This is a genomic window from Burkholderia ubonensis subsp. mesacidophila, from assembly GCF_002097715.1.
Lineage (GTDB): Bacteria > Pseudomonadota > Gammaproteobacteria > Burkholderiales > Burkholderiaceae > Burkholderia > Burkholderia mesacidophila.
The window spans coordinates 113692-227528 of the sequence record NZ_CP020737.1 but is presented as its reverse complement, the minus strand read 5'-3'; the positions used below and the strand labels follow the sequence as shown (position 1 = coordinate 227528).

The following is a 113837-nucleotide window of genomic DNA, read 5'->3' as shown; positions in this document are numbered from 1 at the left end:
GCTACACGCAGACGAACGGCCTGATCGACCAGCGCACCAAGGCGATCAACGCGGACGTGGCGAACCTGACGAGTCAGCAGACCCGGCTGTCGACCTACGCGTCCCAGCTGACGAATCAGTACAATGCGCAGTTCACCGCGCTGAACACGCTGATGGCGACGATGGCGAACAACACGAAGTACCTGACCCAGCTGTTCGGCGGCCAGAACAGCGCCGGCGCGCTCGCCAACAACAAGTAAGCGCCCGCTGCACCGCACCGACGGAGCCTGACCATGACGACCGACACCCTGTCCCGCGCCCTCGACCTGACCCGCGCCATGCAGTCGGCGACCGACGCGCGCGACTGGGTTCGCGTCGCCACCCTCGCCGACGAGCGCTCGCCGCTGCTGATGGGCCTGTCCAGTGACCAGACGCCGGACGCGCTGGACCTGCTCAGGCAGATCATGGCGATCGACGCGTCGATCACGGAGCAGGCCCATGCGGACCGGAACCGTCTGAGCGTGGAATTTGCGCAGTCCCGCGACCGGATCAAGGCCGCGAGCCTGTACCAGACGACCGGCATGCTGTGACCGGCCGGGCGCCTCGTGCGCCGCGACTTTCGAACCACAAGACGCCGCCAGTCGAGCGGACCGTTGTCGCCGTACCGTCGAGCCGCTTCAATGCGGCTTTTTTTTTGGCTGATCGCGAGAAGTCGTCGACGCACGGGCGGCGCTGACGCCGCCTACTCCCGCCCCGCCTGCTCAACGGCCGCGTCGACCATCTGCGCAAACGCCGTTTCCAGATGACGCGCAAAGCGCGCCGCATCGCACAGCGGCGAGCGCAGCAGGCGCTCGCGCAGCCCCGCGCGCACCGCCGCGAGCCGCGGCAGGTCGCTCGCGAACGCGGCCGCCTTCGCGACATAGTCGTCGTCGTCCTGCGCAATCCATTCCGGCATGTCGAGCGTATGCATGATGCTCTCGCCGATGTGCGACAGGAACCGCTCGCCGCGCCGCGTGACCAGCGGCACGCCCATCCACAGTCCTTCCAGGCTCGTCGTGCCGCCCGGATACGGGAACGGGTCGAGCGCGATATCGATGTCGTTGAACGCGCTCAGGTGCGCGAGCCGCGCCGAGCCGCCGCGCATCGGCAGGCGCTCCGCGGCGATGCCGTGCGCGGCGAACCGTGCGGCCAGGCTCACGCGCAGCGCCTCTTCGTCGAGCTGCGGCGATTTGAGCAGCAGGCGCGACCCCGGCACCGCATGCAGCACGCGGGCCCACAGCGCGATCACCGCGTCGCCGAGCTTGTTCGCGTTGTTGAGGCTGCCGAACGTCACGATCCCGTTGCCGGCGGCCGGCAGCGGTGCGACGGCAAGCTGCTGCTGCGGCGGCGTGAAGCACAGATAGCTGTCCGGCAGCCGCCACGGCCGCTCGACGAAGTGCGTCTCCTCGCCGGCCGGCAGCACGTGACGGTCGCCGATGATGTAGTCGATCTCGGCGATGCCGGTCGTCGCGAAATAGCCGAGCCAGGTCGCCTGCACCGGCGCGGGCTTCCACGCGAACAGCGGCAGGCGGTTCAGCGACGTGTGGCCACTCAGGTCGATCAGGATGTCGATGCCGTCGCGCGCGATCAGGTCCGCCGCGGCCTCGTCGTCGAGCGCGGTGATGTCGCGCCAGATCGCGCAGTGCCGCTTCAGCGCGGCCGTCGTGGCGTCCTCGCGCGACTGTGTCGCGTACGCGGCGAGCACGACCTTCGACGGATCCAGCGCCGCCGCCACGCCCAGCAGGAACACCGTGACCGGATGCGAGCGCAGGTCGCCGGACACGAAGCCGACGCGCAGCGTCCGCCCGCCGGCCGCGCGCGGCGCGTGCCGCCGCGGCGACGCCCGTTCCGCCATCCGCGCGCCGAATTGCATCGCATGGTCGACCAGTTGCGCGGGCGGGCAGCGCTCGATGCTGGCCTGGTAGAACAGGCGGCCCGAGTGCGCGCCGGCATAGGACGGATCGAGCTCGAGCGCGCGATCGTAGCTCGCGAGCCCGGCCTCGAAGTGCCACAGCGTGCAGAGAATTTCCGCGGACACCGCGTGCATGTGCGCGGTCTGGCCCGGCAGCGCGAGCGCGATCCGGCAGCATTCGAGCGCCTCCGGCCGCTTGCCCTGCCGCACCAGCACCTGCGCCAGATTGTGATGAAGCTCGGCACGCTCGGGCGCCGAGGCGATCGCGCGCCGCAGGCTCGCCGCGGCGCCGTCGAGATCGCCCGCGCGGTCGAAGGCGGCGGCCAGGCCGAAAAGGGCGTCGGCGCTGCCGCCCTGCGACGCGCGCGTCAGGCTCTCGATCGCGGGCTCGAGCTCGTCGCGCTCGAACAGCAGGCTCCCGAGGCTGTGATGCGCCAGGTACAGGTCCGGCTGCAGTTCGACCGCGCGCCGGTAGCAGCGCACCGCGTCGTCGAGCCGGCCCTGCGCGCGAAACACGTTGCCGCGGTTGTAGTGCGCGTCCGCGTAGGCGGGCTCGAGCGCGATTGCCTTGTCGTAGGCGCGCGCGGCGGCGTCGAGCTCGTCCTTGTCGCGCAGCGCGTTGCCGAGGTTGTTGAACGCCTGCGCGTAATCGGGGCGCAACGCGAGCGCCTGCGCGCAGCTCAGCATCGCGGCGTCCGGATCGCCCGCGTCGCGCAGCGCATTGCCGAGGTTGCTGTGCGCCTCCGCGTAGTCGGGCTTCAGCGCGACCGCGCGCCGGTAGGCCGCGATTGCGTCGTCGAGCCGGCCGTGCGCGCGCAACATGTTGCCGAAATTGTTCAGGTAGACCGGGTCGGCGCGCAGCGCGATCGACCGCTCCATCAATGCGATGCCGGCGGGAAACTGGCCGATCTGGCAGGCAAGCAGGCCGAGGAAATGCGTCGCGTCGGGCTGGTCGGGCTCGCTGCGGCGAATCGCTTCGTACAACACGTGCGCGTCGGCCAGGCGGCCGGCCTGATGATGCGCGAGCGCCGCGTCCAGTTGCCGGGCGATTTCGCTCATCGCGCGTCCCCGGTGGATGCATCACCCGTCGCGTAGACGTTCCACATGCCGTGCAGCGCATTCTCGAGGTTGCGCGCAAAGCGCGTCGCATCGCACAGCGGCGACGCCAGCGTGCGCTCGCGCAGGGTCGCCCGCAACGTCGCCAGCCGGTCGCGGTCGCGCGCGAACGCGACCGCCTTCGCGAGGTACGCCGCTTCGTCGTCCGCGATCCAGTCGCCCATGCCCGCCGCGTGCAGCAGGCTTTCGCAGATGTGCGTGACGAACCGGCCGCCCTTCATCCCGATCACCGGCACGCCCATCCACAGCGCTTCGGCGGTGGTCGTGCCGCCCGGGTACGGGAACGGGCTGAGCGCGATGTCGATGCGGTTGTACGCGCCGAAGTATTCCGCGCGCGGCGAGCCGCCCTCGAGGATCAGCCGGTCCGCGCCGATGCCATGCCGGGCGAAGCGCTCGAGCGTCGCCTGGTTCAGGTCGCCGGTGCCGAACTCGAACGCCTTCAGCATCAGGCGCGCGTCCGGCAGCGCATGCAGGATGCGCGACCACAGCGCGACGACGTCGTCGCTGACCTTGGTCAGCTTGCCGAAGCAGCCGAACGTGACGCCGCCGTTGGTGGCCATCGGCAGCGGGCCGACCGCGACGTCATACGGCGGCGGCGTGAAGCACAGGTAGCTGTCCGGCAGCCGCCACGGCTTCTCGACGAAGTGGTGCGCCTCGTCGGCCGGCAACGTATGCGCATCGCCGATGAAATAGTCGATCGCGCCGCAGCCAGTCGTCGCGAAGAAACCGAGCCAGCTCGCCTGCACCGGCGCGGGCTTGTGCCCGAAGATCGGCACGCCGCTCCAGTTGGTGTGGCCGGCCATGTCGATCAGGATGTCGATGCCGTCGTCGTGGATCATCTGCGCGGCCTGCTCGCGGCTCATGCAGGTGAGCTTCGTCCAGCTCGCGAAGCCGGGCTTGAGGCGCGCCGTCACGTCGTCCTCGACGACGAAGGTCACGTACGCATGCGGCTCGATGCGCGACCGGTCAAGCCGCGCAAGCACGCTTTCCAGGAAGATGCCGACCGGGTGCTGGCGCAGGTCGCCCGACACGAAGCCGACGCGCAGCGGCCGCCCTTGCGCCTGCGCGACGCGCGCTGCGCGGTCGTGCTCGAACGGGACCGCGTCGCGCGCGAGATACGCACCGTAGCGGCGCGCTTCCGCGACCCACTCGTCGGGCGTGAACGCAGGCGAGCTCGACATGTTGAACATCAGCCGCGCGTACGCGCGATACGGGTCATGGTCGATTGCCGCGCGGAACGCGTCCACCGCGCCGGCAAAATCGCGTTTCGCCCACCGGATGTCGCCGAGCGTCAGCTGGATCTTCACGGGATCGACGCCGAGTTCCCGAGCGATCTCGGAATGCTTCATCGCGTCGTCGAGCTTGTCGAGCCGGAACAGCGCGGCGGCGAGGTTGTGATGCGCGTCGGCATCGTCGGGGTTCAGGTCGATCGCGTGCCGGTGGCTCAGCTCCGCGGCGGCCATCCGGTCGAGGTTGTGATACGCGAGGCCGAGGAAGTTGTACGCGTCGGCCAGCTCGGGATCGAGCTCGATCGCGCGCCGGCACAGCTGCACCGACTGCTCGTGTTCGCCCTGCTGGCCGCGCAGTTCGCCGAGCCGGGCCCACGCCGGCGCATGCGCCGGGTCGATCGCGACCGCCTGCTCGAACAGTTTGCCCGCGTTGTCGAAATCGTTCATGCCGCGCAGCAATTTGCCGAGCACGTAGTGCGCGTCCGCGTCGTGCGGATCGAGCCCCGCACGCGCATGCTCGACCGCGCCGTGCGGATCGCCGGCTGCGATCAGCGTCGCGCTCAGCCCCTGGTGCGCGACGCGGAGCCCGGGCTGCAACGCGAGCGCGCGGCGATAGGCGTCGGCCGCCGCATCGAGCTTGTCCTGCGCGCGCAGCACGTTGCCGAGATTGCTGTACGCCTCCGCGTACTGCGGGTGATGCGCGACCGCCTTGCCGTAGCTCGCGGCCGCCGCATCGTGCTCGCCCAGGTCCTGCAGCGCGTTGCCGAGGTTGTTGTACGCCTCCGCATAGCCGGGACGCAGCTCGATCGCGCGCGCGCAGCTCGTCATCGCGGCCGCCGGGTCGCGCGCATCGCGCAGCGCGTTGCCGAGGTTGTTGTGCGCTTCCGGATAGTCCGGCCGCAGCGCCACCGCGCGGCGATAGTGGGCGATCGCGTCGTCGAGCCGCCCGCATTCGCGCAGCATGTTGCCGAGGTTGTTGAAGTACGACGCGTCCGGCCGCTCGACGAGCGATTGCTGCATCAGCGCGAGCCCCGCGTCGTACTGCTTGAGCTGGCATGCGAGCAGCCCGAGGAAATGCAGCGCGTCCGGCTGGCCCGGCTGTGCGGTGAGGATCGCGTCGTACAGCGCCTTCGCTTCGGCGAGACGCCCCGCCTGATGGTGCGCGAGCGCCGCCTGCAGCGTGTCGTGGATATCGTTCATGCTTCGTTTGTCGTGTCCGTATAGCGTTGCCACATACCGAGGAACGCCGCTTCGAGATGCGCCGCGAACCGGCGCGCGTCGCACAGCGGCGACGCGAGCACCTGTGCGCGCAGCCCGGCGCGCAGCGCGGCGAGCCGCTCGCGGTCGCGCACCGCCGCGATCGCCTTCGCGACGTAAGCGTCCTCGTCGTCCGCGATCCAGTCGCCCATCCCCGCCGCGTGCAGCAGGCTTTCGCAGATGTGCGTGACGAAGCGAGCGCCCTTCATGCCGAGCACCGGCACGCCCATCCACAGCGCCTCGGCCGTGGTCGTGCCGCCCGGGTACGGGAACGGGCTCAGCGCGACGTCGATGCGCTGGTATGCGGTGAAATACTCGGCGCGCGGCGTCGCGCCCTCGAATTCGAGCCGGGCCGCGTCGATGCCGTGCCGCGCGAAGCGCGCGGCGGTCGCGTCGCGCACGCTCGCGCGGTCGAGCTCCTGCGCCTTGAGCAGCAGCCGCGCCGCCGGCAGTTCATGCAGCAGCCGCGACCACGCACGCACGACGTCGTCGCCGATCTTCACGAGCTTGCCGAAGCAGCCGAACGTCGGATAGCCACGCGCCGCCATCGGCAGCGGGCCGACCTCGACGTCGTACGGGGGCGGCGTGAAGCACAGCCAGCTGTCCGGCAGCCGCCACGGCTGCTCGACGAAGTGATGCGCCTCGGCGGCCGGCAGCGTGTAGGCATCGCCGATGAAGTAGTCGATCGCGTCGCAGCCGGTCGACGCGAAAAAGCCGAGCCAGCTCGCCTGCACCGGCGTGGGCTTCCAGCCGAACACGGCGATCCCGCTCGCTTGCGTATGGCCGGCGAGGTCGACGAGGACGTCGATGCCGTCGTCGTAAATCATCCGCGCGGCCGCCTCCGGCGCGAGCCCGGCGATCGAGCGCCAGCCGCATACGTGCGGCTTCAGTCGCGCGGTGATCGCGTCTTCCTCGTCCAGCGTCACGTACACGCGCAGGTCGATGCGCGTGCGGTCGACGTACCCGAGCACGCTTTCCAGGAAGATGCCGACCGGATGCTGGCGCAGGTCGCCCGACACGAAGCCCACGCGCAGCGGGCGCCCTTGCGCGCGCGCAGCCCGCTCGCGCGGATCGTGCGCGTAGCGCGTCGAGCGCGCGGCCAGGTGCCGGCCGTAGCGCCGCGCGTCGTCCAGGTAGTCGGCCGGGCTCACGCACGCGGACGCCGCCGCGCTGAACAGCAGCCGGCCCAGCACTTCCGCCGCGGCGTCGCCGGCGTCGTCGTGCACCAGCGCAAGCGCGTCGCGATAGGCCGGGACCGCCGCGTCGACGTTGCCCTGCGCGCGCAGGATGTCGCCGAGGTTGATGTGCATCGCTGCGCTCGGCGCGCCGGCGTCCAGCGCGCGCCGGCAATACACGAGCGCTTCGTCGAGCCGGTTCAGCTTGAGCAGCACGACCGACAGGTTGTGGTTCGCGCCGGCGTCCGCCGGGTTCAGGGCGACAGCCGTGCGATAGCTGGCCTGCGCGGCGTCGAGCCGCTCCAGCCCGTGATACGCGTTGCCCGCGTTGTTGTGCGCGTCGGCCAGGTCCGGCGCAAGCCGGATCGCGTCGAGCGCATGCGCGAGCGCTTCCGCGTAGCGCATCTGCCGGCGGCGCACGCCGCTGAGGTTCGCGTGCGCGGCCGCCATCGACGCGTCCAGTTCGATCGCCCGGGCATAGTGCGCGGCGGCGCCGTCAAGGTCGCCGATGTCGCGCAGCAGGCCGGCGAGATTGTTGTGGACGCTCGCATCGCCGCTTTGCGCCGCGATGCGCAACGTGGTCAACGCATCGTTCAGCGCGCCCTGCGACCACTGCACGAGGCCGAGGCCGTGACGCGCGGCGTGCAGCCCCGGCTGCAGCGCGAGCGCGCGGCGATAGGCGTCGGCCGCCGCGTCGAGCTTGTCCTGCGTGCGCAGCACGTTGCCGAGATTGCTGTACGCCTCCGCGTACTGCGGGTGATGCGCGACCGCCTTGCCGTAGCTCGCGGCCGCCGCATCTTGCTCGCCCAGATCCTGCAGCGCGTTGCCGAGGTTGTTGTACGCCTCCGCATAGCCGGGACGCAGCTCGATCGCGCGCGCGCAGCTCGTCATCGCGGCCGCCGGGTCGCGCGCATCGCGCAGCGCGTTGCCGAGGTTGTTGTGCGCTTCCGGATAGTCCGGCCGCAGCGCCACCGCGCGGCGATAGTGGGCGATCGCGTCGTCGAGCCGCCCGCATTCGCGCAGCATGTTGCCGAGGTTGTTGAAGTACGACGCGTCCGGCCGCTCGACGAGCGATTGCTGCATCAACGCGAGCCCCGCGTCGTACTGCTTGAGCTGGCATGCGAGCAGCCCGAGGAAATGCAGCGCGTCCGGCTGGCCCGGCTGTGCGGTGAGGATCGCGTCGTACAGCGTCTTCGCTTCGGCGAGACGCCCCGCCTGATGATGCGCGAGCGCCGCCTGCAACGCCTGTCCGATGCTGTCCATCTCGTCCGCCGTGCTCAATACGGATGCGGGTCGCGTCCGAAATCGATCAGCCTGCCGCCGTGCTCGATCATCACGGCCGGCGCCGCGATCCCTTCGCGGGCCATCTCGGCGACGATGTCGCGCGCGCGCCACTGGGTCGGGATGATGATCACGTCGGCCGGCGCGGCTTTCAGCGCATCGCGGAACACGATCTGCTGCCCGGTGCCCGGCACGTAGGTGCCGACCTTGTCGGGATCGGAATCGACGACGAGCGGGAAGCGGCCCGCATCGGCGTCGAAGTGATGGATGAACGCCGCCGCCTTGCCGGTGCCGCCCCAGATCGCGACCCGCCGGCCCGACGCCGCCAGCTCGGCGAGCTGCTGCGCGATGCCCGCGCGATGCTCGACCGTGCGGGCCGCGAAGCGCGCCGCCGCGCCCGCGCGCGCGCGCAGCGGCGCCGGCACGCCGAGCCGGACCAGCGCATAGACGACTTCGCCGTCGTAGCCGTGCGCGAGCGTGACGATCTCGCCGGCGCGCGCCATCAGCGCGCGGAACGATTCGGTCGTGAACTGCGACACGTGCTCGTAGAAGAAATCCGCGAGCCGCTCGGTCTCGAACACGCGGTCGATGCACGGCACCTCCGCGAACAGCCAGCACGGGTTCGGCTGGCTCGCCGCGCCCCACGCGAGCTGCTCGACGAGCTTCGCCGGCTCGGTCAGGTGTTCGAGCACGTGGCGGATCACGATCGCGTCGGGCCGGAATTCGGCCATGTCGGCGAGCGGCTCGAACAGCCGCGCATGGAACTCGATGCCGTTGCCGGTGCCGACGCTCGCGTTCGGATCGAAGCCGATGAAGCGCCCGCCATCGCTCGCCTGCGCGAGGCCGCGCACGAAGTGCGCTTCGCCGCAGCCGATCTCGACGACGGTGGGCGCAGCGGACAGGCTGCCGAGCAGCAGGTCGCGCGTGGCCGCCAGATGGCCCTTCCAGATGCCGCCGTTGTTGAACATCCGGTTCGGATTACTCTGGTACGGAATCGCGTCGTAATGGAAGCGGTGATTCCACACGTGCGAGCACCGCGGGCATTGCACGAACTCGAGCGGGTGGCGCGGCAGCGCACGCGCGCTTGCCGCGGAATCCGGCCACGCGAGCGTCGCCAGCGTGTGCGCGCCGGCGTCGAAGAACGGCGCGGCGACCGCGTGCGCACAGACGGGGCAGGCCGCGTCGATCAGGTCAGGACTCATGCTTTCACCAGGTTGCGGAAGTAGGCGATCGTTTCCTTCAGGCCGTCCTCGAGCTGGACGCCCGGCTGCCAGTCGAGCCGCTGGCGCGCGCGGCCGATGTCGGGCCGGCGCTGCAGCGGATCGTCGGTCGGCAGCGGGCGGTATTCGATGCGGCTTTTCGAGCCGGTCAGGCGCAGCACGCACTCGGCCAGCTCGCGGATCGTGATCTCGCTCGGGTTGCCGAGGTTCATCGGGCCGGTGTCGTCGTCCTGGTCCATCATCCGCAGCAGCCCCTCGACGAGATCGTCGACGTAGCAGAACGAGCGCGTCTGGCTGCCGTCGCCGTACAGCGTGATCGGCTCGCCGCGCAGCGCCTGCATGATGAAGTTCGACACGACGCGGCCGTCGTCGGCGCGCATGCGCGGGCCGTAGGTGTTGAAGATCCGCACCACGCGGATGTCGACGCCGTGCTGCCGGTGATAGTCGAAGAACAGCGTTTCCGCGCAGCGCTTGCCTTCGTCGTAGCACGCGCGCGGCCCGTTCGGGTTGACGTTGCCCCAGTAGCTCTCCTGCTGCGGATGCTGCTGTGCGTCGCCGTACACCTCGCTCGTCGACGCCTGCAGGATGCGTGCGCCGCAGCGCTTCGCGAGGCCGAGCATGTTGATCGCGCCGAGCACGGCCGTCTTCACAGTCGACACTGGGTCGCTCTGGTAGTGGACCGGGCTCGCGGGGCACGCCATGTTGAACACGCGGTCCGCCTCGACGTACAGCGGCAGCCACACGTCGTGACGGATCACCTCGAAATTCACGCGGCCGATCAGGTGCGCGACGTTCCGCTTGCTGCCGGTGTGGAAGTTGTCCACGCACATCACGTCGTGGCCGGCGCTCACGAGGCGCTCGCACAGGTGCGAGCCGAGAAAGCCCGCGCCGCCGGTGATCAGGATCGAGGCGCCGTTCACGCGGCGGCTTCCGGCGCGGCTTCGACGTGGCGCGCCCACATGCCGTGCAGCGCGTCCTCGAAGTGGCGCGCGAAGCGGGGCGCATCGCACAGCGGCGACGCGAGCAGCTGCGCGCGCAGCGTCGTGCGCAGCACCGCCAGCTCGGCGGGCTTGCCGATCTGCGCCACGGCCTTCGCGACGTACGCGTCGTCGTCGTCCGCGATCCATTCGGGCAGGCGCGCCGCGTGCAGCAGGCTCTCGGCGATGTGCGACAGGAAGCGCTCGCCGCGCCGGCACAGCACGGGCACGCCCATCCACAGCGCTTCGGCGGTCGTCGTGCCGCCCGGGTACGGGAACGGGCTCAGCATCAGGTCGACGCGCCGGTACGCGGCCAGGTACTCGGCGCGCGGCGAACGGCCTTCGAGGATCAGGCGCTGCGCGTCGATGCCGTGCGCCGCGAAGCGCTCGGCGAGCGCCTGCTGTTCGCGCGGATCGTCGAGATGCTCCGCCTTCACGAACAGCTTCGCGCCCGCGACCGCCTGCAGCACGCGCGACCAGACCGCGACGACGCGATCGGTGATCTTCGCGAGCTTGCCGAAATAGCCGAAGGTCGGATGGCCGTTCGCGAGCATCGGCAACGCGCCGACGTCGATCGCATCGGCCGGCGGCGTGAAGCACAGATAGCTGTCCGGCAGATGCCACGGCCGCTCGGTGAAATGCGCGGCCTCGGCGGGCGGCAGCACGTAGCGGTCGCCGATCACGTAGTCGATCGCGCGCACGCCGGTGCTCGCGAAGTAGCCGGGCCAGCTCGCCTGCAGCGGCGCCGCCTTCCACGCGAACAGCGGCAGGCGGTTGTAGATCGTGTGGCCCGCCGCGTCGAGCAGCACGTCGATGCGGTCCGCGCGAATCCTTGCGGCGGCCGCTTCGTCGCTCAGGCCGGCGATGCAGGTCCACGTCGAGAAATAGGGCTTGATGCGGGCGGTGACGTCGTCCTCGACGTCGCGCGTCGGGTACGCATGCATCTCGACCCGGTTCGCATCAAGATGCTTCAGCATGCTCTCGATGAAATAGCCGACCGGATGCGACTTCAGGTCGCCCGACACGATGCCGACCTTGAGCGGTCGCCCGACGCGGGCGGTCAGGTCGACGAGCCAGTCCGTCCACGGCTTCGCGCGCCGCGTGACGAGTTCGTCGTAGCGCGCGGCCTCGGCGAGATACGCGTCGTGGTCGAACGCCTCGCTGCAGTGGCTCGCGAACAGCAGGTTGCTGCGCGGCTCCGGCAGGTCGGGACGCAGCGCGACCGCGTGCTGGTACGCCTCGAGCGCGGCCGGAATCTCGTTCAGGTCGAACAGCGCGTTCGCAAGGTTGTTGTAGGCCTGGGCGTTGTCCGCCTTCAGCGAGATGGCCTTGCAGAACGCATCGACGGCCGCGCGGGCGTCGCCGGCGAGCCGCTGCGCGTTGCCGAGGTTGTTGTACGCGTCGACGTAGTCGGGCCGCAGCTCGGTCGCGAGGCGGAAGCACTCGGCGGCGGCGGAATGGCGGTTGTCCGCCTGCATCACGTTGCCGAGGTTGTAGTAGTAGATCGCGTCGGGCTTGATCTCGATCGCCGCCATGATCAGGCTGGACGCCTCCTGATAGCGACCGTACTGATGGCCGATCAGGCCGAGGAGGTGAAGCGCGTCCGCATGCCGGGGATCGATGTCGAGGATCTGCCGGTACAAGGTCTCGGCCTCTTCGAGCCGGTCGGCCTGATGGTGCGCCAGCGCGTGTTCGATCGTGGCGGTGGCGGGGGAAATGGGCATCATGAGATCTGTCGTCCTGCTAGCCAATACGGGGTTCGAAACGCGGCCGGCGCCGCGTTCGATAAGGTCCTGAACCCTCTCCAGTCGACGGGCGCAGGTGAGTCGGTCACGTCGGCGGCGCGTCATCCGGTCGCAGTACCGCAAGGCCGGGGTGCGGCGCCACGCACGGACAGTCTCCGACGTGTCCGAATTCTCTCCGCGCGCATCGCGTTCCAATCCGGCGATCAGGCGCCGGAATTGGTCGTAATTCCCGCGACTGCAAGCCCGCCGAAAACCGCGCCGAACGCCCGCGCATCCATCGAAATGCGGGGTGAAATGGGCCGCTAATCCGACATTCGATCCTGGCGGCGGTCGATAGACTTGATCGTAGAAAGATGTCCGACTTGCGCCGTGCGGACAGCCGCGCACCCGATGTCGCCGCGGCGCTCACGCGTTCGTCCGGTCTCACCCTTTGTGCCTGGAGCCTTGTGTATGCACGAATCAGCGATCATCACCAACGCAGACGGCGATCAGCTCGCGGCGCGCCGCGAACTGTTCGACCTGATGCAGACCTATCCTGCGACGCGCGAGGAACTGGAACGCTCGCTCGGCCTGTTCGTGCGCGGCTCGCTCCTCGCGCGCATCCTGGCGACGTTCGAGGTGTACCAGCGGATCGTGCCGCTGCCGGGCGCGATCCTCGATATGGGCACGTGGCGCGGCCAGACCGCCGTGCTGTGCGAGAACTTCCGCGCGATTCTCGAGCCGCTGAACTTCCAGCGCCGCATTCACGCGTTCGATACGTTCACGGGCTACACGGGCTTTGCCGAGAACGACGCGCGCGACCGCAAGCTGTTCTCCGACGGCACCTACTCGCTGTCCGGCGAGTACGCCGACCTGCTGCGCAAGCTGCTGAACCTGCACGAGCGCAACAACGCGATGGGGCACGTGCATGACAAGCACCGCGTGTGGGAAGGCGACTGCCGCGACACGCTGGCGGCGTTCGACGAAGCGCATCCCGGCGAGATGGTCGCGCTCGCGTGGTTCGACTTGAACGTGATCGAGCCGACCCGGCACGCGTTCGACGCGGTGATGGAGCGGCTGGTGCCCGGCGGCGTCGTCGCGTTCTGGCAGCTCACCCGCGGCGGCCAGTTGCCGGCGGAAGGCATCCATTACCTGCGCGACCTGCTCGGCAATCGTCCGCACCAGATCCACAAGGCGGCGGCGTATCCGTCGCTCTGCTACCTGTCGTTCCCCGAAGGCGGAGGCGCACGCAAATGAAAATCGCAATTCTCGGCAACGGCATCCTCGGCCTGATGGCGGCCCGCGCATGGCAGCAGGCCGACCCGGGCGTCGAGCTCGTCATCGTCGGCCACGCGCATCGGCCCGGCTCGGCGACGCGCGCGGCGGCGGCGATGCTCAACTCCTTCACCGAGCTGGAAGGCGACTCGCTCGGCACGCCGATCGACCGCTTCAAGTTCGAGCTGAGCCGCGCCGCGACGGCGGCCTGGCCCGCCGTGTTCGCCGAGATCTGCACGCCGGAGCGCGCGGTCGCGCACGGCTTCGGCACCTTCGTGCTGAACAACGCGGCGACCGACGCGCTCGACGACGAGAACTTCGCGGCCGTGCAGCGGTTCTGCCGTGAATTCGAGGAGCCCTGCGAGGCGGTCGATCCGTCAGGCATCCCGAACTATCATCCGGACCCGCGCTATCGCGCGCTGAAGGCGGTCTTCCTGAAGCGCGAAGGCTGGGTCAATCCGAAGCAGTTTCTCGACGCGCTGACGGCATCCGTCGCGCAAGCCGGCAACGCGCGCTTCATCGACGCCGAAGTCGAGCGGCTCGACACCGCCGCCGGACGCGTCGTCGCGGCGCGGCTGTCCGACGGCAGCGTGCTCGCGGCGGACCGCTTCATCCTCAGCAACGGCGCCAACCTGACGCGCGTGCTGCAGGCGAGCCTGCCCGACCTGCCGGTGCAGCGGATGTTCTACGGCATCGGCATGTCCGTCGAGCTGCAAAGCTCGGAGAACGTGCACACGCACTGCGTGCGCACGACCAACCGCGGCCTCGCGTGCGGCGTGTATTCGGCGCCGCACGGGCCGGACCGCACGCTGGTCGGCGCCAGCAACTACATCAGCCCGGTGCCGCACGAGCATGGCCACGCCGGCAGCGCGTACACGCTGCTCAAGTCCGCGATGGACCAGATCAACACCCGCTTCTCGCGCGCGAACCTGGTCAACGTCAACGTCGGCTGGCGGCCGACGACGTCCGACCTGTATCCGCTGTTCGGCGAAACCAGCGTGCGGGACCTGTGGATTCTCGGCGGGACCAAGCGCGACGGCTTCCACCTGTCGCCGGTGCTGTGCCGCGACCTCGTCGCGGCGATGCGCGGCGAGCCGATCGACCCGCGCTACGCGGAACTCGCGCCCGAGCGTCCGCTGATCCGCAACATGACGCGCGAGGCCGCGATCGCGAAGACGGTGCGCCATCAGATCAATGCGGCCTACCAGCACGATTTCGAGCCGGCGCGAAACCGCATGGTCGAACAGCTCCAGAACGCGATGCGCGCGGACCTGGAGGCGCTGCACGACAAGCTGGGCGCAACGGCGTGGGGCATTCCGCCCGAGCTCGTCGACATGTACCGGTACGGCCACATTCCGGCATGAGCGTCACGCACATGAACCGCGACGCGAAGCGGGTGGCGATCGTCCAGTCCAACTACATTCCGTGGAAGGGCTATTTCGACCTGATCGCCGCCTGCGACGAGTTCATCCTCTACGACGACGCGCAGTACACGCGCCGCGACTGGCGCAACCGCAACCAGATCAAGACGCCGCAGGGCGTGCAATGGCTGAGCGTGCCGGTGAAGGTGAAGGGCAAGTATCACCAGTCGATCCGCGAGACGGAGCTCGACGGCGCCGAATGGGCGCCGCTGCACTGGAAGCGCCTGCAGCAGAACTACGCGCGCGCGCCGCACTTCGGCCGCTATGCGGACGAACTCGAAGCGCTGTACCTCGGCCGCACGTACGGGATGCTGAGCGAGCTGAATCTCGCGATGCTGACGTGGATCCTCAGGCAGCTGGAGATCGACACGCGCGTGTCGTCGTCTTCGGACTACGAACTGCACGGCGACCGCACCGAGAAGCTGCTGAACCTGTGCGTGCAGGCAGGCGCGACCGAGTACCTGTCGGGCCCGGCCGCGCGCAGCTACCTGGACGAGAACCTGTTCGCCGACGCCGGGGTGGCGGTGCGCTGGTTCGACTACCCGGCCTATCCCGAGTATCCGCAGCAGTGGGGCGACTTCGTCCACGGCGTGACGGTGCTCGACGTGCTGTTCAACTGCGGTCCCGACGCGCGCCGTTACGCGCTGACCTCGAAAGCGTGAGGCGATCTCCATGAGCGAATCCCCGCATGCCGGCCTGCTGCAGGAAGTGGCCGCGTACTACAGCGCACGGCTGGCGGAACACGGCGCCACCGCGCGCGGCGTGGACTGGAACGGCGAAACCGGCCAGTTCCTGCGCTTCGAGCAGCTGACCAGGATCCTGCCCGCGGCCGGCGGCCACTCGCTGAACGACATCGGCTGCGGCTACGGCGCGCTGGTCGACTTCCTGAAGGCGCGCGCGTTGCCGGACGGCTTCACCTATGCGGGCAACGACATCTCGTCCGACATGGTCGACGCCGCGCGGCAGCGCTACCGCGACGACGCGAACGTCGCGTTTCACGTCGGCGCGACGCCGCAGGCCGAGTCGGACTACGGGATCGCGTCCGGCATCTTCAACGTCAGGCGCGGTCACGGCGACGACGCGTGGCTCGACTACATCCACGCGACGCTCGACACGCTGCACGCGACGAGCCGCCGCGGCTTCGCGTTCAACTGCCTGACGTCGTATTCCGATCCGCCGTTCATGCGCCCGGACCTCCTGTACTACGCCGATCCGTGCGCGCTGTTCGATCGCTGCAAGCGCCGCTATTCGCGCCACGTCGCGCTGCTGCACGACTACGGCCTGTACGAATTCACGATCCTCGTCCGCAAGGACGTCTGAGCGGCGCCGCGCACGCCGCGCGGCCGAGCGTCCCACCCCTTACCACGGAGCCTGACCATGTTCGGCCCACCCAATCTCGACAGCATTCCGTTCGGCCGTCCGTTCGTGGTCGGCAAGGAGCTCTACTACATCGCGAAAGCGGTCGAGCAGGGCGGCCTCGCCGGCGACCAGGCGTTCACGAAGCTCTGCCACCGCTGGCTGGAACAGCGCATCGGCTGCCAGCGCGCGCTGCTCACGCACTCGTGCACGGCCGCGCTCGAGATGGCCGCGATCCTCGCCGACGTGCAGCCCGGCGACGAAGTGATCATGCCGTCCTACACGTTCGTGTCGACCGCCAACGCGTTCGTGCTGCGCGGCGCGACGCCGGTGTTCGTCGACATCCGCCGCGACACGCTGAACCTCGACGAGACGCTCGTCGCCGCCGCGATCACCGAGCGCACGCGCGCGATCGTGCCGGTGCACTACGCGGGCGTCGCGTGCGACATGGACGTGATCGGGCAACTCGCGGCGGATCACGGCCTGTGGGTAATCGAGGACGCCGCGCAGGCGCTCCAGTCGACGTGGAACGGCAAGCCGCTCGGCAGCCTCGGCCACCTCGCGTGCCTCAGCTTCCACGAGACCAAGAACGTGATTTCAGGCGAGGGCGGTGCGCTGCTGGTCAACGACCCGCGCCTCGTCGAGCGCGCGGAGATCATCCGCGAGAAGGGCACCAACCGCAGCCAGTTCTTCCGCGGGCAGGTCGACAAGTACACGTGGGTCGACGTCGGCTCGTCGTTCCTGCCGGGCGAGCTGATCGCAGCGTTCCTGTACGCGCAGTTCGAACACGCGGACGTGATCACCGCGCAGCGGCGCGCGACCGTGCAGCGCTACCAGGACGCGCTGCAGCCGCTGCACGCCGACGGGCTGGTCGAGCTGCCCGCGATTTCGCTCGCCGAGCGCGGCAACGGCCACATGTTCTACTTCCTCGCGCGCGACCTCGCCGAGCGCACCGCGCTGCTGCAGCAGATCCGCGCGGTGGGCGTGAACGCCGTGTTCCATTACGTGCCGCTGCACAGTTCGCCGGCCGGCCAGCGCTACGGGCGCTGCGGGTCCGGGATGCCGGTGACGGACCTCGTCGCCGACCGGCTCGTCCGTCTGCCGCTGTACCACGACATGACCGAAGCCGAACAGGACCGCATCCTCGACGTGGTCTTCGATTTCTACCGCACCCGATAACGATGACGATTCCGACTTCCGGCCCGACGCGCCACGGGTCGCGCATCTTTGCGCGGCTCGACCATCCGTACTACGTGTACGCGCCGAATTTCCGGCAGACGTCCGGCGGGGTCCGCGCGATGCACTACCTGTGCCACGTGCTGAACCTGCTCGGGCACGAAGCGTATGTCACCACGCCGGTCGTGCATCCGGACCTGCGCACGCCGCAGGTGACCAACGACATCGCGCAGGCGCACGCCAACGCGAATCGCAGCCCGATCGCCGTCTACCCGGAAATCGTCTCCGACAATCCGTTCAACGCGCGCTGCGTCGCGCGCTACCTGCTTGCCGAACCCGGCCGCATCGAGGGCAATGCGATCGACCTGCAGCCGAGCGACCTCGTGTTCACGTTCGGGCCGACGCTGGTGCCCGCGGGATGGCAGGCGGACCTGCTGCGCATGCCGCTGGTCGACACGCGCATCTTCAACAGCGACGGCGTCGACGACGCGCGCCGCAGCGGCACGGCCGTCTTCATCAACCGGCATCTGGTACGCGGCGGCAGCCTGCATCCGGTCACCGCCGATTCGATCGAGATCTCGAACCGCGTGCCGGCACGCTCGGCGCACGAGCTCGCGGCGCTGTTCCGCCAGGTCGAGTGCGTCTACCTGTACGAGTGGTCGACCGCCGCGTTCGAGGCGCTGCTGTGCGGCTGTCCGGTCGTGTGCATCGTGAACGACGCGTCGATGCCGAAGGCCGAGCGCTGGGTGATGGAAGGCAAGGGCATCGCGTGGAGCCTCGACGAAGCGGAGATCGCCCGCGCGAAGGCCACCGTTCACGAAGCGCGCGACGTCTACCTGCAGGAAGAGGAGACGTTCTGGCGGCAATTGCAGACGTTCATCGACAAGACCCAGGCCCGCGCGGACGAACTGGACGCGCAGGCCGTCGCGGCCGGCGCCGCCGGCTGCCAGGCGGCCTCGGCACGCAAGCGCATCGCGGTCGTGATGGCCGAACCGTCCGCGCACGCGCGCGCCAGCTTGCGCTTCGTGCAGCCGTTCGCGCTGCTGGATCGTGAATGGGAACTGAGCTTTCCGGTCACGCACGCCGGCATCGATGGGGACTCGCTGCAGCGCGCCGACCTGATCGTGCTGCAGGGCGACACGCCGGGCCTGCTGTCCGCGGCTACGCTGGAACAGCTGTTCGCGCTCGGCAAGCCGGTCATCCACGAGATCGACGCGCCGCTCGATACGCTGCTCGCCGGCACGCCCGGGGCCGCCGACAACGCGCGCCGCAACGCGAACCTCCGCTACGCCGCGCAGCACGCGCATGCGCTCGTCGTGCCGTCGGAGGCGCTGGCGCGGCAGTACCGGGAGGTCAACGCGTCGGTCCACGTGCTGCCGGCCGATATCGATGTCGAGCGGCTGTACCGCGCGGCGCCCGGCGCTCGCGACCACGTGAACCTCGCGGTGTCCGGCGCCGGGCTCGACGGCGCCCGTCTCGAACAGGTCCGGCTGGCGCTGGCCGAGCTGCGCCGCCGGTATCCGGGCAAGCTCCGCGTGTCGTTCGTCGGGCCGGCGCTGCCGGCCGGCTGGGACGGCGATCCGGATGTCACGCTGATCGCCTCGAACGCGCCCTATGACGCCTATGCGGACCAGTTGAAGCACGCCGGCCTCGACCTCGCGCTGGTCGCGTCGCCGCTCGCGCTGCGCGACGACGATCCGCCGCGCGCATGGCTCGAATACTCGGCGGCCGGCGCGGCCACGGTGCTCGTCGCCGCGCACGCGGAAGGCAGCGCGATCGTCCACGGCCGTACCGGCTGGCTCGCCGCCGACGCCGCCGACGCGTGGGTCGGCGCGATTGCGCACCTGATCGAGCATCCGCAGGCGCGCGCGCAACTCGCCGCGGCCGCGCAGGACGCGATCCGCGCGCGGCACGACGTCAGCCGCAACGCCGCGCGCCACGGCGCGCTGTATGCGCGGCTGCTGGAGCAGAACCGCGCGCCGGCGCCCGTCGTCGCGCGCGCGGACGCCGCGCCGCGCCGCAAGCGGCTCGTCGTGTACTCGGTCGAGCCGCCCGAAAGCGCGTCGGCGCGCGTTCGCCTCGTGCAGCCGTTCGACCGGCTGCGCGACGAATGGGAGCTCGTCTGGGGCATTCGCGACGGCCGGATCGACAGCAGCGTGCTGGCCGGCGCCGACGCCGTCCTGCTGCACCGGATGACGCCCGGCGTGATGACGGACGAAGGCGTGCGGGCCATCTTCGGCCTCAACAAGCCGGTGATCTACGAGACCGACGACCTGCTGACCGACCTGCCGGCCGCGCATCCGCTCGCCGCGCAGGGCGCGATGGCCCGCGCGGGGATCGAGTTCACGCTGCGCAACGCGGATGCCGTGATCGTGTCGACGCCGTTCGCCGCGAGCCGCTACCGGCTGTCGAACCCGCGCATCCACGTGCTGCCCGACAGCGTGGACTTCGTCCGGTTCTACCGCCCCGTGGCGACGCGCAGCGACGATTGCGTGACGATCGGCATCGCCGGCGCGTCGCTGCGCGCCGACAACTTCGCGCTCGTCGACGCGGCGCTGCAGGCGATCTGTGCGCGCCATCCCGGCAAGGTCAAGGTGTGCTTCGCCGGCCCGGACGCACCCGCCGGCTGGGCCGCGCATCCGGCGGCCACGTTCGAGCCCGCGCTGCATGACTACGACGCGTATGCGCAACGCCTGCCGCAACAGCGCTGGGACATCGCGCTGATGCCGCTCGCCGACGACGACTACCACGCCGGCAAGAGCACGATCCGCTGGCAGGAATATGCGGCGGCCGGCATCGCCACGATCGTCAGCGACCGGCCCGCCTATCGCTTCGCGCTGAACGACGGCTGCGACGGCCTGCTGGTCGCGGATGCGCGCGAGGCCTGGATCGACGCGCTCGACCGGCTGATCGCGAACCCGGCGCTGCGCCGCGGGCTCGCGCGCACCGCGCAGGCGAAGGTCCGCAAGCACCACGCGCTGCAGCAGGCGCTGCCGCACTATCGCCACGTGTATCAGCAGTGCATCGACAAGGGCGTCAGCGGCGGCCAGCCCGGCCGCCCGGATGCGCCGATTCCCGGCGTGCTGATCCTCGACGCCGACGGCGATCTCGACAAGGTCAGGCAGAGCCTGCACGAAGTCGCCAAGCGGCCGGAACAGGATCTGCTGGCGGTCGTGGTGACCACGTCGCAAGCGCCGTTGCCCGAGTGGACCGACAAGGTGCGCTATTTGGGCACGCCCGCGCACGAGTACGCGGCCACCGTCGAGCAGCTCTGCGCGCTGCCGGCGTTCGACTGGACGCTGATCGTCGAGGCGGGTGACGGGGACGTGGCGCACGCGGATGCGGATGCGATGACGGCGTAGGGCCCGCTCACGGCAATCCGTCAGGACGCCGCCGGCGCTACGCCCTGGCAGCGGCCCCGCATTCGCCGTCGAGTCCGAGCCGCGCACGCGCGCTCGCGAGCGCGCACTCGATCCGCTCAATCGTCGAGCGCGTCGCGGCGCTGTCCGGGCTCGCCCGCTGCATAAGCCGCAGCCACGTCAGGCGTCGCGCAAGCATCGGCATCGCCAGCGCTTGCACGACCAGTCGCTGATCCCGGTCGGCCGCGTCGAAGCGCAGGCACGCGTCGGCGAGCGTCTCCACGGTGAGATCGGCATTGGTCAGGCACGAGAAGAGGTTCATCGGGCAGGCAACCGTCCCCGTCACGGCGAACGGCGTTCGAAAGAGGCGCGCCGGATCGCGCGCGGCTTCGGGCGGCTTGCGCGCGCGGCGGCACGAAATCCGCGCCCCGCGCGCCGGCCGGCTTCGCGCGGCCGCATCCGGCCGCGTGCTGCAGCGCGGGCGGCGTCAGAACGTCTCCCACACCGCGCCGTCTGCCGTCGAGACCGCCGTCGCCAGCTTCAGCGGCCTGGGTGCGGCGTGCGCGATCGCGGCAGCCGCCGGCGCGCGCGCCGGGGCACGCGCATCCGAGACGCTGAATACGGCCATCGCGTCCTTCAGGCTGCCCGCCTGATCCTCGAGCGAGCGCGCCGCGGCGGCCGCCTGCTCGACGAGCGCCGCATTCTGCTGCGTGACGTCGTCCATCTGCACGACCGCCTGATTGACCTGCTCGATGCCGCGGCTCTGCTCCTGCGACGCGGCGGCGATTTCGGCGACGATGTCGGACACCTGCTTGATCGCCAGCTTCACCTGCGCCATCGTCGCGCCGACGTCGGTCGCCTGTTTCGCGCCGTCGCGGATCATCGCGACCGACGACGCGATCAGCTCCTTGATCTCCTTCGCGGCCGCGGCCGAGCGCTGCGCGAGATTGCGCACCTCGGTCGCGACGACCGCGAAGCCCCGCCCCTGCTCGCCGGCGCGCGCCGCCTCGACGGCGGCATTGAGCGCGAGGATGTTGGTCTGGAACGCGATCGACTCGATCACGCCCGTGATGTCGGAAATCTGGCTCGAACTGGCGCTGATCTCCTCAATCGTGCCGACCATGCCGAGCACCGCGTCATTGCCGGCGTCGGCGATTCCCGACGCGCGCGTCGCCAGCGCGTTCGCCTGCTGCGCGTTGTCCGCATTGTGCTTCACCGTTTCCGCGAGCTCGGTCATGCTCGCCGCGGTCTGCTCGAGCGACGCGGCCTGCGCTTCAGTGCGTGCCGACAGGTCCGCGTTGCCGCTAGCGATCTGGTGCGCGGCGATCGTCACCGATTCCGCATTGCGCTTGATGCCCCGCACCGTGTCGCCGAGCTGCCGATCCATCACGGCCAGCGCGTCAAGCAGACGGCCGAATTCGTCGTGCGAATCGACGACGATCCCGTTCTCGAGCCGGCCGGCCGCAATCTCGCCGGCGACCCGCACCGCGCGATCGAGCGGCCGCGTGATCTGCCGCAGCAGGTAGGCCGATACGCCGATGGCAACCAGTACGCCGACGCCGACGAGCGCGATCGCGGTATAGAAGATCCGCGTGAACGTCGCGGCGCTGTCCTCCGCGAACGCCTTCGCCTGGACGATGTTCAGCGCGATGTTGTCGTCGATCGCGCGCCGCAGCGCGTCGGCAGTCGGCGCCAGCCGGTCGAGGGCCGCGCCGGGCGCGTCGCTGCCGCTTTCCAGCATCGCGAGCGCGTCGTCCGTCCCGGCCCGGAAGCCGGGCAGCAAGTCCCGCATCCGCTCGGCGATCCGGCGCTCGCCGTCGCTCGTGACCGCGTCCGGGAAATAGCGGGCCCATGTTGCGTCGAGCCGCGCCTGCTCGGCGCGCACCGTCGCGACGCCCGCCCTGGTCCGCGCCGGGTCGCGATCGAGCTGCAGCTGGCGCAATTTCAGCAGGATGCCGAACTCGGCGGCGCGGATTTCTGACAGTTCGCTGATCGGTACCGTATTGCCGGAATACGCATTGGCGACATTCGAATTGAGGCGGGCAAGGCCGTTGATTCCGAATACGCCGATCGCCGCCATCAGGACGACGCAGGCAACGAATGCGAGAACGACCTTGAATTTGATGCTGTGCGTGAAGTACTTCATTTCAAGCCTCATCGTAAAAGTACGAATCAATGCAAATTTGAATTTCCTCTTATGCATTCGTCGTTTACGGAGGTATTTCGAATTTCTTTAATCCATTTATTTACGTATCGCGTGAAATTATTTTTTATTATCTCAATATAATTTGTCGAGGCACTTTTTCAGCACGGATGAGTCATCTAACTAATTAATTTCGATGCGTAATTCAATCGATTTCATCTTGGTATCGCATGGCGTCATCGGCCACCGCTTTTATCTCAAATTAAAAAAAACCGAGCGCGGCCGGCCGCGCTCGAAACGCGTTCAGTTGCTCGAGCAGCCGCCGCAACTGCTCGAGCTGCACGAGCTCGACGATCCGCAGGAGCTCGAACCGCTGCTGTCCCCGGCATCAGAGTCGGACGAACCGCTCGACCCGCCGGTTTTCGCGGCGACAACGGGCGGCGGCGCCATCAGCGCACCCAAGTGCTCCGCCCAAATGGTGCCCGCGAGCGCACCGGCGCCGAACAGCGCGGCCGTCCACAGCAGCCCGTCCGGGGTTGCGCGGTCGCCCTGGCGTTCGTTCCGTTGCGCGTCGAGCGCCGCCTGGCCGCCGCTCGTCACGCCGCCGCGCCCGAAGCCGGGCAGGCGCCCGGCCAGGAAGTGGTATGCCGCCGTGAACGCCGCCATGAAGATCATCAGCAGCAACACCGGCCGGCCGCGGCTCAGGCCGATCGCGAGTTTCGCCGCCCCCGCGCCGAGCACGAGCAGCAGGATTGCGCGCGCGGCCATCCGCGTCGTGCGCATTTCGCCCGGCGCCCAGAGCCAGCCTTTCCGGTGCAACGCATCGGCGTAGCCGGCTTCGCGCCACGCGAGACGCTCGCGAAACGCGTGGTAGCTCGTCTCGCCGCCGAGCTGCTTCCTCAGCCATTCCCAGTCGGCGCCATACGCGCCCGCGTGTTGCGGATCGGCGATCCGCACCCGCGCGCCGTTGGCCTGGTGCACCAGCTCGATCGCGCCGGCATGCGCGAGCGACAGCGTCGCGACCTGCGCCACCCGTGAGCCGCCGCCCGCGAGATAGGCCGCTTCCTCCGCACTCAGGTCCGGCGACGATTCGCGGGCCCGCGTTCCCCACGCGCGGAACCGGTACTCGATCCACTGCAGGCCGGCGATCAGCAGCAGCGCGGCGATGCAGAGCGGCACGTAGAACGCGAGAAATTCCGGCCCCGAGAAGTCCAGCACGTTGAAGTCGCTCGCGGACGCGCAGGTCGCCGCGACGCTGATCGCCGCCGCCGGCCACGCGAACTTCGCGACGCGCCGCCAGCCTTGCGTGCGCTTGGCGCGCTCACACGACGGGCCGATGCGCTGCGCCGGGATGTCGGCGGGCCCGGCCGCGGGACGCGGCCAGATCACCGCGGGCGGCTCGCAGCCGAACAGCCGCCGGTAGCTGTCGAGCGTCTGCCGGTAGTGCTGTTCGTACTTCGCGGCCTCGCCGGGCGCGCCCGCGCCCGGCACGTGGTGCAGCGGCGCGCGCAGCACGTCGGCGCAGAACACGTCCCAGTATTCGCGCGTGTATTGCAGATGCAGGTGCCATGCGGCGTCGACCGCGTGCGACGGCGTGACCGGATGGCCGGCCGCCTGCGCGAGGAATGCGAAGCGCTTGTATTCGTCGATCACGGCCAGCGCATGCTCGTAAGGCCAGTGCTCCGCTTCGGCGAGACGGCGGCTGTACGGCAGCGGTGCATCGGGCGCGTCGGGCGCATAGGCCTGCAGGCGCGCGAGCAGCGCGCGCTGCGGTTCGGTCAGCGCATCCGCATCGGCTGCTGCTGTGGCGACGGACGTCGGGAATGGAACCATCGGAGGTCGGCGCGATGCGCGGACGGCCGTCGCGATCGACGCATGCTGTTGTCGTTGCGGGGGATTCTCGCATGACGGCGCGGCGCGCGGCACGCGCTGTGCGTCGGCAAGCCTGCCGTAGAATTTCAGGCCTTTCCCCCATCCCGCGCGAGGAGACGACATTGCGGACGAAACAGAAGATCCTGGTCAGCATGTGCGTGCTCGGCCAACCGGTCCGCTACAACGGGTCGGCCAAGACGGCCGCGCATCAGGCGCTGGACCAATGGCGCCGCGAAGGACGTCTCGTGCCGATCTGTCCTGAGCTGTCGGGAGGATTCGGCGTGCCGCGGCCGCCGGCCGAAATCGCCGACGGCGAATCCGGGCAGCGGGTGCTGGCGGGCGTCGCCCGCATCGTCGACGCGACCGGCGCGGACGTCACGGCGCCCTTCATCGCCGGTGCGCAGGCCGCGCTGGCGCTGGCGCGCGCGCATGACTGCGGTTTCGCGCTGCTGGCCGACGGCAGCCCGTCATGCGGCAGCAGCTTCATCTACGACGGCAGCTTCGCGGGCAACCGACATGCGGGCGCGGGCGTCACCGCCGCGCTGCTGCGGCAGCACGGCATCGAGGTGTTCGCGGATACGGAGATCGACGCGCTGCGCGCGCGGCTGGCGCAGCAGGGGTGAGCGGCGCAGCAACCCCTGCCTTCGGAGTTTTACCTACGCCTCCCCCACCCTTGCCCATCAAGGCCCCGCGCCCCGCGCCCACCGCAAAACCAAGGCTGCACAAGGTCACTCAAGGCCCCGCCAGTTCATCCAAGCTGCAATCCAGCTGCATAGCCCCGCACCGCGCCCTTTCCTGAAGCGTAAGACGCCCCGCCCGCCCCGGCACGCGCCGCGCTGCGTGCCCGGGCGGACGACGCACGCCGTTCGTTGAGCCGCGCCGCACGAAGTTCGAACATGTGAGCCATCTTCACTGACTCACGGTTCGACATCCGGCCATGCCAAGCAACTCGACATCGACATTCTTCCGCGTCGGATCGCAACCCGCGGCCCGCGACGGTCGCGGCATCCGGGCTCGAGGGAGCCGGCCATGATCGTGCGCGCGCTGCAAGGCGACACGGTCGACGCGCTGTGCTGGCGGCACTACGGCCGCACCGACGGCACCGTCGAAACCGTGCTCGAGGCCAACACCGGTCTCGCCGATCTCGGCGTCGTGCTGCCGGCCGGCACGCCCGTCTACCTGCCGCCGCTCGACACGGTGTCGAGCACGAAGCCCTTGCTGCAACTGTTTGACTGACCCTGGAACGCCGCCATGGCCGAACCGAACACCACCACCGCCGCGGTGCTGTCGACCGCGATCGGACTCGCCGGCCTCGCGCCCGGCATCGACGGCAACGCGCTGATCGGCGCGTTCACCGGCGCGGCGCTCGTCGTCGTCACGTCGAAGGAGATCGGCGTCGCGCGGCGCGCGGCCTACCTGCTGATCTCGCTCGTGATGGGCTATCTCGCCGCGCCGGAAATCGTCAGCGCCACGCCGATCCATTCGACCGGCGTCGCCGCGTTCTTCGCGGCCGCGCTCGTGATCGCCGTCACGCTGCAGCTCATCGAGCGGGTCAAGACCCTGGACCTGCTGTCGCTCTTCCGCAAAGGTGGATGACATGCACATCCCGCTCGCGCTGATCGCCCTCGCCGCGCATCTCGCCGCGCTCGTGCGCGTGCTCGCCTACCGGCGCAACGGCGCGCGCCACCGCCGTCATGTGTCGTGGGTCGCGTGGGCCCTCGTCGTGGTGACGGGCGGCGCGTCGATCGAGCTGCTGCTGCATGCCGCATCCGTCGGCTTCTTCGAAGCGGCCACAGCGGTCTTGCTGGCGATGTTCGTGTACGGCGCGCGCGGCAACGTCGCGCGCCTTCTGCGGAGAGAATGAACCATGAAAACCCGCCGCCTCGGCGACCACGGCGACGACGTCGGCCTGCTGCAACGCCGCCTGATCCGCGCAGGTTATGCGGTGCAGGTGACGCACGTCTATGACGCGGCCACCGAAGCCGCCGTCATCGCGCTGCAACGGAAAACCGGCCTCGTCGACGACGGCATCGCCGGCCCCAAGACCTATGCCGCGCTCGCCACCGGCCAGCGCGATCCGAAACACCTGGCGCTGGCCGACCTCGAGCGCGCCGCGCGCACGCTCGACGTGCCGCTCGCCTGCGTGCGCGCGGTCAACGAAGTCGAATCGCGCGGCGCCGGCTTCCTGCCCGACGGCCGGCCGGTCATCCTGTTCGAGCGGCACATCTTCTGGAAGCGGCTGCAGGCGCGCGGCATCGATCCCGCGCCGTTCGCGGCCAGGCAGCCGGACATCGTGTCACAAACGCGCGGCGGCTATCGCGGCGGCACCGCGGAATACACGCGCCTCGCCGCGGCCGAAGTGATCGACGCCCGCGCGGCGTGGGAGTCCGCGAGCTGGGGCGCGTTCCAGGTGATGGGCTATCACTGGCAACGCCTCGGCTATGACGGCATCGACGACTTCGTCGCGCGCATGGAAAGCAGCGAAGCGGAACACCTCGACGCGTTCGTGCGGTTCGTCGCCGCCGACGCCAGGCTGCTCGCCGCGTTGCGCGCCCGCGACTGGGCCGCGTTCGCGCGCGGCTACAACGGGCCCGATTACGCGGCGAACCTCTACGACGTCAAGCTCGCTCGCGCCTACGACCGGTATGCGTCGCAGCCCATTGCGCCGGCCGGATCCGCCGACGCCGCGGCGGCGGCATGAGCGAGCTCGCCGCCAAATTCGCCGCCGGGGTTGTCGTGCTTGCCGCGTGCGCGGCCGCCGCGCTGTACGTGCGCGAACTGCACGCCGACCTGGCGGCCGCCCGGCAGCAACTCGCCGACGCGCGGCAGGGCCTGTCCGATCGTGACGGCGCGATCCGGCGTCTGCAGCAGGACGCCGCCGACCGCGCCAACCAGCAAGCGCGGCTCGACCGCACGCAGAACGCGATCGCGTCGAAGCTCGACGCCGTTCGACTTGAAAACCGGAGATTGATCGATGAAAACGCCGCGCTTCGCGCCTGGGCCGACACTCGTTTGCCTGACGATGTTGTCCGCCTGCAAGCCAATCCCGCTCTCGCCGGCGCCGACGATTACGTCGGACGCCTGCCAGACGGTGAGCCCGTGCACGCTGCCGGCGCTCGCGCCGCGCACCAACGGTGAGCTCGATGCGGCGCTCACGACCGCCAAGGCGGCATGGGCGACGTGCGCAGCCAAGGTCGACATGATCGCGACGTGCCAGGCCAGATCGCAGCCGGCCGTCGACAACGTGGAGCATCCGCATGAATAAGCCAGACAGCCTGCGGCGCGCGCTCGTCGCCGCGGTTCCCGCGCTCGGGGCCGACCCGGGCAAGCTGACCGTGCTCGTCGAGCACGGTTCGCTCGCCGCGACCGGCACCCTGACGCCGTCGTTCGAATACCGGTACATGGCCCACGTGCTCGCCACGAATTTCACCGGCGACGCGGACCCCGTGTTCGTCGCGCTGGTCGAATGGGTGCGCGCGAACCAGCCGGACCTCGTGACAAACCCCGCCGTGCGCGCCGACGGCATCACCTTCGAGACGAGCGTCCGCGATGCGGCGACGGTCGACCTGTCGATCAAGCTCGCGCTGACGGAAAGCGTCGTCGTCACGACCGGGCCGGACGGCAAGCAGGTGATCACGCACGTCGACGACACGCAGGTCGATCCGGCGAATACGCTGACGTGGGTCGCGCTGCCGCAGCGAGGTGCCGCATGACGGCCGCCGCGCTCATCGACCTATCGAGCCTGCCCGCCCCCGACGCGCTCGAGGCGCTCGATTTCGAAACGCTGTACGCACGCCGGAAAGCCGCGCTGGTCGCGCTCTGGCCCGCTGACGAACGGCCCGAGATCGCGGCGACGGTCGCGCTCGAATCCGAGCCGCTCGCACGCTTGCTGCAGGAAAACTGCTATCGCGAGCTCGTGCTGCGCCAGCGCGTCAACGACGCCGTGCGGGCCGTGATGCTCGCGTTCGCGAAAGGCAGCGACCTCGACCAGCGCGCGGCGCTGTTCGGGATCGAACGGCTCGTCGTCACGCCCGCCGACCTTCCCAACGACATCCCGGCCGTCTACGAGGACGACGAAGCGTTGCGCCGTCGTGTCCAGCTCGCGCCGCAGGGCTTCAGCGTGGCCGGCCCGGCTGCCGCGTACGAATCGAAGGCGCTCGCCGTCGACGGCCGCGTGCTCGATGCGAAGGCCACGCGCCCGCAGCCGGGCGACGTGCTCGTCACGCTGCTGTCGCGCGACGGCGACGGCACGGCCGACGCCGCGCTCTGCCGCGCGGTCGAGTCCGCGCTGTCGGCCGAGGATCAACGGCCGCTGAACGACACCGTCCTCGCGCGCCCGGCCGAGATCGTCCGCTACCGGATCCGCGCGAAGGGCTATACGCGCTCGCCGGTCGGCGCCGACGTGCTGATCGCGCAGGCGACGAAGAACGCCCGCGCGTATGCCGACAAGGTGCGCCGCCTCGGCGTCGGCGTCGCGGAATCGGCGATCAAGGGTGTCTGCCAGGCCGCCGGCCTGTCGAAGACCGAGCTGATCGAGCCGGCCGGCGACCTCGCGATCGGCCCGACGCAGGCGTCTTACTGCGTCGACGTCGTCATCGAATACGGCGGCATCTATGAGTGACCTGCTGCCGCCGAACGCGACGCCGCTCGAGCGGCGCGCCGCGCGCGCGCTGGCCGCTGCCGAGGGCCTGCCGGTTCCGATTCGCGATTACTGGAGCCCGGATCGCTGCGCGTCGGCGCTGTTGCCGTATCTCGCTGCCGAAGTGTCGATCGACGGTTGGGAGCTCGCCGAGTCCGACGATGCGCGCCGCGCGCTCGTCCGGAGCGCGATCCGGCTGCACCAGAAGCGCGGCACGCCGTGGGCGGTGCGTGAAGTGATCCGCCGCCTCGGCTTCGGCGAGGTGACGATCGTCGAGGGCCGGCGCGTGCGCCGGCGCGACGGGTCGGCCACCTACAACGGCGACCACGTGCACGGCCACGAATCGGCGTGGGCGGAATACATCGTCAAGCTGTCGCGGCCGATCACGCGCGACCAGGCGGACAACCTGAAGGCGGTGCTCGAGCGCTACGCGCCGCGACGCTCGATGCTGGTGTCGCTCGACTACCGCGAAGCACCGATTCGCTACAACGGCTTCGCGCATCGCGACGGCCAGTACAACAGAGGGAGTATCAAGTCATGACTGACCTGGTTGAAAGCTCGACCTGGACACCCGGCATCCGCCAGTTCGAAACGTCCGATCCGGTTGAAGGCGGGCCGGACGGGATCGATAACGTGCCGCTGCGGCAACTCGCGAATCGCACGCGTTTCCTGAAGGACAGGCAGGAAGCGCACGAGGGCGCCGTCGATCCGTATCCGCAATACGCGACGAAGGCGGATCTCGCGCAGAAGGTCGCGGCGCTCGTCGATCAGTCGCCGGAGGCGCTCAATACGCTCAGGGAGCTGGCGAACGCGCTCGGCAACGATCCGGGTTTTGCGACGACGATGACGAATGCGCTTGCGCAGAAGGCGCCGATCGAGTCGCCGGTGTTCAAGGGGACGCCGAAGGCGCCGACGCCGGCGCAGTTCGACAGCAGCGACAAGATGGCGCCGACGGCGTTTGTGCAGCAGTCGCTCGGCAACATGCGCGGCAGCTACGTCACGAGGACCAGCGGGACATTGGGGGCGGCACAGGCGGGCATGCAGGTGTACGTCCTGGCACCCGGCACGACCCAGACGATCAACTTCGCGGAGCTGAAAGACGGCGTGCGGATGACCGTCTATGCCAACTACACCACCGCAGGACAGACGACGCTGGCGATCAACGGCTCGGCGAAGTTTGTCGCCGTGACAAGGATGATGGACCCGACCGTCACGCTGAATCCCGGTGACGCGATTTCGTTCGTCGTCGACTCGGACAACATCAACATCGAAGTGACGACGTGGCGGCATCCATGCGCGGAAAGCGCGACGCGGCAATGAAAGCAACCGACTGGCTCGTATCGCGCCACCAGGACGAAAAGCTGATCGGCAACGGCACGACGCTTTCGGCCGCGCAATTCTCGACGCTCATCAAATACCGTCAGGCGCTGCGCGATCTCAGCGACGCGGACGGCTGGCCTTACGTCGCTCTTCCGCCGGCACCGGACTTCGTGACCGGGACTGCCTGATCACCCTTCCCCACCGGCCAACCCGGCGTCGACTGCACGCCGCCGGATCCGCATCACCTGGTCGATCGTCGTCGGCCTCATCTGCACGGCCGACGACGACGCCCCCGCACTCCCGTCCCGCACACCGGCTCTTCTGACCAACGCCGGCGCCGCAAAACTTCGCTCGCGAGCTTGACGCACCTCGCCATCACCTGCCACTTCAGGTCGATGCGCCAAGGCTGAAACTCCACGTTCCGCGAACGCCTCTCCCATGCATTGACCCTGGCCTGTCGCGCGAATCCTCCAGAACATCGGATCCGCGCGCTCCAGTGTCTTGCTCCACACAACGATTCCACGAAACGTCAGCCCGGCCGCGAACACGGCATCGGCCGACGCACGCGATCCAGTTCCCTGAACGCTGAGAAGAAGCGCGCAACCCTCCTCGCGCCCATCACCTCGCCCATCGATTCGCGCTCCTCGACACCCATCCCCCCACCCGCCTCACGCCCCTTCCGTCCTCACCCCCACGACACACGCGATCGCTCGCCCCGCAAGCCCCCGCCCGGCACCATGACCACATGGACGCTAACGAAATTCAACGGCAGGCACGCAACGCGGTGCGCAAAGGCACGATCCTCGCGGTCGACCATGCGGCCGCGTTGTGCCGCGTCTCGGTCGGTACGCCCGACGAAGACGGCGGCGGACTGCAAACCAACTGGATTCCGTGGATCGCCTGCACCGCGGGCACCACGCGCGAGTGGCTGCCGCCGACCCCGGGCGAGCAGGTCGTGCTGCTCTGCCCGATGGGCGATCCGGCCCAGGGCGTCGCGCTGCGCGGCCTCTATTCCGACGCCGCCCCGGCACCGGCGTCGAGCCCCGACACCCACACGCGCGTCTATCCCGACGGCGCGAGCGTCGCGTACGACCACGCCGCGCATGCGCTCAAGGCCGAGCTGCCCGCCGGCGCGACCGTGCTCGTCGTAGCTCCAGGCTCGATCACCGTGCAGACGAAGGCCGCGACCGTGCAGGCCGAGACCATCACGCTCGACGCGCCGCAGACCACCTGCACCGGCGCGATGACGGTCAAGGGGCCGCTCGCGTTCGAGTCCGGCATGACCGGCAAGGGCGGCGCAGGCGGCGCCACGATGCAGATCGACGGCGCGGCCAGCTTCACCCGCGAAGTGACCTCGCAAGGCATCAGCCTCCCGCATCACACGCATCGCGAACAGGGCGATGGACAACTGGTGAGCCAACCGCAATGAAGGGCATGAACGCGAACACCGGCCGCTCGATTTCGGGCCTCGGCCACTTCTACCAGTCGATCGGCAAGATCGTCACGACGCCGCTCGCGTCGTGCGTGAAGCGCCGCACGTTCGGCTCCGAGCTGCCCGACCTGATCGACGCGCCCGGCAACGGCGCCATGCGCACGCGCCTGTATGCGGCCGTCGCGACGGCGCTGATGCGCTGGGAGCCGCGCCTCACGCTGACCCGCGTCGTGCTCGCCGCGGACGACTCGAACGCGGCGGCCGGCGCGATCTATCTCGACATCGAAGGCTGGACGAGCGAGAACGGCACGACCGTGACGACGCGCGTGCCGGTCGCGCACGGGAGCCCGGCATGAGCGTGACGCCGATCGATCTCTCGCAGCTGCCGTCGCCTGACGTCGTCGAAACGATCGACTACGAAACGCTGCTGGCCGAACGCAAGGCGCGCCTCGTGTCGCTGTATCCGTCGACCGAGCAGGCAGAGATCGCCGCCACCCTCGCGCTCGAATCGGAGCCGATGGTGAAGCTGCTGCAGGAAAACGCGTACCGCGAGCTCGTGCTGCGGCAGCGCGTGAACGACGCCGCGCGCGCGGTCATGCTCGCGTACGCACGCGGCGACGACCTCGACCATCTCGCGGCCCTGTTCGGCATCCGCCGCCTGACGATCACGCCCGCCGACCCGGAACACAACCTGGCGGCGGTCATGGAAAGCGACGTCGACCTGCGTGCCCGCACGCAGCTCGCGCCGCAGCGCTTCTCCGTCGCCGGCCCCGAGGGCGCGTACGTCTCGCATGCGCGCAACGCGGACGGCCGCGTGCTCGACGCATCGGCAGTCAGCCCCGCTCCGTGCGAAGTGCTCGTCACCGTGCTCGCGCGCGACGGCGACGGCACGGCGGACCAGAAACTGGTCGACGCCGTGAAGACCGCGCTGCAGGCCGACGACGTGCGGCCGCTCACCGACAAGGTGACGGTGCGCGCCGCGGAAATCCTGCGCTATGCGATCCGCGCGCGGCTGGTGTTCTTCGCCGGTCCGGATCGCGCCGTGGCGCTCGCCCAAGCCAACAAGGCGATGAAGAAATACGCCGACGACATGCACCGGCTCGGCATGGAAGTCACGCTGGACGGCATCTATGCAGCCGCTCGCGCCGCAGGCGTGCAGAAGGTGGTCCTCGAAAGCCCGCTCGCCGGCATTCCGGCGACGAAGCAGCAGGCGCCGTACTGCACCGGGATCGAGCTGATCGACGGCGGGGTGTACAGCAATGAATGACGTCCTGCCGCCGAATGCGACCCGGCTCGAGCGCAACCTCGCCGCCGTGAACGCGCGCGTCGACGACATTCCGACTCCGCTCGCGACGCTGATGTACCCGGACGCCATCCGCTTCGACCTGCTGCCGTGGCTCGCGTGGCACCTCGGCGTCGACGCGTGGAAGGACTACTGGCCCGAGCACGTGAAGCGCGCCCGCGTCAGGCAGGCGATTCCGATCGCGCGCCGCAAGGGCACCGCCGCGGCCGTGCGCGAAGTCGTCGCGACCTTCGGCGGCAACCTCGTGCTGCGCGAATGGTTCGAGCAGGACCCGCCGGGCCGGCCCGGCACGTTCGACGTCGTGCTGACGGTCAGCGGCCAGGAAGGCGAGCCGCCCACCGCCGAATACGTCGCCGACATCGTCGCGGAAATCGACCGGACCAAGCCGGTACGGGCGCACTACACGTTCACGCAGGGCTTCGCGATGCGGGGCCGGCAACGGGTCGGCGCCGCCGCTCGCGTGGCGGTCTATCGCCGCATGAACCTCACCGACAACTGATCGCACATGGCAACCCAGATCCTCATCACCGACGCCGGCCGCGCAGCGCTCGTCGCGCCCGGCAACGGCGGCACCAGCGCCCACCAGGTCACGGCAATCGGTCTTGCGAATGCGCCCTTCGTCGCCGACAAGGGGCTCACGAAGCTGCCGAACGAGCTGAAGCGCATCACGACGTTCGGCGGCGCCAACATCGCGCCGGACACGATTCACGCGACGCTGAAGGACGACACGGCGGACCAGTACTCGCTGTACGGGTTCGGCCTCTACCTCGAGAACGGGGTGCTGCTGGCCGCCTACGGCCAGGCGACGCCGATCATGGAGAAATCGCCGGCCGCGCTGCTGCTGCTGTCGACCGACCTGCAGTTCGCGACGATCGATGCGACGCAGCTCGTGTTCGGTGATGCGTCGTTCCTCAACCCGCCGGCGACCACCGAGCGGCAGGGCGTAGTCGAGCTGGCGACGCAGGCGGAAGTCGATGCGGGTGCCGACGATACGAGAGCGGTGACGCCAAAGACGGCGGCGACACGCTATGCCTCACTGGCCGGCTCAACTTTCACCGGCGACGTGTGGGTCGACCGGGGTAACGCGAATGGTTACTACGTGCTGAACGGCATGAGCGAGACGTATCGCGCGATCGTCTGGAAAACCGATCGCGTCACCCGATGGGAGATGGGAACCGACAACGGCGCTGAAACAGGCTCCAACACCGGATCGCACTGGTATCTGTCGCGTATTGGCGACGATGGAAAGTGGATCGACAACGTTCTGTGGATTTCGCGGACGACCGGCGTCATCAACTTTTCGAAGCGGCCGACCGTCGACGGCAAGACGGTGTGGGATGCCGGGAATTTCAGTCCTGACAACTACGTGCCGATCGCCGGCGGCACCATGAATGGCGATCTGGCATTCGAGCCCGGCAAGCGCCTGGTACTCGCGGAAGGAGGCCTCGCAAATCCGTCGCTCACGTTCGCGAACGATGGCAAACCGGATACAGGGCTGTACCACAGCGGCGATGGTTTTTTTGGCGTGACATGCAACGGCGTGTCCGTGGCGCGCTTCACCCCGACGCTCACAGCGTTCGATCAGCCGGTGACAGGCCCGACGCCGGCCCAAGGCGACCGTTCCACGCGTTTCGCCACGACCGAATGGGTGCTGGCCGCCCTCTCGACGACGGCCGTCGGCCAGATCGTATTCGAGCCCCGCGCGACGGTACGTGCCGGATTCCTGAAAGCCAACGGCGCGCTCGTCAATCGTGCGGACTACCCCGCTCTGTGGGCCTATGCGCAGGCCAGCGGCGCGCTCGTGTCGGACGATGAATGGCAAAAGGGTCGCGTGGGCTGCTTCTCGTCCGGAGTCGGTGAAACGACGTTCCGCCTCCCGGAGATGCGCGGCGAGTTCATCCGTGGTTGGGACGACGCCCGCGGTATCGACGCAAATCGCATGATCGGCTCGTGGCAGGACAGCGCGAACCGATCGCACAGCCACGGCGCGAGCGCAAGCGAGGGCGGCGATCACATCCACTCCGCATGGACGGACGTCCAGGGCTGGCACGGTCACCACGGATGGACCGCTGGAGCGGGCGCGCACAACCACGTCAACGGGGTATTCAGTCGCCTGTTGCGTCCACCCTATCCCGGTTCGTTGACGGGTTCCGATCAGGAAGGCAGTGGGATCGAGCAAGCGGTCGGCCCCAACGATTCCGCAGACCTCGCCTGGGTGAACGACCACGGCCACGAATTCAACACCGAAGGCTCAGGCAACCACGGGCACAACATCGGTATTGGCTGGAACGGTCACCACGGCCACGCCATTACCGTCAACGGTGACGGCGAAAGCGAAGCGCGACCGCGCAACGTCGCGATGCTCGTCATGATCCGCGCCTACTAACTTGGACACCGAACCATGCTGATTCACCACTACAGCCAGTCGACCGGCGAATACCTGAGCAGCAGCCAGCCCGATGCCGACCCGCGCAACGACCAACGCTGGCTCATCCCCGCATGGGCAACGCTTGACGCGCCGCCACCGCGCACGCCGACCACCTGGCCGTTCTATCGCGACGGCGCGTGGATCCTCCTGCCGGACTACCGCGGGCGCATCTGCTATCGCACCGATACCGGCGAGCCGATCGAAATCGCGATTGCCGGCAAGACGCCCGACGAGCTCGGCCTGACGACCGAAGCACGGCCGTCGCCACGCCACACGTGGATCGACGGCGCGTGGACCGTCCCGCCCGAACAGCTCGAGCGCGAGAAGCGCGCCGCGGCGATGGCCGAGTTCGAACGACGGCTCGAAACCGCGCGCAAGGCGAACGCCGGCAAGGCCGACGCCTACGCCTCGGGCCTGCTCGACGACGAGGGCATCTATTACTTCAAGGCCTGGTCCGCATACCAGATGGCCCTCGTTTCGGCGATCCAGGCGGAGACGTTCCCCGATGCGGTGGCGTGGCCCGCCACGCCCGCGCCGTACGTACCGCCGCCGCCGGCCGAGCCGAGCGCACCTGCAGCTCCGGTCGCGGAAACCGCGACCTGATCCGCACGGGATTCTTCCCGTTTTCTCTCTTCCGCAAGCAAACACAGGAGCCACACACCATGCCGCAGGATTACCACCACGGCGTACGCGTCATCGAAATCAACGAAGGCACCCGTCCGATCCGCACGGTCTCGACGGCCGTGCTCGGCATCGTCTGCACGGCCGACGACGCCGACGCCACCGCGTTCCCGCTCAACACCCCGGTCCTTCTGACCAACGTCGTCGCCGCGCTCGGCAAGGCCGGCAAGAAAGGCACGCTGCGCCGCACGCTCGACGCGATCGGCCGCCAGACCAAGCCCGTCACGATCGTCGTGCGCGTCGCCGAAGGCAAGGACGCCGCCGAAACGAACACCAACGTGATCGGCGCCGTCACCGCCGACGGCAAGTACACCGGCATGAAGGCGCTGCTCGGCGCGCAGGCGCGCTTCGGCGTGAAGCCGCGCATCCTCGCGGCGCCGGGCCTCGACACGCAGCCGGTCGCCGCCGCGTTCGCGACGATCGCGCAGTCGCTGCGCGCGTTCGCGTACGTGTCGGCCAACGGCGCCAAGACGAAGGAAGAAGCCGTTGCCTATCGCAAGCAGTTCAGCCAGCGCGAAATCATGGTGATCTGGCCGGACTTCCTCGCGTGGGACGACGCGACCAACTCGACCGTCGTCGTGCCGGCCACCGCGTACGCCGCGGGCCTGCGCGCGAAGATCGACAACGACACGGGCTGGCACAAGACGCTGTCGAACGTCGGCGTGAACGGCGTCACGGGCATCAGCGCGGACGTGTCGTGGGATCTGCAGGATCCGGCCACCGACGCCGGCTTCCTGAACGAGCAGGACGTGACGACGCTCGTGAACCGCAACGGCTTCCGCTTCTGGGGCTCGCGCACGTGCTCGGACGATCCGCTGTTCGCGTTCGAGAACTACACGCGCACCGCGCAGGTCATCGCGGATTCGATCGCCGAAGCGCAGATGGCCATCATCGACGGCCCGCTCAACCCGTCGCTGCCGCGCGACATCATCGAGACCATCAACGGCAAGTTCCGTGAATGGACGTCGCAGGGCTACCTGATCGGCGGCTCGGCCTGGTACGACCCGGAGCCGAACACGACCGACGTGCTGAAGTCCGGCAAGGCGTATCTCGACTACGAGTACACGCCGGTTCCGCCGCTCGAAAACCTGATGCTGCGCCAGCGCATCACCGACCGCTATCTCGCCGATTTCGCCGCGCGCGTCAGCGCGTAACAGTCGGCCTCACCAGGAGTCAAACACAATGGGTATGCCTCGCAAACTCAAGGGATTCAACCTGTTCCAGAACGGCGAGAACTTCGTCGGCCAGGTTGTCGAAGTCACGCTGCCGAAGCTCACGCGCAAGATGGAGGACTACCAGGGCGGCGGCATGAGCGGCCCGATCAAGGTCGACTTCGGGCAGGAAGGGATCCAGCTCGAATGGACCTGCGGCGGCTTCATGCGCTCCGTGCTCGGCCAGTACGGCATCACGAAGCACGACGGCGTGCTGCTGCGCTTCGCCGGCGGCTACCAGGCCGCGGATTCGACCAGCGTCGACGCGGTCGAGATCGTCATCAAGGGCCGTCACAGCGAAATCGACATGGGCACCGCGAAGCCGAAGGACGACACCACGTTCAAGGTCACGACCGTCGCCAGCTACTACAAGCTGTCCGTCAACGGCGTGGACCTGATCGAGATCGACTTCATCAACATGATCGAAAAGTACAACGGCACCGACCTGTTCTCGGCGCTGCGCAACGCGATCGGCCTGTAAGCCGCGGCCCGGCCGGCATTCCCGGCCGGGCCCGCCCGCTGTATTCCCTTCATCATCGCCAGGACCACCATGTATCCGACCCAATCCGAACAAGCCGCGACCGACCTGCAGGTCGACGCATCCGCTGCAGCCGTCACCGAGGCAGCGCCCGCTCAGGACGATCCGGCCACGCACACGCTCGACACCCCGCTCGTGCGCGGCAACCAGACGATCACGACGATCACGCTGCGCAAGCCGAATTCGGGCGAGCTGCGCGGCGTATCGCTGTCCGACCTCGTCAGCCTCGACGTCGTCGCGCTGTCGAAGGTGCTGCCGCGCATCAGCACGCCGATGCTGACCGAAGCCGACGTCGCCAACATCGACCCCGCCGACCTCGTGCAACTGGGGGGCATCTTCGCGGGTTTTTTGATGCCGAAGGCCGTGAAATCCCGACTGGCCTCCCAGACCGCATAGAAGACCCGATGGCGGACATCGCGGCGGTGTTCGGCTGGACACCGCCCGTGATGGATGCCTTCAGCCTGGCCGAGCTGATGGACTGGCGCGAGCGCGCGCGAGTGCGCGCCGGCGCCGAATGAGCGAAACGATCGACGATGGACAACACCCTGAAACTGCGCGTCATGTTCGACATGGTCGACAACATGACGAAGCCCCTGCAAATGATGCTGACCGGCAACAAGGGGCTGGCCGGCTCGCTGAGGGATACCCGCCGCGAGCTGGATGACATGGCGAAGACGCAGAAGCGCATCGGCACGTTTCGCGAGATGCGTCGCGGCCTTGCCGATACTGCGTCGGATCTCAGGACCGCGCGCGCGCGCGTCGACGCGCTCGGCGAGTCGCTGCGCGCGTCCGGCCCGCCGTCGCGCCAGATGATCAAGGACTTCGAGAACGCGAAACGCACGGCCTCGAGCCTGGCGGCCACGCACGACCAGCAAGCCGGCCGCGTGCGCAAGTTGCGCGCCCAGCTCGCCGGCGCGGGCATCGACACGCGCAACCTGTCGCGGGACGAGCGCAACCTGCGCGCGGCCATGGCGTCGCGCACGTCGATGATCGACGCGGGGGTGCGCGGGTACGACGCCCAGCGCCAGCAGCGCGCCGACGCCAGGCGCGCAAGGATCGAGGCGCTGCGGGGCGTCGGGGAGAAATTCTCGGCACGCGGCCAGGCCATCAAAGGCATCGGCAAGGACATGTTCGGCATGCTGTCCGAGCCGCTCGACCTCGCGAAGCAGGCCGAGAGCGAAACGCTGCGCATGCGCGCGCAGGGCGCGTCGGCCGATGCGGTGAAGTTCGCGCGCGCGCAGCAGGCCTACGGCCAGTCGACCATCGACAACCTGGGCCTGATGCGCGAGTCGCTGACGGCGCTGGGCGGCGACGAGCAGCATGCACGGGTCGCGATGCCGACGCTCGCGAACATGAAATTCGCGAACGAAGCGCTGTTCGGCGCGGAAGACGCGAAGAAGAACGTCGACCAGTTCATGGGCATGCTGAAGGTGATCGACCTGCGCGGCGGTACCAGGAACGAAGCGGCGTTCGGCGCCGAAGCGAACATCGTGCAGAAGATGCTCACGGCAACCGGCGGCAAGGTCAGCGGCGACGAGTGGGACAACTTCGCCGAATCAGGCGGCGATGCGGCCAAGAAGTTGCGCACGGACGCGTTCTACTACCAGATGCAGCCGCTCATCGAGAAGCTGGGCGGCAAGGCGGCCGGCGCAGGCCTCGCGTCGCTGTACGGCAGCGCGTTCCAGGGCAAGGCGTCCGGGCCCGCTGCGCAACGGCTGGCGGCGCTCGGCCTGGTCGATCCGAAGCTGGTCGAGCACAAGAAGAACGGCGCGATCAGCGGACTCAAGCCTGGTGCACTGTCGGGCAGTGACATGCTGCAGGCGTCGCCGCTCGAGTGGCTCGAAAAGGTGCTGCTGCCGAAGCTCGCCGCCAAGGGGATCACCAGCCCCGACAAGGTGAAGGCCGAACTTGCGAAACTTTTCCCCGACAAGGCCGCGGGGAACCTGCTCACGACGATGTACGAGCAGCGCGAGCAGATCCACGACACCGAACGGCAGAGTGCCGCCGCCGACGGCGTCGACGGGATGAAGGCGAAAGGCGCGGAGTCGACGCACGGCCGCGAGCTCGCCGCGCTCGCGCAGCTGCGCGACCTGAAGCTCGAGATCGGCGAGCGGGTCACGCCGATCTACAACAAGGCGCTCGACCTCACGGCAACCGCGATCGGAAAAATTGTCACGTTCATGCGCGAGCACCGCACGGCCGCGAACGTGATCGTCACGACCCTGGCAATGCTCGCCGGGCTGTTCGTCGTCGTCGGCACGCTCGCGAGCGCGCTCGGCACCGTGCTCGGATCGATCGCGGTGCTCCACTTCGCGATGTCGATGGTCAGCGCGTTCAACGTCATCGGGCAGGCGCTGCTCGGCCTCGGCCGCCTGGCGCTGGCGAACCCGCTGCTGGCCGTGATCAGCCTGATCGCGATGGGCGCGGTCTATGTCTGGCAGAACTGGGACACGCTCGGCCCGAAGTTCATCGCGCTGTGGGACACCATCGCGGGCGCATTCGGCGCGGCTGGCGACTGGATCGCCGCGAAATGGGACGCCACGGTCGAGTGGGTGAAAGCGGCATTGGCCGGCATCGGCGACTGGTTCGGCAACATCGGCGCACGCTTCATGGAAATCGGCGGCAACCTGATTTCCGCGCTGATCGACGGCATCACGAATCGCCTCGGCGCGCTGAAGGACACGATCGGCAACCTGGGCAGCTCGGCGCTCGGCTGGCTCAAGGAAAAGCTCGGCCTGCAAGCGTCGGACGCGCCCGGCGCAGCAGGCGGCCAGGGGCGCGTGGCGCTGACCGCCGCCACGATCACGACCGCGGCGGCCCTCGCCGGCCCGCCCGCCTACGCCATGAACCCGTCGGCCACCGCCGCGTCGCCGCTCGCACGCTATAACACGTCGCTCGACTACCGCCAGCCGCTCATGGCGCCGGCCGCCGCCGCGAGCGCCGCGCCTGCATCCGGCCCGGTCATCATCAACTTCACCGCTCCGCCAGGCGTCAACGAGGCGGAGGTCGCCCGTCTGGTGCGCGCCCAGTGGGAACGCGCCGAACGCGAAAAGGCCTCGCGCGCCAGCTCGCGCCTGTCCGATTGATTGTCCGCTTCAACGAAAGGAAACCCGCCATGATGATGTCGCTCGACCAGTTCGTTTTCAGCCTGGCGACCACGCCTTACCGGGAGCTCCAGCGCCAGCGCAACTGGAAGCACCGCGCCACCGCGCGCATCGGCGTGCGCGACGCGAGCCAGTTCACCGGCGCCGGCGACGACACGATCACCCTCAGCGGCACGGTCGCGCCCGAGAACGGCATCGGCGAGATCGCGTCGATCGAGACGCTCGCGCGAATGGGCGACATCGGCGACGCGTACGTGCTCGTCGACGGCAACGGCTACGTCTACGGCGCGTACGTCATCGACAACCTGAGCGTGACGGGCACGTATCACACGAAGGACGGCGTGCCGCGCAAGATCGACTTCACGCTGGTGCTCAAGCGCGTCGACGACGGCGTGCTGGCCGCAGCGCCACCGCCGGAAGACGACGGTGCGCCGGCGAACGAAGACGACGGAGCGGCCAAGCCATGAGCACGTTCGATTGCAAGCCGGGCGAACGGCCGACCCGCACGGGACGCACGCAACCGCAGGCCGACTACCGGATCACGCTCGACGGCCGCGACCTGTCGCGGCTGATCGCGCCGAATCTCGTCAGCCTGCAGCTGGTGGAATCGCGCGCGGACGAGGCCGACGTGCTCGACCTAGTGATCGACGACACGCAGAACACGTTCGCGATTCCGCTGCGCGGCGCGAGCATCGCGGTGTCGATCGGCTGGGTCGGCGAGCCGCTCGTCGACAAGGGCACGTTCACCGTCGACCACGTCGAGCACAGCGGCGCGCCGGACATCATCACGATCAAGGCGCGCTCGGCGTCGATGACGAACCGCATGCACGAGCGCCGGGAAAAGAGCTGGCACCGGCAGACGATCGGCGCGATCGTGCGGGCCATCGCCGCGCGCCACGGGCTGAAGCCGGCCGTCGACGCGACGCTCGCGCAGATCCTGATCGACCACATCGACCAGACGCACGAATCCGACATGTCGTTCCTGACGCGCCTCGCGAAGCGCTACGACGCCGTGATGACGGTGAAGACCCGCCATCTGCTGTTCCTGCCGATCGGCGGCGGCAAGACGGCGAGCGGCAAGCCGCTCGACGTGCTGCCGCTCACGCGCGCGAGCGGCGACCAGCATCACTACAAGATCGAGCAGCGCGACAGCTACGCGGCCGTGCGCGCGCACTACCATTCGAACGGCCGGGCGCAGCGCAAGTCGGTGGTGGTCGGCGACGAGAAGGGCAAGAACACGAAGGTGCTGCCGCAGGACTATGCGACCGAAGCGGAAGCGCGCGCGGCGGCGCAGGCCGAATACGCGCGCATCCAGCGCCAGCAGGCGACGATGCTCTACACGCTGGCGCTCGGCCGGCCCGAGCTGTTTCCCGAGATGCCCGTCACCGTGTCGGGCTTCAAGCCCGAAATCGACGACACGCCGTGGCTCGTGAAGAAGGCGACGCACAAGCTCGGCGGCGAAGGCTTCACGACGGAGCTCGAGCTCGAGGTGCGCAAGGATTCGAAGAAGAAGCAGGCTGGCGCGACGACCGGCAAGCACTAGCGCGGCGCCGGAGGCGCGGCTCGGATCGCGAGGAAGGAAAGGAAGGAGCGGCCGGACGGAGAACCGGCCTGCGTGGCGATTCGGCATGCCATCGCGCGACCGGTCGCGATGGCGTCAGGCATGAGCGCGGCTCAGCGGGAGGTCGGCTGCCCGCCGAGATTCAGGCGCGCGTCCCGCCCGTCGCCATATTGCGTCAACGTCGCGCGCGCATCGCGCAGGTTCGCCATCGCCTGCAGCGCGGCCTCGAGCACCTGGCCGACCGACTGCATCGCGGTGTCGATCGCCGCGTGCGCGTCAGCCCGCTCATCGTCGGTCAGGTCCGTACGGATTCGCGGGGTGAACATCGACGACCCGCGGGTGTCCGCGTGATGATCAGCCGGCAGCGACGCGCCAATCGTGCCGGTGTTGTGCTCACTGTTACTTTTCATTCTTCCGGTCTCCACAAACACAGTCATCAACCGGCGGGGCCGCCTGACGCGACGGGGGTAGCCTCGGAATTCCCACCGTCACCAGCCTCACCGGCTTTCAGAATGCTAAACCAATACTGTATGGATATACAGTGATTGTTCGGATTTTATCCGATGCTTTTGCGGAATGTCCGAACGCCACGGCCCGGCGCATGGCCGGGCTCGGGCGCATGCGCCCGAGTCGCGGGCGGCAGGATCTTCAACGAAACAAAAGCCGGGATTTCGCCGGATGGCGGAATGACGGGACCACGGCGAAGCGGGAACGCCGCCGCCCTCCGGGCCGCCTCATGCGGCGGCCGGATGCAAACAGACCGGCGCGCGTCCGCCGGTGCAGGGCCCTGATTCACCCGACGCCGGCGCGCCGCGCCCTACTTCTTCGGTTCCTTCGCCGCGCGCTCGGCCTTCAGCCGCTCGAGCTCGGCCATCGCGCGATCGACGTTTTCGGCCGTGCGCTGATCGAGCGCCGCGCGGCGGTTCTCCGGCAGGCGCTTCGCGCGCCGCGGCGTCGCCGTCTGCAGCATCGCGCCCGTGTTGATGCAGCTGGCGAGGAACGCATGCAGCGACGCCTTGCCGGCTTCGTTGAGCTGCCGGTACATCGCGAGCACTTCCGCCTCGTCGGCGTCGCGCTCGCCCTGCTCGGCCGCCGCGCCATCGGCGGCGAGCCGTTCCCCGGTCAGCACATAGCCGATGTCGACGCCGATCCCGCGAACGGCCAGCAGATAGGCCGCGTCGGGAGAGCGTTCGTCCGACTCGTACGCGGACTGCGAGCGTCTCGCGACGCCACCCACGGTCGCAAACTCATCCTGGCTGAGTCCGATCCGCAAGCGCTCGTCTCGCAAGCGACTCCCGATTTGTGTCATAAATTACCCATTAACAATTGACGCGTCGTTTTTTGCTCATTAGACTAGCCCCACCGTAACGCAAGACTATCTCAACAAAGTATACCGACCATGACCACCTCCAAAGGCCCACGCCGTTCGCCGCGCGGCACGATGTCGGACAAGCCCGTCTACGTCGGGCTGACGCCGACCGAACGCGGCGAGCTCGAGCAGCTCGCCGCACAGCGCAACCGCTCGATTTCCAGCATGGCGCGCGAGCTGATCCGCATCGGCGCGAGCCATCTTCGCGCAATCGCCGCGCCCCGCTCGCGCACCGCGCGCCATTGAATCGACGCGCCTTCATGTCCTTCGATCCCGCCCGCGACGTGTCGATTCTGGACCACGCGTGCGCGCCCACCCACTCGCCAATCGGCCAACGTTGCATCGCGCAGGCCGCCCGGAGCAAGACGAAATGCGAATCCTGAACCGCTGCCCGCATTGCCGCACGCGCGCCACCGCGCGCAGCAGCCGCGAAATGTCGCTGACCTTCCGCGAAATCACCTTCCAGTGCACGAACCCGGAGTGCGGCCACACGTATGTCGTGAACATGGAATTCGCGCGCACGCTGTCGCCGTCCGCGATCCCGAACCTGTCGCTGCAGCTGCCGCTCTCGCCGCACGTGCGCGAGCGCCTCGCGGCGCAGCTCGAACTGCCCGTCTGACGCCCTAACTCCCGCCCCCTGCCTGGCCCCTCGCATCGCGCCTGAACGGCGCGAGGGGCTTCTTTTTGCCGTCGAAAAGGACACATGATGATCCCGACCCTGCCTTGCAGCGCCGCCCGGCGCCCTGCCGGTCACGCGATTTTCCGCCGCGCGGCGCACCCCGCCGGCGCGTTCGCCGGGGAGGCGCGCGCATGAACCACGCCCTCGAACCCGCGCCGCACGACGCCGTGCTCCGGGTCGCGATCGCGGCGGCCGCCGACGTGCCGAGCTTCGACAACCCGCCGGACAGCGCCGCGCGGCAGCACGCGCTCGCCTGCTTCGTCGCGGCCCTCGGCGATCGTCTGGCGCTCGGCTTCCCGCACTCCGCCGCCGCGCTGCACGCGCTCGTCGCGTCGCCCGCCACGACCGGCAATCCGGCGCAACGCCCCCGGCAGCAACCTGACCAGCAGCAATAAACGATGGCTTCGATCGATCAACTGAAACGGCACATCGACCTGCACGACCTCGCCGGCCGCCTCGGCCTGAAGCGCGGCCGCGGCGGCGACCGCGCGCTCTACCACTCGCCGCAGCACGGGGACCGGAGCCCGTCCCTGTCGATCTACGTGAACCACCCGAAGCACGGCACCGGCTGGCGCGACCACAGCGCCGACGCCGGCGGCTCGTGCATCGACCTCGTGATCCATGCGCGCGGCGGCACCGTCGCCGACGCCGTGCGCTACCTCCACGACGTCTACGGCTTCCCGCCCGAGCGCCCGGCGCCGGCGGAGCGCCGCGAGAAGTCGACCGTCGAGTACATCGCCGATCGCTGCGTCGCCGAGCGCGGCCGCCTGCGTGAATACCTCGGCGGCCGCGGCATTGCCGCCGCGGCGCTCGACACGGCGATCGCCGCGCGCACGCTCGGCTTCAACACGTGGACGAGCCCGAAGGTCGCCGCCGGCGACGTCGGCCACGGCGGCCCGGCCGCCGCGTTCGTGGTGCGCGCGCCGGGCGACGCACGCGTCGTCGCGGTCGACATGCGCTACGTCGACCCCGCGCTCAACGGCGGCGTCAAGACGCAGACCCAGGGCGACAAGGCCGGCTACGGCTGGACCGCCGACGCGCGCCGGCTCGCCAACGCGAAGCGCGTGATCATCGTCGAAAGCGCGATCAACGCGCTGTCGGTCGACACCTGCGCGCTGCCCGGCACCGCGGCGCTCGCGCTGCGCGGCCTCGCGAACGTCGAGCGCATCGATTTCGCGTTCCTGCGCGGCAAGCACGTCGTGATCTGCCTCGACAACGACGAGCCGTTCGCGGACGGCCACCCGCGCGCCGGCCACCGCCCCGGCCCGGAAGCCGCATGTGCGCTCCACGAGCGGCTCACCGCGCTGAACGTCAGCGCGGTGCTGGTCGACCAGGCCGGCTGGCTCGCGGACCTTGCAGACGGCGAGACGGCGCAGCAGCCGATCAACGACGTGAACGACTACCTGCAGCTGCGCGGCCCGGCCGAGCTGGCGCGCGCGCTCGAGCAGGTCGAGCCGTGGCTGGTCGCCGGCCTGCCCGGCGACGCGCCGCGCCGCGGCCGGCCGCGCATCTTCCTGCCGCCGCACGACTTCGCGCAGTACTGGCGCTTTCGCGTGCGGCCGGACTTCACCAGCTACATCACGAAGATGGACCGCAACGAGGAAGCAGGCGTCGAGACGCCCGTGATGACGGACCTGTGCGGCTTTCGCATCGCCGGCATCAGCCGCGTGTCGGTCGCGAGCGCGACGTCGACGATGACAGGCGACGCCGACCAGGCGCCGACCGTCTACTTCGCCGTGTCGGTGCAGGCGCCGCGCCACGGCGCTCAGCTGATCCGCCGGGTGATGCTCGACGACCAGCTGCACAACGTCGACCAGTGGGGCAAGTTCGGCCCGATTTGGGCGCCGGCGCCGTTCAAGCGGATGGTCAACATCCTCGAGCGCGGCGCGGATCTCGGCGCGCGCCAGGCCGCGAACTTCGTCGGGCTCGCGTGGCGCGACGGCCGGCTGATCGTCAACGAAGGCCCGGACTGCTACTTCACCGAGGCGGACAAGCAGTGCCCGTACCATAACCTGACGTTCCCGAGCGGCCTCGTCGGCGACGCGCGCCGCGTGATCGCCGCGTACCAGACGACGTTCAAGCAGAACGCCGCGACGATCCCGCTCGTGTGGGCGCTCGGCGGCCACCTGAAGGCGCTGCTCGGCTTCTGGCCGCACCTCACGATCCAGGCGAACAAGGGCGCGGGCAAGTCGACGCTGATCAAGCGGCTCGAACGCTCGCTCGCGTTCACGATGTTCTCCGGGCAATCGCTGCAGACCGAATTCCGCCTCCTCACGAGCATCAGCCACACGAGCCATCCGGTCGGCTGGGAAGAACTGTCCGCGCGCCGGCAGGACGTGATCGACAAGGCGGTCGGTCTGTTGCAGGAAAACTACCAGTACACGGTGACGCGGCGCGGCACCGACATGACCGAATACCTGCTGTGCGCGCCCGTGATGCTGGCCGGCGAGGACGTGCCGGTGCGCAGCCTGCTCGGCAAACTGGTGCGCACGACGCTGACCGGCAAGCGCGGGCCGCTCCTGCCCGACGACCTGCCGCGCTTTCCGGTCCGGCAATGGCTCGAATTCCTCGCCGGCCTGGACAAGCGCACCGCGCTCGAGCAGTACGCGACGCTGCGCGACAAGGCGCTGGCCAGTTGCCGCGCGAGCGGCGAGGACGACGGCGCGCGGCGCATGGCCGGCAACTACGCGGCCGTCGCGCTAGCGTGGCGCTACCTGTGCGAGTTCGCCGGCATGGACCCGAGCGAAGGCGACTTCCCGCGCGACCTGGTCGCCGAGATGAACGGCCACGTCGCCGAAACGAGCGCCGATCGCGAGCCGTGGGTCTGGATCATGGAAACCGTGCTGTCGGAGATCGACGGCGGCAACTACAAGCATCCGTACACGTTCGACACCGTCGACGGCGAGTTCTGCCTGCTGCTGCGCACCGGGCACGTGATGGATCACCTCGCGCACACGAGCGCGCTGCGCGACAAGTGGAACGGCCTGCCGGTGAAGTCCGACCGCGTGTTCAAGGCGCAGCTCAAGCACGCCGGCGTCGTGGTCGGCGAGAAGGAGGTCGAGCGCCGCATCTACATGCGCCGCGTGCCGTACCTGACGCCGGTTTCGCTCGAGCGCCTGGCCGCGTTCGGCCTGCATGTGTCCGTGCGCGAAGACCTCGCGTCCGACGCGATGCAGGGGGGCCGCGCGTGAATCGCGATCAGCTGAACCGGCCGGCGGGCGGGGAACGCCGCAGGGAACCGGCAGGCAGCGCACGCGAGCCGTGGATTTCGCGGGTGTCCGCTTGCAAGTCCTTGATTCTTGAGCGAACTGCCGCCGCGCGTCGTGCCGGATCCGCCATGTGTCGGGCCGTTTTTGCCACGAGTCCGGGCTTCGCGCCGGCCGCGCCCGCCCTTTTCTTCTCTCTCTTCAACTCATTGAAAAAGAAGAAGAAAGACAACCGGGAAGCGGTGAGAACCGGCCCGCATCGCGCGCCACGAGTCGCGCGCGTGTCGCCATCGGTCGCACGCGCTGCCCGTTTTTCGCGCCATGAGTCTTTCAGGGCCGCCACGCCTGAATGATGGCAACTGATGGCAAACAAAATCCATGAAAATCAATGCGTTATGAACATTTCCCGTGCAAGCCACCATTCCACGAGTTGCGCTGCCTGTCCCCCTGACGCGCGGCACACCGAAGCGGCGACCGTCGACCTGTTCGGCGCGGCGGCCCTGCTCGGCGCACACCCTGAAACGGTGCGCCTGAAGGCCAAGGCCGGCGCGCTGCCGGGCCGCAAGGTCGGCAAGCGCTGGATGTTCTCGATCGCTGCCCTGCAGCGCTACCTCGCCGGAGAATGGCTCCCGCGGGCGGCGCAGGGCAAACCGCAGGAGGAAGTGAACGAATGTCGCTCTACAAACGCAAAACCAGCCCGAACTGGCAATACAAGCTGTACCCCCCTGGCGGCGGAACGCCGATACAGGGAAGCACTGGCACCCGCGACAAAGCGCAGGCCCAGGAATTCCACGACCGGCTGAAGGTGGACCTGTGGAACCAGGCGCGGCTCGGCACGAAGCCGCGCTACATGTGGAACGACGCGGTCGTCCGCTACGTCGTCGACCGCGAGGGGCTGCCGAGCCTCGAAACGTCGAAGACGCATCTGCGCTGGCTCGACCGGCACCTCGCCGGCGTCGCGCTGGCCGACATCGACCGCAACCGCATCGACGCGATCGCGCTCGCGAAACGGCGGGAGCCGTGCGTCGTGCGCACCCGGCACGGTGTCGTGGAGACCGGCCGGCGCGTCAGCGACGCCACGGTGCGCCGCGTGCTCGGCGTGCTGAAGGCCGTGCTGAACGCGGCCGTCGAGTGGGAATGGCTGGATCGCGCGCCGGTCACGAAGCGCGCAAAGGTCGTGTCGAAGCGGATCCGCTGGCTGACGCCGGCGCAAAGCGAGCGGCTGCTCGCCGAGCTGCCCGCGCATCTGGCCGACATGGCGCGCTTCAGCCTCGAGACCGGCCTGCGCCGCTCGAACGTGACCGGGCTCCAGTGGTCGCAGGTCGACCTCGCGCGGCGCGTCGCGTGGATTCACCCGGACCAGGCGAAGGCGAAGAAGGCGATCACGGTGCCGCTGTCGGACACGGCGCTCGCCGTGCTGCGCCGCCAGCTCGCGATGAAGCGTGCGCCCGAGTGCGCCGGCAGCGTGTTCGTCTACCAGGGCAAGCCGGTCTGTCAGACCACGACGGCCGCGTGGAAGAAGGCGCTGGCGCGCGCGGGCATCCACGACTTCCGCTGGCACGACCTGCGGCACACGTGGGCGAGCTGGCACGTGCAGCGCGGCACGCCGCTCCAGGTGCTCAAGGAGCTGGGCGGATGGGAAACGATGGAGATGGTGCAGCGCTACGCGCACCTGTCGGCCGACCACCTGGCGCAGTGGGTTACGCCGCTGACAGCCGAGCCGGTGCCGATGCTAGCTGCAATCTAGCTGCAAGGAGTCTGTCCGACGAGGGAGGGATACCGCTGAAAGCCTTACTGCGATTGGCGCGCCCGGCTGGGATCGAACCAGCAACCCCTGCCTTCGGAGGGCAGTACTCTATCCATTGAGCTACGGGCGCGTGTGTGACAGTGGAGCGACCCCGGAAAACCGGCCGACCACGGATGGCAAGACGACAAGGATACCCGGTTTCCCATGACGCGTCCACCATGCCGGCGAATCGCCCGCCTGGCGGCGATCGTGCGGGTAAACACGCGCCGCCGCGCCGCTCGCCGTGATGTAAACGTTCCGTCTATAATCGTCGTGCTTCTTTGCACAGCCATTTTGTCGTTGCACCGCTCACAATTCCTATTCACGGAGACGAGGCACGCATGAGCGAAGCACCCCACAAATCTCCCATCCAGACGCCCCGGCAGCTGATCGGCCTCATCATCGCGTCGTTCGCGATTCCAATCGTCGTCATCATCCTGTTCGCCACCTACGCGAACTATGCGTTCCGTTCCGGCGCGGGCACCGACGCGCTGTCCGACGAACAGGTGGCCAAGCGCATCGCGCCGCTCGCGCAGGTCGACGTGAAGGACGCCAACGCGCCGCGCACCTACAAGACGGGCGAGGAAGTCTACAAGGCCGTGTGCGTGACCTGCCACGGCACGGGCGCCGCGGGCGCGCCGAAGTTCGGCAGCAAGGACGACTGGGCGCCGCGCATCTCGCAGGGCTTCGACACGCTGCTGAAGACCGCGCTGGCCGGCAAGGGCGCGATGCCGCCGCGCGGCGGCACGAGCCCGGACGACTACAGCGACTACGAGATCGCCCGCGCGATCGTGTACATGGCGAACAACGACGGCGCGAACTTCCCCGAGCCCGCCGCGCCGGCCGCCAACGCGACGGCGGCGGCGAGCGCCGCGCCCGCGCCGGGCGCCACCGAGGCCGCAAGCGCCCAGATCGCCGCCGCGCAGGCCGCGATGGCCGCGATCCCGAAGGCGGGCGAAGCGCCGGCTGCCGCGCCGACCAGCGCCGACGCCGCGTCCGCCGGCAAGGCGCTGTACACGCAGGTCTGCCAGGCGTGCCACGCGGCCGGCGTGCTGAACGCGCCGAAGTTCGGCAGCAAGGAAGACTGGGCGCCGCGGCTGAAGGAATCGATGGACACGGTCTACAACTACGCGCTGCACGGCAAGGGCGCGATGCCGCCGAAGGGCGGGTCGAATGCGTCGGACGCCGACGTGAAGGCCGCCGTCGACTACATGGTCAACGCGGCGAAGTAACGCTCGGGCCGGCCCGACGAAAAACCCCCGCGCTGCGCGAGCACCGCGGGGGTTCGTTTTTTCAGGCCGGCAGCGTCACTTCTGCAGCAGCGCCTTCAGGCTCGCGAGCCGGTCCTTCGGCGTCATCGGCGCTTCCTCCGGCGTGGGCGGCGGCGCTTCGTCGAGGCCCATCTCCGGGATGAAGCGCGACGGCTCGCAGACGACCGTCTCGCGCGCCCGCTTGCGCTTCTTGCACCAGTTCAGGTGCAGGCTGCGCTGCGCGCGCGTGATCGCGACGTACATCAGCCGGCGCTCCTCCTCGATCCGCTCGCTGTCGATCGGGCCGTCGTCCTCGCTGCCGCCGCGGTGCGGCATGATGCCCTCCTCGACGCCGACCAGGAACACGTGCGGATACTCGAGCCCCTTCGACGCATGCACGGTCGACAGCCGCACCGCATCCGGGTCCTCCTCCTTGCCTTCGAGCATCGACATCAGCGCGACGGTCTGGATCAGGCCGAGCAGGTTCTTGCCGGTATCGGCAAGCCCGTCGGCGTTGTGGAAGCCTTCCGCCTCGCCGTCGACGGCCTCCGCCGCCTCGGGCTTGGTGCCCTTGCGCTTCAGCCATTCGAGGAATTCGAGCACGTTCTGCCACTTCGACTGCGCCTGCCGTTCGTCGAACGCGTCGTACAGGTAGGCCTCGTAGTGGATCGCCTCCATCATGTCGTCGAGCACGACAGTCGCGGGGTCCTTGTCCGCGCGCTCGGTCAGGCGCTGGATGAAGTCGCAGAACATCCGCAGCGGCTCGACCTGGCGCGCGGACAGCCGCGCCTCGATGCCGCCCATGTACACCGCCTCGAACAGCGACACCTTCGCCTGCCCCGCGAACGAGCCGAGCGCTTCCAGCGTCGTGTTGCCGATGCCGCGGCGCGGCGTCGTAATCGCGCGGATGAACGCGGGATCGTCGTCGGCGTTCGCGATCAGGCGCAGGTACGCGCACAGGTCCTTGATCTCGGCCTTGTCGAAGAACGACTGGCCGCCTGACAGCACGTAAGGGATCCGCTCGCGCCGCAGCACCTGCTCGAAGATCCGCGCCTGGAAGTTGCCGCGATACAGGATCGCGTAGTCGCGGAACTGCGCGCGCCGCTCGAACTTGTGCGCGGACAGCCGGAACACCACCGATTCGGCCTCGTGCTCCTCGTCGTTGCACGGCGTGACGGTGATCGAATCGCCCATCCCGTGCTCGGACCACAGCTTCTTCTCGAACAGCTTCGGGTTGTTCGCGATCACGTTGTTCGCGGCGGTCAGGATCCGCACCGTCGAACGGTAGTTCTGCTCGAGCTTGATCACGTGCAGCTTCGGGAAATCCTTGCCGAGCTGCGCGAGATTCTCGAGCGTCGCGCCGCGCCAGCCGTAGATCGCCTGGTCGTCGTCGCCCACCGCGGTGAACGCCGCGCGCGGGCCCGCGAGCAGCTTCAGCAGCTCGTACTGGCACGCGTTGGTGTCCTGGTACTCGTCGATCAGCAGGTAGCGCAGCTTGTTCTGCCAGCGGTCGCGCACCTGCTCGTTGCGCGCGAACAGCTCGGCGGGCAGGCGGATCAGGTCGTCGAAATCGACCGCCTGGTACGCATGCAGCGTCGCGACGTAGTTGCGGTAGACGAGCGCGGCCTGGTGCTCGTCCTCGTTGGCGGCGATCGTCATCGCCTCCTCGGGCATGATGAGGCCGTTCTTCCACAGGGAGATGGTGGTCTGGATCTTGCGGATCAGGCCCTTGTCGGTCGTGCCGATCTGCTCCTGGATCATCCCGAAGCAGTCGTCCGAATCCATGATCGAGAACTGCGGCTTCAGGCCGACGTGCTCGGCCTCCTGGCGCAGGATCTGCACGCCGAGCGAGTGGAACGTGCAGACGGTGAGCTGGTTCACCGGCACCTTGCGGCCTTCCTTGCCGGGCGTCGTGAGCGTCTTGCCCTCGAGCAGCTTCGACACGCGCTCGCGCATTTCGGCGGCCGCCTTGTTGGTGAACGTGACGGCGGCGATGTGGCGCGGCTCGAAGCCCTTGGCTTCGATCAGGTGCGCGATCTTCTGCGTGATGACGCGGGTCTTGCCGCTGCCCGCGCCGGCGAGCACGAGGCAGGGACCGTCGAGATAGCGCACCGCTTCGTTCTGAGCGGGATTGAGGCCTGCGGACATGGTTGCGGATGGTGTTGCGGTTGACGGCGGGACGCCGGGAGGATGCCGCGCGCGGGGTGCCGGGTCGGGCATGCGGACGCACGGGCAGGACGCGCATGTTAACACGGCCGCCGCGGCGATTTCCGGAGCCGCGCCGGGCGGGGCTGTGCGGGCGGACGGGGGCGTGCGTCCCTGTCCGTTCGGCCAATTCGGGCGCGCGCGCGGGCGATTGCGCGACAATGGGCGACCGCAGGCAATTGCATCCGCCCCCCAATCCATATAGGGATCGCCACCGGATCGACACCATGGGATACCAGTTCGCCACCGCCGCGCTCGGCCCGCTGCTGCTCGCGCAGGGACGCTACGTGCGCCGCGTCACCCCGCGCCTCGCGGAAGCGGCCGGCCCGCGCAGCGGCGTGACCGGCGACGGCCCGCCGCTGCGCCTGCTCGTGCTCGGCGACTCCGCCGCCGCCGGCGTCGGCGTGACGACGCAGCGCGACGCGCTCTCGGGGCAGCTCGCGAACGCCCTCGCGCCGTTTCGCCGGGTGAGCTGGAAGCTGCTCGCGCGCACCGGCATGACGACGCAGGATCTCGTCGACCAGCTCGCCGCCGAGCCGGCCGAAGCGTTCGACGCGGCCGTCACGTCGCTCGGCGTCAACGACGTGACGGCGGGCGTGCCGCCGGCCCGCTGGCGCGCGGCGCAGGCGACGCTCGTCGAGCTGCTCGCCACGCGCTTCAGGGTCGAGCACGTGATCCTGTCCGCGGTGCCGCCGATGGAGCGCTTTCCCGCGCTGCCGCAGCCGCTGCGGTGGTATCTCGGCCTGCGCGCGAAGCGGCTCAACGCGACGCTTGCCGGCTGGGCCGCGACGCAGCCGCGCTGCACGTTCCTGCCGTGCGCGGTGCCGCTCGAGCCGCACCTGATGGCGTCCGACGGCTTCCATCCGGGCGCGGCCGCGTGCACGTCGTGGGCCGCGCAGGCGGCCGCCGCGCTGCGGCAGCGGCTGGACGACTGAACCGGCGCCTCGCCCCCTGACGTGCGCGCGCGCAAAAATCGCGCCGGATTCAAAACCGCCGTCGTGCCAAAATAGCCGATCGTCATCGCGCCGTTATGGTGCCGTTATGGCGCACCGTCCTCACGTTTCGCTTGTTGCCAAGGAATGCCATGTCGTCATTGCTCAGGATTGGTTTGATGGGTTTCGGTTTCGCCGGCGCGACGTTCCACGCGCCGGTGATCGCGGCGAGCGGCCGCACGCAGGTCGCCGCGATCGCCACCGGGCAGCCGGAGCGCGCGCACGCCGCGTATCCGGACGCGCGGGTCGTGCCCGATCTCGACGCGCTGCTGGCCCTCGACGACATCGAGTGCGTGGTGATCGCCACGCCGAACGACACGCACTTCCCGCTCGCGCGGCGGGTGCTGGATGCGGGCCGCCATGTCGTCGTCGACAAGCCGGTGACGCTGACGTCCGACGAGGCGCTCGCGCTCGCGCGGCTCGCGAACGCCCGCAGCCGCGTGTTCGCGCCGTTCCACAACCGCCGCTGGGACGGCGATTTCCTCACCGTGCGCCGCCTCGTCGAATCCGGCGAGCTCGGCCGCATCACCTATGTCACGTCGCATTTCGACCGGTTCCGGCCGCAGGTGCGCGTGCGCTGGCGCGAGGAAGCCGCGCGCGGCGGCGGCCTGCTGCTCGACCTCGGCCCGCACCTGATCGACCAGGCGCTCGCGCTGTTCGGCCTGCCCGACACGGTGAGCGCGACCGTCAAGACCCGCCGCGACAACGGTTCGGCACCCGACTTCGTCCACCTGCAGCTCGGCTACCCGGACAAGGACGTCGCGCTGCACGCGAGCGCGCTGTCGGCAATCGAGCCGGCGCGCTTCACGCTGCACGGCACGCGCGGCAGCTACCAGAAGTTCGGGCTCGACACGCAGGAAGACCAGTTGAAGGCGGGCCTCACGCCCGACGACGTCGAGTTCGGCGGCGGCAACCTGCCCGGCGTGCTGCGCATGCTCGACGGCGACGTCGAAACCGAGCGCCCGGTGCCGACCCTCGACGGCCAGTACGCGGAGTTCTACCGCGCGCTCGCCGCGTCGATCCGCGAAGGCGCGCCGTTCCCGGTCACGCCGCAGGATGCGGTCGACGCGATGACGATCATCGAGCTCGCCGCGCAGAGCGAGCACGAAGGACGGCGCCTGCCGTTCGTGCGCAAGCCGGTCTGAGCGACCTGAGCCGGCCTCGCCGGCCGCGATCGTGGAACCTTGCCCGTCCCGCTCGATTTCGCCGGAACAATCGGTTACAAATGGCGCGGGAACGAAAGTCAGCGGTGCTCCTGTCTGATGCGTTTCTCAAAAAAGTCGATCCGACACCAAACCGACACCACACCGTCAGGAGAATGTTGATGCAACGGTTGATTCGCGCGGCAGTATGCTGCGCCCTGGTTTCCTCGCTCGCGGCCTGTATCGTCGAGCCGCAGCAGCGTCGCCCGGCGCCGCCGCCCCGCCCCGTGCCGCAGGTCAGCCCGCCGGTGAGTCCGCAACCCAACCCGCAGGTCGTCGCGTACGAGCGGATGCAGCAGATCCAGAACCGGATCGACAACCTGGGCCGCCGGATCGACTCGCGCGTGAACGGCGGCTATTACCCGCCGCCGCAAGGCGCCGCGCTGCATCGCCGGCTCGACGTGATCCGCCAGGAATCGACCGACATGGCCGCGCAGCACGGCGGCGGCCTGTCCGGCGACGAGCAGCGCGTGCTGAACCAGGAACTCGACACCGCGGCGCGCGCGATCGGCGAGTAACGCCAGCCGCACGACCGCGGCCAGACGAAAAACGCGGCGGCGCCCTGCCGCCGCTTGTCGCGAAGCGACATCGATTTGCCCAAATTGACAAGGCTTTCGGGCTCGCGTACAGTCGCCCGCACGCGTCGGGAGAGCGTGTGACCGCGTTGCTGAAACGCCGGTCGCGCCGCCGAAGGGGCACACCCGCAAACTCTCAGGCAAAAGGACCGGCCGCGTCGAAGCATCCCGCCTGCGCACGTCGCAGGCCGCGATCTTCGCACTCTGGAGAGCGGCAGTAGCCCGCTGCGCGTATGCAGCGCGGGCAGGCTGCCCACCGAAGGGGCGCGCGTTCGTAGGGCCATCGCCCGCGGCGCAATCTCTCAGGTATCGAGGACAGAGGGGCACGTACAGCACCGCCCGCCGGCCCAAGGCCGCGGCGGTCGGCACATCGCCGTATTGTCCCGCGCGCAAGCGCCTTGCCTGAGGCCTCGATGACTGCACTCAAACATACCCCGCTCAACGCCGCGCACCGCGCGCTCAACGCCCGCATGGTCGATTTCGGCGGCTGGGACATGCCCGTCAACTACGGCTCGCAAATCGAAGAGCACCAGGCCGTGCGCACCGACGCCGGCATGTTCGACGTGTCGCACATGTGCGTCGTCGATTTCACCGGCAGCCGCGTGCGCGCGTTCTTCGAGCACGCGGTCGCGAACAACGTCGGCAAGCTCAAGACGCCCGGCAAGGCGCTCTACTCGTGCCTGCTCAATCCGCAGGGCGGCGTCATCGACGACCTGATCGTCTATTACTTCACCGAGGAGTTCTTCCGCGTCGTCGTCAACGCCGGCACCGCCGAGAAGGACATCGCGTGGTTCAACCAGCTCAACGAGCAAGGCGGCTACGGCGTCACGATCACGCCGCGCCGCGATTTCGCGATCGTCGCCGTGCAGGGCCCGAACGCCCGTGAAAAGGCGTGGACGACGATCCCCGCCGCGCGCGCCGCGACGAGCGAGCTCAAGCCGTTCAACGCCGCGCAGGTCGCGGGCACGCCGTTCGGCGATCTCACCGTCGCGCGCACCGGCTACACCGGCGAAGACGGTTTCGAGGTGATCGTTCCGGCCGCCCACGTCGAAGCCCTGTGGAGCGCGCTGCAGCAGAACGGCGTGCGCCCGTGCGGGCTCGGCGCGCGCGACACGCTGCGCCTCGAGGCCGGCATGAACCTGTACGGCCAGGACATGGACGACACCGTTTCCCCGCTCGACGCGGGCCTCGCGTGGACCGTCGACCTCACGACGCCGCGCGCGTTCGTCGGCCGCGACGCGCTCGAGCGCGACGGCACGCGCGCCGCGTTCGTCGGCCTGATCCTGCAGAAGGAGAACGGCAAGGCGGGCGGCGTGCTGCGCGCGCACCAGAAAGTCGTCACGCCGCACGGCGAAGGCGAGATCACGAGCGGTACGTTCTCGCCGTCGATGCAGGAGTCGATCGCCTTTGCGCGCGTGCCCGCGGCCGTGCAGATCGGCGACACCGTGCAGGTGCAGATTCGCGACAAGCAACTTCCCGCGCGCGTGGTAAAACTGCCGTTCGTGCGCAACGGCAAGGTCCTCGCTGCGTAACGACCCGGAGGGCCGGGCGGCATGGCGCCCGGCGAACCACACTCGGCGCACCGCCACGGTGCGCCAGAACGAAGAATCACATCCTTTCTATTCAGGAGCATCCGATGAGCAACGTCCCGGCCGATCTGAAGTACACCGACGAACACGAGTGGATCCGCACCGAAGCCGACGGCACGCTGACGATCGGCATCACCGATCACGCGCAGAACACGCTCGGCGACATCGTCTTCCTCGAACTGCCGCCGGTCGGCAAGCAGGTGAAGGCAGGCGACGCCGTCGGCGTCGTCGAATCGGTGAAAGCCGCATCGGACATCTATTCGCCCGTGTCGGGCGAGGTGGTCGCGATCAACGCGGACGCCGTCGATACGCCGGAAGAGGTGAACAGCGACGCGTACGACGTGTGGCTCTTCAAGATCAAGCTCGCCGCCGGTGCATCGACCGACGGCCTGCTCGACGCCGCCGCGTACGCAAAGCTGGTCGGCTAACCCAACTACTCACGAATCGCGCGACGCGCCGGCCCGGCAGCACGGGCGGCGCTCCGCGACTGCAGGATTGCCATGAAGCTCGAACACCCGGACCGCCTGATGAACCGCACGCCCCTCTCGCTCGCCGCGCTCGAAACGCACGACGCGTTCGCCGAACGCCACATCGGCCCCGACGCCGCCAGCCAGCAGGCCATGCTCGACACGCTCGGCTTCGCGACGCGCGCCGCCCTGATCGACGCCGTGATCCCCGCGTCGATCCGCCGTGCCGAAACGCTGCCGCTCGGCCCGTTCGCGCAACCGAAGAGCGAAGCGGAAGCGCTCGCCGCGCTGCGCGCGCTCGCGGACAAGAACCAGGTGTTCCGCTCGTACATCGGCCAGGGCTACTACGACACGCACACCCCGGCGGTGATCCTGCGCAACGTGCTCGAAAACCCGGCGTGGTACACGGCCTATACGCCGTACCAGCCTGAAATTTCCCAGGGCCGCCTCGAGGCGCTCCTGAACTACCAGCAGATGGTCGCGGACCTGACGGGCCTCGCGATCTCGAACGCATCGCTGCTCGACGAGGCAACCGCCGCGGCCGAGGCGATGACGCTGCTGCAGCGCGTCGGCAAGCCGCAATCGAACGTGTTCTATGTCGCCGACGACGTGCTGCCGCAGACGCTCGAAGTGATCCGCACCCGCGCGCTGCCGGTCGGCATCGAGGTCAAGACCGGCCCCGCCGCCGACGCCGCGCAGTCGAACGCGTTCGGCGTACTGCTGCAATATCCGGGCGTGAACGGCGACGTGCGCGACTACCGCGCGCTCACCGAAGCGATCCACGCGGCCGGCGGCCACGTGGTCGTCGCGGCCGACCTGCTCGCGCTCACCGTGCTGACGCCGCCCGGCGACTGGGGCGCGGACGTCGCGGTCGGCAACTCGCAGCGCTTCGGCGTGCCGATGGGCTTCGGCGGCCCGCACGCCGCCTACATGGCCGTGCGCGACGAATTCAAGCGCCAGATGCCGGGCCGCCTCGTCGGCGTGACCGTCGACGCGCAGGGCAAGCCCGCGCTGCGTCTCGCGCTGCAGACGCGCGAACAGCACATCCGCCGCGAGAAGGCCACGTCGAACGTGTGCACCGCGCAGGCGCTGCTCGCGATCATGGCGAGCATGTACGCGGTCTACCACGGCCCGCACGGCCTGAAGACGATCGCGCTGCGCGTGAACCGCATCGCGGCGCTCGTCGCGGCCGGCGTGAAGCAGCTCGGCTTCGCGACCGTCAACGACACGTTCTTCGACACGCTGACGATCGACACCGGCGCGCGCACCGCGCAGATCCACGAATTTGCGAGCGCGAAGCGCATCAACCTGCGCCGCGTGAGCGCCACGCAGGTCGGCGTGTCGGTCGACGAGACGACGACCCGCGGCGACCTCGCCGATCTCCTCGCCGTGTTCGCGCAGGCAGCGGGCGGCACCGCACCGGACGTCGACGCGCTGGACGCGGGCCTCGCCGGCGTCGCCGCGCTGCCGGCCGGCCTCGAACGCACGAGCGCGTACCTGACGCACCACGTGTTCAACCGCCACCATTCGGAAACGGAAATGCTGCGCTACCTGCGCAGCCTGTCGGACAAGGATCTCGCGCTCGACCGCTCGATGATCCCGCTCGGCTCGTGCACGATGAAGCTGAACGCGACGTCGGAGATGCTGCCCGTCACGTGGCCCGAATTCGGCCAGATCCACCCGTTCGCGCCGGCCGAGCAGACCGTCGGCTACCGCGAGATGATCGACCAGCTCGAGCAGATGCTCGTCGCGGCCACCGGCTACGCGGCCGTGTCGCTGCAGCCGAACGCGGGCTCGCAGGGCGAGTACGCGGGCCTGCTGGTCATCCACGCGTACCACGCGTCGCGCGGCGAGAGCCACCGCGACGTCTGCCTGATCCCGGCGTCCGCGCACGGCACCAACCCGGCGTCCGCGCACATGGCCGGCATGAAGGTCGTGGTGGTCGCGTGCGACGCGCAGGGCAACGTCGACATCGCCGACCTGAAGGCGAAGGCCGACGAGCATTCGAAGGACCTCGCGGCGATCATGATCACGTATCCGTCGACGCACGGCGTGTTCGAGCAGAACGTACGCGAAATCTGCGAGATCGTGCATGCACATGGCGGCCAGGTGTACGTCGACGGCGCGAACATGAACGCGATGGTCGGCCTGACCGCGCCGGGCCAGTTCGGCGGCGACGTCTCGCACCTGAACCTGCACAAGACCTTCTGCATCCCGCACGGCGGCGGCGGCCCGGGCGTCGGCCCGGTCGCGGTCGGCGCGCACCTCGCGAAGTTCCTGCCGAACCAGCGCTCGACCGGCTACGCGCGCGGCGAGGAAGGCATCGGCGCGGTGTCGGCCGCGCCGTACGGCTCGGCGTCGATCCTGCCGATCTCGTGGATGTACATCGCGATGATGGGCGCGAAGAACCTGACCGCCGCGACGGAAACCGCGATCCTCAACGCGAACTACATCGCGAAGCGCCTCGCGCCGCACTACCCGGTGCTGTATTCGGGCCCGGGCGGGCTGGTCGCGCACGAGTGCATTCTCGACCTGCGCCCGATCAAGGAGTCGAGCGGCATCAGCGTCGACGACGTCGCGAAGCGCCTGATGGACTACGGCTTCCACGCGCCGACGATGAGCTTCCCGGTGCCGGGCACGCTGATGGTCGAGCCGACCGAATCGGAATCGCAGGAGGAGCTCGACCGCTTCATCGCCGCGATGATCGCGATCCGCGAGGAAATCCGCGCGGTCGAGGAAGGCCGCGCCGATCGCGAGGACAACCCGCTGCGCCACGCGCCGCACACGGCCGCCGTCGTCACCGCGAACGAATGGCCGCACGCGTACTCGCGCGAGCAGGCCGCGTACCCGGTCGCGTCGCTCGGCACGAACAAGTACTGGCCGCCGGTCGGCCGCGCGGACAACGCCTATGGCGACCGCAACCTGTTCTGCGCGTGCGTGCCGATGTCGGAATACGCGTAACGCGCGCGTTGGTTCCGGCCGGGCCCGGCCAGGTCAGGCCTGGCCAGGCCCGGCCGATGCCGCACCGCACGCAACCGCCCGGTTGCGTGCGGTTTTTGCCCTGGAAGCCGAACCGGCTCACGTTCGTCCCCCAATCCGGCTAACATCACACGCGATCCAGCCAATGAAGGAGTTCCGCATGGTGCGTCTGATGTTCCCGGGCCGCGAATCACGGCACATGCGGCGGCGCATGCGCGCCCGCACGTTCGTGCCGACGCTCGTCGCGTCGCTGTCGCTCGCCGCCGCCGGTCTCGGCGCGTCGGGCGCGGCGCGCGCGGCGATGAATTTCTGCGCGGCACCCGCGCTGCAGTCGAGCGAGACGACCCAGGCCGAGCCGGGCGTGCAGGCGCTGGTCCGCGGCGTCGACGCGCATCTCGGCGAGCAGCCGAAGGCGCTGCCGCGCGTGCACACGGAAGGCACGCTGCCGCACGAAGGCCTGTACGACCAGAGCGTCGCCGCGATGAAGGACATGGACCTGATGCGCGACGCGGCGCTCGCATGGCGCGTGACCAACGATCCGCGCTACCTGCAGTTCGTCGACCGCTTCCTGTCCGCGTGGGTCGCGACCTACCAGCCGAGCTTCAACCCGATCGACGAGACGCGCTTCGAGAGCCTGATCCTGGCCTACGACATGACCGCGAGCGCGCTGCCGGTGAAGACCCGCAACGCCGCGTCCGCGTTCATCGCGAAGCTCGGCGCCGGCTACGTCGCGCAGATCGACGCGCAGAAGCGCCCGCTCGCCGGCACCTGGCGCAACAACTGGCAGAGCCACCGGATCAAGCTGATCGCGCTGTCCGCGTTCACGCTCGGCGACCGCAAGATGATGAATGCCGCGCAGCGACTGTTCGTCGAGCATCTCGCCGACAACATCGCCGCGGACGGCACGACCTACGACTTCACGGAGCGCGATGCGCTGCACTACGCGGTCTACGACCTGCAGCCGCTCGTGACCGCCGCGCTCGCCGCGCGCCGCTTCAACCGCAACTGGCTGCGCGAAAAGGGCGCGAACGGCGCGACGCTCGCCGCGGCGCTCGACTGGCTCGCGCCGTACGCACGCGGCGAGAAAACGCATGAGGAATTCGTGCATTCGCCGGTCGCGTTCGACGCGAAGCGGCGCGAAGCCGGCCTTCCCGGCTACACGGGGCAGTGGGACCCGAAAAACGCCACCGAACTCTTTCATCTGGCCGCGCGGCTCGACGGGCGCTACGCCCGCATCGCGCAGCAGCTCTCCCCGACGCCGCCCGCATGGCTAGCCGCGTGCTTGCCGCTGCAGGCGCGCTAGAATTCTTACAGCAAGGCAGGAATCAAAATGGCAGTCAGCGTGTTTGACCTCTTCAAGATCGGCATCGGCCCGTCCAGCTCGCACACGGTCGGCCCGATGCGCGCCGCGCTGATGTTCGTCCAGGGCCTCGAGCGCGACGGGCAGCTCGACGCGACCGCGCACGTGAAGGTCGAGCTGTACGGCTCGCTCGGCGCGACCGGCAAGGGCCACGGCACCGACCGCGGCGTGATGCTCGGCCTGCTCGGCGACGCGCCCGACACCGTCGATCCCGAAACGATCGCCGCCCGTCTCGAAGCCGTGCGCACGTCGAAGACGCTCGCGCTGCTCGGCAAGCATCCGGTTCCGTTCGTCCTGAAGGAGCACATCGCGTTCTACCGCCAGGCGCTGCCCGAGCATCCGAACGGGATGAAGCTGCGCGCGACCGACGCGAGCGGCGCGGTGCTGGTCGAGCGCACCTACTTGTCGGTCGGCGGCGGCTTCGTCGTGACGGCCGGCGCGCCGAACACCAAGGTGCTGAGCGCCGCCGAGCAGATGACGCATCCGTTCACCAACGCGGCGGAACTGCTCGCGCTGACCGAGTCGACCGGCAAGTCGATCGCGCAGCTGATGTGGGAAAACGAGCGCGCGTGGCACACCGAGGAAGAAACCCGCGACGGCCTGCTGAAGATCTGGAGCGTGATGCAGTCGTGCGTGTCGCGCGGCTGCGGGATCGGCAACCCGGACGCGGACGGCAACCTGCCCGGCCCGTTCCAGGTCAAGCGCCGCGCGCCGCAGCTGTACCGCACGCTGACGGGCAGCCCCGAGCGCGCGCTGCAGGACCCGCTGTCGATGATCGACTGGATCAACCTGTACGCGATCGCGGTCAACGAGGAAAACGCGGCCGGCGGGCGCGTCGTCACCGCGCCGACCAACGGCGCGGCCGGCATCATCCCGGCGGTGCTGCATTACTACACGCGCTTCACGCCGGGCGCGAACGAACAGGGCGTGATCGACTTCCTGCTGACGGCCGCCGCGATCGGCATCCTGTACAAGCTGAACGCGTCGATCTCCGGCGCGGAAGTCGGCTGCCAGGGCGAAGTCGGGGTCGCGTGCTCGATGGCGGCGGGCGCGCTCGCCGCGGTGCTCGGCGGCACGCCGCGCCAGGTCGAGAACGCGGCCGAGATCGGCATGGAGCACAACCTCGGCCTCACCTGCGACCCGGTCGGCGGGATGGTGCAGATCCCGTGCATCGAGCGCAACGCGATGGCGTCGGTGAAGGCGGTCAACGCGGCGCGCATGGCGCTGCGCGGCGACGGCACGCACTACGTGTCGCTCGATTCGGTGATCAAGACGATGCGCGAAACCGGCGCCGACATGAAGACGAAGTACAAGGAAACGTCGCGCGGCGGGCTGGCGGTGAATATCGTCGAGTGCTGAGCGCGTCGGGCGACACGGCCCGGGAACCGCCGATCCTGAATATCCGGGTCGTATGCATGCGTATCGGACAGGCATGTCCGATACGCGCTCCCTGATTTCTTCCACGCACAACTCAAATCCATCTGTACGCATCGTTCACCCTCTCCCGTCGTTGCGCGTTGACGGGTTATTGAGCGGCATCCGCATTCACGACGAAAGCCGGCGCGTGCACATCGCCCAGTCGGCACCGTCGCCTGGCGCGACGAGCGACCCGGTATTCCCGGACACCCCCCGCGTTCCGACACTTTTCACCCGCCCCCGAACCGGCGTAAGCTGTACGTCCCGCTACCCAGGGAGACGGCATCTCATGTCGCATTCCGAGGATTTCGAGCCGCGCGGCGTCAACGGCGCACGCCTGCTCGTCGATGCGTTGCTCGCCAATCACGTCGAACGCGTGTTCTGCGTGCCGGGCGAGAGCTTTCTGGCCGTGCTCGATGCGCTCGCGGACCACACCGCGCGCCTCCAGACGGTCGTCTGCCGCCACGAGGCGGCCGCCGCGAACATGGCGGAGGCGGCCGGCAAGCTGACCGGCCGCCCCGGCGTCGCGTTCGTCACGCGCGGGCCCGGCGCGACGCACGCGTCGATCGGCGTGCACACCGCGTTCCAGGATTCGACGCCGATGATCCTGTTCATCGGCCAGTGCGCGCGCGAGCACATGGACCGCGAGGCGTTCCAGGAAATCGACTACCGCCGCATGTTCGGCCAGATGGCGAAATGGGTCGCGCAGATCGACGACCCGCGCCGCATCCCTGAATACCTGAGCCACGCGTTCCACGTCGCGATGTCGGGCCGGCCGGGCCCGGTCGTGCTCGCGCTGCCGGAAGACGTGCTGTCCGACGCGTGCGCGCCGCAGCCGGTCGTGCCAGCCGCGAAGCGCGTCGCGGCCGCGCCGTCCGCCGCGCAGATGGACGAGCTGCGCGAGCGGCTCGCGCGCGCCCAGCGGCCGCTGGTCGTCGTCGGCGGCAGCGGCTGGACGATCGACGCGTGCGCGAACCTGCGCACCTTCGTCGAGCGCTGGCAACTGCCGGTCGCGTGCGCGTTCCGCTACCAGGACACCTTCGACAACGCGCATCCGAACTACGCGGGCGACGTCGGGCTCGGCATCAATCCCGCGCTCGCGCGACGCATCCGCGAGGCCGACCTGCTGTTCGCGCTCGGGCCGCGCCTCGGCGAAGCGACGACCGGCGGCTACACGCTGCTCGACATCCCGAAGACCCGCCAGACGTTGATCCACGTTCACCAGGGCGCGGACGAACTCGGCCGGGTCTACGCGGCCGACCTGCCGATCGTGTCCGGCATGCCGGAGATCGCCGCGCCGCTCGCCGCGCTCGAACCGCCGGCATCGCCCGCGTGGGCCGGCAGCGCGGCCGACGCGCACCGCGCGTATCTCGACTGGCATGCGCCGCTGCCGATGCCCGGCGACGTCCAGCTCGGCGACGTGATGGTGCAGCTGCGCGAGCGGCTGCCGCACGACGCGATCCTGACCAACGGCGCGGGCAACTACGCGATCTGGCTGCACCGGCACTTCGCGTACCGCCATTTCCGCTCGCAGGTCGCGCCGACCAGCGGCGCGATGGGGTACGGCGTGCCCGCCGCGCTCGCCGCGAAGTCGCTGTATCCGCAGCGGGCGGTCGTCGCGCTCGCCGGCGACGGCTGCTTCATGATGGCCGGCAACGAGCTGGCGACCGCGATGCAGTACGGGCTGAACATCGTCGTGATCGTCGTCAACAACAGTCATTTCGGCACGATCCGCATGCATCAGGAGCGCAACTACCCGGGACGCGTGCACGGCACCGGGCTCACGAACCCGGATTTCGCCGCGTATGCGCGCGCGTTCGGCGCGCACGGCGAGACGGTCGAGCGCACCGCCGACTTCGCGCCCGCGCTGGACCGCGCACTCACCTGCGGCCTGCCCGCGTTGATCGAGATCCGCGTGCCGCAGGAAGCCTGCACGCCGGCGGCGACGCTCGAACAGATCCGGGAGCAGGGGCGCCGCGCGCGCGGCGCGTGACGATGGACGTGTGCGCCATGCCGGCCGGAACCGCGCTGTCACCTGACGAAGCGCTCGTCTGGCCGGGCACGCTGCTCGCACCGGACGGCACGCTCGTCGCGCCCTACGACCTCGAGCGGAGCCATGGCTGCGCCGTCGGCCACGTGCCGGCCGCCCCCGCGCTGGGCCTGCTGCACGCGGCGACCCAGCCGTTCCGGTTCGACTACGGCGGCGCGCCGCACGTGCACGTGATCAACGGCATGGGCGTCACGCTCGGCGATTCGGTGATCGGCCTGACCGCGCTCGCCGCGTTGCGCGACGCGCACCCCGGGCTGCGCTTCACGCTGTACCGCCCAGCCTGCGCGCCGCGCTATGTCGACGAGTTGTATGCGCTCGCGGCCGACGTCGTCGCGCCGTTGCGTGCGTTGCCGTGGCCGGCTGACGCGCTGCCGGCCGCGACGCGCTGCATCGATCTCGGCAATCACCTGTACTGGCCGGATTTCGCGCGGCTGCCGATGATCGACTTCTTTCTCGCCGCGCTCGGCGCGGACCCAGCGGGGCTGCCCGCGTCGGCCAGGCGCAACCGCTGGCTCGCACGCTTGCCGCTCCCCGCGCTGCCCGATGCGTGGCGGCGGCCGTACGCGCTGTTCTGCCCGAGCGCGACCACCGCGGTGCGCAGCGTGCCGCCGGCGTTGCGCGCCGCGTTCGTCGACCGGCTCGCGCGGCGCTACCGGCTGCCCGTGGTCGGCTTTGGGCCGGTCGCGCATCCCGCGTATGTCGACGCGAGCGGATTCGCGCGCGACACTGCGGCATTCATCGCATGGATCAAGGGCGCAAGCGTGCTGTTCGCGCCGGACACTGCCGCGGTGCATCTCGCGGACGGCTTCGACGTGCCGACGCTCGCGTGCTTCACGACGATCGCGCCGGCGCTGCGCGTGCGCGACTACCCGCATTGCGTGCCGGTCGCGCTCGACGTGCCGGACGCGCTGCGCGGGGTGCACCGCAGCGAAGCGCCGGACGACCTTGCGGCGGTCGAGGCCGCCTATCGCGCGGTCGATTGGGATGCGGTCGGCTGGCCGGTAATTTGACCCACGCCGCCGCGCCCGGACGCCGTTACGCCACCATTACCCCGCAGCGACCATCGTCACGCCGTCGCGCAGCGTCTCCGACGGCCGCTTGCCGAACATCCGCCGGTAGTCGGTCGCGAACTGGCTCAGGTGCCAGAAGCCCCACGCCTCGGCGACATCCTGCACGGACCCCACCGCGCGGCCGCACAGGTCGCGCCGCGCGCCGTTCAGCCGCAGCGTGCGCAGATAGGTCGCGGGCGCCATCCCGAGCACGTCCTGGAAGCAGTACTGCAGCGTGCGGCGGCTCACGTGCAGCTGTTCGCACAGCTCGGGCACGCCGACCGGCCGCGAGCGGTGCGCGAGCACGTAGTCGCGCGCCTGCTCGACGATCCGGCGCCGTCTCGACAGCGCCGTGCCGGCCGCGCCGTCGGCGGGCAGCGCACACACGTCGAACAGCGCCGCGAGCACCTCGGCCTGCAGGTCGTTGCGCTGCGGGTCCGGCAGCGGCGCGGCGGCGGCCGCCGCGTCGTCGAGCCGCGCACCGAGCAGCGCGCACAGGCGCGTGAGCCGCGCCTCGCCGACCTGCATCACGCTCTGCGCGGGCAGCCGGTCGTCGAGCCCGCAGCGCTCGACCTGCTCCGCATACCGGCGCAGCACGTCGCCGCGCACGACGACGCCGTAGATCGAGAACTGGGCGGGCGTCAGCAATTCGAATTCGACGTTGCCGGGCCGGAACGCGAGCGCGCCGGCGTCGATCCGGTGCGCATCGACGCGCGCCGCGCCGTCGCGCACGAGCGGGATGCCGAACCAGTACGCATCGCCGCGCACCTCGCACGCCTGGCGCAACATGTGGCTCGTCGATTCGCGGAACAGCTTCATCGTGTCGAGCGGCAGCTCGGTCAGCGTGCCGACGAAGCGGCCCGCCGCGAGCTGGTCGTAGGTCTGCCGCCAGCCGATCAGGTTGCGCGCCTGCTCGTCGGCGTCGTGTGCGACGCTGACGACGGCCTGCCCGGCCGGCGCTTCGCCGCCTTGCGCATTGCACCGCGTGTCCTCGGCCGTCGGCTCGGCGGCACGCTCCACTCGTTCACTCATCGTGTTTCTCCTTCAACCGCCCGGAACCGCGCATGACACGCAAGTCCCGTGCCGAATCGCGGACAGGCTGTGCGATCCGGCTCAAGCCCGTCATTCAACGACGGCGCGCCCGGACGCGCAATGCGTACTGACCGCGATGCCGCCCGACGCGCACCCGGCTGGTGCAGCCGCGCGAGCGCCGGTGCGTCGTGCGCAGCCGAGCCCGACGCGGTTGCCCGCTCGCCCCGCCACATCGGAGAACTCGCGGACGACGCGCCGGATCACGCGCCGGGTCACGCGCCGCCTCCCGGCCGCAGCCGCACGACGCGCGTGCCGCAATTCCCGTACGCCTGCCGGACGGTCAGCTCGACGATCGGGCAGCCCGCCGGCCACGGCGTCGCGCCGCCGTCGCACGGGTCGTTGCACACGACCGCCCGACCGTTGACCCGGTACCGGATGCCGCGCAGGAAATCGACGAACAGCAGCCCGACCCCGTTGCCGTCGCATTGCGCGGCGCCGATCCGGCCGCCATCGCCCTGCCCGGCCGGGCGCGGCAACGCGAAGCGCAGCGTCCTCGTATCGAGCACCGTGACGACCGGCAGCCATTCGCCGTGCGCGTCGCGCATCGATTGCACGATGTCGCAGGTCACGGGCGCGTGGCCGCCGCCCCCCACGCCGACGAACATGAACGGCTGCGTCTCGATGAAATGCCGCACGCCGATGCTCAGCCGCGTCGTGACGACGTCGCGCATGTGCTCGGCTTCGTCGACGACGCCGAAGCGGCGATGCGCGTCGAGCTCGCCGTCGTGAAACACCGGATCCCGCGAAGTCGGTCGAATCGGTTCCGCCATGTCGGCTCCTCGGGGGACGCGCCGGCGCGGACTGACGCGCGCCGGCGCGCGAACGCAAACGGCGCGCGCCCGCCCCAGCGGCGATCAGAAGAACCCGAGCGCCTCGGCCTGGTAGCTGACCAGCAGGCACTTCGTCTGCTGGTAGTTCGACAGCGCCGTCTTGTGCGTCTCGCGGCCGATGCCCGACTGCTTGTAGCCGCCGAACGCCGCATGCGCGGGGTACAGGTGGTAGCAGTTGGTCCACACGCGGCCGGCCTCGATCTCGCGGCCCATCCGGTACGCGCGCGTGCCGTTGCGCGTCCACACGCCCGCGCCGAGGCCGTAGAACGTGTCGTTCGCGAGCTCGATCGCTTCCTGCTCGTCCTTGAACGTCATCACCGACGCGACCGGCCCGAAGATCTCTTCCTGGAACACGCGCATCTTGTTGTTGCCGAGCAGCATCGTCGGCTTCACGTAGTAGCCCGCGCCGAGGTCGGCCGCCGGCGCCGTGCGCTCGCCGCCCGTCAGGCATTGCGCGCCTTCGCCGCGGCCGATGTCGATGTACGACAGGATCTTGTCGAGCTGCTGCTGCGACGCCTGCGCGCCGATCATCGTCTGCAGGTCGAGCGGATGGCCGGCCTTGATGCGCTCGACGCGTGCGACCGCCTTCTCGATGAAGCGCTCGTAGATCGACTCCTGGATCAGCACGCGCGACGGGCAGGTGCAGACCTCGCCCTGGTTCAGCGCGAACATCGCGAGCCCTTCGAGCGCCTTGTCGAGGAACGCGTCGTCCTGGTCGAGCACGTCGGCGAAGAAGATGTTCGGGCTCTTGCCGCCCAGCTCGACCGTCGACGGGATCAGGTTGTCGGCGGCGGCGCGCAGGATGTGCTTGCCGACCGGCGTCGAGCCCGTGAACGCGATCTTCGCGATGCGCTTGCTGGTGGCGAGCGCCTCGCCGGCTTCCTTGCCGAAGCCGTTCACGATGTTGATCACGCCCGGCGGGAACAGGTCGCCGATCAGCTCCATCAGCACGAGCACCGACGCGGGTGTCTGCTCGGCCGGCTTCATCACGATGCAGCAGCCGGACGCGAGCGCCGGCGCGAGCTTCCACGCGGCCATCAGCAGCGGGAAGTTCCACGGGATGATCTGGCCGACGACGCCGAGCGGCTCATGGAAGTGGTACGCGACCGTGTTGTCGTCGATCTCGGAGATGCCGCCTTCCTGCGCGCGGATGCAGCCCGCGAAATAACGGAAGTGATCGACGGCGAGCGGCAGGTCGGCGGCCATCGTCTCGCGCAGCGGCTTGCCGTTGTCGATCGTTTCCGCGACGGCGAGCAGCTTCAGGTTCTTTTCCATCCGGTCGGCCGCGGCGAGCAGCAGGTTCGCGCGCTCGGTCACGGACGTCTTGCCCCACTGGCGGCGCGCGGCATGGGCCGCGTCGAGCGCGATCTCGATGTCGTCGGCGCCGGAGCGCGGAATGCGGCAGAACGGCTGGCCGTTGATCGGCGACACGTTCTCGAAGTATTCGCCCTTGACCGGAGGCACCCACTTGCCGCCGATGTAGTTGTCGTATTGCTGGCGGTACGGGTATTCGACGTCGAGGCCCAGTTGTTTCAGGTCGAAGGGGTTCATCAGTGTCTCCTGTTTGTGATGCTTGTCGGAATGCAGCACCGGGTGGTTGCGCGTGTCGGATAACGCAACATGCATGCCAAAGGAGCGGCGGACGGACGGCACGGCCGCGCGCCGTGCGCGACGCCGGATGTGTCGCAGGGGACTGCTCAAAAACGGAACACCGCGCCCGGCCTGCGCTCCGCGATTCGTTCGGAATTTCAACAGCGCCGGCGCACTGCCATGCGCACGCGCGCGGCAGCGGCACGGTGGCATGCCGCTTGCGTCCGCGTGTCGTGCGCCCCTGCGCGTTCATCGAGCGAGCCAATGAATCGTCCCGGTCCCCTTTCCGCCGACGCGATCGCGTTCATCCGCGAGCAGGCGTTCCTGATCGTCGCGACCGCCAATGCGGCCGGCGACGCCGATTGCTCGTACCGCGGGCGGCAGCCGCGCGGCGACGGCACGTTCGAGCCGCTCGTCGACGCGCCCGATCGGGGCACGCTCGTGCTCCCCGACTTCGCGGGCAACAACCTGTTCAACACGCTCGGCAACCTGCTCGTGAATCCCGGCATCGCGCTGCTGTTCGTCGACTTTGCGCGCCAGACGACGTGGCGCGTGCAGGGCCGCGCAAGCATCGATGAAGACGCGCGCCGCTGGGCGCACATCTGGCCGGCGGCGCAGCGCTACGTCGTCGTCGCGGTCGACACCGCGGATCGGCGCACGGATGCCGGGTTGCCGATGCTCGTTCCGGCCTAGCACGGGCTTACTCCAGTTACGCCGATTCCGCGCGCCGCCCGCCGAGAAACACGAACACGACCGCCGCGCACAGCAGCGTGACGACGGCCAGCCCGATCAGCAGATGATCGAACGCCTGCGCGTAGCTGTGCCGCAGCACCGCGGCCCCGGCCTGCGGCCACGCGGCCGCCGCGCCGCCGAGGTCGCCGGTCGCGAGCCGGGCGGACGCGCGGACGATCGCGTCGGGCGTCACGCCCGCCACGGCCCCCACGGACGTCGCGCGCAGCCCCGCCTGCGCGAGCGTCGCGAGCACCGCGCCGGCGATCGCGAGCGCGATGCCCTCGCCCGCCACCCGCGTCGTGCTGAAGATGCCGGTCGCCATCCCGGCCCGCTCCTTCGGCACGACGCTCACCGACAACCCGTCCATCAGCCCCCACGGCATTCCGGCGCCGACGCCGATCGCGAGCATCGGCGCGATCGCCGCCGGTCCCGCGCCGTGGCGCAATGCGACGCCCAGCCACACGAGCCCCGCCGCCGCGATCACGAGCCCGACGGCGGAAATCACGCCGGCCGACAGCCGGCGCGCGAGCGTCGCCGCGACGAGCGGCACGACCAGCATCGGCGCGGAGATCGCGAGCATCAGCCAGCCGGCGTCGATCTCGCTGAAGCCGTCGATGCCGATGAAGCGCAGCGGCAGCACGACGAGCAGCACGATGTAGCAGCAGCAGGTCGACACCGGCAGCACCTGCACGCCGACGAAGCGCGGGATGCGGAACAGCGACAGGTCGAGCATCGGCCGCGCGACGCGGGTCTCGATCGCGACGAACGCGGCCGCGAGCAGCGCTGCGCCGGCCAGCAGCACGATGACGAGCGGGCTCGTCCAGCCGCGCTCCGGCGCCTCGATCACGCCGAACGTGAGCAGCGTCAGCGCGGCGGTAAACGTGACGGTGCCGGGCCAGTCGAGCCCCGTCGCGTGCGGGTCGCGCGACTCGCGCATCCGTGGCAGCCCGAACGCGAGCGACAGCGCGCCGGCCACCGCGCCCGTCACGAAAATTGCGCGCCAACCGTAGCGCTCGATCAGGCAGCCGGCCAGCACCGGGCCGAACGCGAGGCCGACGCCGAACGTCGTGCCGAGCAGGCTGAACGCGCGCGTGCGCGCCGGGCCGTCGAACTCCTGCGCGAGCGCGGCGGTGCCGCCCGCGAGCGCCGCCGCGGCGGCCACGCCTTGCGCGGCGCGCAGCAGGTCGAGCGCGACGATCGACGGCGCGAACGCGAGCGCGACCGAGCACAGCGTGAACGCGGCGACGCCGATCGCGAACACGCGCTTGCGGCCGAACTGGTCGGCGAGCGCGCCGGCGGCCATCAGGAAGCTGCCGAACGCGAGCATGAACGCGTTCGTGATCCAGTTCAGCGCGACCGGCCCGCCGTGCAGGTCGCGGCCGATCGCGGGCGTCGCGACCGCGCCGCCGGAAAAGCTCAGCGGCAGCGCGACCGCGGCCGCGCACACGGCGGCCAGCACGAGCGTGCGGCGGTGCGCCGACGCGGCGGAAAACGTGTGGTCCATCTCTCGCTCCTCGAAGACTCGGCGCACCCGCGCCGTGGAAGCGACACACGATAATTCCGATTCAATCGCCGAAAAACCACGCCGAGCTCCGGATATAGCGGACTAGAATTCCTGAATTGCAACGTCAAGACCCGCATCCGGAACCTCGATGAACAACCTGAACGGCATCGTCGCGTTCGTGCGCACCGCGGAAACGCTGAGCTTCGTCGCGGCCGGCCGCGCGCTCGGCATCTCGGCGTCGGCGGTCGGCAAGACGATCGCGAAGCTCGAACAGTCGCTCGGCGTGCGCCTGTTCAACCGCACCACGCGCCGCGTCACGCTGACCGACGAGGGCCGGCACTTCTTCGAGCGCTGCCAGCGCATCCTCGAGGACTTCCGCGACGCGGAGGCGACCGTGACCGCGTCCGCGCAGCGGCCGCGCGGCAAGCTGCGCGTGAGCCTGCCCGTGATCGGCTACCGATTCCTGCTGCCGGTGCTGCCGGAGTTCAAGCGGCACTATCCGGACGTCGAGCTGGACCTCGATTTCAACGACAGGATGGTGGACGTCGTCGAGGGCGGGTTCGACGCGGTGATCCGCAGCGGGCCGCTGTCGGATTCGAGCCTGATGTCGCGGCGGCTCGGCCCGTTCGGGTTCGTGCTGTGCGCGACGCCCGCGTATCTCGCGCAGGCGGGCACGCCGCGCGTGCCGCGCGAGCTGGAGGCGCACGATTGCGTGCGCTACTGCTTCCCGACCACGGGCAAGCTGCAGGACTGGGCGCTCGCGGCCGACGACGGCACGCCGCTGAAGCTGCGCACCGCGATGACCTGCAACAACATGGAGGCGCTGCGCGGCGCGGTGCTCGCGGGCCTCGGCATCGGCTACATGCCCGACTTCCTCGCGCGCGACGCGCTGGCGCACGGCGCGCTCGTCACCGTGCTCGACGACTACCGGATCGCGCCGGGGCAATTCTCGATCGTGTGGCCGTCGAGCCGGCAGCTGTCGCCGAAGCTGCGCGTGTTCGTCGACTTTCTGTGCGAGCGGCTGTTCAGGTAGCGGCGCGCCGCCGTCACGCCGCGCCGATCCGCTCCGCCTCCGCCTGCGGCAGCAGCGCGTCGCTGTCGTCCTTCAGCCCGACGCCCGTCAGCTGGAGCCTGCGCGCATGCGTCATCAGGTAGTGCAGCTTGTGCGCGGCCGCGTCGTACGGCAGCCCTTCCGGCCGCACGTTCGAGATGCAGTTGCGCAGCGCGTCGTGGCAGCCGACCTTCGGCGCCCACGTGAGATAGACGCCGAGGCTGTCCGGCGAGCTCAGCCCCGGCCGCTCGCCGATCAGCATCGCGACGAGCTTCGCGCGCAGCAACTCGCCGATCTCGTCGCCGAGCGCGACGCGCGCCTGCCGCGCGACGACCACCGGGCCGATCCGCCAGCCGTCCGCGTCGAGCCGCGGCCGTACCGCCTGCAACAGCGGCAGCGCCTGCTTCGCGGCCGCGAACGCGGACAGCCCGTCGCCGACCACGAACACGATGTCCGGCGCATCGTCGAGCGCCGCGCCGTGCGCGGCAAGCCGCGCGCGGTCGTCGTCGGACAGCTTGCGGCCGAGGTCGGGCCGGCGCAGGTAATGCTGGCGATCCGGCGCGGCGCTCTGCACGCCGAGCGTCGGCAGCCCGGCCGCCTCCTCGATCTTGCGACGCAGCGCGTCCGCGTCGAGCGGCTGGTGCACCGCGTCGCGCGCCTGCGCGTGCGACAGGTTGAACGCGAGCAGCGGCGCGGTCGGCAGGCTGTTGCCCGCGCGGCCGAGCGCGATCCGCGCGTTCGTGAACGACTTCAGCTGCCCCCACGGGTTCTTTTCGACGGCGTCGCTCATGCTGAAAGCCCCATCCACTCGTTCGCGCCCGCGAGCAGCGGCACCCGCGCCGACGCCGCGCGCAGCACGCCGTGCGCGTCGGCGATCTCCATCGTCTCCAGCCATTCCTCGAACTCGGGCGCGCGGCGCAGGCCGAGCACCTCGCGCACGTACAGCTGGTCGTGGAACGACGTGCTCTGGTAGTTCAGCATCACGTCGTCCGCGCCCGGAATCCCCATGATGAAGTTGATGCCCGCCGCGCCCAGCAGCGTCAGCAGGTTGTCCATATCGTCCTGGTCCGCTTCCGCGTGGTTCGTGTAGCAGATGTCGCAGCCCATCGGCACGCCGAGCAGCTTGCCGCAGAAGTGATCCTCGAGCCCCGCGCGGATGATCTGCTTGCCGTCGTACAGGTATTCGGGCCCGATGAACCCGACCACCGTGTTCACGAGGAACGGCTCGAACTTGCGCGCAACCGCGTACGCACGCACCTCGCAGGTCTGCTGGTCGACGCCGTGGTGCGCGTTCGCGGACAGCGCGCTGCCTTGGCCCGTCTCGAAGTACATGAGATTGTTGCCGACCGTGCCGCGCTTGAGCGACAGCGCAGCCTCGCGCGCCTCGCCGAGCAGCGCGAGCGAGATGCCGAAGCTCGCGTTCGCCTTTTCGGTGCCCGCGATCGACTGGAACACCAGATCGACCGGCGCGCCCTTCTCGATCGCCGCGATCGTGTTGGTCACGTGCGTGAGCACGCACGACTGCGTCGGCACGCGGTAGCGCTCGCGGAAGCCGTCGATCATCGCGAGCAGCTTCACGATCGCGGCGAGGCTGTCGGTGGCCGGGTTGATGCCGATCATCGCGTCGCCGCAGCCGTACATCAGCCCGTCGAGCATCGACGCGGCGATCCCCTTCACATCGTCGGTCGGGTGGTTCGGCTGCAGCCGCACCGACATCCGGCCCGGCAGCCCGACCGTGTTGCGAAAGCGCGTGACGACGCGGCGCTTTCGTGCCGCCGTGATCAGGTCCTGGTTGCGCATCAGCTTCGACACGGCCGCGACCATCTCCGGCGTGAGGCCCGGCGCGATGCGCTCGAGCGCCGCGCCGTCGGCCGCCGGCGACAGCAGCCAGTTGCGGAAGTCGCCGACCGTCTGGTGCGAGATCTCCGCGAACGCGTGCGCGTCGTGATCGTCGACGATCAGCCGCGTGACCTCGTCGTCTTCATACGGAATCAGCGCTTCGCTCAGGAACGCCTTGAGCGGCACGCCCGCGAGCGCGATCTTCGCGGCGACGCGCTCCTCCTCGCTTGCCGCCGCGACGCCGGCGAGCTGGTCGCCGGAACGCAGCGGGCTCGCCTTCGCGAGCAGCGTCTTCAGGTCCGCGAAGCGGTAGGTGCGCGAACCGATCGTCTCCGTGTAGGACATCGTGCGAGTCTCCTTGCCAAAAGCCGACGGCGCGCCCTTTCGACAGGGCGCGCCGGATGCCGTGTCAACGGCCCTTCACCTTCATTCCTCCAGCAGCGCGTCGCCCGGCGCGTCCGCGCGCTGCGCGCGGGTCGCGAGGAAGTACGCGTAGCCGAGCGCGAGGAACGCGACGAACACCATCGCGACCAGCCCGTTGAAGTACACCATCGTAGCGAGGCAGATCAGCGCGGCCACGATCGCGAACGCCGGGAAGAACGGATACAGCGGTGCGCGGAACGGCCGCGCCATCTTCGGCTGCGTGCGGCGCAGCTTGAACAGCGCGGCCATACTGACGATATACATCACGATCGCGCCGAACACCGACATCGTGACGATGTTCGCGGTCAGCGTCTGGCCGCCGAACTGGATCAGCTCGTCGCTGTAGATCGCCGCGATGCCGACCACGCCACCCGCGAGAATCGCGCGATGCGGGGTCTTGAAGCGCGGGTGCACCTTCCCGAGCCACTCCGGCAGGTAGCCTTCGCGGGCCAGCGCGAAGATCTGGCGCGAATAGCCGAGGATGATCCCGTGGAACGACGCGACGAGGCCGAACAGGCCGAGCCACACGAGCATGTGCATCCAGCCGCTGTTCTCGCCGACGATGTATTTCATCGCCTGCGGCAGCGGGTCGTTGATGTTCGCGAGCTTGGTCCAGTCGCCCGCGCCGCCCGCGAACACCATCACGCCGATCGCGAGAATGACGAGCGTCAGGATGCCGGCCACGTACGCGATCGGGATCGAGCGCTTCGGGTTCTTCGCTTCCTCGGCCGCCATCGCGACGCCTTCGATCGCGAGGAAGAACCAGATCGCGAACGGGATCGCCGCGAACATCCCGTGGAACGAACCGAGGCTGAAGTGATCCGCACCCGACCAGCCGCCCTTCACGAAGTTGCTCCACGCGAAGCCCGGCGACACGACGCCCATGAACACCAGCAGCTCGAAGATCGCGAGCAGCGTGACGACGAGCTCGAAGGTCGCGGCAATCTGCACGCCGACGATGTTCAGCGCCATGAACACGAGATACGCGCCCATCGCCGCGTGCTTGGGTTCAAGGCCGGGAAACTGCACGTGCAGGTACGCGCCGATCGCGAGCGCGATCGCGGGTGGCGCGAACACGAACTCGACGAGCGTCGCCGCGCCCGCCAGGTAGCCGCCCGTCGGGCCGAACGCACGGCGCGCATACGCGAACGGGCCGCCCGCATGCGGAATCGACGTGGTCAGCTCGGTGAAGCTGAAGATGAAGGTCGTGTACATCGCCGCGACGAACAGCGCGGTGACCACGAAGCCCAGCGTGCCCGCGCTCGCCCAGCCGTAACTCCAGCCGAAGTACTCGCCGGAAATCACGAGGCCGACTGCAATGCCCCACAGTTGCCAGGTCCCGAGCGTCTGCTGCAGCGCGGGCTGGCCGGACGACTTGCCGCCGGCGGCGGGCCGGCCATTCGACTCTGCTTTCATCGGTTTCTCCTCAAGGGCGCCAGACCGCGTATCGATCCGGCGGCGTGCCGCGAGGGCACGTCCGCCGGGCTGGTCTGCACGACTGAGAATCGATGCTAGTGAGTCATTAATCGACGTGTTATCGAAATTCGGCAAAGGTCCGCGCAGCCGTTTCCGTAAGCGAAACGTCAGCGCGGCCCGTCGCGTGTTCGTTTCTCACTCGCCGCCGCGCTGGTTGAACCAGCGGTCGAGCAGCTTGCCGGCCGCGTCACGTCCGCCGAGGCCGAACGACAGCGCGACCGCCACCGCGATCGCGCCGAGCACGAGGCCGAACGCGAGCTGCACGATCTCGTTCGCGATGCCCATCGCGCGCAGCCCCATCGCGAACACGAGGCCGAGGATCGCGAACTGCGCGATGCGCGCGAACAGCACGCTGTGCTGCGTGTCCGCCTGCTGGATCACGCGGCGCGCGAGGCCCGCGAGCCAGAAGCCGATCACGAGGATCACGCCGCCCATCAGCACGTGGCCGCCGAACTCGATGAACAGCGTGACCATGTCGCGCACCTGCGAGAAGCCGAGCCGGTTCGACGCCTCGACCGCGGCGAACAGCATCGCGAAGAACACGATCAGCCGCGCGGCCAGCACCGACGGCTGCAGCATCCCCGAGAACACCGGCTCGACGCCGAGCACCTTCGGCAAGCCGTCGACGCCCGCCGCGACCAGCAGCTTCTGCGCGAGCGCGGCGACGAAGCGCGCGAAGTAGAACGTGACGAGCACGATCACGAGCGCCGCGACGATGTCCGGCACCGCGGACAGGAACTGGTTCAGCATGTTGGTCGCGGGGCCGGAGATCGCGTCGATCTTCAGCGCGTCGAGCGCGGAGATCAGCGTCGGCACGAACACGAACACGTAGACGACCGTGCCGACGAAGCTCGACACGCGCACCGGCGTCGGGCTGTCGAGGCGCTCGGTGAGCTTGTCCGCGCCCGCCGCGATCAGCAGGTTCGTGACGAGCCCGCGCAGCACGCGCGCGACGATCCAGCCGACGACGCCGATCACGGCCGCCGCGAACAGGTTCGGCACGATCGCGAGCAGCTTGTCGACCATCCCCTGCACCGGCGCCAGCAGGCCCGACAGCGCGAACGCGGACAGGATCGCCGGCAGGAACATCAGGATCACCAGCCAGAACAGCACGTCGCCGAGATAGCCGCTCATCGGCTGCATGCCGGCGCTTTCGGTCAGCTTGTCGTCGACCTTGCAGGCTTTCAGCGCGCGGTTCGCGAGGCTGCGCAACAGCGACGCGATCAGCCACGCGATCAGCGCGAGCGCCGCGCCGCCGATCAGGTTCGGCAGGTAGTCGACGATGTGGGTGACGAGCAGCGAGAACGGATTGGACACCGCGTACAGGTTGAGCACGTTGAAGATGCCCACCGCGGTGACGAGCAGCACGAGCCAGAACAGGCCGCCGGCGACGATGCGCTCGACGTACGCACCCTGGCCGGTGCTTTCGGTGATCCGCTGGTCGACCTTCAGCGCGCCGAGCAGCCGCAGCGTGCCGGCCCGCACCCCGACCGCGATCAGCCAGCCGATCACCAGGATGCCGATCGCGCCGGCGATCTTGGGCAGGTAGCCCCCTAGCGTGGCCTGCAGCGTTGTGATGAAGCTGGATGCATCCATTTCTTCTTCCCTCCGAAAACGTGGCGTTGCGATTGAACATCGACGAACTACCTGCGTACTTCGAAATGACGCGCGATCCTGCTCGTGCAACTTAACCCAGAAAAATGACGCTTTCCTCCGATTTCACCGTCTTTAACTTTAGTCATAGATCGATGAGGACGAGACCCCATTTCAAAAAAGAAATGGGGCAGGTTCAGTCCCGCATGGCTCCCGCGCGGCGCAACTCAGCAAGATTTATCAAAGCGCGGCGTGCTACCTTGACGTCGGTCCTGTTCCGGGTGCGCCGATGAAATCAGAATCGCCTTGCTGGGCCCGCTATTCGACGCGTCTTGCGCGCGTGCACGACTACATCCGCACGCACCTCGACGACACGCTCGACCTGAACCGGCTCGCCGAGATCGCGTGCCTGTCGCCGTACCACTGGCATCGCGTCTATCGCGCGCTGTACGGCGAGTCGATCCTGGCGACGGTGCGGCGGATGCGGATCACGCGCGCCTCCGAGGATCTCGCCTGCACCGCGCTGCCGATCGAGCAGGTCGCGCGGCGCGCGGGCTACGGCTCGACACCCGCGTTCGCGCGCGCGTTTCGCGATGCGTACGGCGTGCCGCCCGCGCAGCACCGGCGCGCCGGCGTCCATCGCCCGATCTATCCATTACTGAGAGGAGAAGAAGACATGTTCAAGCATGAAGTCTCGATCCGCCGCCTGCCGGCGCTGCAGGGCTACGCGGTCGGCCATACGGGGTCGTACATGTTGGTCAGCGACGCGTTCGCGCGGATCGGCGGCTGGGTCGCGCAACACGGGCTCATCGGGCCCGGCGCGAAGATGATCGGGATTTACTACGACGATCCGGACACCACGCCCGAAGCGCAGCTGCGCGCGAAAGCGTGCTTCGTGCCGGCCGACGGCGCGCCGGACGTCGAGCCGGCGGCCCCCGTCGAGCGCGTGACCGTGCCGGGCGGCGAGTACGCGGTGCTGCTGCACACCGGGCCCTATGCGGACCTGAAGACCGCGTACCAGTGGCTGTACGGCGAGTGGCTGCGCCACTCCGGCCGCGAAGCCGCCGACGCGCCGCCGTTCGAGCTGTACCTGAACACGCCGATGGATACGGCGGCGGCCGACCTGCGCACGGAAATCCACCTGCCGCTGCGGTGACGCGCCTGCCGTCCACGCGCGCGGGTTACGCGCCAATTGCACGCCGATCCCTCGCGCAGGCTTCGTTTGGGGCGCGGGGCGACGGCAACGCACATTCGCCAGCTCGTCCCTGCGGGAAACCGGCGCGGCGCTAAGCCGCCTGCGTGCCGCACGCCGGGCAGAAGCGCGCGCCCGCGGCCAGTGCCGCATGGCATCGGCGGCACGCGGCGCTTTGCTGCGCCGCGCCGCATTGCGTGCAGAAACGCGCCTGCGCGTCGTTCAGCGCGCCGCATCCCGCGCACGCGAGCTGACGCAGCGGCGCGGCGTCCTGTCCCGCGCCGCCTGAAGCTGGCGCCTGCCAGCCCCAGCCGTGCGGGTCGCGGCCGCGTGCGTGGTGGTCATTGCCGCGGCTGCCGTGGCCACCGCCATGTCCGCTGCCGTAGCCGCCGCCGTGATGGCCACGCGACCCGTGGCCGCCCGTGATCCATTTCAGGAATCCCATCGTCCGCTCCTTTGCGCCGTAGGTGCGCCTGTCAGGCAGCCTTGTTGCGGGACAGCAGGCGCAAGCCGTTGCCGACGACGATCAGGCTCGCGCCCGCGTCGGCGAACACCGCCATCCACATCGTGCCGAGCCCCGCGACGGTCAGGCCGAGGAACACGAGCTTCACGCCGAGCGCGAAGCCGATGTTCTGCACCAGCACGCGATGCGTCGCGCGCGACAGCCGCACGAACGCGGGGATCTTGCGCAAGTCGTCGTCCATCAGCGCGACGTCGGCCGTCTCGATCGCGGCATCGGTGCCCATCGCGCCCATCGCGAAGCCGATGTCGGCGCGCGCGAGCGCCGGCGCGTCGTTGATCCCGTCGCCGACCATCCCGACCGCGCCCGCGCCGCCGGTGGCGAGCTCCTCGACCGCCGCGAGCTTGTCCTCGGGCAGCTGGTTGCCGCGCGCGTCGTCGATGCCGGCCTGCTGCGCGATCGCCTGCGCGGTGTGCGGGTTGTCGCCCGTCAGCATCGCGGTGCGAATGCCGAGCGCATGCAGCTCGGCGATCGCCGCGCGGCTCGTGTCCTTGATCGTGTCGGCGACCGCGAACACGCCGAGCACGCGGGCCTCGTCGATCAGCATCACGACGCTCTTGCCCTCGCGCTCCAGCGCGTCGAGCTGCGCTTCCAGCGACGGCGAGCAGCGTTCCAGCTCCTCGACAAGCCGGTGGTTGCCGAGCCAGTAGCGCGCGCCGTCGATCGCGCCGCGCACGCCGCGTCCGACGAGCGCTTCGAAGTCCTGCACGTCGGCGAACGACGCGACGCCCTCTGCGCGCGCCGCCGCCGCGATCGCCTGCGACACCGGGTGATCCGAGCGCGCGGCCAGGCTCGCGGCGAGTTGCCGGACGCGCACGGCGTCGACGTCGGCCGCGCGCAGCGCGAAATCGGTCTGCACCGGCTTGCCGTGCGTGATCGTGCCGGTCTTGTCGAGCGCGAGCCACGCGAGCTTGCGCCCCTCTTCCAGGTACACGCCGCCCTTCACCAGAATCCCGCGCCGCGCCGCGGCCGCGAGGCCCGACACGATCGTCACCGGCGTCGAGATCACGAGCGCGCACGGGCACGCGATCACCAGCAGCACGAGCGCACGGTAGATCCATTCGTGCCACGCGCCGCCCACGACGAGCGGCGGCGCCACGGCGACCAGCAGCGCGATCGCGAACACGATCGGCGTATAGACGCGCGCGAACTGGTCGACGAAGCGCTGCGTCGGCGCCTTCGCGCCCTGCGCCTCCTCGACCGCGTGGATGATGCGCGCGAGCGTCGTGTTCGACGCGACCGCGGTCACCCGGTATTCGAACGAGCCGGATTCGTTGATCGTGCCGGCGAACACGGTATCGCCGGCCGCCTTCTCGACGGGCAGGCTCTCGCCGGTGATCGGCGCCTGGTTCACGGTCGAGCGGCCGTCGACCACTTCGCCGTCGAGGCCGATCCGCTCGCCCGGCTTCACGCGCACGACCGCGCCGAGCGCGACTTGCGCGGCCTCGACGGTGCGCCACGAGCCGTCGGCGTCGCGCACCGTCGCCGTATCCGGCGCGAGCCGCATCAGGCCCTGGATCGCATTGCGCGCGCGGTCGAGCGACTTCGCCTCGATCAGTTCGGCGATCGTGAACAGCACCATCACCATCGCGGCTTCGGGCCACTGGCCGATCGCCATCGCGCCCGTCACCGCGATGCTCATCAGCGCGTTGATGTTCAGGTTGCCGTTGCGCAGCGCGATCCAGCCCTTCTTGTAGGTCGTGATCCCGCACGCGAGCACCGCGCCGAGCGCGAGCACCGCCGACAGCCACGACGGCAGGCCGGCCCAGCTCGCAGCCTCCGACGCGATCGCGGCGACGCCGGCCAGCGCGAGCGGCCACCACGGCTTCGCCGGCTCGGCGCGCGCGGGCGACGGCGGCGCATCGGCGGACGCGGCTTCGGGCGTCATGCCGAGCGAGCGGATCGCGCCGGCGATCGCGGCCTGCGCGCCGGGCGCATGGTCGACCGTCAGCATCCGCTGCATCAGGTTGAATTCGAGCGCCGACACCTCGCGCATCCCGCCGAGCTTCTTGCGGATCAGCGTCTCCTCGGTCGGGCAGTCCATCTGCATGATCCGGAACGCGGAACGCACGTTGCCCGACGCGATCGCCTGCGACGCGGGCAGCGGCGCGAGCGTCAGCGCGGCGGGCGCGCAGCAGGCGCCGGCCGCGTGGTCGTGGTCGTGGTCGTGGTCGTGGTCGTGGTCGTGGTCGTGGTCGTGGTCGTGGTCGTGGTCGTGGTCGTGCGCATGGTCATGCGCATGATCGTGACCCTGCGCCGCACCGTGGCTGCACGTGTGCGCGCCATCGTGATCGTGATCGTGATCGTGATCGTGATCGTGCGCGTGCGCTTCGCCGTCGTCGTGCACCGCGCCCTCACCGTGTTCATGTGCATGACCGTGGTCGTGGTCATGGCCGCACCCGTGCGACTTCTTCGCCGGTGCAGCCGCTTGCGCGCCGGCGACATCCGCCGCGCGGACGTCGCACACGCCGTGCGCATCGGCGCAGCATGCGCCGGCCTCGCCGTCCGCGCGGGTTCGTTCGTCGGGGGTACGCAGGGCCTCGGTCATCACAAACTCCTTAATAGCTTGACGGTGTAGAGTTAACACCCTGAAGCCACTACAAGGTCAACCCTTCAGCGGGAGAAAAGTATGAAGATCGGCGAACTGGCCAAGGCGGCGCGCTGCACGCCCGAGACGATCCGCTTCTACGAGAAGGAGGGGCTGATGCCCGATGCGGAGCGCACCGACGCGAACTACCGGAACTACACGGAAACCCACGTCGAACGGCTGCGCTTCATCCGCAACTGCCGCGCGCTCGACATGGCGCACGACGAAATCCGCGCGCTGCTGCGCCTCACCGATACGCCCGCGGATCGCTGCGATTCGATCAACGCGCTGCTCGACGAACACATCGGGCACGTCGACGCGCGGCTGGCCGAACTGACGCACTTGCGCGACCAGCTGACCGAATTGCGCCGCCAATGCGTGGGCGAGCACTCGGTCGAGGACTGCGGGATCGTGCACGGTCTCGCGACGATGGAGACGGTCGCGCCGGCCGCGAAACGCTCGCACCTCGGCTGAAACCCTTGCCGGATATGATAGTCACGCATAAACTAGTCATAATTTGACTAGACATAGCAAGACTATTTATTCCCCATGAGCCGTCCATCGCCGCTGGCGCTCGCGATCCTCGCGACGCTCACCGAAAGCCCGATGCATCCGTATGGGATGCTGCAGCAACTGAAAGCGCGCGGCCACGACGAAGTCGTCAACGTGCGGCAGCGCACGAGCCTGTACCAGACGATCGACCGCCTGCTGCGCGACGGCCTGATCGCCGTGCACGACACCGAGCGCGACGGCGCGTTTCCGGAGCGCACCCGCTACGAACTCACCGATGCCGGGCGCGCCGCCGGGGAGGCGTGGCTGCGTGCGCAGCTCGCGGAACCCGCCCGCGAGTTTCCCGCGTTCGGCGCGGGGCTCGCGTTCCTGCCGCTGCTCGACGCCGACGACGCCCGTCAGCAGCTCGAGCGCCGCATCGCCTTGCTCGAAGCCGAACGCGCGCGTCTCGAATCGCTGCGCAACACTGCGCAGGCCGACCAGGTGCCGCGCCTGTTCCTGCTGCAGAACGAGCATGCGCTCGTGCTGCTCGACGCCGAGCTCGGCTGGTTGCGCAGCGTCGTCGAACACCTGCGGATCGGCGCGCTGCGCTGGGTCGACGGCTGATCGAACCCGGGCCGGCGGCAGGCCGGCCTCGCGCCGCGCGTCAAAGCACCTTGCCGGGATTCAGGATGTGATGCGGATCGAGCGCGTCCTTCAGCCGGCGCATCACGCCGATTTCCGCGTCGCTGCGCGTGCAGCCGAGATACGGGCGCTTCAGCACGCCGATCCCGTGCTCGGCGGAAATCGAGCCGCCCATCGCCTGCACGACCGCATAGACAACCCGATCCAGTTCGTCGCCGGTCGCGGCGTCGTGCGCCGCAAGCGACACGCCGATATGCACGTTGCCGTCGCCGACGTGCCCGAAGAACAGGCACACCGCCGCCGGCCAGCGCGCGCGCAGCGCCGCCTCGCAACGCTCGGCGAACGCGCCGAGCTCGCCCGTCGGCAGGCTCACGTCGAAGTTGACGAGATTCGGCAGCGCGTCGATCGCGAGGCCTTCGCGCAGCGTCCACATGTCGCGCGCCTGCCGCTCCGACGTCGCGAGCGCCGCGTCGCCGACGAGCCCCGCATCGAAGCAATCGGTGAGGCAAGTTTCGAGCGCGTGTCGCGCATCCCCGCCCGGCGCGCTCGTCGCGCATTCGATCAGCACCGCGAAATCGTCGTCGGCGGCAAACGGCGCGGCGACCCCGGGCGTGTGCGCGGCGACATATCGGTAGAACGCCGGCCACATCGCCTCGAAACTGACCACCTCGGGCAGCGCGCGCACGCGGTTCCATAGCCCGACCACCGCGTCGTAGCCGGCAACCCGGCAAAGCGCGGTCGCAGTTGCGGCCAGTTGCGGATGCAGCCGCAGCACCGCGCGCGTGATGACGCCGAGCGTGCCTTCGCTGCCGATGAACAGCTGCTTCAGGTCGTAGCCCGCGTTGTTCTTCAGCATCCGGTTCATCGAGGACACGACGGTGCCGTCCGCCAGCACCGCCTCGAGCCCGAGCACCTGTTCGCGCATCATCCCGTAGCGGATCGCGCGCGTGCCGCCCGCGTTGGTCGCGAGCGCGCCGCCGATCTGGCACGACCCGCGCGCGCCCAGGTCGACGCCGAACGTGAAGCCCGCCGCTTGCGCGGCCTCCTGCACCGTCTGCAGCGGCGTGCCGGCGCGCACCGTGATCGTGCCCGCCGCGGCGTCGAGCGACTCGACGCCCGCGAACCGCTCCATCGCCAGCACCACCTCGCCGCCGAGCGGCACCGCGCCGCGCGCCAGCCCGGTCAGCCCGCCCTGCGGCACGACCGGCTGCCCGAGCCGCGAGCACAAGGCGAGCGCGCGCGGCCGCACGCCGGGCGGCTCGTTGTACGCGGTGAAAAAGCGCGGCTCGATGTCGGCCGCCGGCGTCACGCATGCCGTGCCGAGTTCCGCGACGAGCGCGGCGACGATCGCGTCGCCGCCGGCCGCGGCCGCCTGATCGCTGCTGGGCATCACTTCGCGATCCTTACTTGGTCGAGATGTCGATATCGCCGAAGTACTTCCGGCCCAGCGTCTTGACCGTGCCGTCGGCCTTCAGCCTGTCGATCGCGGCGTTCAGCTTCGCCTTCAGCGCGTCGTCGCCCTTGCGCAGGCCGAATGCAATACCGTTGCCGAGAATCCGGTCGTCGCGCACCGGCTGCCCGGCGAACGAGAAGTCCTTGCCGTCCGGGCGCGACAGGAAGCCGCGCTGTCCGGACGGCGCGAGCACCAGCGTCGCGTCGAGGCGGCCCGACACGAGATCCGCGTACGCCTGGTTCTGGTCCTGGTACGCGACGACCGAGACGCCGGCCGGCTCCCAGTGCGCCTTCGCATAGGTTTCCTGGATCGACGCCTGCAGCACGCCGACCCGCTTGCCCTTCAGCGCTTCCGGGGTCGGCTGCAGGCCGCTGCCGTTGCGCGCGATCAGCTGCGTCGGCACGCGATAGATGATCGTCGTGAAGTCGATCGCCTGGCGCCGCTGCTCGGTCGCGTTCATCGCGGAGTTGATCGCGTCGAACTTGCGGCCCTGCAGCGCGGGGATCAGCCCGTCGAACGAGGTCTCGACCCATTTGCACGACAGCTTCGCGGTCTGGCAGACCGCATTGCCGACGTCGATGTCGAAGCCCTGCAGGTCGCCGTTCGGCGCCTTCGATTCGAACGGCGGATATTGCGCCTCGAGGCCGAAGCGCAGCGTCTGCTGCCCGTCGGCGCACGCCGCGCCGGAGCCGAACGCGCAGGCGAGCGCGAGCCAGAGTTTCAGGTGTTTCATCGAGGTCTCCCGTGTCGACCGAAGTGGTGGTCAGATGCCGCGCAACCGGCGCGCGCCTTCGATCAGCGTCGCGTCGTCCTTCGAAAAGCTGAGCCGGATCACGCCGGCGTCGGTGCCGTCGGTGTAGAACGCCGACAGTGGAATCGTCGCGACGCGCGCGTCGCGGATCAGGCGCAGCACGAAATCGCTGTCGCGCTCGTCGGAGAAATGGCGGAACCGCGCGAGCATGAAGAACGAGCCTTCGCTCGGCAGCAGCTCGAAGCGCGAATCGGCCAGCTCGCGCGCGAGCAGGTCGCGCTTGCCCTGGTAGAACGCCGCCAGGCCGAGATAGCTGTCGGGCTGCGCGAGGACCTCGGCGAACGCGATCTGCATCGGCGTGTCGGCCGAGAACACCATGAACTGGTGCACCTTGCGGATCTCGTCCATCAGCTCGGCCGGCGCGAGGCAGTAGCCGACCCGCCAGCCGGTCACGTGGAACGACTTGCCGAACGACGACACGATCACGCTGCGCTCGGCCAGCTCGCGATGCCGCGCCATGCTCTGGTGCAGCGCGCCGTCGAACACGACGTGCTCGTAGACCTCGTCGGACAGGATCACGATGTCGGTGCCGCGCGTGAGCTGCGCGAGGCGTGCGACGTCGGCTTCGGAAAACACCGTCGCGGTCGGGTTGTGCGGCGTGTTGACGATGATCATCCGCGTGCGCGGCGTGATCGCCGCGGCCACCTCGTCCCAGTCGACGCGGAAATGCGCGGGCGACAGCTTGATCGCGACCGGCATCGCGCCCTGCATCCGCACGATCGGCGCGTAGCTGTCGAACGACGGCTCGAAGTAGATCACCTCGTCGCCCGGATGCACGAGCGCGCTGATCGTCGCGTACAGGCCTTCGCTCGCGCTCGCGATCACCGTGACCTCGGTGGCCGGGTCGTAGCGCGTGCCGTAGAGCGCCTCGGTCTTGTCGGCGAGCCGCTCGCGCAGCCGCGCGACGCCGGCCATCGGCGCGTACTGGTTGTGCCCGTCGCGCATCGCGCGCGCGACGCCTTCGACGAGCGCCGGATCGGGCGCGAAATTCGGCGCGCCCTGCGACAGGTTCAGCGCATCGTGCTGCGCGGCGAGCTGGCCGATCACGGTGAAGATCGTCGTCCCGACGTCGGGCAGCTTCGAACGGGGCGCGGTGGCGCTTCGCATGACTCCTCCTGGTTGGTGCGCGGGCGGACGCGGCATGCGCATCCGGATCGTTCAACCGATTTAGCCGCAGCCAATATCGCGCGGCAATCGAAAGATAGTCATGGCAGCCATGCATTCAGATCATGGCCGGCATCGCACCAATGGGATTCTTGCGAGGATTGACGGCGCTCGTCATGCAACGAGCGCATTTCGAACTAGAGACGCCCCCCCGGCACGGCGGCGAGATATGCCTGCAGCGCCGCGTGCAGTTCGTCGCGCAGCGCGGCTGCGCCGGGCGCGGGCCCGCGCGTCAGCAGCGACTGCGACACCCAGCCGTAGCAGAGCGAATGCGCGAGCCGTGCGACTTCGCCGAGCCGCTCAGCCGGCGGCGGATCGGCCGCGTGCGCCAGCGCGTCGCGCCACAGTTCGACGTACCCGTCGTAATGACGCCGGTACGCGGCAATCGGCGACACCTGCCGCTCGAGCGCGAACAGCGCGCTCCACAATTCGGCGTCCGCGTTCACGATGTCGACCTGCAGATCGACGAACGCGGCGGCCACTTCGGCGCGCGGCCGGCCGCGCAACGCGTGCGCCGCGGCGCGCAGCCGTTCGGCCATCGCCTGCACGCGCCGGTGGATGCACAGCGCCGCGAGGCTCTGCTTGTCGGCGAAATACTCGTAGAAGGTGCCGACGCTCACGCCCGCCACCGCCGCGATCTCGCGGATCGTCGCCTTCGCGTAGCCGCGCTCGAGCAAAAGCTGAACGAACGCCTGCTGCAGCGCGTCGGAGCTCGCCTGCGCGCGCGGCTGGCGCGGCCGGCGGCGCAGCGCGGGCCGGGGTTGCGCCGCCGGCGTGCCGGGCGGCGCCGGAACCTGAACATGTCGCGGCGGCATATTTGCTACTCTGGAATCAGGACAAGACGAAGCCCTGGATGGGACCGGAGACACATCGATGACAGGCCCGACGCACGCAGTCTCGAACCAGTTCGACGAACTCGTCGACTATAACCTCTTCACGACCGACGCCGCGCTGCGCGAGGCGCTCGCGCGCGCCGGCGCCGACTGGGCCGCGCCGCAGCTCGACGCCTACGGCGCGCGGCTCGGCAGCGCCGACACCGCGCAGCTCGCCGACGACGCGAACCGCCATGCGCCCGAACTGAACGCATTCGACCGGCGCGGCCGGCGCGTCGACCGCGTCGAGTTCCATCCGGCCTGGCACGCGCTGCTGGGCCTGTATCGCGACGAAGGCTTCGTGTCGCTCGCGTTCCGCGACACGCGCCCCGGCCGCTGGGCGGCGAACGCGGCCGGCTTCTACCTGCACGGCCAGATCGAGGCCGGCACGCTGTGCCCGGCGACGATGACGCAGGCCGCGATCCCGGTGCTGCAAAAGGAGCCCGCGCTGTGGGAGATGCTGCGCGACAAGCTCTACAGCGACGTCTACGACCCGCGCGACGTGCCGGTCGCGGACAAGCGCTCGATCTGGATCGGCATGGGCATGACCGAGAAACAGGGCGGCTCCGACGTGCGCGCGAACACGACGCTCGCGACGCCTATCGGCGCGGGCGACCGCGGCGGCGAATACCGGCTGCGCGGCCACAAGTGGTTCTTCTCCGCACCGATGTGCGACGCGCACCTCGTCGTCGCGCGCACCGACGCCGGCGGCCCGTCGTGCTTCTACGTGCCGCGCTGGCGGCCCGACGGCACGAAGAACGCGGTCGAGATCCAGCGCCTGAAGAACAAGGTCGGCAACCGCAGCAACTCGAGCAGCGAGATCGAGCTGGACGACGCGTGGGGCATCATGCTCGGCGACGAAGGCCGCGGCATCCCGACCATCATCGAGATGGCGACCTACACGCGCCTGAGCTGCGTGCTCGGCAGCGCGGCGATGCTGCGCCAGGGCGTCGTGCAGGCGATCGCGTACACGCGCCAGCGCCATGCGTTCGGCCGCGCGCTGGCCGAGCAGCCGCTGATGCGCACCGTGCTCGCCGATCTCGCGCTCGAAAGCGAGGCGGCGCTCACGCTGGCGATGCGGCTCGCCGCCGCGTTCGAGCGCGACGACACGCCGGGCGAGCGCGCGTGGAAACGGATCGTCACGCCCGCCGCGAAATTCTGGGTCTGCAAGCGCGCGGTCGAGCTGACCGGCGAAGTGATGGAAGTATTCGGCGGCAACGGCTACGTCGACGACGGCCCGATCGCGCGGCTGTTCCGCGAAGCGCCCGTGAACTCGATCTGGGAAGGCTCCGGCAACGTGATGTGCCTCGACGTGCTGCGCGCGGTGTCGCGCGAGCCGGACGCGGCCGCCGCGCTGCTCGACGAGCTGCGCGAGCTGGGCGGCGACGAGCCGCGCATCCGCGCCGCGCTCGACGCATTGCGCGCGATGCTCGCCGCGCCGCCCGATACGCTCGAAGCGTCCGGCCGCCTGTTCGCGCAGCGTCTCGTGCTCGCCGCGCAGGCGTGCCTGCTGCGGCGCGACGCGCCGGCGGCGGTCGCCGACGCGTTCGTCGCGACGCGGCTCGCCGAGCCGGCGTGGGGCCGCATCGCGGGCGGCTTCGATCCGCGCGGCGTCGACGTCGCCGCGCTGCTGCAGCGCGCGTACCCCGCGTGACCGCCGCGCCGCGCGCCATTCGCCTCGGCTTGGCTCCGGAGACTTCAATGAACCTCGTCGCCGCCCTCGACCGCGCCGCGCGCGCCACGCCCGACAAACCGTTCCTGCGCCACGACGGCGCGACGATCACCTACGAACAGGCGCGCGACCGCTCGCACCGCGCGGCGGCCGTGCTGAGCGCGCTCGGCGTCGCGGCGGGCGACCGCGTCGCGGCGATGTGCTTCAACACGCCCGCGTTCGTCGACCTGCTGTTCGGCGCGTGGCGGCTCGGCGCGGCGTTCGTGCCCGTCAACCACAAGCTGCAGGCGGCCGAAGTCGACTACGTGCTCGCGCACAGCGGCAGCAAGGCGATCCTGTTCGACGCGTCGCTCGCGCCCGTGCTCGAACGCGTCGCGCACCCTGCGCAGCGCCTCGTGACGGAAGGCGCGCCCGCCGGCCTGCCGTGCTTCGACACGATGCTCGCGGCAGCGGACGGCATCCCCGGCATCGAACCCGCCGACGGCGACCTCGCACAGATCCTTTACACGTCCGGCACGACCGGCCGCCCGAAGGGCTGCATGCACAGCCATCGCACGGTGACGCTCGCGGCGATGCAGGCCGCGCTCGCGCTGTCGATCACGCGCGACGAGCGCACGCTGATGGCGATGCCGATCTGGCATTCGTCGCCGCTCAACAACTGGTTCGCCGGCACGCTGATGGCGGGCGGCACCGTCGTGCTGCTGCGCGAATACCATCCGCTGCGCTTCCTGCAGACGGTCGAGCGCGAGCGCGTGACGCTCTATTTCGGCGCGCCGGTGTCGTACACGCTGCCGCTCGACCTGGTCGAGGGCTTCGCCGCGTTCGACCTGGCGAGCGTGCGCGCATGGATCTACGGCGGCGGGCCGATCGGCGCCGCGCAGGCCGGGCGGCTCGCGCATGCGTACCGGGGCGGCGCATTCTTCCAGGTGTACGGGATGACCGAGACGGGACCTGCCGGCACCTCGCTGTATCCGGACGAGCAGGTCGCGAAGGCCGGCTCGATCGGCCATCACGGCGGGCCCGGCGTCGACCTGCGCGTCGTGCGCACGGACGGCGCCGACGCGCGGCCGGGCGAGACCGGCGAGATCTGGCTGAAGACCGACAGCATGATGCTCGGCTATCTCGACGATCCGGCCGCGACGCGCGCCGCGTTCGCGCCGGGCGGCTGGTATCGCACCGGCGACGTCGCGCGCATCGATCAGGATGGCTACCTGTTCCTCGTCGACCGGCTGAAGGACATGATCGTCACGGGTGGCGAGAACGTCTATTCGAAGGAAGTGGAGGATGTGCTGGGCGCGCATCCGGACGTGGCCGACGCGGCCGTCGTCGGCATCCCGCATCCGGAATGGGGCGAGACGGTGGTCGCGCACGTCGTCGTGCGCGCCGGCGCGGCGCGCGACTCGGACACGCTGCGCGCGTTCTGCGCGCAACGGCTCGCCGCGTACAAGGTGCCGCGCGAAGTCGTGTTCGCGGACGCGCTGCCGCGCACGCCGACGGGCAAGCTGCAGAAGTTCCTGCTGCGCAGGCGGGACGGTTAAGCGCCGGCACAAAGAAAAAAGCCACCGGACCTTCCAGTCCGATGGCTTTCGATATGCCGCACGGGCGGCAGCCGCCGCCCGCCGACACGATGCTTACTTGCCGCCGATGCTCTTCAGCGGCTTCCACTCGCCCTTCTCGACCTTGTACATCGTGATGCCGCCGTTCTTCAGGTCGCCCTTCGCGTCGTACGCGAGGTGGGTCGACGTGACGCCGGGCATGTCGGTCTTCGCGAGCAGCGGCAGGTACTTCGCCGGATCGGTCGAGTTCGCCTTCTTCATCGCGTTGAACAGCGCCATCGCGCCGTCGTACGAATACGGCGAGTAGGTCTGCACGTCCTCGCCGAAGCGCTTCTTGTACTTGTCGGCGTACGACTTGCCGCCAGGCATCTCGTCGAGCGGCAGGCCCGCGAGCGAAGCGATCGTGCCGTCGGCCGCGTCACCCGCGATCTTCAGGAACGTCGGCGTCTTCACCATTTCGCCGCCCATCAGCGGCGCCTTGAAGCCCAGCGCCTTCATCTGCTTGACCATCGGCGCCGCCTGCGAATCCGCGCCGCCGTAGTAGACGATGTCCGGCTGCGCTGCCTTCAGCTTCGTCAGGATCGCCTTGAAGTCGACGGCCTTGTCGTTCGTGAATTCGCGCATCACGATCGTCGCGCCGGCGGCCTTCGCAGCCTTCTCGAACTGGTCGGCGAGACCCTGGCCGTAAGCGGTGCGGTCGTCGACGATCGCGATCTTCTTCAGGCCGAGATCCTTCGCGACGAACATGCCGGCCACCGAGCCCTGCTGCGTGTCGGACGTCATCATGCGGAAGGTCGTCTTGTAGCCCTGCTGCGTGTATTCCGGCGCGGTCGCCATCGCGATCTGCGGAATGCCCGCGTTCGCGTAGATGCGCGAGGCCGGAATCGTCGTGCCCGAGTTGAAGTGGCCGAGCATCCCCTTGATGCCGTCGTCGACGAGCTTCTGCGCGACCGTCGTGCCCGTGCGCGGGTCAGCCTGGTCGTCCTGCGTGTCGAGCACGAACTTCACCGGCTTGCCGCCGATCACCGGCTTGGTCGCGTTGAAATCCTCGATCGCGAGCACGATGCCGTTCTGCATGTCCTTGCCGTAATGCGCCTGCGCACCCGTCATCGGCCCTGCGTAGCCGACCTTCACGTCATCCGCATGCGCAGTCCCCGCCAGCGACATGACCGCAACGAACGTCGCGCCTGCCAGCTTTTTCATCGTGTGTTGCATAGCTTCTCCTAGGTACCAGGTATAAATGGAGCGGCTTCGGGATCGCCTTGCCGCTTCCTTTTCTTGATCCGAACGGCAAGGATGATCAGCCGATCGTCATCAAATTCGCATTGCCGCCCGCCGCAGCGGTGTTCACGCTGACCGAGCGCTCCGTCAGCAGACGCTCGAGCGCGTAGTCTTCCGCGTCTCCGTTCTCGAACGCGCCCGCCGACACGCCCTGCACCGACACGATCGGGCCCGGCCGCTGCGCGACTTCCTTCACCAGCGTCTGCAGCTCGTCGCTGTCGCCTTCGAACAGCACCGCGTCGAACGCCGCATCCGCCTGCTTGCGCACGCCCGCATGCGCCTTCAGCGCCGCCGGCAGCGCGGCGACCAGCGCCTCGCCCGCCGCGCCCGCGAACAGTGCGCGGTTACCGGTCGCGAGCACCGCCGCGAACTGCGCACGCGCGCCGCTCGGCGTCGCCGCGACGCACAGCACCGTGCCGCGCGGCCCGAGTGTATACGTGTTGCGCTCGCCCGTCGGGCCAGTCAGCACCGCCGTCGCGCCCGCCGGCACCTGCGCGAGGTAGCCGTCGCAGCGCGCCGCCTGTGCCGGCTCGCGTTGCTCGATCAGCCAGTCGCGCAGCGCCGTCAGCGCCGCCGCCGGATTCTCGCGCTTCTCGCCTTCGGCGACGTCGTCCGCGATCAGCATGTCCGCGAGCGCGCGCGGCAGGCCGGACGGGCGCGTCGCGAGCAGGCGCTGCAGGTACAGCGCGCCGCCCGCCTTCGGGCCCGTGCCCGACAAGCCTTCGCCGCCGAACGGCTGCACGCCGACCACCGCGCCGATCACGTTGCGGTTCACGTAGATGTTGCCGACGTGCGCGCGCTCGATCACGTGCGCGATCGTCTCGTCGATCCGCGTGTGGATGCCGAGCGTCAGGCCATAGCCGGTCGCGCGGATCTGCTCGAGCAGCTTGTCCAGCGCGCTGCGGCGATACCGCACGACGTGCAGCACCGGGCCGAACACCTCGCGCTTCAGCTCGTCGACACTGCCGATCTCGATCAGCGTCGGCGGCACGAACGTGCCGTACGTGCAGGCTTCCGGCATCGGCAGCTGCGTCACCCCGTGGCCCTTGTCCTTCATCGCCGCGACGTGCGTGTCGATCGTCTGCTTCGCTTCGCCGTCGATCACCGGGCCGACGTCGGTCGACAGGCGGTCCGGGTTGCCGAGTGCGAGTTCCTGCATTGCGCCTTTCAGCATCGTCAGCGTGCGGTCCGCGACATCGTCCTGCAGACACAGAACGCGCAGCGCCGAACACCGTTGACCGGCGGAATCGAACGACGACTGCATCACGTCCGCGACGACCTGCTCGGCGAGCGCCGACGAATCGACGATCATCGCGTTCTGGCCGCCCGTCTCGGCGATCAGCGGAATCGGCTTGCCGTCCGGATCGAGGCGTGCCGACAGCGTCTTGTTGATCAGGCGCGCGACTTCCGTCGAGCCGGTGAACATCACCGCGCGGGTGCGCGCATCGGCGACCAGCGCCGCACCGACCGTCTCGCCGGTGCCCGGCAGCAGTTGCACCGCCCCGGCCGGCACGCCGGCCTCGCGCAGGATGCGCACCGCTTGCGCGGCGATCAGCGGGGTCTGTTCGGCCGGCTTCGCGAGCACCGTGTTGCCGGCCGCGAGCGCTGCCGCCACCTGCCCCATGAAGATCGCGAGCGGGAAGTTCCACGGGCTGATGCAGACCACGGGACCGAGCGGACGGTGCGTATCGTTCGAGAATTCGTCGCGGATCTGCGCGGCGTAATAGCGCAGGAAATCGACCGCCTCGCGGATTTCCGCGATCGCGTTCGGCAGCGACTTGCCCGCTTCGCGCACGATCAGGCCCATCAGCGTGTGCATCTGCGCTTCGAGCAGGTCGGCCGCGCGTGCGAGGCAGTCGGCGCGCGCGTCGACCGGGGTCGCCTGCCAGATCGGCGCGGCGGCCACCGCATGCGCGAGCGCGGCGCTCACGTGCTCGGCGGTCGCTTCGCTGACCGCGCCGACGACGTCGCGCTGGTCGGCCGGGTTGCGCACGTCGCGGGCCGGCGCGTCGGTCACTGCGTCGTCGGCGAGCATCGGCGCGGCGCGCCACGGATGGTGCGCGCTCGCGAGCAGCGCGGACGACAGCGACGCGAGGCGGTGCTCGTTCGACAGGTCGAGGCCCATCGAGTTGGAGCGCTCGTCGCCATACAGGTTGCGCGGCAGCGGGATCTTCGCGTGCGGCGCGCCGAGCGGCACGACCTTCAGCGCCTCCTCGACCGGATCGGCGACCAGCTCCTTCACCGACACGGTCTTGTCGGCGATGCGGTTCACGAACGACGTGTTCGCGCCGTTCTCCAGCAGGCGGCGCACGAGGTACGCCAGCAGCGTCTCGTGCGTGCCGACCGGCGCGTACACGCGGCACGGGCGGTTCAGCTTGTCGCGGCCGGTGACTTCCTCGTACAGCGGCTCGCCCATCCCGTGCAGGCACTGGAATTCGTACTGGCCCGGGTAGTAGTTCTGGCCGGCGAGCTGGTAGATCGCCGCGAGCGTGTACGCGTTGTGCGTCGCGAACTGCGGGTAGACGGCGTCCGGCGCCGCGAGCAGCTTCTTCGCGCACGCGAGGTACGACACGTCGGTGTAGATCTTGCGCGTGTAGACCGGATAGCCTTCGAGGCCGTCGACCTGCGCACGCTTGACCTCGCTGTCCCAGTACGCGCCCTTCACGAGGCGGATCATCAGGCGGTGACGGCTGCGGCGCGCGAGATCGATCAGGTAGTCGATCACGAACGGGCAACGCTTCTGGTAGCCCTGCACGACGAAGCCGATGCCGTTCCAGCCCGCCAGCTCCGGATCGAAGCACAGCGCCTCGAGCAGGTCGAGCGACAGCTCGAGACGGTCCGCTTCCTCCGCGTCGATGTTCAGGCCGATGTCATAGCGGCGCGCGAGCAGCGCAAGGGCGCGCACGCGCGGCAGCAGCTCGGTCATCGTGCGTTCCTGCTGCGAGCGCGAGTAGCGCGCGTGCAGCGCCGACAGCTTGATCGAGATGCCCGGGCCTTCGTAGATGCCGCGGCCGCCGGCCGCCTTGCCGATCGCGTGGATCGCCTGCTCGTACGACGCGTAGTAGCGCAGCGCGTCCTCTTCGGTCGTCGCCGCTTCGCCGAGCATGTCGTACGAGTAGCGGAAGCCGCGCGCTTCGTACTTGCGGCTGTTCGCGAGCGCTTCCGAGATCGTCTCGCCGGTCACGAACTGCTCGCCCATCAGGCGCATCGCCATGTCGACGCCCTTGCGGATCAGCGGCTCGCCGCCCTTGCCGATCAGGCGCGTGAGCGCCGACGACAGGCCCGCTTCGCTGTTGGTCGTGACGAGCTTGCCGGTGATCATCAGCCCCCAGGTCGCCGCGTTGACGAACAGCGACGGCGCGTGGCCGACGTGCGAGCGCCAGTCGCCCTTGCTGATCTTGTCGCGGATCAGCGCGTCGCGGGTTGCGCGGTCGGGGATGCGCAGGAGCGCTTCCGCGAGACACATCAGCGCGACGCCTTCCTGGCTCGACAGCGAGAATTCATGGATCAGTCCTTCGACGCCGCCGCCCGAGCTCTTCTCGCGCAGCGCCTCGACGAGCTTCGTCGCGAGCGCTTGCACGTCCGCCTGCAGGTTCGCGGGCAGCCGCGCCTGGCCGATCAGGAACGGCAGGCATTCCGGCTCGGGGCGGCGGTACGCGGCGGTGATCGCCGCGCGCAGCACCGATTGCGGCTGCACGTTCTGCGCGAACTCGAGGAACGGATGCGGCGAGTTGTCGTCGTCGCCGTCGCCGGTGTGGCTGTCGGCCAGCTCGGTGACGCCGCTGTGGCCGGACAGCTCAGGTGGCAGCTGACCGTGCTCGATGCGTTCGAGATACGCGAAGATCGCCTGCTTGATCAGCCAGTGGGGAGTGCGTTCGAGCCGCGTCGCCGCGTCTTTCAGGCGCGAGCGGAGCAGGTCATCGACTTTGACGCCAAGGGTGGTGCTTGCCATGATGGTTTCGTGCGCCGGACGAAAGCCGGCCAGTGACGTGAGAGGATGCGCGAAATCCTACGGCACACAATAAAAAGGTGCAACCAAATTGCAAGCGAGGTTGCACCTTAAACTTATCCAATATAATCAGTAACTTATGCCATCGCAACCTAGGGGTTGCCCGTGCAACGGGGATCAGTATTTTCCCTGATCGGCGGCTACGATGAAGGGGAAATCGTCGTAGATGTCGGCGGCATCCTTTGAGGCTGAGGCTCCCTATCTCGACATGTCTTTTGTGTCCGCAACACGTGCTTGCCGGAGCCCTTTGAAATAGAGGACTCCAGCTTGCGGAGCACCCGGAAACGAGACTCGGGCCGTTGTCCGGCCACCGCCGTAATCACGGATTACCGAGAGCCTTGATGAGATGTGTACAAGACATCAAGTACAAGCCGATGCGCCAGGAAATAGCCATTACAGAATTCTTCTCAGCGCATCAAAAAAAGATACCGTGGTGAATCCCCAGAGCTTGGGGTTGAAATCATGCCCGTACGCTTCCAAAAATACTTCATCGAGGTTTGAACGATATCTCTCTTCAAACAAATCTATTTCGCGCAATAGTTCGGCCCTTTCAGCATCTGTACTCTCGCTTTTGTAGCACGCGATGATTTCATCGAATGTCGCTCCCCACAGATCCGAGTCCTGACCAAGATACGATCCCAGAATAGTGAAAAGTCGAGGATATTCCTGAGCGTTTATCATCACTTCGTCAAATATGATGAAATAATATAAAATGGCATCCCGTTGTATTCCCGCAGCTTCAAGACGACTTGGACGTGACTTAGATTTCCAACGATTCCATTTTCTCTGCTTAGCCCATAACCGACGCTTCGTCCGACGCTTTCATTGAGAACAAGAGGACCTTTTGAGGCAGATTGCGCCCATACACCTATCTTGGTGGCATTTTTCTGCATGACATTTGAAATGGCCCATTCCGCCTCGGCCAAATTCGAAAATGACGACACAAAGTCCTTTTTCGGTTCAGCCTTGAGTCGCGATCTGAGATACGCTTCACTCTTTCCGACATGCTTCGCAATCGTGTGCCCGCCAAGTCCCGGATTCGTCGCCCTCGCTTCATGCTGCATCAAATCGATCCGCCCGGCCACGATGCTCGACGCGCGGATCGCCTTGACCGCTCCCGCGAGCGCGAACGGCACCGCGATATCCAGCGACAGCCCGACATGATCCGCCATCTCCGGCGGCGCATTCGCCGCACCGACGAGCTTGCTCACCCCTTGCTGCAACAGCGCGCTCGTATCTCGCGCAGTCCACACCTGATTCAACGCGGCCGCCGCCGTATCCGCTCCGTGCACGCCGAATGCGACGCAGCCGAGCTTGGTGAGGCCGGTCGGCTCCGGCGCGACGCATAGCGCCGCCGCCCCCGCCATTTCGAGCAGGCTCGCCGATCACCTGCAAGCCGCCCCACATCCGATTGCTCAGCATCTCGGTCGGACTGATCGATTGTCCTCTCAGCACCGCCGACAGTTGCGCCACACTCAGTATGACCCGGACTTCTCCTGCATCGCTTGGTTGCATTGTCCCCTCATCGATGAAAGAAAAACGAAAGGAACAATACTAACCAATTGATTACATTGCAATTTTCGAGATAGCCGCATGTGATCCATCGCCTGCCAGGCCGCACAGCGACGAAGCGCTCGCTGCCAAGCCCCCTTCCTCGCCACCTCTTTGCGTTCCGCTAGATATCCAGCGGATCGACCTCGACGCTCCACCGCAGCACGCCCTTCAACGCGCGCAGCTCGTACTGCCATGCACGCAGCGCGTGCTGCAGCGCCGCGCGCGACGCGCTTTCGAGCAGCAACTGCGCGCGATGCACGTTCGCGACCTTGACGATCGTCATCGGCACCGCGTCGTAGACGGTCACGCGGTCCGCGCCGGGCAGCCCCGGCAGCGCCGCCGCGGCCCGCTGCAGGAATTCGAGCGCCGCGTCGAGCGTGCGCCCTTCGGCGCGCAGCAGCGCCTGGTAGACGAACGGCGGCAGGTGTGCGTCGCGGCGCTCGCCGAGCGTCGAATTCGCGAAGCCGACGTAATCGTGCCGCGCAAGCGCGTGGTACAGCGCGTGACGCGGATAGCGCGTCTGCACGAGCACCTCGCCCGGCAGCCCGGCGCGGCCCGCGCGGCCGCTCACCTGCATCAGCTGCGCGAACAGCCGCTCGCTCGCGCGAAAGTCGTGCGAGAACAGCGCGGTATCGGCGTTGAGCACGCCGACGAGCGACACGCGCTGGAAATCGTGCCCTTTCGCGATCATCTGCGTGCCGACCAGGATGTCGACCTCGCCCGCGTGCACGTCCGAGAACAGCGCCTGCGCGCTGCCCTTGCGGCGCGTGCTGTCCGCGTCGATCCGCAGGATTCGCGCGCCGGGCACCGCCTCGACGAGCGCTTCCTCGACGCGCTGCGTGCCGCGGCCGAGCGGCGCGATGTCGACGTTGCCGCATTCGGGGCACGACCGGGGAATGCGCGCCTCCCAGCCGCAGTGGTGGCAGCGCAGCGCATGCTCGGGCTTGTGCAGCACGACGTATGCACTGCAGCGTGGGCAGCCGGCGACCCAGCCGCACGCGTCGCACGCGAGCTGGGGCGCGTAGCCGCGCCGGTTCAGGAACACGAGGCTCTGCTCACTACGCTCGAGCCGCGCCTTCAGCGCCGCGACGAGCGGCCCGGACAACCCGCCCATCGACGCCCGCCCGCGCCGCCGCTCCTCTTCGAGGTCGACCAGCCGCACGCTCGGCAGCACCGCGTCGGCCACCGCGCGCCGCGACAGCGTGAGCTTCGTATAGCGCCCCTGCTCGGCCTGCCACCAGCTCTCGAGCGACGGCGTCGCGGAGCCGAGCACGACCGGGATGCCGAGCTGCTTCGCGCGCCAGACCGCGAGATCGCGCGCCGAATAGCGCAGCCCTTCCTGCTGCTTGTAGGCCGGCTCGTGCTCCTCGTCGACGACGATCAGCGCGAGCGCCGGCAGCGACGCGAGCACCGCGAGGCGCGTGCCCAGCACGATCCGCGCGCGGCCGGTATGCGCGGCCAGCCAGTTGCGCGCGCGCTCGCCTTCGGCGAGCCCGCTGTGCAGCGTGACGATCGCGTCGGACGCGAGCGTGCCGGCAAAGCGCGCGCGAAACGCCGCCTCGAATTGCGGCGTCAGGTTGATTTCGGGGACGAGCACGAGCGCCTGCGCATCGGGCCGCGCGTCCAGCAGCGCCGCGAGCGCATGCAGGTAGACCTCGGTCTTGCCGCTGCCCGTCACGCCGTGCAGCAGGAACGGCGCGAACCCCTGCGCGGCACGGATCGCGTCGAGCGCCTCCGCCTGCTGGTCGGTCAGCGGCGGCGGCACAGTTCGCCCACCGCCTTTTCCACTCGTTGTCGACAGGTTATCCCCAGGCTTGGCCACAGGGTTATCCGCCCAGCCGATTTCCTCGACGTCGACCCAGCCTTGCGCGGCCCAGTCGTCGAGCGTCGCGGCCGCCTTCGGATGCAGCGCGCGCGCGTCGGGCAGGCTCAGCGACTCGGCATCGACGAGCGCCTGCGCCAGCCGCCGCAGCGCGGCGGCGCGCGCGGGCAGCGCATCCGGCAGCGCGGCGCGGCCGGCTTCCGACAGCCGATAGCGGATCTCCGGCGCCAGCAGCCGGCCCCAGCGGCCGGCGTCGCGCAGCGCCTGCGGCAGCGCCGGCAGCGCGACTTCGCCGCGGCCGCGCTGGTAGTAGTCGGCGGCGAACGCGACGAGCGCGAGCCAGTCGGCGGACAGCGGCGGCAGGTCCGCGCAGATCGCGTCGACCGCGCGCAGCCGCGACGGCGGCACGTCAGTGTGAGTCGTTACTTCGCAGACGAGCCCGACCGCCTGCCGCTTGCCGAACGGCACCTGCACGAGCGTGCCGGGCCCGGGCGCCGGCTGCGCGTTGCAGCGGTAATCGAACAGGGTCGCGAGTGGATGGTCGAGCGCCACCCGCAGATAGGTGCCGTCGGTCACGGGCCTCCCGTGAGCATGCGAAGCGTCCGGGTTCCGCCCCTCAATGCGGGGGCGGCGGCGGCAAACTTAAAGTAAAACTTCAGATTCGGCGCTAAGTTTTGGATTCGCATTAGGAATCGCCGTATACCCTGACCGGCCTGTGGATAACTTTGTTGAGAACTTGACACTTACCGCGCCCGGAGCGCGTCGGGCCGAGCCTGCCGCTGCTTTTTCCGGTTCATAACCGGGGCCCGCAAAGCCTTATTCCATAAGGCTGCTATTCAAATTCTCAGACCATAGCGGGGCAAATTGACCGATACGGGGCTCTACCGCGCTGCAACGTGGAAAATGTGTATAAGTCAAGTCTTGACAAGCTGCCGATCACCCGCCCGGGCGGGGTTGCGCCCTGTTTAGCTCAGGGCGCGAAACGCTGCGGCTCCGCACCGCAGCACGCCCGCACTTGCAATCAGCGCGCGGCTCCGCTACGGATTGCGCGGCTGTGGTTGTGCACCTCGTCGACCAGCTCGGCGACGTGCTCGGGCGGCGTGAACTGCGAGATGCCGTGGCCGAGGTTGAACACGTGGCCCGGATGGTTGCCGTAGCTGTCCAGCACCGCGCGCGCCTGCTCGCGGATCGCGGCCGGCGGCGCAAACAGGATCGTCGGATCGAGGTTGCCCTGCAGCGCGACGCGCCCCGCGACGCGCTCGCGCGCGGCGCCGACGTTGACGGTCCAGTCGAGCCCGACCGCGTCGACGCCCGTCGCCGCGATTTCCTCGAGCCACAGCCCGCCACCCTTCGTGAACGTGATCACCGGCACGCGCTCACCGTCGTGCTCGCGCTTGAGCTGCGACACGACGCGCCGGATGTAGTCGAGCGAGAAGCGCTGGTACGCGCCGTCGGCAAGCGCGCCGCCCCACGTGTCGAAAATCATCACCGCCTGCGCGCCCGCTTCGATCTGCGCGTTCAGGTACGCGGCGACCGCCTGCGCGTTGACGTCGAGGATCCGGTGCATCAGGTCCGGCCGCGAGTACGCCATCGACTTCACGGTGCGGAAGTCGTCCGAGCCGCCGCCTTCGACCATGTAGCACGCGAGCGTCCACGGGCTGCCCGAGAAGCCGATCAGCGGCACCCGCTGGCGGCCCTGGCCGTCGGTGAGCGCGCGGCGGATCTCGCGCACCGCGTCCGTCACGTAGCCGAGCGTCGCGCCGATGTCCGGCACCGCAAGCTTCGCGACATCCGCCTCGGTGCGCACCGGATGCGCGAACTTCGGCCCTTCGCCGACCTGGAAGTCGAGACCGAGGCCCATCGCATCCGGAATCGTCAGGATGTCCGAGAACAGGATCGCGGCGTCGAGCGGGAAGCGTTCGAGCGGCTGCAGCGTCACTTCGGTCGCGTAGTCGGGATTCTTCGCGAGCCCGAGGAAGCTGCCTGCGCGCGCGCGCGTCGCGTTGTATTCGGGCAGGTAGCGGCCGGCCTGACGCATCAGCCAGATCGGCGTGTAGTCGGTCGGCTCGCGCAGAAGCGCACGCAGGAAGGTGTCGTTGAGCAGGGTATGAGCCACGGTGGAGGCGACGATGCGGAAGAGGCAAAAGCGCATTTTACCGGAGCGGCGCGATCCCGCCGCGTACGCGGCGCCGATGGCGGCCATATGACGCGCGCGATGGCTCCGTTATGATCGGACACCCATATCGAAACGAACGAAGGAGGAGACCCGATGAAGCAGCTCGCCACGATCGCCGCCGTCGCCGCGCTGGTATGCGCCGCGGCCGCGCACGCGCAGACGGCCCCGGGCGGCAGCGGCGCGGCAGGCGCCGGCTCGCGGCTCGACGACGTGCTCGCGCGCGGCACGCTGCGCATCTGCACGACGGGCGACTACAAGCCGTATTCGTACTATCGCGCCGACGGCAGGTTCGAGGGCATCGACATCGACATGGCCGACGCGCTCGCGAAATCGCTCGGCGTGAAGGCCGACTACGTGAAGACAAGCTGGCCGAACCTGACCGCGGATTTCGTGGCGAAGTGCGACATCGCGGTCGGTGGCGTATCGACGACGCTCGAGCGCCAGAAGCGCGCATTCTTCACGCAGCCGTACATGACCGACGGCAAGACCCCGATCGTGCGCTGCGCGGACGCCGACAAATACCAGACCGTCGCGCAGATCGACCGTCCCGAGACCCGCGTGATCGTGAACCCCGGCGGCACCAACGAGCGCTTTGCGAAGCAGCACTTCACGCACGCGAACGTCACCGTCTACCCGGACAACGTGACGATCTTCAAGCAGATCCTCGCGGGCAAGGCGGACGTGATGGTGACCGACGCGTCCGAGACGCTGCTGCAGCAAAAACTGAATCCGGGCCTCTGCTCGGTGCATCCGGACCAACCGTTCCAGTTCGGCGAGAAGGCGTACATGGTGCCGCGCGGCGACGTCGTGTTCCAGCAGTACGTCGATCAATGGCTGCACCTGTCGCTCGCGAACGGCGAGTTCCGGGCGATCTCGGACAAGTGGCTGAAGTAACGCCGGCCGCCGCGGCCGGGCCGCCCATCAACCCGCGCCGAGCCGCCGATGCTCGATCAGCACGCAGCGATCCATCACGACGTCGAGGCCCGCCGCGCGCGCCCGTGCGGCCGCGGCCTCGTCGATCACGCCAAGCTGCAGCCACAGCGACTGCGCGCCGATCGCGATCGCATCGTCGGCGACCGCTGCGACTTCCGACGACTTGCGGAACACGTCGACCATCCCGATTGCGATGCCGTCGTGCGCGAGCGCGGCCGTGGCGGCAGGCAGCGACGCGTAGCAGCGCTCGCCGAGCACGCGCCGGCCGTCGAGCGCCGGATTGACCGGCACGATCCGGTAGCCCGCCTGCTGCATGGTTTCGGCGACGCCGTGGCTCGGGCGATGAGGTTTATCCGAAAGGCCGACTACCGCGATCACCCGATCACGTTTCAAAATCTTTCTGATGATTGAATCGTCGGACATCAAATCCTCTGCGCGTTGCACTTTTTGGCGTGCAATTGTGGACTTCGTCGAGCCTGTCACGCATGAAAAACGCATTACGCGCATGCGATGAAAACTCTTTCGAAAATATTGGTAAAAATGACCTCCATAGAGCCCCTTAAAACAGCAAAAAATCCCGGGAAGCCTTATCTGGCGGGCGTTACAACCTGAAACACTTTGTTACCGCGAGGGCACATCAATTCGCCCACAATGCCTTTCAACGGTTTCAACACGGATGCGGTCTCGTGTGCCAAGTGTGAGCGGACGCGAAGCACTGCGAGCCCGTCGGTTATATGCCGAAGCCCTTCCGGGGGGCATCCTTGTTGGAGTCGTTTCCGGTCCCCGGACCGGACGCGTTCCATCTTTGGTCTCCTCGCGCTAACCCCGTAGCGTGTGGTTTTTAGCGGGCTAATAAGCCCGCTTTTTTTCGTCCATCGAAAACGCAACGGCCCGCAGGCCGTCGCGCTTTTCCTCCGTCGAGCCGCCGGAGCCGCATCATGCGGTCTTCTGCACGTCGAGCTTCAGCTCGTCGATCATGCGCTGGCGCATCACGAACTTCTGCACCTTCCCCGTCACCGTCATCGGCAACTCGTCGACGAAGCGGATGTAGCGCGGAATCTTGTAGTGCGCGATCTGCCCCTGGCAGAACGCGCGCACGTCGTCCTCGGTCAGCTGCTCGCCCGCGCGCAGCACGATCCACGCGCACACTTCCTCGCCATACTTCGCGTCGGGCACGCCGAACACCTGCGCGCTCTGGATCTTCGGATGACGAAACAGGAATTCCTCGATCTCGCGCGGATAGATGTTCTCGCCGCCGCGGATCAGCATGTCCTTCAGCCGGCCGACGATGTTGCAGTAGCCGTCCGCGTCGAGCGTCGCGAGATCGCCGGTGTGCATCCAGCCGTCGATCAGCACATCGCGCGTCTTCTCGTCGTCGTCCCAGTAGCCGCGCATCACCGAGTAGCCCTTCGTGCACAGCTCGCCCGTCGCGCCGACCGGCACGATGCCGCCGCTCGGATCGACGATCTTCACTTCCAGGTGCGGCTGGATGCGGCCGACGGTCGTCGTGCGCATCTCGAGCGGATCGTCGGTCGAGCTCTGGAACGACACCGGGCTCGTCTCCGTCATCCCGTACGCGATCGTGATTTCCGACAGGTGCATTTGCGACACGACGCGCTTCATCGTCTCGATCGGGCACGGCGAGCCGGCCATGATGCCGGTGCGCAGCGACGACAGGTCGTACTTCGCGAAGTCCGGATGATCGAGCTCCGCGATGAACATCGTCGGCACGCCGTGCAGCGCGGTGCAGCGTTCGTCGGATACCGCGGCGAGCGTCGCGGCCGGGTCGAACGCCTCGCCGGGGAACACCATCGCCGCACCGGTCGATACGCACGCGAGCACGGCCAGCACCATCCCGAAGCAGTGATAGAGCGGCACCGGAATGCACAGCGCATCCTGCTCGGTGAAGCGCATTGCCTGCGCGATCGAGCGCGCGTTGTTGACGACGTTGCGGTGCGAGAGCGTCGCGCCCTTCGGGCTGCCGGTCGTGCCGCTCGTGAACTGGATGTTGATCGGATCGATCGACGCGAGCGCCGCGCCGAGCGCGTCGAGCGCGGCCCGGTCGAGCGCCTCGCGGCCGCGCGCCATCACGTCGGCAAAGCGGAACATGCCGGCGGGCGCAACCTCGCTCATCGACACGATCGTGCGCAGGCTCGGCACGCGCACCGCATGCAGGTCGCCCGGCGTCGCGCTCGCGAGTTCCGGCGCGATCGCCTGCAGCATCTCGACATAGCCGGACGACTTGAAGCGCTCGGCGGTGATCACCGCCTTGCAGCCGACCTTGTTCAGCGCGTATTCGAGTTCCGCGAGCCGGTAGGCGGGATTGAGGTTGACGAGGATCGCGCCGATGCGCGCGGTCGCAAACTGGGTGAGCAGCCATTCGCTGCGGTTCGGCGACCAGATGCCGACGCGGTCGCCCCGCGCGATGCCGAGCGCGCCGAGGCCCGTGGCCAGCACGTCGACCTCGTCGGCGAATTCGCGCCAGCTCCAGCGCACGTTTTGCTCACGGAACACCACGGCCGGGCGATCGGGAAAGCGTTCGGCAGTATCCCGCAGGAACTGCCCGATCGTCGCTTCGGAAAGCGGCACGTCGGTCGCGCCGCGCACGTACGACAATCCGTTCTCGGGCGCGATCAGCGCCCGCACGCCAGGGTCTGCAGCCATGAATGTCTCCTGTCGACCAGAGTTGGCGCTTTAGCGCTTACTCTGGTCCCATGCAAAGCTCGTGTCTTTTGTCAGTCTGATGCAGCGGACGATAGCGCGCTCCGCTGACAACACTCTGACATCGATTCTCGGCTATCGGGCGAAATAGCACGCTCGGACGAAACCCTGACGAAACCGGGGCGAAAAAAAAGCAGCCCGGAGGCTGCTTTCTTTCGCACGACGCATGAAGCGCGGCTCAGTGACGGCTGCGGATCTTCGCCAGACGCTGGATCGCTTCGAGCTGCGCCATCGCGGTCGCGAGCTCGGACTGCGCCTTCGCGAGGTCGATGTCCGACTTCGCGTTCTGCAGCGTTTCCTCGGCGCGCTTGCGCGCTTCCTCGGCCTTCGCCGAGTCGAGATCCTTGCCGCGGATCGCGGTATCGGCGAGCACCGTCACGGCGCCCGGCTGCACTTCGAGAATGCCGCCCGCGACGAACACGAATTCGTCGTTGCCGCTTTCGGTTTCGATGCGCACCGCACCCGGACGAATCCGCGTGATCAGCGGCGTGTGGCCCGGCAGGATGCCCAGCTCACCCGCTTCGCCCGGCAGCGCGACGAACTTCGCCTCGCCCGAGAAGATCTGCTCTTCCGCGCTGACGACGTCTACTTTGATGGTTGCCATATCGACTCCTGTCGACGAGTGTTAGCGCTTCAGCGCTTACTCTCGTCCCATGCACGGCGGTTGAGCGTATTCGTGGGCGCCCGTCCGCGAAGCGCTACCGAGATGGTAGCCATCGCGGACGCACGGGCGCCCGCTGCGTTACACCCGACCTTTACTGGATCTTCTTGGCCTTCTCGAAGGCTTCGTCGATCGTGCCGACCATGTAGAACGCCTGTTCCGGCAGGTGATCGCACTCGCCGTCGACGATCATCTTGAAGCCGCGGATCGTTTCCTTCAGCGGCACGTACTTGCCCGGCGAGCCCGTGAACACTTCAGCAACGTGGAACGGCTGCGACAGGAAACGCTGGATCTTACGTGCGCGCGCGACCGACAGCTTGTCTTCCGGCGACAGTTCGTCCATGCCCAGAATCGCGATGATGTCGCGCAGTTCCTTGTAGCGCTGCAGCGTCTGCTGAACGCGACGGGTGATCGAGTAGTGCTCTTCACCGATCACGTTCGGGTCGATCTGGCGCGACGTCGAGTCGAGCGGGTCGACCGCCGGGTAGATACCCAGCGAAGCGATGTCACGCGACAGAACGACGGTTGCGTCCAGGTGGCCGAAGGTGGTTGCAGGCGACGGGTCGGTCAAGTCGTCCGCAGGGACGTACACGGCCTGGACCGACGTAATCGAGCCCTTCTTGGTCGACGTGATGCGTTCCTGCAGCTTGCCCATTTCTTCAGCCAGCGTCGGCTGATAGCCCACTGCCGACGGCATACGGCCGAGCAGTGCCGACACTTCGGTACCGGCCAGCGTGAAACGGTAGATGTTGTCGACGAAGAACAGCACGTCGAGGCCTTCGTCACGGAAGTGCTCGGCCATCGTCAGGCCGGTCAGCGCCACGCGCAGACGGTTGCCCGGCGGCTCGTTCATCTGGCCGTACACCAGCGCGACCTTGTCGAGAACGTTCGAGTCCTTCATTTCGTGGTAGAAGTCGTTCCCTTCACGCGTACGCTCGCCCACGCCCGCGAACACGGAGTAACCGCCGTGTTCCTTCGCGATGTTGTTGATGAGCTCCATCATGTTGACGGTCTTGCCCACGCCAGCACCGCCGAACAGGCCAACCTTGCCGCCCTTTGCGAACGGGCAGATCAGGTCGATGACCTTGATACCCGTTTCGAGCAGTTCGGTCGACGGCGACAGTTCGTCGAACGCCGGCGCCTTCTGGTGGATCGAACGGGTGTGTTCGCTCACGATCGGGCCAGCCTCGTCGATCGGACGGCCGAGCACGTCCATGATCCGGCCGAGGGTCGGCTTGCCGACCGGCACCGAGATCGGCTTGCTCGTGTTCTTCACCGTCAGACCGCGGCGCAGGCCGTCGGAAGCACCCAGACAGATGGTGCGGACCACGCCGTCGCCCAGCTGCTGCTGGACTTCGAGCGTCAGTTCCGAGCCTTCCAGAATGAGCGCGTCGTAGATCTTCGGCATGCTTTCGCGCGGGAATTCCACGTCGATAACGGCGCCGATGCACTGTACGATCTTGCCTTCTACCAAAGCAGCAGTACTCATCGCTTTTCCTTTAAATACCTGATTCTTTACTCGCGCAAAGGCGCAGTTTCGGGTGGTCTTGCGGCTCGCGCTTAAACAGCTGCGGCGCCGCCGACGATCTCCGACAGTTCCTTCGTGATCGCGGCCTGACGGCTCTTGTTGTACACCAGCTGCAGCTCGCTGATCACGGTCTTCGCGTTGTCCGACGCAGCCTTCATCGCGACCATCCGCGCCGATTGCTCCGACGCCATGTTTTCCGCGACAGCCTGGTACACCAGCGCCTCGACGTAGCGCACCAGCAGCTCGTCGACGACAGCCTGCGCATCCGGCTCGTAGATGTAGTCCCACGACGTGGCCGGCGTGCCGTCATTCGCCTCGAAGTGCTCCGACGACAGCGGCAGCAGCTGCTCGATCACCGCTTCCTGCTTCATCGTGTTGACGAAGCGCGTGTACGCGAGATAAACCGCCGACAGCTTGCCTTCCGAGTACAGGTCGAGCTGCGTCTTCACCGCGCCGATCAGCTTGTCGAGGTGCGGGGTGTCGCCGAGGTGCACGACCTGCGACATCACCTTCGCGCCGAAGCGGTTCAGGAACCCGAGGCCCTTGCTACCGATCGCGGTGGCTTCGACCTTCTGGCCCTTCTCTTCCAGCTCCTTGAACTTCTGCACCGTCGCGCGCAGCACGTTGGTGTTCAGACCGCCGCACAGACCCTTGTCCGTCGTGACGAGGATGATGCCGGCCGTCTTCGCGCCGTCGTTCGCCACCATGAACGGGTGACGGTACTCCGGGTTCGCGCGGCTCATGTGCGAAGCGATGGCACGGACCTTGTCCGCATACGGACGAGCGGCGCGCATACGTTCCTGCGCGCGGCGCATCTTCGATGCAGCCACCATCTCCATCGCCTTCGTGATCTTGCGCGTGTTCTGCACGCTCTTGATCTTGCCGCGAATTTCCTTCATTCCAGCCATAGCTTGCTCCTTGACCGAAGCGGCGCGGGCGCATCAGCACCCGCGCGGCCTCAGTGTGTCACTCGCGGATCAATAGGCACCGGACTTCTTGAAGGATTCGATCGCCGCGCGCAGCGCGCCTTCGTCGTCCTTCGAGAGATCCTTGGTGTCTTCGATGCGCTTGATGAGGTCAGCGTGGCTGGTCTTCAGGAATTCGCGCAGGCCCTTCTCGAACGGCAGCACTTGCTTGACGTCGAGGTCATCGAAGTAGCCGTTGTTCGCGGCGTACAGCGACACGGCCAGTTCCCACACCTGCAGCGGCTGGTACTGCGGCTGCTTCAGCAGTTCCGTCACGCGGCGGCCGCGCTCGAGCTGCTTGCGGGTCGCTTCGTCGAGGTCCGACGCAAACTGCGCGAACGCTGCGAGTTCACGGTACTGCGCGAGGTCGGTACGGATACCGCCCGACAGCTTCTTCACGACCTTCGTCTGCGCGGCGCCACCGACTCGCGACACCGACACGCCGGCGTTGATTGCCGGACGGATGCCCGCGTTGAACAGGTCGGTTTCCAGGAAGATCTGGCCGTCGGTGATCGAGATCACGTTCGTCGGAACGAACGCGGTCACGTCGCCCGCTTGCGTTTCGATGACCGGCAGTGCCGTCAGCGAACCGCTCTTGCCCTTCACTTCGCCGTTCGTGAACTTCTCGACGTACTCTTCCGACACGCGAGCCGCGCGCTCGAGCAGACGCGAGTGCAGATAGAACACGTCGCCCGGGTACGCTTCACGGCCCGGCGGGCGGCGCAGCAGCAGCGAGATCTGACGGTATGCCCAAGCCTGCTTGGTCAAGTCGTCATAGATGATCAGCGCGTCTTGGCCGCGGTCGCGGAAGTATTCGCCCATCGTGCAGCCCGCGTACGGTGCGAGGTACTGCATCGCGGCGGAATCCGACGCCGAAGCGGCGACGACGATCGTGTATTCCATCGCGCCGGTTTCTTCCAGCTTGCGAACCACGTTCATGATCGACGAAGCCTTCTGGCCGATCGCGACGTAGATACAGATCAGGTCCTTGCCCTTCTGGTTGATGATCGTGTCGAGCGCCACCGCGGTCTTGCCGCACTGACGGTCGCCGATGATCAGCTCACGCTGGCCACGGCCGATCGGCACCATCGAGTCGATCGACTTCAGGCCGGTCTGCACCGGCTGCGACACCGACTTGCGCCAGATCACGCCCGGGGCGATCTTTTCGATCGCGTCGGTCAGCTTCGCGTTGACCGGGCCCTTGCCGTCGATCGGGTTGCCCAGTGCGTCGACCACGCGGCCGACGAGTTCCGGGCCAACCGGGACTTCGAGAATGCGGCCCGTCGTCTTGACGATGTCGCCTTCCGAGATGTGTTCGTATTCGCCGAGAATCACCGCGCCGACCGAGTCGCGCTCGAGGTTCAGCGCGAGGCCGAACGTGTTGCCCGGGAACTCGAGCATTTCGCCCTGCATCACGTCCGACAGGCCGTGGATGCGCACGATACCGTCGGTCACGGAGATCACGGTGCCCTGGTTGCGAACGTCTGCGCTCGCTTCAAGGCCCTGGATCCGGCTCTTGATCAGCTCGCTGATCTCAGAGGGATTGAGTTGCATTATTCGCTCCTGATAGTCAATTCTGTTGCGTGCCGGCGTGGCGCTCAGGCGGTCAAGGCAGCCTGCATCGAAGCAAGGCGCGCGCGAACCGAAGAGTCGAGCACTTCGTCGCCAACCGTCACGCGCACGCCGCCGATCAGCGACGAATCGACTTCGACCGTCGGCTTCAGCTTGCGCTTGAACTTGCGCTCGAGGCTCGCGACGAGACCTTCAAGGTCCGTACCGTTCAGCGGGAATGCGCTGACGATCGTTGCGTCGGCGGCGCCTTCGCGCTCGTTCTTGAGCGCGTCGAACTGCACGGCGATTTCCGGCAGCAGCGCGATGCGATGATTGTCGACCAGCATCTGCACGAAGTTCTTCGCCTCGGCGGACGTCGCGAGCGGCGACTTCGCCGCGGCAAGCAGCAGCTCGGCCACTTGCGCGCGGGTCACCTTCGGGTTCGACGCCACGGAGAGCACTTCGGGCAGATGCGCAACCTGGGCCAGCTCTTGCACGAGCGTGGACCAGGCGGCGATGTCACCCCCCTCGGCCACGCGGAACAGCGCTTCTGCGTAAGGGCGGGCGATGGTTGCAAGTTCGGCCATGATCAGAGCTCGGCTTTCAGTTGATTCAGCAGTTGGGCGTGGGCCGTTTGATCGACTTCGCGCTTCAGGATCTGCTCGGCGCCCTTCACGGCCAGCGTAGCGACTTCGCCACGCAGCGCTTCGCGCGCCTTCACGATTTGCTGTTCTGCTTCCGCTTTCGCCTGGGCGACGATGCGGGCGGCTTCAGCCTGGGCGTTGGCCTTGATTTCCTCGGCGACCGCCTGGGCACGCTTTTCAGCGTCGGCGATGCGCTGCTGGCCGTCATTGCGGGCCTGCGCGAGTTCCTGGTCCACGCGCTTGTGCGCTGCGTCGAGTTCCGCCTTGCCCTTTTCTGCGGCGGCGAGGCCGTCGGCGATCTTCTTCGCGCGCTCGTCAAGGGCGTTGATCAACGGCGGCCACACGAACTTCATCGTGAACCACGCGAGGACCAGGAACACGACCATTTGCGCAAACAGAGTTGCGTTGAGATTCACGGTGTTTCCTTATCTGCTATTCCGGGGAAAAATGAAACGGTAAGGCGCTCATCGAGTTGCATTCGATCAGCGCCCCAAGTCTCCGTTCCGCCCTGCGCCGGCTTGCGCCGGACGCATATTTCCGAGGAACCTTAGGCGAGCTTCGACAGGAGCGGGTTCGCGAACGCGAACAGCATGGCGACACCAACACCGATCAGGAACGCCGCGTCGATCAGGCCGGCCAGCAGGAACATCTTCGTTTGCAGCGGGTTGATGAGTTCCGGCTGACGTGCGCAGGCTTCGATGTACTTGCCACCCATCAGCGCGATACCGATACAGGCGCCGATAGCACCCAGGCCGATGATGATGCCGATACCGATGGCGGTCAGACCCTGGATGTTGGCGATGTAAGCTTGCATGATCACTCCTTTGTGAAAAGACTTGGAACTGAGATTTAAAAAACTAAAACGAAGACTCTTGTTTGCACGTCGCGCTTAGTGCTTGTCGTGCGCCTGGCCGAGATACACCAGCGTCAGCATCATGAAAATGAATGCCTGCAACAGAACAATCAGGATGTGGAAGATTGCCCAGACGCTGCCCGCGATCACGTGACCAATGAAGCCGAGGAACGATGCATCGCCGCCGAAGCTCCACATGCTGCCGAGCAGGGCGATCAGCAGGAACAGCAGCTCACCCGCGTACATGTTGCCGAACAGCCGCATGCCGAGCGAGACGGTCTTTGCGAGATATTCGACGATGTTGAGCGCGAGGTTCGGGATCCACAGCAGCGGGTGGGCGCCGAACGGCGCCGACAGCAGCTCATGCACAAAGCCGCCCGCACCCTTGATCTTGATGCTGTAGTAGATCATCAGGACGAACACGCCGAGCGCGATGCCGAGCGTGCCGTTCAGATCGGCCGTCGGGACGATGCGATGGTGGGAAATGACGTCCGACAGACCGAGCAGGCCGATCACGCGGCCCGGCAGGTCGACGGGGAGGAAGTCGAGGGAGTTCATCAGCGCGACCCACACGAACACAGTCAGTGCGAGCGGAGCGATGAATGCGCGGTTGCCGTGGACGATCGCCTTCGACTGGTCTTCGACCATCTCGACGAGCATCTCGATTGCGCACTGGAAGCGGCCCGGCACGCCGGACGTCGCCTTGCGGGCAGCCAGTCGCAGCACGAGGATGGTGACGACGCCACACACGATCGACCAGAACAGCGTGTCGAGATTCCAGACATGAATGTCGAAAATCGACGTCTGATGCGAGGTGGAGAAATTCTGCAAGTGGTGCGCAATGTACTCGGACGGATCCGGACCGCGCGTGCCTTCGCTAGCTGCCATATCGTTAATGCCACCCAAATTGTCGAAAATCGTTTTGCCCGATTCCGCAATACGCTATTGCGGGAACGGGCCGGCGCGCTTTCGAGTCGAAACCGCGCGCTGCTTGTTCCTTACCGCCAGGCCAGTGCGATCCAGTACGTCTTCAGCACGACGAGGTACGTGACGAGGAGCGGCACCCAGTGCACGCCGGCATAGCCGTACGCCACTGCGGCGAACATCCCGATCGTCACGCCGAGCTTGAGGGCTTCGCCTGCCACC

General features: G+C 68.7%; 102 protein-coding genes, 1 tRNA gene and 2 riboswitches (2 of these 105 only partly in view). Of the genes, 59 read left to right on the top strand and 44 right to left on the bottom strand.

The features are described 5' to 3' along the window. Nucleotides 1-239: the 3' end of a flagellar filament capping protein FliD gene (gene fliD, locus B7P44_RS01045; protein WP_084899701.1), read on the top strand. Its footprint begins 1186 nt before the window's first position; 239 of the gene's 1425 nt are visible here — the last part of the coding sequence; the start codon falls outside the window, past its left edge; it ends in the stop codon at nt 237-239. Between the two features lie 33 nt (nt 240-272). Beyond that, nucleotides 273-569, top strand: coding sequence for a flagellar protein FliT (locus B7P44_RS01040; protein WP_084899699.1), 297 nt, complete (start codon nt 273-275; stop codon nt 567-569). Nucleotides 570-721: 152 nt separating this feature from the next. On the opposite strand, the gene B7P44_RS01035 is transcribed toward B7P44_RS01040, so the two are convergent. From B7P44_RS01035 to B7P44_RS01010, 6 genes are read right to left on the bottom strand one after another with little or no spacing between them, the layout of a single operon-like run. Next, entirely contained in the window at nt 722-2989 is a 2268-nt protein-coding gene (locus B7P44_RS01035; protein WP_084899696.1) for a tetratricopeptide repeat protein, read from the bottom strand. Continuing rightward, nucleotides 2986-5475 carry a tetratricopeptide repeat protein gene (locus B7P44_RS01030; RefSeq protein ID WP_084899694.1) on the bottom strand — a complete coding sequence of 830 codons (2490 nt, stop codon included), beginning with the start codon at nt 5473-5475 and terminating at the stop codon, nt 2986-2988. Before B7P44_RS01030 ends, B7P44_RS01035 begins: the two co-directional genes overlap by 4 nt. After that, entirely contained in the window at nt 5472-7970 is a 2499-nt protein-coding gene (locus B7P44_RS01025) for a tetratricopeptide repeat protein (protein WP_084899691.1), read from the bottom strand. Before B7P44_RS01025 ends, B7P44_RS01030 begins: the two co-directional genes overlap by 4 nt. 14 nt (nt 7971-7984) lie before the next feature. After that, nucleotides 7985-9190, bottom strand: a complete 1206-nt coding sequence (locus tag B7P44_RS01020; RefSeq protein ID WP_084899688.1) for a methyltransferase domain-containing protein — start codon at nt 9188-9190, stop codon at nt 7985-7987. Next, nucleotides 9187-10128, bottom strand: coding sequence for a UDP-glucuronic acid decarboxylase family protein (locus B7P44_RS01015; RefSeq protein WP_193834334.1), 942 nt, complete (start codon nt 10126-10128; stop codon nt 9187-9189). Before B7P44_RS01015 ends, B7P44_RS01020 begins: the two co-directional genes overlap by 4 nt. Beyond that, nucleotides 10125-11912: an O-linked N-acetylglucosamine transferase, SPINDLY family protein gene (locus B7P44_RS01010; RefSeq protein ID WP_084899683.1), complete on the bottom strand. Its 1788-nt coding sequence runs from the start codon at nt 11910-11912 to the stop codon at nt 10125-10127. Before B7P44_RS01010 ends, B7P44_RS01015 begins: the two co-directional genes overlap by 4 nt. Before the next feature lie 468 nt (nt 11913-12380). Between B7P44_RS01010 and B7P44_RS01005 the strand changes: the two genes are divergently transcribed. Genes B7P44_RS01005 through B7P44_RS00980 form a run of 6 tightly spaced genes read left to right on the top strand, consistent with a single transcriptional unit; the run spans nt 12381 to nt 20499 of the window. Next, nucleotides 12381-13166 carry a TylF/MycF/NovP-related O-methyltransferase gene (locus tag B7P44_RS01005; RefSeq protein ID WP_084899681.1) on the top strand — a complete coding sequence of 262 codons (786 nt, stop codon included), beginning with the start codon at nt 12381-12383 and terminating at the stop codon, nt 13164-13166. Beyond that, complete coding sequence (locus tag B7P44_RS01000) at nt 13163-14548, top strand: NAD(P)/FAD-dependent oxidoreductase (RefSeq protein WP_084899678.1); 1386 nt, start codon at nt 13163-13165, stop codon at nt 14546-14548. Before B7P44_RS01005 ends, B7P44_RS01000 begins: the two co-directional genes overlap by 4 nt. Next, nucleotides 14545-15267, top strand: coding sequence for a WbqC family protein (locus B7P44_RS00995; protein WP_088511395.1), 723 nt, complete (start codon nt 14545-14547; stop codon nt 15265-15267). Before B7P44_RS01000 ends, B7P44_RS00995 begins: the two co-directional genes overlap by 4 nt. Nucleotides 15268-15277: 10 nt before the next feature. Next, nucleotides 15278-15925 (top strand): class I SAM-dependent methyltransferase, encoded by a 648-nt coding sequence (locus B7P44_RS00990; protein WP_084899676.1) that lies wholly within the window; start codon nt 15278-15280, stop codon nt 15923-15925. Nucleotides 15926-15982: 57 nt separating this feature from the next. Further along, the gene (rffA, locus tag B7P44_RS00985) at nt 15983-17140 is read left to right on the top strand and encodes a dTDP-4-amino-4,6-dideoxygalactose transaminase (protein WP_084899673.1); all 1158 of its coding nucleotides are present in this window, start codon (nt 15983-15985) and stop codon (nt 17138-17140) included. Nucleotides 17141-17142: 2 nt separating this feature from the next. Further along, the gene (locus B7P44_RS00980; protein ID WP_084899671.1) at nt 17143-20499 is read left to right on the top strand and encodes a glycosyltransferase family protein; all 3357 of its coding nucleotides are present in this window, start codon (nt 17143-17145) and stop codon (nt 20497-20499) included. Nucleotides 20500-20536: 37 nt separating this feature from the next. Here B7P44_RS00980 and B7P44_RS00975 read toward each other — a convergent pair whose 3' ends face one another. The 3 genes from B7P44_RS00975 to B7P44_RS00965 form a co-directional block, all read right to left on the bottom strand. Continuing rightward, entirely contained in the window at nt 20537-20818 is a 282-nt protein-coding gene (locus B7P44_RS00975; protein WP_084899668.1) for a hypothetical protein, read from the bottom strand. Nucleotides 20819-20983: 165 nt separating this feature from the next. Next, on the bottom strand, nt 20984-22642 hold the full coding sequence (locus B7P44_RS00970; protein ID WP_084899667.1) for a methyl-accepting chemotaxis protein: 1659 nt from the start codon (nt 22640-22642) through the stop codon (nt 20984-20986). A 300-nt stretch (nt 22643-22942) separates the two neighbouring features. Next, nucleotides 22943-24472, bottom strand: a complete 1530-nt coding sequence (locus B7P44_RS00965) for a TIGR04222 domain-containing membrane protein (RefSeq protein ID WP_084899665.1) — start codon at nt 24470-24472, stop codon at nt 22943-22945. A gap of 191 nt (nt 24473-24663) precedes the next feature. Here B7P44_RS00965 and B7P44_RS00960 point away from each other — a divergent pair, with 191 nt between their 5' ends. From B7P44_RS00960 to B7P44_RS00835, 25 genes are all read left to right on the top strand, one after another. Then, the gene (locus B7P44_RS00960; protein WP_084906324.1) at nt 24664-25134 is read left to right on the top strand and encodes a 2-thiouracil desulfurase family protein; all 471 of its coding nucleotides are present in this window, start codon (nt 24664-24666) and stop codon (nt 25132-25134) included. Nucleotides 25135-25540: 406 nt separating this feature from the next. Beyond that, nucleotides 25541-25747 (top strand): tail protein X, encoded by a 207-nt coding sequence (locus tag B7P44_RS00950; RefSeq protein ID WP_010095858.1) that lies wholly within the window; start codon nt 25541-25543, stop codon nt 25745-25747. A 15-nt stretch (nt 25748-25762) separates the two neighbouring features. After that, complete coding sequence (locus B7P44_RS00945) at nt 25763-26107, top strand: putative holin (protein WP_059609396.1); 345 nt, start codon at nt 25763-25765, stop codon at nt 26105-26107. Between the two features lies 1 nt (nt 26108). Further along, nucleotides 26109-26375 carry a phage holin family protein gene (locus tag B7P44_RS00940; RefSeq protein ID WP_084899664.1) on the top strand — a complete coding sequence of 89 codons (267 nt, stop codon included), beginning with the start codon at nt 26109-26111 and terminating at the stop codon, nt 26373-26375. A 3-nt stretch (nt 26376-26378) separates the two neighbouring features. Then, complete coding sequence (locus B7P44_RS00935; RefSeq protein ID WP_084899662.1) at nt 26379-27212, top strand: N-acetylmuramidase domain-containing protein; 834 nt, start codon at nt 26379-26381, stop codon at nt 27210-27212. After that, the gene (gene lysB / locus B7P44_RS00930; protein ID WP_084899659.1) at nt 27209-27649 is read left to right on the top strand and encodes an Rz-like lysis system protein LysB; all 441 of its coding nucleotides are present in this window, start codon (nt 27209-27211) and stop codon (nt 27647-27649) included. Before B7P44_RS00935 ends, lysB begins: the two co-directional genes overlap by 4 nt. Then, on the top strand, nt 27534-27776 hold the full coding sequence (lysC, locus tag B7P44_RS37415; RefSeq protein WP_231716638.1) for an Rz1-like lysis system protein LysC: 243 nt from the start codon (nt 27534-27536) through the stop codon (nt 27774-27776). Before lysB ends, lysC begins: the two co-directional genes overlap by 116 nt. Then, complete coding sequence (locus B7P44_RS00920) at nt 27769-28224, top strand: phage tail protein (RefSeq protein ID WP_084899654.1); 456 nt, start codon at nt 27769-27771, stop codon at nt 28222-28224. The genes lysC and B7P44_RS00920 overlap by 8 nt, the downstream gene beginning before the upstream one ends. After that, nucleotides 28221-29132, top strand: a complete 912-nt coding sequence (locus B7P44_RS00915) for a baseplate J/gp47 family protein (protein WP_084899651.1) — start codon at nt 28221-28223, stop codon at nt 29130-29132. Before B7P44_RS00920 ends, B7P44_RS00915 begins: the two co-directional genes overlap by 4 nt. Continuing rightward, complete coding sequence (locus B7P44_RS00910) at nt 29125-29691, top strand: phage tail protein I (RefSeq protein WP_084899649.1); 567 nt, start codon at nt 29125-29127, stop codon at nt 29689-29691. The genes B7P44_RS00915 and B7P44_RS00910 overlap by 8 nt, the downstream gene beginning before the upstream one ends. Next, entirely contained in the window at nt 29688-30470 is a 783-nt protein-coding gene (locus B7P44_RS37880) for a hypothetical protein (protein WP_084899647.1), read from the top strand. Before B7P44_RS00910 ends, B7P44_RS37880 begins: the two co-directional genes overlap by 4 nt. Next, nucleotides 30443-30658: a phage tail assembly chaperone gene (locus B7P44_RS00900; protein WP_088511394.1), complete on the top strand. Its 216-nt coding sequence runs from the start codon at nt 30443-30445 to the stop codon at nt 30656-30658. Before B7P44_RS37880 ends, B7P44_RS00900 begins: the two co-directional genes overlap by 28 nt. A 557-nt stretch (nt 30659-31215) precedes the next feature. After that, nucleotides 31216-31899, top strand: coding sequence for a phage baseplate assembly protein V (locus tag B7P44_RS00895; protein WP_084899645.1), 684 nt, complete (start codon nt 31216-31218; stop codon nt 31897-31899). Continuing rightward, nucleotides 31896-32258, top strand: coding sequence for a GPW/gp25 family protein (locus B7P44_RS00890; RefSeq protein WP_084899641.1), 363 nt, complete (start codon nt 31896-31898; stop codon nt 32256-32258). The genes B7P44_RS00895 and B7P44_RS00890 overlap by 4 nt, the downstream gene beginning before the upstream one ends. Continuing rightward, entirely contained in the window at nt 32255-33169 is a 915-nt protein-coding gene (locus tag B7P44_RS00885; RefSeq protein ID WP_084899638.1) for a baseplate J/gp47 family protein, read from the top strand. The genes B7P44_RS00890 and B7P44_RS00885 overlap by 4 nt, the downstream gene beginning before the upstream one ends. Continuing rightward, nucleotides 33162-33704 carry a phage tail protein I gene (locus B7P44_RS00880; protein ID WP_084899634.1) on the top strand — a complete coding sequence of 181 codons (543 nt, stop codon included), beginning with the start codon at nt 33162-33164 and terminating at the stop codon, nt 33702-33704. Before B7P44_RS00885 ends, B7P44_RS00880 begins: the two co-directional genes overlap by 8 nt. Before the next feature lie 6 nt (nt 33705-33710). Next, nucleotides 33711-35591 (top strand): phage tail protein, encoded by a 1881-nt coding sequence (locus B7P44_RS00875; protein ID WP_084899632.1) that lies wholly within the window; start codon nt 33711-33713, stop codon nt 35589-35591. 15 nt (nt 35592-35606) lie between these two features. Continuing rightward, nucleotides 35607-36236, top strand: a complete 630-nt coding sequence (locus B7P44_RS00870) for a tail fiber assembly protein (protein ID WP_084899629.1) — start codon at nt 35607-35609, stop codon at nt 36234-36236. A gap of 59 nt (nt 36237-36295) precedes the next feature. Further along, nucleotides 36296-37468 carry a phage tail sheath protein gene (locus B7P44_RS00865; RefSeq protein ID WP_084899627.1) on the top strand — a complete coding sequence of 391 codons (1173 nt, stop codon included), beginning with the start codon at nt 36296-36298 and terminating at the stop codon, nt 37466-37468. Nucleotides 37469-37496: 28 nt separating this feature from the next. Then, nucleotides 37497-38006 (top strand): phage major tail tube protein, encoded by a 510-nt coding sequence (locus tag B7P44_RS00860; RefSeq protein ID WP_029226832.1) that lies wholly within the window; start codon nt 37497-37499, stop codon nt 38004-38006. 69 nt (nt 38007-38075) lie between these two features. Then, the gene (locus tag B7P44_RS00855; RefSeq protein WP_084899624.1) at nt 38076-38459 is read left to right on the top strand and encodes a phage tail assembly protein; all 384 of its coding nucleotides are present in this window, start codon (nt 38076-38078) and stop codon (nt 38457-38459) included. Between the two features lie 8 nt (nt 38460-38467). Then, nucleotides 38468-38581: a GpE family phage tail protein gene (locus B7P44_RS00850; protein ID WP_010095898.1), complete on the top strand. Its 114-nt coding sequence runs from the start codon at nt 38468-38470 to the stop codon at nt 38579-38581. A 15-nt stretch (nt 38582-38596) separates the two neighbouring features. After that, nucleotides 38597-41149: a phage tail tape measure protein gene (locus B7P44_RS00845; RefSeq protein WP_084899622.1), complete on the top strand. Its 2553-nt coding sequence runs from the start codon at nt 38597-38599 to the stop codon at nt 41147-41149. 29 nt (nt 41150-41178) lie between these two features. Then, the gene (locus B7P44_RS00840) at nt 41179-41634 is read left to right on the top strand and encodes a phage tail protein (protein WP_084899619.1); all 456 of its coding nucleotides are present in this window, start codon (nt 41179-41181) and stop codon (nt 41632-41634) included. Then, nucleotides 41631-42710, top strand: a complete 1080-nt coding sequence (locus B7P44_RS00835; RefSeq protein ID WP_084899617.1) for a phage late control D family protein — start codon at nt 41631-41633, stop codon at nt 42708-42710. Before B7P44_RS00840 ends, B7P44_RS00835 begins: the two co-directional genes overlap by 4 nt. Nucleotides 42711-42841: 131 nt before the next feature. Here the strand turns inward: B7P44_RS00835 and B7P44_RS00830 are convergent, their stop codons facing one another. Both B7P44_RS00830 and B7P44_RS00825 read right to left on the bottom strand, forming a co-directional pair. Next, nucleotides 42842-43138, bottom strand: coding sequence for a hypothetical protein (locus tag B7P44_RS00830; RefSeq protein WP_084899613.1), 297 nt, complete (start codon nt 43136-43138; stop codon nt 42842-42844). 407 nt (nt 43139-43545) lie between these two features. Then, the gene (locus B7P44_RS00825) at nt 43546-44001 is read right to left on the bottom strand and encodes a helix-turn-helix domain-containing protein (protein ID WP_133117985.1); all 456 of its coding nucleotides are present in this window, start codon (nt 43999-44001) and stop codon (nt 43546-43548) included. A 126-nt stretch (nt 44002-44127) separates the two neighbouring features. Between B7P44_RS00825 and B7P44_RS00820 the strand changes: the two genes are divergently transcribed. From B7P44_RS00820 to B7P44_RS00790, 7 genes are all read left to right on the top strand, one after another. Then, entirely contained in the window at nt 44128-44343 is a 216-nt protein-coding gene (locus tag B7P44_RS00820; RefSeq protein WP_084899612.1) for a hypothetical protein, read from the top strand. A gap of 124 nt (nt 44344-44467) precedes the next feature. Beyond that, nucleotides 44468-44716: an Ogr/Delta-like zinc finger protein gene (locus B7P44_RS00815; RefSeq protein WP_010095912.1), complete on the top strand. Its 249-nt coding sequence runs from the start codon at nt 44468-44470 to the stop codon at nt 44714-44716. A gap of 191 nt (nt 44717-44907) precedes the next feature. Continuing rightward, nucleotides 44908-45171 (top strand): hypothetical protein, encoded by a 264-nt coding sequence (locus B7P44_RS00810; protein WP_084899609.1) that lies wholly within the window; start codon nt 44908-44910, stop codon nt 45169-45171. A 3-nt stretch (nt 45172-45174) separates the two neighbouring features. Next, on the top strand, nt 45175-47967 hold the full coding sequence (locus tag B7P44_RS00805) for a toprim domain-containing protein (RefSeq protein WP_084899607.1): 2793 nt from the start codon (nt 45175-45177) through the stop codon (nt 47965-47967). Next, nucleotides 47964-48335, top strand: coding sequence for a hypothetical protein (locus B7P44_RS00800; protein WP_084899604.1), 372 nt, complete (start codon nt 47964-47966; stop codon nt 48333-48335). The genes B7P44_RS00805 and B7P44_RS00800 overlap by 4 nt, the downstream gene beginning before the upstream one ends. A 9-nt stretch (nt 48336-48344) precedes the next feature. Next, complete coding sequence (locus B7P44_RS37410; RefSeq protein ID WP_084899602.1) at nt 48345-48785, top strand: helix-turn-helix domain-containing protein; 441 nt, start codon at nt 48345-48347, stop codon at nt 48783-48785. Then, complete coding sequence (locus B7P44_RS00790; RefSeq protein WP_265341373.1) at nt 48698-49729, top strand: tyrosine-type recombinase/integrase; 1032 nt, start codon at nt 48698-48700, stop codon at nt 49727-49729. Before B7P44_RS37410 ends, B7P44_RS00790 begins: the two co-directional genes overlap by 88 nt. Before the next feature lie 54 nt (nt 49730-49783). On the opposite strand, the gene B7P44_RS00785 is transcribed toward B7P44_RS00790, so the two are convergent. Continuing rightward, a tRNA-Arg gene (locus tag B7P44_RS00785) sits at nt 49784-49859 on the bottom strand. Between the two features lie 250 nt (nt 49860-50109). Here B7P44_RS00785 and B7P44_RS00780 point away from each other — a divergent pair. Continuing rightward, nucleotides 50110-51000: a c-type cytochrome gene (locus B7P44_RS00780; protein WP_084899595.1), complete on the top strand. Its 891-nt coding sequence runs from the start codon at nt 50110-50112 to the stop codon at nt 50998-51000. 75 nt (nt 51001-51075) lie between these two features. Here B7P44_RS00780 and B7P44_RS00775 read toward each other — a convergent pair whose 3' ends face one another. Beyond that, a complete protein-coding gene (locus tag B7P44_RS00775; RefSeq protein ID WP_084899593.1) occupies nt 51076-53166 on the bottom strand; it encodes a UvrD-helicase domain-containing protein in 2091 nt (696 codons plus the stop codon). 284 nt (nt 53167-53450) lie between these two features. Between B7P44_RS00775 and B7P44_RS00770 the strand changes: the two genes are divergently transcribed. From B7P44_RS00770 to B7P44_RS00725, 10 genes are all read left to right on the top strand, one after another. Continuing rightward, entirely contained in the window at nt 53451-54158 is a 708-nt protein-coding gene (locus B7P44_RS00770; RefSeq protein WP_084899590.1) for an SGNH/GDSL hydrolase family protein, read from the top strand. Nucleotides 54159-54307: 149 nt separating this feature from the next. After that, the gene (locus tag B7P44_RS00765; RefSeq protein WP_084899586.1) at nt 54308-55360 is read left to right on the top strand and encodes an oxidoreductase; all 1053 of its coding nucleotides are present in this window, start codon (nt 54308-54310) and stop codon (nt 55358-55360) included. 179 nt (nt 55361-55539) lie between these two features. Beyond that, on the top strand, nt 55540-55935 hold the full coding sequence (locus B7P44_RS00760; protein ID WP_084906318.1) for a hypothetical protein: 396 nt from the start codon (nt 55540-55542) through the stop codon (nt 55933-55935). Nucleotides 55936-56051: 116 nt separating this feature from the next. Then, nucleotides 56052-56154: riboswitch (glycine riboswitch) on the top strand. A gap of 32 nt (nt 56155-56186) precedes the next feature. Continuing rightward, a riboswitch (glycine riboswitch) is annotated at nt 56187-56321 on the top strand. Nucleotides 56322-56405: 84 nt separating this feature from the next. After that, nucleotides 56406-57524, top strand: coding sequence for a glycine cleavage system aminomethyltransferase GcvT (gene gcvT / locus B7P44_RS00755; RefSeq protein WP_084899584.1), 1119 nt, complete (start codon nt 56406-56408; stop codon nt 57522-57524). A gap of 104 nt (nt 57525-57628) precedes the next feature. Further along, a complete protein-coding gene (gene gcvH / locus B7P44_RS00750) occupies nt 57629-58009 on the top strand; it encodes a glycine cleavage system protein GcvH (RefSeq protein ID WP_084899581.1) in 381 nt (126 codons plus the stop codon). Nucleotides 58010-58081: 72 nt separating this feature from the next. Beyond that, nucleotides 58082-61009, top strand: coding sequence for an aminomethyl-transferring glycine dehydrogenase (gcvP, locus tag B7P44_RS00745; RefSeq protein ID WP_084899579.1), 2928 nt, complete (start codon nt 58082-58084; stop codon nt 61007-61009). Between the two features lie 178 nt (nt 61010-61187). Further along, nucleotides 61188-62330 (top strand): alginate lyase family protein, encoded by a 1143-nt coding sequence (locus tag B7P44_RS00740; RefSeq protein ID WP_084906316.1) that lies wholly within the window; start codon nt 61188-61190, stop codon nt 62328-62330. A gap of 27 nt (nt 62331-62357) precedes the next feature. Then, on the top strand, nt 62358-63746 hold the full coding sequence (locus tag B7P44_RS00735; protein WP_084899576.1) for an L-serine ammonia-lyase: 1389 nt from the start codon (nt 62358-62360) through the stop codon (nt 63744-63746). A 346-nt stretch (nt 63747-64092) separates the two neighbouring features. Further along, nucleotides 64093-65796 carry a thiamine pyrophosphate-binding protein gene (locus tag B7P44_RS00730; protein ID WP_084899574.1) on the top strand — a complete coding sequence of 568 codons (1704 nt, stop codon included), beginning with the start codon at nt 64093-64095 and terminating at the stop codon, nt 65794-65796. A gap of 17 nt (nt 65797-65813) precedes the next feature. Continuing rightward, nucleotides 65814-66863 carry a glycosyltransferase family 9 protein gene (locus B7P44_RS00725; RefSeq protein ID WP_231716636.1) on the top strand — a complete coding sequence of 350 codons (1050 nt, stop codon included), beginning with the start codon at nt 65814-65816 and terminating at the stop codon, nt 66861-66863. A gap of 36 nt (nt 66864-66899) precedes the next feature. Here the strand turns inward: B7P44_RS00725 and B7P44_RS00720 are convergent, their stop codons facing one another. The 3 genes from B7P44_RS00720 to exaC all read right to left on the bottom strand — a co-directional run bounded on the left by B7P44_RS00720 (nt 66900) and on the right by exaC (nt 70375). Next, entirely contained in the window at nt 66900-67934 is a 1035-nt protein-coding gene (locus B7P44_RS00720; protein ID WP_084899569.1) for a helix-turn-helix domain-containing protein, read from the bottom strand. Nucleotides 67935-68206: 272 nt separating this feature from the next. After that, on the bottom strand, nt 68207-68764 hold the full coding sequence (locus B7P44_RS00715) for a hypothetical protein (RefSeq protein ID WP_084899566.1): 558 nt from the start codon (nt 68762-68764) through the stop codon (nt 68207-68209). An 84-nt stretch (nt 68765-68848) separates the two neighbouring features. After that, nucleotides 68849-70375, bottom strand: coding sequence for an acetaldehyde dehydrogenase ExaC (gene exaC, locus B7P44_RS00710; RefSeq protein WP_084906314.1), 1527 nt, complete (start codon nt 70373-70375; stop codon nt 68849-68851). 303 nt (nt 70376-70678) lie between these two features. Between exaC and B7P44_RS00705 the strand changes: the two genes are divergently transcribed. Further along, nucleotides 70679-71107, top strand: a complete 429-nt coding sequence (locus B7P44_RS00705) for a pyridoxamine 5'-phosphate oxidase family protein (RefSeq protein WP_088511393.1) — start codon at nt 70679-70681, stop codon at nt 71105-71107. A gap of 16 nt (nt 71108-71123) precedes the next feature. On the opposite strand, the gene B7P44_RS00700 is transcribed toward B7P44_RS00705, so the two are convergent. Further along, on the bottom strand, nt 71124-72650 hold the full coding sequence (locus B7P44_RS00700; RefSeq protein ID WP_084899561.1) for an MFS transporter: 1527 nt from the start codon (nt 72648-72650) through the stop codon (nt 71124-71126). Between the two features lie 148 nt (nt 72651-72798). Between B7P44_RS00700 and B7P44_RS00695 the strand changes: the two genes are divergently transcribed. Continuing rightward, the gene (locus tag B7P44_RS00695) at nt 72799-73683 is read left to right on the top strand and encodes a LysR family transcriptional regulator (protein WP_084899559.1); all 885 of its coding nucleotides are present in this window, start codon (nt 72799-72801) and stop codon (nt 73681-73683) included. Nucleotides 73684-73696: 13 nt separating this feature from the next. Here the strand turns inward: B7P44_RS00695 and eutC are convergent, their stop codons facing one another. The 4 genes from eutC to B7P44_RS00675 form a co-directional block, all read right to left on the bottom strand. After that, the gene (eutC, locus tag B7P44_RS00690; RefSeq protein ID WP_084899556.1) at nt 73697-74491 is read right to left on the bottom strand and encodes an ethanolamine ammonia-lyase subunit EutC; all 795 of its coding nucleotides are present in this window, start codon (nt 74489-74491) and stop codon (nt 73697-73699) included. Further along, nucleotides 74488-75885 carry an ethanolamine ammonia-lyase subunit EutB gene (locus tag B7P44_RS00685; protein ID WP_084899552.1) on the bottom strand — a complete coding sequence of 466 codons (1398 nt, stop codon included), beginning with the start codon at nt 75883-75885 and terminating at the stop codon, nt 74488-74490. The genes eutC and B7P44_RS00685 overlap by 4 nt, the downstream gene beginning before the upstream one ends. Nucleotides 75886-75966: 81 nt before the next feature. Continuing rightward, entirely contained in the window at nt 75967-77379 is a 1413-nt protein-coding gene (eat, locus tag B7P44_RS00680) for an ethanolamine permease (protein WP_084899549.1), read from the bottom strand. A gap of 195 nt (nt 77380-77574) precedes the next feature. Next, entirely contained in the window at nt 77575-79035 is a 1461-nt protein-coding gene (locus B7P44_RS00675; protein ID WP_084899547.1) for a mechanosensitive ion channel, read from the bottom strand. Between the two features lie 286 nt (nt 79036-79321). On the opposite strand from B7P44_RS00675, the gene B7P44_RS00670 reads away from it, so the two are divergent. Next, nucleotides 79322-80188, top strand: coding sequence for an AraC family transcriptional regulator (locus B7P44_RS00670; RefSeq protein ID WP_084899545.1), 867 nt, complete (start codon nt 79322-79324; stop codon nt 80186-80188). A 130-nt stretch (nt 80189-80318) separates the two neighbouring features. Here the strand turns inward: B7P44_RS00670 and B7P44_RS00665 are convergent, their stop codons facing one another. Both B7P44_RS00665 and B7P44_RS00660 read right to left on the bottom strand, forming a co-directional pair. Continuing rightward, nucleotides 80319-80669: a zinc ribbon domain-containing protein gene (locus B7P44_RS00665; protein WP_084899542.1), complete on the bottom strand. Its 351-nt coding sequence runs from the start codon at nt 80667-80669 to the stop codon at nt 80319-80321. Between the two features lie 31 nt (nt 80670-80700). Next, nucleotides 80701-83292, bottom strand: a complete 2592-nt coding sequence (locus tag B7P44_RS00660) for a heavy metal translocating P-type ATPase (RefSeq protein ID WP_084899540.1) — start codon at nt 83290-83292, stop codon at nt 80701-80703. Between the two features lie 81 nt (nt 83293-83373). On the opposite strand from B7P44_RS00660, the gene cadR reads away from it, so the two are divergent. Together cadR and B7P44_RS00650 are read left to right on the top strand one after the other, a co-directional pair. Next, a complete protein-coding gene (gene cadR, locus B7P44_RS00655) occupies nt 83374-83805 on the top strand; it encodes a Cd(II)/Pb(II)-responsive transcriptional regulator (protein ID WP_084899538.1) in 432 nt (143 codons plus the stop codon). Between the two features lie 75 nt (nt 83806-83880). Next, complete coding sequence (locus tag B7P44_RS00650) at nt 83881-84447, top strand: PadR family transcriptional regulator (RefSeq protein WP_084899536.1); 567 nt, start codon at nt 83881-83883, stop codon at nt 84445-84447. Nucleotides 84448-84487: 40 nt separating this feature from the next. On the opposite strand, the gene B7P44_RS00645 is transcribed toward B7P44_RS00650, so the two are convergent. From B7P44_RS00645 to B7P44_RS00630, 4 genes are all read right to left on the bottom strand, one after another. Beyond that, the gene (locus B7P44_RS00645; RefSeq protein ID WP_084899533.1) at nt 84488-85855 is read right to left on the bottom strand and encodes an FAD-binding oxidoreductase; all 1368 of its coding nucleotides are present in this window, start codon (nt 85853-85855) and stop codon (nt 84488-84490) included. Nucleotides 85856-85868: 13 nt separating this feature from the next. Further along, the gene (locus tag B7P44_RS00640) at nt 85869-86651 is read right to left on the bottom strand and encodes an ABC transporter substrate-binding protein (RefSeq protein ID WP_084899531.1); all 783 of its coding nucleotides are present in this window, start codon (nt 86649-86651) and stop codon (nt 85869-85871) included. A 30-nt stretch (nt 86652-86681) separates the two neighbouring features. Further along, nucleotides 86682-87836 carry a pyridoxal phosphate-dependent aminotransferase gene (locus tag B7P44_RS00635; protein WP_084899528.1) on the bottom strand — a complete coding sequence of 385 codons (1155 nt, stop codon included), beginning with the start codon at nt 87834-87836 and terminating at the stop codon, nt 86682-86684. A 194-nt stretch (nt 87837-88030) separates the two neighbouring features. After that, nucleotides 88031-88708 carry a TetR/AcrR family transcriptional regulator gene (locus B7P44_RS00630; RefSeq protein ID WP_084899526.1) on the bottom strand — a complete coding sequence of 226 codons (678 nt, stop codon included), beginning with the start codon at nt 88706-88708 and terminating at the stop codon, nt 88031-88033. 58 nt (nt 88709-88766) lie between these two features. On the opposite strand from B7P44_RS00630, the gene B7P44_RS00625 reads away from it, so the two are divergent. Together B7P44_RS00625 and B7P44_RS00620 are read left to right on the top strand one after the other, a co-directional pair. After that, nucleotides 88767-90419 (top strand): acyl-CoA dehydrogenase family protein, encoded by a 1653-nt coding sequence (locus B7P44_RS00625; protein ID WP_084899523.1) that lies wholly within the window; start codon nt 88767-88769, stop codon nt 90417-90419. A gap of 47 nt (nt 90420-90466) precedes the next feature. Continuing rightward, entirely contained in the window at nt 90467-91975 is a 1509-nt protein-coding gene (locus B7P44_RS00620) for a class I adenylate-forming enzyme family protein (RefSeq protein WP_084899520.1), read from the top strand. A 93-nt stretch (nt 91976-92068) separates the two neighbouring features. Here B7P44_RS00620 and B7P44_RS00615 read toward each other — a convergent pair whose 3' ends face one another. From B7P44_RS00615 to hemE, 6 genes are all read right to left on the bottom strand, one after another. Further along, the gene (locus B7P44_RS00615) at nt 92069-93208 is read right to left on the bottom strand and encodes a branched-chain amino acid ABC transporter substrate-binding protein (protein WP_084899518.1); all 1140 of its coding nucleotides are present in this window, start codon (nt 93206-93208) and stop codon (nt 92069-92071) included. Between the two features lie 85 nt (nt 93209-93293). After that, nucleotides 93294-97226, bottom strand: a complete 3933-nt coding sequence (putA, locus tag B7P44_RS00610) for a trifunctional transcriptional regulator/proline dehydrogenase/L-glutamate gamma-semialdehyde dehydrogenase (protein WP_084899516.1) — start codon at nt 97224-97226, stop codon at nt 93294-93296. Between the two features lie 450 nt (nt 97227-97676). Then, the gene (locus B7P44_RS00605; protein ID WP_231716635.1) at nt 97677-97964 is read right to left on the bottom strand and encodes a contact-dependent growth inhibition system immunity protein; all 288 of its coding nucleotides are present in this window, start codon (nt 97962-97964) and stop codon (nt 97677-97679) included. Then, on the bottom strand, nt 97964-98650 hold the full coding sequence (locus tag B7P44_RS00600) for an RNase A-like domain-containing protein (protein ID WP_321970421.1): 687 nt from the start codon (nt 98648-98650) through the stop codon (nt 97964-97966). The genes B7P44_RS00605 and B7P44_RS00600 overlap by 1 nt, the downstream gene beginning before the upstream one ends. A gap of 308 nt (nt 98651-98958) precedes the next feature. Then, nucleotides 98959-101235, bottom strand: a complete 2277-nt coding sequence (locus B7P44_RS00595) for a primosomal protein N' (protein ID WP_084899511.1) — start codon at nt 101233-101235, stop codon at nt 98959-98961. A gap of 445 nt (nt 101236-101680) precedes the next feature. Then, nucleotides 101681-102775, bottom strand: coding sequence for a uroporphyrinogen decarboxylase (hemE, locus tag B7P44_RS00590; protein ID WP_088500593.1), 1095 nt, complete (start codon nt 102773-102775; stop codon nt 101681-101683). Between the two features lie 153 nt (nt 102776-102928). On the opposite strand from hemE, the gene B7P44_RS00585 reads away from it, so the two are divergent. Then, a complete protein-coding gene (locus tag B7P44_RS00585; protein ID WP_084899507.1) occupies nt 102929-103729 on the top strand; it encodes a transporter substrate-binding domain-containing protein in 801 nt (266 codons plus the stop codon). Between the two features lie 27 nt (nt 103730-103756). Here the strand turns inward: B7P44_RS00585 and B7P44_RS00580 are convergent, their stop codons facing one another. The 11 genes from B7P44_RS00580 to B7P44_RS00525 all read right to left on the bottom strand — a co-directional run. Continuing rightward, complete coding sequence (locus B7P44_RS00580; RefSeq protein ID WP_331251264.1) at nt 103757-104161, bottom strand: CoA-binding protein; 405 nt, start codon at nt 104159-104161, stop codon at nt 103757-103759. Nucleotides 104162-104704: 543 nt separating this feature from the next. Further along, nucleotides 104705-106432 carry an AMP-binding protein gene (locus tag B7P44_RS00570; RefSeq protein ID WP_084899501.1) on the bottom strand — a complete coding sequence of 576 codons (1728 nt, stop codon included), beginning with the start codon at nt 106430-106432 and terminating at the stop codon, nt 104705-104707. Between the two features lie 235 nt (nt 106433-106667). Then, nucleotides 106668-107093 carry a F0F1 ATP synthase subunit epsilon gene (locus B7P44_RS00565; protein ID WP_076481924.1) on the bottom strand — a complete coding sequence of 142 codons (426 nt, stop codon included), beginning with the start codon at nt 107091-107093 and terminating at the stop codon, nt 106668-106670. A gap of 151 nt (nt 107094-107244) precedes the next feature. Beyond that, the gene (gene atpD, locus B7P44_RS00560) at nt 107245-108639 is read right to left on the bottom strand and encodes a F0F1 ATP synthase subunit beta (protein WP_076481926.1); all 1395 of its coding nucleotides are present in this window, start codon (nt 108637-108639) and stop codon (nt 107245-107247) included. A 71-nt stretch (nt 108640-108710) separates the two neighbouring features. After that, nucleotides 108711-109586 (bottom strand): F0F1 ATP synthase subunit gamma, encoded by an 876-nt coding sequence (gene atpG / locus B7P44_RS00555; protein WP_084899499.1) that lies wholly within the window; start codon nt 109584-109586, stop codon nt 108711-108713. A gap of 69 nt (nt 109587-109655) precedes the next feature. Beyond that, the gene (gene atpA / locus B7P44_RS00550) at nt 109656-111197 is read right to left on the bottom strand and encodes a F0F1 ATP synthase subunit alpha (protein WP_010093097.1); all 1542 of its coding nucleotides are present in this window, start codon (nt 111195-111197) and stop codon (nt 109656-109658) included. 44 nt (nt 111198-111241) lie between these two features. After that, a complete protein-coding gene (locus tag B7P44_RS00545; protein ID WP_042586703.1) occupies nt 111242-111781 on the bottom strand; it encodes a F0F1 ATP synthase subunit delta in 540 nt (179 codons plus the stop codon). Between the two features lie 2 nt (nt 111782-111783). Continuing rightward, the gene (locus B7P44_RS00540) at nt 111784-112254 is read right to left on the bottom strand and encodes a F0F1 ATP synthase subunit B (protein WP_010093101.1); all 471 of its coding nucleotides are present in this window, start codon (nt 112252-112254) and stop codon (nt 111784-111786) included. A 131-nt stretch (nt 112255-112385) separates the two neighbouring features. Then, nucleotides 112386-112652, bottom strand: coding sequence for a F0F1 ATP synthase subunit C (gene atpE, locus B7P44_RS00535; protein ID WP_084906312.1), 267 nt, complete (start codon nt 112650-112652; stop codon nt 112386-112388). Nucleotides 112653-112727: 75 nt separating this feature from the next. After that, nucleotides 112728-113579: a F0F1 ATP synthase subunit A gene (gene atpB / locus B7P44_RS00530; protein WP_084899496.1), complete on the bottom strand. Its 852-nt coding sequence runs from the start codon at nt 113577-113579 to the stop codon at nt 112728-112730. A 110-nt stretch (nt 113580-113689) separates the two neighbouring features. After that, nucleotides 113690-113837: the 3' portion of an ATP synthase subunit I gene (locus B7P44_RS00525; protein WP_084899494.1), read on the bottom strand. 380 nt of this gene lie beyond the right edge of the window; the window shows 148 of its 528 coding nt (coding positions 381-528); its start codon lies off the right edge, out of view; its stop codon occupies nt 113690-113692.

Excerpts from the sequence above, each read along its gene's own strand:
- atpB (WP_084899496.1), bottom strand. The coding sequence starts at position 113,579 with ATGGCAGCTAGCGAAGGCACGCGCGGTCCGGATCCGTCCGAGTACATT.
- B7P44_RS00615 (WP_084899518.1), bottom strand. The coding sequence starts at position 93,208 with ATGCAACACACGATGAAAAAGCTGGCAGGCGCGACGTTCGTTGCGGTC.
- B7P44_RS00730 (WP_084899574.1), top strand. The coding sequence starts at position 64,093 with ATGTCGCATTCCGAGGATTTCGAGCCGCGCGGCGTCAACGGCGCACGC.
- B7P44_RS00760 (WP_084906318.1), top strand. The coding sequence starts at position 55,540 with ATGCAACGGTTGATTCGCGCGGCAGTATGCTGCGCCCTGGTTTCCTCG.
- B7P44_RS00685 (WP_084899552.1), bottom strand. The coding sequence starts at position 75,885 with ATGTCCTACACGGAGACGATCGGTTCGCGCACCTACCGCTTCGCGGAC.
- gcvH (WP_084899581.1), top strand. The coding sequence starts at position 57,629 with ATGAGCAACGTCCCGGCCGATCTGAAGTACACCGACGAACACGAGTGG.
- B7P44_RS00915 (WP_084899651.1), top strand. The coding sequence starts at position 28,221 with ATGACGGCCGCCGCGCTCATCGACCTATCGAGCCTGCCCGCCCCCGAC.
- B7P44_RS00545 (WP_042586703.1), bottom strand. The coding sequence starts at position 111,781 with ATGGCCGAACTTGCAACCATCGCCCGCCCTTACGCAGAAGCGCTGTTC.
- B7P44_RS00840 (WP_084899619.1), top strand. The coding sequence starts at position 41,179 with ATGATGATGTCGCTCGACCAGTTCGTTTTCAGCCTGGCGACCACGCCT.
- B7P44_RS00895 (WP_084899645.1), top strand. The coding sequence starts at position 31,216 with ATGGACGCTAACGAAATTCAACGGCAGGCACGCAACGCGGTGCGCAAA.
- lysC (WP_231716638.1), top strand. The coding sequence starts at position 27,534 with ATGTTGTCCGCCTGCAAGCCAATCCCGCTCTCGCCGGCGCCGACGATT.
- B7P44_RS00855 (WP_084899624.1), top strand. The coding sequence starts at position 38,076 with ATGTATCCGACCCAATCCGAACAAGCCGCGACCGACCTGCAGGTCGAC.
- B7P44_RS00875 (WP_084899632.1), top strand. The coding sequence starts at position 33,711 with ATGGCAACCCAGATCCTCATCACCGACGCCGGCCGCGCAGCGCTCGTC.
- B7P44_RS00805 (WP_084899607.1), top strand. The coding sequence starts at position 45,175 with ATGGCTTCGATCGATCAACTGAAACGGCACATCGACCTGCACGACCTC.
- B7P44_RS00890 (WP_084899641.1), top strand. The coding sequence starts at position 31,896 with ATGAAGGGCATGAACGCGAACACCGGCCGCTCGATTTCGGGCCTCGGC.
- B7P44_RS00835 (WP_084899617.1), top strand. The coding sequence starts at position 41,631 with ATGAGCACGTTCGATTGCAAGCCGGGCGAACGGCCGACCCGCACGGGA.
- B7P44_RS00720 (WP_084899569.1), bottom strand. The coding sequence starts at position 67,934 with ATGAGTGAACGAGTGGAGCGTGCCGCCGAGCCGACGGCCGAGGACACG.
- gcvP (WP_084899579.1), top strand. The coding sequence starts at position 58,082 with ATGAAGCTCGAACACCCGGACCGCCTGATGAACCGCACGCCCCTCTCG.
- B7P44_RS00920 (WP_084899654.1), top strand. The coding sequence starts at position 27,769 with ATGAATAAGCCAGACAGCCTGCGGCGCGCGCTCGTCGCCGCGGTTCCC.
- B7P44_RS00850 (WP_010095898.1), top strand. The coding sequence starts at position 38,468 with ATGGCGGACATCGCGGCGGTGTTCGGCTGGACACCGCCCGTGATGGAT.
- B7P44_RS00845 (WP_084899622.1), top strand. The coding sequence starts at position 38,597 with ATGGACAACACCCTGAAACTGCGCGTCATGTTCGACATGGTCGACAAC.
- lysB (WP_084899659.1), top strand. The coding sequence starts at position 27,209 with ATGAGCGAGCTCGCCGCCAAATTCGCCGCCGGGGTTGTCGTGCTTGCC.
- B7P44_RS00740 (WP_084906316.1), top strand. The coding sequence starts at position 61,188 with ATGGTGCGTCTGATGTTCCCGGGCCGCGAATCACGGCACATGCGGCGG.
- gcvT (WP_084899584.1), top strand. The coding sequence starts at position 56,406 with ATGACTGCACTCAAACATACCCCGCTCAACGCCGCGCACCGCGCGCTC.
- B7P44_RS00605 (WP_231716635.1), bottom strand. The coding sequence starts at position 97,964 with ATGATAAACGCTCAGGAATATCCTCGACTTTTCACTATTCTGGGATCG.
- B7P44_RS00870 (WP_084899629.1), top strand. The coding sequence starts at position 35,607 with ATGCTGATTCACCACTACAGCCAGTCGACCGGCGAATACCTGAGCAGC.
- B7P44_RS00665 (WP_084899542.1), bottom strand. The coding sequence starts at position 80,669 with ATGGGATTCCTGAAATGGATCACGGGCGGCCACGGGTCGCGTGGCCAT.
- B7P44_RS00635 (WP_084899528.1), bottom strand. The coding sequence starts at position 87,836 with ATGCGAAGCGCCACCGCGCCCCGTTCGAAGCTGCCCGACGTCGGGACG.
- B7P44_RS00630 (WP_084899526.1), bottom strand. The coding sequence starts at position 88,708 with ATGCCGCCGCGACATGTTCAGGTTCCGGCGCCGCCCGGCACGCCGGCG.
- B7P44_RS00585 (WP_084899507.1), top strand. The coding sequence starts at position 102,929 with ATGAAGCAGCTCGCCACGATCGCCGCCGTCGCCGCGCTGGTATGCGCC.
- atpE (WP_084906312.1), bottom strand. The coding sequence starts at position 112,652 with ATGCAAGCTTACATCGCCAACATCCAGGGTCTGACCGCCATCGGTATC.
- eutC (WP_084899556.1), bottom strand. The coding sequence starts at position 74,491 with ATGAGCGACGCCGTCGAAAAGAACCCGTGGGGGCAGCTGAAGTCGTTC.
- B7P44_RS37410 (WP_084899602.1), top strand. The coding sequence starts at position 48,345 with ATGGCAAACAAAATCCATGAAAATCAATGCGTTATGAACATTTCCCGT.
- B7P44_RS00565 (WP_076481924.1), bottom strand. The coding sequence starts at position 107,093 with ATGGCAACCATCAAAGTAGACGTCGTCAGCGCGGAAGAGCAGATCTTC.
- atpG (WP_084899499.1), bottom strand. The coding sequence starts at position 109,586 with ATGGCTGGAATGAAGGAAATTCGCGGCAAGATCAAGAGCGTGCAGAAC.
- B7P44_RS00780 (WP_084899595.1), top strand. The coding sequence starts at position 50,110 with ATGAGCGAAGCACCCCACAAATCTCCCATCCAGACGCCCCGGCAGCTG.
- B7P44_RS00695 (WP_084899559.1), top strand. The coding sequence starts at position 72,799 with ATGAACAACCTGAACGGCATCGTCGCGTTCGTGCGCACCGCGGAAACG.
- B7P44_RS00820 (WP_084899612.1), top strand. The coding sequence starts at position 44,128 with ATGACCACCTCCAAAGGCCCACGCCGTTCGCCGCGCGGCACGATGTCG.
- B7P44_RS01030 (WP_084899694.1), bottom strand. The coding sequence starts at position 5,475 with ATGAACGATATCCACGACACGCTGCAGGCGGCGCTCGCGCACCATCAG.
- B7P44_RS00715 (WP_084899566.1), bottom strand. The coding sequence starts at position 68,764 with ATGGCGGAACCGATTCGACCGACTTCGCGGGATCCGGTGTTTCACGAC.
- B7P44_RS37880 (WP_084899647.1), top strand. The coding sequence starts at position 29,688 with ATGACTGACCTGGTTGAAAGCTCGACCTGGACACCCGGCATCCGCCAG.
- B7P44_RS00600 (WP_321970421.1), bottom strand. The coding sequence starts at position 98,650 with ATGGCGGGGGCGGCGGCGCTATGCGTCGCGCCGGAGCCGACCGGCCTC.
- B7P44_RS00815 (WP_010095912.1), top strand. The coding sequence starts at position 44,468 with ATGCGAATCCTGAACCGCTGCCCGCATTGCCGCACGCGCGCCACCGCG.
- B7P44_RS00735 (WP_084899576.1), top strand. The coding sequence starts at position 62,358 with ATGGCAGTCAGCGTGTTTGACCTCTTCAAGATCGGCATCGGCCCGTCC.
- eat (WP_084899549.1), bottom strand. The coding sequence starts at position 77,379 with ATGAAAGCAGAGTCGAATGGCCGGCCCGCCGCCGGCGGCAAGTCGTCC.
- B7P44_RS00830 (WP_084899613.1), bottom strand. The coding sequence starts at position 43,138 with ATGAAAAGTAACAGTGAGCACAACACCGGCACGATTGGCGCGTCGCTG.
- B7P44_RS01010 (WP_084899683.1), bottom strand. The coding sequence starts at position 11,912 with ATGATGCCCATTTCCCCCGCCACCGCCACGATCGAACACGCGCTGGCG.
- atpD (WP_076481926.1), bottom strand. The coding sequence starts at position 108,639 with ATGAGTACTGCTGCTTTGGTAGAAGGCAAGATCGTACAGTGCATCGGC.
- B7P44_RS00945 (WP_059609396.1), top strand. The coding sequence starts at position 25,763 with ATGGCCGAACCGAACACCACCACCGCCGCGGTGCTGTCGACCGCGATC.
- putA (WP_084899516.1), bottom strand. The coding sequence starts at position 97,226 with ATGGCAAGCACCACCCTTGGCGTCAAAGTCGATGACCTGCTCCGCTCG.
- B7P44_RS01020 (WP_084899688.1), bottom strand. The coding sequence starts at position 9,190 with ATGAGTCCTGACCTGATCGACGCGGCCTGCCCCGTCTGTGCGCACGCG.
- B7P44_RS00675 (WP_084899547.1), bottom strand. The coding sequence starts at position 79,035 with ATGGATGCATCCAGCTTCATCACAACGCTGCAGGCCACGCTAGGGGGC.
- B7P44_RS00900 (WP_088511394.1), top strand. The coding sequence starts at position 30,443 with ATGCGCGGAAAGCGCGACGCGGCAATGAAAGCAACCGACTGGCTCGTA.
- B7P44_RS00650 (WP_084899536.1), top strand. The coding sequence starts at position 83,881 with ATGAGCCGTCCATCGCCGCTGGCGCTCGCGATCCTCGCGACGCTCACC.
- B7P44_RS00645 (WP_084899533.1), bottom strand. The coding sequence starts at position 85,855 with ATGCCCAGCAGCGATCAGGCGGCCGCGGCCGGCGGCGACGCGATCGTC.
- B7P44_RS00700 (WP_084899561.1), bottom strand. The coding sequence starts at position 72,650 with ATGGACCACACGTTTTCCGCCGCGTCGGCGCACCGCCGCACGCTCGTG.
- B7P44_RS01035 (WP_084899696.1), bottom strand. The coding sequence starts at position 2,989 with ATGAGCGAAATCGCCCGGCAACTGGACGCGGCGCTCGCGCATCATCAG.
- B7P44_RS00975 (WP_084899668.1), bottom strand. The coding sequence starts at position 20,818 with ATGAACCTCTTCTCGTGCCTGACCAATGCCGATCTCACCGTGGAGACG.
- cadR (WP_084899538.1), top strand. The coding sequence starts at position 83,374 with ATGAAGATCGGCGAACTGGCCAAGGCGGCGCGCTGCACGCCCGAGACG.
- B7P44_RS00990 (WP_084899676.1), top strand. The coding sequence starts at position 15,278 with ATGAGCGAATCCCCGCATGCCGGCCTGCTGCAGGAAGTGGCCGCGTAC.
- B7P44_RS00640 (WP_084899531.1), bottom strand. The coding sequence starts at position 86,651 with ATGAAACACCTGAAACTCTGGCTCGCGCTCGCCTGCGCGTTCGGCTCC.
- B7P44_RS00910 (WP_084899649.1), top strand. The coding sequence starts at position 29,125 with ATGAGTGACCTGCTGCCGCCGAACGCGACGCCGCTCGAGCGGCGCGCC.
- B7P44_RS00810 (WP_084899609.1), top strand. The coding sequence starts at position 44,908 with ATGAACCACGCCCTCGAACCCGCGCCGCACGACGCCGTGCTCCGGGTC.
- atpA (WP_010093097.1), bottom strand. The coding sequence starts at position 111,197 with ATGCAACTCAATCCCTCTGAGATCAGCGAGCTGATCAAGAGCCGGATC.
- B7P44_RS00670 (WP_084899545.1), top strand. The coding sequence starts at position 79,322 with ATGAAATCAGAATCGCCTTGCTGGGCCCGCTATTCGACGCGTCTTGCG.
- B7P44_RS00725 (WP_231716636.1), top strand. The coding sequence starts at position 65,814 with ATGCCGGCCGGAACCGCGCTGTCACCTGACGAAGCGCTCGTCTGGCCG.
- B7P44_RS00965 (WP_084899665.1), bottom strand. The coding sequence starts at position 24,472 with ATGGTTCCATTCCCGACGTCCGTCGCCACAGCAGCAGCCGATGCGGAT.
- B7P44_RS00865 (WP_084899627.1), top strand. The coding sequence starts at position 36,296 with ATGCCGCAGGATTACCACCACGGCGTACGCGTCATCGAAATCAACGAA.
- B7P44_RS00860 (WP_029226832.1), top strand. The coding sequence starts at position 37,497 with ATGGGTATGCCTCGCAAACTCAAGGGATTCAACCTGTTCCAGAACGGC.
- B7P44_RS00660 (WP_084899540.1), bottom strand. The coding sequence starts at position 83,292 with ATGACCGAGGCCCTGCGTACCCCCGACGAACGAACCCGCGCGGACGGC.
- B7P44_RS00940 (WP_084899664.1), top strand. The coding sequence starts at position 26,109 with ATGCACATCCCGCTCGCGCTGATCGCCCTCGCCGCGCATCTCGCCGCG.
- B7P44_RS00620 (WP_084899520.1), top strand. The coding sequence starts at position 90,467 with ATGAACCTCGTCGCCGCCCTCGACCGCGCCGCGCGCGCCACGCCCGAC.
- B7P44_RS01025 (WP_084899691.1), bottom strand. The coding sequence starts at position 7,970 with ATGGACAGCATCGGACAGGCGTTGCAGGCGGCGCTCGCGCATCATCAG.
- B7P44_RS00885 (WP_084899638.1), top strand. The coding sequence starts at position 32,255 with ATGAGCGTGACGCCGATCGATCTCTCGCAGCTGCCGTCGCCTGACGTC.
- B7P44_RS00570 (WP_084899501.1), bottom strand. The coding sequence starts at position 106,432 with ATGGCTGCAGACCCTGGCGTGCGGGCGCTGATCGCGCCCGAGAACGGA.
- B7P44_RS00770 (WP_084899590.1), top strand. The coding sequence starts at position 53,451 with ATGGGATACCAGTTCGCCACCGCCGCGCTCGGCCCGCTGCTGCTCGCG.
- B7P44_RS01000 (WP_084899678.1), top strand. The coding sequence starts at position 13,163 with ATGAAAATCGCAATTCTCGGCAACGGCATCCTCGGCCTGATGGCGGCC.
- B7P44_RS01040 (WP_084899699.1), top strand. The coding sequence starts at position 273 with ATGACGACCGACACCCTGTCCCGCGCCCTCGACCTGACCCGCGCCATG.
- B7P44_RS00765 (WP_084899586.1), top strand. The coding sequence starts at position 54,308 with ATGTCGTCATTGCTCAGGATTGGTTTGATGGGTTTCGGTTTCGCCGGC.
- B7P44_RS00950 (WP_010095858.1), top strand. The coding sequence starts at position 25,541 with ATGATCGTGCGCGCGCTGCAAGGCGACACGGTCGACGCGCTGTGCTGG.
- rffA (WP_084899673.1), top strand. The coding sequence starts at position 15,983 with ATGTTCGGCCCACCCAATCTCGACAGCATTCCGTTCGGCCGTCCGTTC.
- B7P44_RS00980 (WP_084899671.1), top strand. The coding sequence starts at position 17,143 with ATGACGATTCCGACTTCCGGCCCGACGCGCCACGGGTCGCGCATCTTT.
- B7P44_RS00935 (WP_084899662.1), top strand. The coding sequence starts at position 26,379 with ATGAAAACCCGCCGCCTCGGCGACCACGGCGACGACGTCGGCCTGCTG.
- B7P44_RS01005 (WP_084899681.1), top strand. The coding sequence starts at position 12,381 with ATGCACGAATCAGCGATCATCACCAACGCAGACGGCGATCAGCTCGCG.
- B7P44_RS00960 (WP_084906324.1), top strand. The coding sequence starts at position 24,664 with ATGTGCGTGCTCGGCCAACCGGTCCGCTACAACGGGTCGGCCAAGACG.
- B7P44_RS00880 (WP_084899634.1), top strand. The coding sequence starts at position 33,162 with ATGAATGACGTCCTGCCGCCGAATGCGACCCGGCTCGAGCGCAACCTC.
- B7P44_RS00775 (WP_084899593.1), bottom strand. The coding sequence starts at position 53,166 with ATGTCCGCAGGCCTCAATCCCGCTCAGAACGAAGCGGTGCGCTATCTC.
- B7P44_RS00705 (WP_088511393.1), top strand. The coding sequence starts at position 70,679 with ATGAATCGTCCCGGTCCCCTTTCCGCCGACGCGATCGCGTTCATCCGC.
- B7P44_RS00970 (WP_084899667.1), bottom strand. The coding sequence starts at position 22,642 with ATGAAGTACTTCACGCACAGCATCAAATTCAAGGTCGTTCTCGCATTC.
- exaC (WP_084906314.1), bottom strand. The coding sequence starts at position 70,375 with ATGAACCCCTTCGACCTGAAACAACTGGGCCTCGACGTCGAATACCCG.
- B7P44_RS00625 (WP_084899523.1), top strand. The coding sequence starts at position 88,767 with ATGACAGGCCCGACGCACGCAGTCTCGAACCAGTTCGACGAACTCGTC.
- B7P44_RS00995 (WP_088511395.1), top strand. The coding sequence starts at position 14,545 with ATGAGCGTCACGCACATGAACCGCGACGCGAAGCGGGTGGCGATCGTC.